Source organism: Streptomyces sp. NPDC058664 (assembly GCF_042716635.1).
GTDB lineage: Bacteria > Actinomycetota > Actinomycetes > Streptomycetales > Streptomycetaceae > Streptomyces.
This window is the reverse complement of sequence record NZ_JBHXRW010000021.1, coordinates 1-115,343: the sequence shown is the minus strand read 5'-3', so window position 1 is coordinate 115,343 and position 115,343 is coordinate 1. Positions and strand designations below refer to the sequence as shown.

Here is a 115,343-nt window from a genome sequence, read left to right as displayed (position 1 = left end):
GGTCAGGGTCTGTCCCGAGGGGCTGTAGGAGAAGGAACCGGTCGGGTTCTCCTCCTCGGTGAAGTTGCCCGCCCCGTCGTACGCGAACGTCGTCTCGCCGAACAGGGTCACCTGGCCCGCCGGGTTGAGCGTGAAGCGCACCTCGCCGAGGCGCACCAGATGGTGGGCGTCGTCGTACGCGTACTCCACGTCGCCCGCGCGCGCCAGCCGCCCCAGCTGGTCGTAGCCGTAACCGGTGAACTCGCCGTCGACCACGGTGTGCCGCAGGACGCCGGTGTCCGCCCCGCCGCCCGTGCAGTACCCGTACTCCACCGAGAGCAGCACCTCCCCGGCGGTGTCCCGCACCGTCAGCGAGGTCGGGCGGCCCGAGGCGTCGCGCCCGGTCTCCTGGACGGCCGGGCCGAAGTCCACCGCGACCGGCCGGCCCGCCGGGTCGTGCGTCAGCACGGCCGTGTCGCCCGCCGGGGTGGTCACGGAGGCCGGGCGGCCGGCGGCGTCGTACGCGTAGCGCGTCGTGCCGCCCGGGGTGGTCAGCGTGAGCGGCAGGCCCTCGGCGTCGTACCCGGCGCGGATCTCCTCGGTGCCGTCCGCGTCGGTCCTGACGGCATCGGTCAGCCGTGGGCCGGTCGCCGTGCGGGTCCAGCCGAAGGAGTACGACCAGCCGGGACCGGACTTGCGGACCGGCCGCCCCAGACCGTCGTGGCGCAGCGAGAGCAGCGTCTCGCCCGACTCCTCGTCCGTGACCTCGGCGGGCCGGCCCAGCGCGTCGTGATGGTGCCCGAGGGTGCGGCCGTCGCCCGAGGTCACGGCCGTGATCCGGGAGAGCGCGTCGCGGCGGAACACGGTGGGGCCGAGCGGCTCGGGCGGCACGACCCGGACGAGCCGGCCCGCTTCGTCGTAACGGAAGGCGGTGCGGGCCCCGTTGCCGTCGGTGAACTCCGTGATCCCGCCGTGTCCGGGGTCGTACGCCCGCGAGTCCAGCGGAGCCGTCCGGCCCGCGATCCTGGTACGCACCACCCGGCCCGCCGCGTCCCGTTCGAGCAGCAGCTCGTGCCCGGCCGGGCTGCGCAGCGAGCTGACGAGACCGGGGTGAGCGGGATCGCCGTACGCCGCCGAGAACTCCCCGGACGTCGGCAGCCGGAGCGCCACGGGCCTTCCCCGCTCGTCGTACCGGCGCAGCAGCGTCCCCCCGGCGGCGTCCGTCGAGGAGGTGGGCCGGCCGGCGGCGTCCCACCGCTGCCGCGCCGTACCGCCCAGCGGGTCGGTCACCGCGGTCGGCCGCCCGTCCGCGTCGAAGTCGTATGCGGTCCGCCGACCGGTCGGACCGGTCACGGTCGTACGGCCCTCCCCGTATCCGAAGCCGATGCGCACCGGCCCGTCCGGACCGGTCCAGCCCACCGAGGCGACCCTCCCGTCCCCGGTGTGCCCGAGCTCCACCGGACCGTCGTGCGGCGGCGTGACCCGGGTCAGCCGGCCGGCGTCGTCCCAGCCGTACTCGGTGACCGCGCCTGCGGCGTCCTCGTCCCGGACCAGCCGGCCCGTCGTGTCGTAGCCGAAAGCGGCGACCTGCGCGCCGGAAGGATCGAGCAGCTTGGTGAACCGGCCCTCGCCGTCCCGGTGCAGGGCGGTCACCCGGCCCTCGGAGTCGGTGACGCGCAGCGGATCGGCCCCGGCCTCGACGTCCGCCCCCTCGGCGGAGACGGACCAGCCAGGACCGAACCCCTCGTCGGCGGCGCGGCCCCCGTGGAACACGCGCGTCAGTCGAAGAGGGCGGCCGGCCCCCGCGATCACCAGGTCCAGCCGGCGCAGTACGACCTGCCCGGACGCCAGGTCGACGAGCAGCTCCGTCCGGTCCCCGATCGGCACACGGCGTACGGCACGGTCGGCGACGGTCTCCTCGGGCGGGGGCACGGGCGACTCCTCAGGCGATGTCCGGAGAGCCGGCACGGCAGGACACCGCCCGGCGGGAGTCCAGGCTCACGCCGGGCTCTAAAGCTCGCCTAAGGCCGGGGCGAGACAGCACCGACGGACACCATGAACCTTCTGTTACAGACGACTTGACCGAGGCGGCCGTCTCGTACGCTGTGCCCGGGTCGATTTCGATTCAGGCCATCGCTGGGAAGGAGACGCATCGCGTGACCACCACCATCGCAGCCGTCGGAAACCCCCCGCCCGTCACCGTCCGCACCGCCGAACTCGGCGGCCTGGAGCGGATCGTGGACGAGGCGCTGGACGGACGGTCCGCCGTGGCCGAGATCGCCGCGGACCCGGGCAGCGGAAAGTCCCGGCTGCTCACCGCCCTGGCCCGGCTCGCGGAGCGCAGGGGCCTGCGGGTGCTGCGCAGCCGCTGCGCCGAGGCGAGGACCGGGACCCCGGTCGCCCACGGCCCCGTCATCCAGGCCTTCTCCACCTGGCAGGACCAACAGGCTCCCGGCGCGACCGCGCCGCCCACGGCGGAACTCCTGAGCCTGCTCGCCCGGGGACCGGGCCGGGAGGAGCCCGGCGGCGCCGACAGCCGCCGCCCCTACTACGCCGACGTACGGCGGCTCATCGGCGCGTGCCTGGACGCCACTCCCGGCGGGCTGCTGCTCCTCCTCGACGACTACCACTGGGCGGACCCCGGCACCGCCGAACTCCTCAACACCCTGATCAACCGGCCGGTCCCCGGCGGGCTCGCCGTCGCCGTAGCCCACCGGCCGCGTCAGATCCCCGCCGCCGTCCGCGCGCCCCTGCACGAGGGCGTCGAGCAGGGCCGCGTCGACCTCGTGGAGCTGCCCGCCCTGGACCTCGCGCAGTGCGCGGCCGTCCTGCGCGTCGACCCCGCCGACCCTGCGCTGCCCCGGCTGCGGGAACGTGCCGAGGGCGTCCCGCTCTACCTGCTCGCCCTCGCCGAGGAGGAACGGCGGGCCGCCGGTACGGGAACGGTGCCCGCCCTGGACGGCTTCGCGGCACACCTGCACGCCGAGCTCGCGCCGCTCGACGAGGTGACGCTGACCGTCGTACGGGCGGCAGCCGTCCTCGGCGACTCCTTCACCGTCGACGCGGCGGCCGAGGTCGCCGCGGTGGGCCGCGACCGCGGCTGCGCGATCCTCGGCGAACTCCGCCACCGCGATCTCGTACGCCCCGCCGGCGAGCCGGGCAGGCTGACCTTCCGTCACCCGCTGCTCCGCAGACGCCTGTACGAGGCGATCGACTCCTGCTGGCGTTCGGGAGCCCATGGCCGGGCCCTGAGCTGCATGCGCGCGCTGGGCGTGCCCGCCACCGAACTGGCCCCGCACATCGAACGGGCCGGCCCCGGCGCGGGCGCCGCCGACCGGCGGGACCTCGGCACCGCCGCCCACGTCGCCCTCCGGCTGGGCCGGCCCGCCGCGGCGGCGCACTGGCTGACGGTGGCGATCCGGCTCGACCGCGCGGCGCTCGCCGCGGAGAGCACGGGCGGCGGCTCCGGGGAGAACCGCGCCGACCGGACCGGTGGAGGAGCCGGGGCCGTCGAACCCGTCACCGAGGAGCTGTGGCAGGCGGTCGTCCAGCACCTCGCCGCCGCCGGCGACGCCGACCGGGTCGTCCTGCTCGTACGCGAGGTCCTGGCCGGCCCCGCCGCCGGGACCGGGGACCACCGGGCCGACGTCGTCGCCCACCTGTCCGCCGTCCTCGCCGCCCTCGGCCGCGACGAGGAGGCCCAGGGCCTGATCGCCGCCGAACTCTCCGCCGAGCCGGGCCCCTCCCCGGCGGCCGCGGCCATGCTCCACGTGCGCCGACAGGTTTCCAAGGTGCTGGCCGGCCAGGTGCCCGCCCGCGCCGACGTCGAGCGTCTTGTCCGCGTCACGGCGGGAACTGGTCCGGTCACCGAGGCCGGCGCCCTCACGCTGCGCGGAATGTGCGCGGTCGTCGCCGGCGACACCTGCGCCGCCGAACGGTCGCTCCTTGCCGCCGCCCAGACGCTCGACGAACTCGACGACGACGGCCCGGCCGACGAACAGGAGAGCACCCTGCTGCTCCTGCTGGGCTGGGCCGAGGCCCTCATGGGCTGGTACGGCCCCGCGCACGGCCACGCCGAGCGCGCGCTGTCGGCCGTACGGGCCAGGGGGGACGCCCATCTCCTCGCCCCGCTCCTGGACACCCTCGGCTACGTCCACTACCAGTCGGGCCGTATGGCGGACGCGCTGGCGGCGGCCAGGGAGTGCCGGGACGTGGCCAAGGCGGCCGGCCGCAGCGACCACGTCGGCCTCTCCGACGCCATCACGGCGGCGGCCTGGGCGCAGCTGGGCCGCCAGAACCCCGCGGCGCGGCGCGTCCGCCCCGAGCCAGGGGACCCGCTCGAATCCCCCAGGACCCCGCTCAACGCCCTGCTCCAGGCCGAGGCCTACCTCGCGACGGGGGACGGCGAAGCCGCGTTCGCGCTCCTGCTGCCGCGCCGGGAGGCCTGGCGGGTCTCCGAGCCCGTCGCGGTGCTCGCCGCACGGGGCTACGAGCTGCTCGCGGCGGCCGCCGTCACGGCGGGACTCAGGGAGGTCGGTATGACGGCCGAGATCATCGACGAGTGGGCGGCCCACTCCTCGGACGCGGCCGCCGGCGTCGGGATCGCCGAGCAGCGTGGGCACGCGCTGATGGCCCGTGGCCACGCCCTGCTGAGCCGCCGACAGGCGGCCGGGGCGGCGCGCCTCTACGAGGAGGCGGTCGAGCTGCTCGGCACGGAGAGCCCGGCCGGCGCCCGGGCCCGGGAGCTGGTCCGCGAACTGGACCGGCCGGCCAGGACCACCGCCGGGCGGGACGCGGACGCCGGTCCTGAGGCGGCGCTCGCGGACCTCACGCTACGGGAGAAGGAGGTCGCGGCCCTCGCCGGCGAAGGCCGCAAGACCAAGGAGATCGCCCTGCGGCTGACCGTGAGCCCGCGCACCGTGGACGCCCATCTGACCCGTATCTACAGCAAGTTGGGGGTGAACTCGCGGGCCGAGCTGGCCCGGCTGATGGCGCTGGCGGGCTGAGGGAGCGCGATCGCGGTCGCGAGCAGGCCGCGCCGCGCCGCCCAGCGACCGTGGAACGCGCGCAGTTCCCGCCCGGCGAGGCGCGGGCCCGGCACCAGAAGGTCGGCCCGGAACGTGCCGCGCCAGGGATCGAACCGCACCTCGGCCTCCGGGAAGTCGAGGAAGCGCGCCGTCAGTGGGAACCAGGCCTTGTAGACGGCCTCCTTGGCGCTGAACAGGAGCCGGTCCCAGCACAGCCCCGGGCGTAGTCCGGCGAGTTCACGGAGACGGTCCCGCTCGCGTGGCAGTGCCACGGTCTCCAGCATGCCGCGCGGCAGCGGCTCGTCGGGCTCCGCGTCCACACCGAGGGCCGCGGCCTCGTCGGAGCGGGCCACCACGGCCGCCCGGTAGCCCCGGCAGTGCGTCATGCTGCCGACCACGCCCTCCGGCCAGCGCGGGGCCCCGCGCTCCCCCGGCAGCAACGGCCGGTACGCGAAGCCCAGTTCATCGAGGGCCCGGGCGGCGCAGAGGCGTACGGAGGCGAACTCGCGGCGGCGGGAGGGCACCGCGCGCGCGACCACGGCCTCCTCGGCGGGGAGCAGCCGGGCCTCGGGCGGATCGCCGTACACCTCGGCGGAGGCCGTCCAGGACGGCACCAGGTCGCCTATCACGCGGCGCCCCTCGGAAGGTCGGACGGCAGGCCGTGGGGGAGGCCGGACGGAAGACCGCGCGGCGGACGGTGGGGCGGGGAAGGCGCGGCCGGCCGGGGACCGGGCCGGCCGCCCAGGACCAGCCGGGGTCCGGGCGGCCGGGCGCCGCGACGGCGCCACTCGCGCGGGTAGCCCATCGACACCTCCTCGAACCGCACCCCGTCGTGCCAGGTCGTCCGCGGGATGTGCAGGTGGCCGTAGACCACCACCGCGGCGCGGAACCGCAGATGCCAGTCCGCCGTCGCCTCCGTCCCGCACCACAGCGCGAAGTCCTGGTGGCGCAGCACCCGCGTCGGTTCGCGGACCAGCGGGAAGTGGTTCACGAGCACGGTGCGGACGTCGGGCCCGAGCGCGGCCAACCGCCGCTCGGTCACCTCCAGCCGGGCCCGGCACCACGCGGCGGCGCCGTCGTAGGGCTCCGGGTGGATCAGGCTCTCGTCGGCGCACACCACGCCGTGCCCGGCGGCGATCTCCAGGGCCTCCCGCGCGGTCCGTACGCCGGGCTGCCGGAAGGAGTAGTCGTACAGCAGGAAGAGCGGGACCACGGTCACCGGCCCGCCGGGCCCCTGCCACACGGGGTACGGGTCCTCCGGCGTGACGACGCCGAGCGCGCGGCAGACGGCGACCAGGTGCTCGTAGCGAGCCACGCCCCGCAGGTCCGAGGGGTCGCGCGGATGCGTCCAGAGCTCATGGTTGCCCGGCGCCCAGACCACCTTCGCGAACCGCTCGCTCAGCAGCCGCAACGCCCCCTCGACCTCGGTCAGGATCTCGCCGACGTCCCCGGCCACCAGCAGCCAGTCGTCCTCGTGACGGGGTCGCAGGGCGTCGAGGGCCGCGCCGTTCTCCTCGTAGGCCACGTGCAGATCGCTGAGGGCCAGCAGGCTGCCGCTCATGCGCGCAGCGCCCGCGCTCGCGCGGCGCCCGGACCGGACTCCGGCCCGGACCCGGATCCGGGCTCCGGCGCGGAGGCCAGGCCCGTCACCAGGTCGGCGACGTCCGCCAGGTGGTCGGTGAGGAAGAAGTGACCACCCGGGAAGATCCGTAGCGCGAACGACCCGGTGGTGTGCGCCGCCCAGGCCGCCACCTCCTCCGGCGTCGCCTCGGTGTCGCGTTCCCCCGTGAGCCCGACCACCGGGCAGGACAGCGGGGAGACGGCCGTCGGGCGGTACGCGGCCAGCGCCCCGTGGTCGGCGCGCAGCACCGGCAGGACGAGCTCCCGCATCTCGGGATCGTCGAGCAGTCCGGCGTCGGTGCCGCCCAGCGCCCGCACCCTCGCCAGCAGGGCCCGGTCGTCGAGCGGCCGGTCGGCCCCGGTCCGGTGCCGCGAGGGCGCCGGACGACCCGAGACCAGCAAGGCGGCCGGCCCCCGGCCGGGGCGGCGCGCGAGGCGTACGGCCACCTCGTACGCGAGCGAGGCCCCCATGCTGTGGCCCAGGAACAGCCGCGGGCGGGCGCCCGGTGGGGGCAGCGCGTCGGCGATCCGGTCGGCCAGCACGTGGAGGTCGCCGACCGGCTCCTCGCGGTACCGGTCCTGGCGTCCCGGGTACTGCACGGCGGCCACCTCGACGCGCGGTGTCAGCAGCCGGGAGAGGCCGAACCAGTAGGCCGCCGAACCCCCCGCGTGCGGGAAGCAGACGAGTTCCGCCCCGGCGTCGCGGGACGGGTGGAACCGTCGCGACCAGACGCCCTCTTCCTCCCGGGCCACGTCAGCCCGCCATCGGAAGGTCGAGAAGCCGGTCGGAGGTCAGGATCGCCTGGTGCAGGCGGCGCAGCGACCGGCAGGGCTCCAGGCCCAGTTCGGACCGCAGGACCCGCTGGGCCGAGCGGTACACGCGCAGCGCCTCGGCCTGCCGGTCGGAGCGGTACAGCACGAGCATCAGCTGCCGGTAGAAGGACTCGCGCAGCGGGTACTGGGCGATCAGCCCGGTCAGCAGGCTGATCACCTCCCGGTGCCGGCCGAGCGCCGTGCGTGCCTCGACGGACAGCTCCAGGCAGTCGAGGCGCTCCTCCTCCACCCAGGTGGCGAAGGCCGAGAGCGCCGGTCCCTCGGCCGTCCCGTCGAGCACCGGGCCGCGGACGAGCAGCAGCGCGCCCTCGAAGGCCTCCAGAGCCTCCTCGTACCGGCCGGCGTGCTGCTGGGCGCGTCCGGCGCGCATCAGCTCCTGGAAGTCGTCGACGTCGAAGCCGGCGCCGTCCAGTCGCAGGACGTATCCGGAGGGCTTGGTGACGACGGCCCCGCCCTCGTGGTCCCCGGCGGCGGCGAGGAACTTGCGCAGCTGGGAGAGATAGACGTGGACGGCGGCCGAGGCCCGGCGGGGCGGCGCGGTGCTCCACAGCTCGGCGACGAGTTGCTCCTTGGTGGTGACGCGTCCGGCGGACAGGAGCAGTGTGGCCAGCGTCAACTCCATCTTGGGAGCGCTCAGCGTGTGGTGGGCGCCGGTGTCGTCCGAGACGAGGAGCGGACCCAGTAGTTCGTAGCGCATCGGTACCCCCGTGGCGTGGCGGAAACGTTGGGCGTGTGCCTGGGCTTCACTCTTCGTGGCCGAGAGGTGTCCACGCATCGGGGAAAGTACGTACGTAGGCCGAATGGCCGAAAACGGATGGCGCGTGTCGGTGATCGGCATGCCCGAGTCACCCGTTTCGTACCGCCTCCCGTATCGCCTCCCGTGCCGCCGCTTTGGAACGGCTTTGGCGGTCCGCCCCACCATCCGCGCATGCCGCCGTATGTGTCGCGCTGCCTGAAGGCGCTGGGTGACTGGCTGATCGCCGCCGGCCAGGTGTGGATCCCGCCCCCACCGCCCCCGCTGTCCGAGAAGCCGCCGCCGGGTCATCCCGAGCGGCTCGTCGAAGGGGTCGCCCTGACCGAAGTCGAACGACGGCTCCGTGACGAGTTGCCGGGCTGGCCGTGACGGTGGCCGGAAACGCCTGGACCGCGCGGGTCCCGGGCCGTACGGAACCGGGAAGGACCGCCCGGCGTCCCTCCCGAGATGAGCGAGAACCCGTCACGTCCCGGGGAGGACGGCGCCCGCGGCGACCGGACGGTGGACGCCGTCGGGCTCGGCCCCCAGGGACCGACCAGCGGGCCCGCCCGGGCGGACGAGATCATGCGCCGCTCCTCCCGACGGCCGGAAGCCGGACGGCACGGCACGGTGCCGGTGACCGAGATGCCGCGCTCGGCCTGGAAGATGCGCAGGACGTCCTCCGTCTCCGTGGTGAAGTGGCCTGTGACGGCGGTCGGACGACCCGCCCCGGTCAGGAGCGACTGGACGGCCGTCACGGCCGGGCCACGGTCCCCGCCGCCCACCGGGGCCACCAGCCGCGGCCACGTGTCGCGGCCGACCCGCCCGTCCTGGACCAGCCCCAGGGACGTCTGGAAGCGGATGACCTGCTCGACGGTCGGGCTGTCGACGGTTCCGGTGACCGTGACGGGATGGCCGCGGGCCTTGAGCAGGTACTGCACCGTACGGGCCTCCCACAGGACGTCACCCAGGCGCACGACGGGCCATTGGTCGGGGACCGCCGTCGCGTCGGTGACGGATGTGACGGACGTGTCGGCGGCGGCGGGGCTCACCGCCGGCGGGGCCAGGACCGGGGCCGGGGCGGGCAGGGCGCTCACGCGGGCGCGTGGCACCCGGCGTGCCTCCTGGGCGGGCCACGACAGCCGTAGCGCCTCCTCCAGCTCCCCGGCCGGGGCCGACGTCCGGTCGGGGCCCACCGGCGCGGGCGACCGCCGAAGCGTCACGTCGAGGGGGAGCCGTCGGGGCCGGCCGCGCGCGTCCTGGCCGCGGCTCCCGACCGGGGGACGCCGTCGACGGACACACAGATGCCGAAGACGCGGCCGTAGCCGGTCCAGCCGTTGACGCGGCCGCGGTTGTTGCTGATCTGCACCCGCTTCCTGGCGGGATCCACGGCCGACACCAGGTGCAGATGGACCGTCCCGGCGACACGGGCCAGGACGACGTCCCCGACCTCCACCTTCGACGGGTCGACGGGAACGACCACCACCTGCTGCCGGCTGCGTATCAGCGGGACCATCGAGGAGCCGCTGGGCCGGAACGTCACCGTGGCGCCACCGGCGACCCTGTCCGCCACCGCATCCCATGCACCCATCCGGGGAGCGTGGCAGATTCCCGCGCGTCAGCCCACCGAATTACCGGCCCACCAGGTGTCCACGACGCCTCGGACGATTCCGAGGTCGACGAGGTCCTGCGGGCGGAGGCGCAGGTGGTCGGCCGTCGCGGCGGCGTCCTCCGGCGGACGTTTGAGGATGGACGCGGCCGCCTCCGGGGCGATGACCGAGAAGTAGCTGTCGGGCGTCGCCCAGAGGTTGCCCGGGGCGGCGAGGGCGAGCGCGCCGCCCGAGCCGCCCTCACCGATGAGGAGGGACGTGAGGGGGACGCGTGCGGAGGCGACGGCGGCGAACAGGTCGGCGATCGCGGGGCCCGCGCCCGCGTGTTCCGCCGCGGGGTCGTTGGCCGCCCCCGGCGTGTCGATGAGGGTGAGGACCGGGATCCCCAGCCGTTCGGCGAGCCGTACCAGCCGGGCGGCCGTCCGGAAGCCGGCCGGGCGGGTCGCCGTACCGCACTGCGCGGCGTACGCGACGGTACGGCCGTCGGGAAGCCGGCCGAAGCCGCACCGCATCCCCGGGTCGACGCCTCCGCAGCGGTCGCCGGAGAGCTCCTCCCGTCCGGTGAGATGCGCGTCGAGGTACGCGGCGGCCCGGGGCCGCTCGGGGTGCCGGGCGCGTGCCACGGCCTCACGGCCGCTCGCGGCGGGCGGCCTGCCGGGGGTGCCGAGCGCCCGAGGCGGCGGGACCGGGCCGTCGGCGGGGCGGGTGAGCAGGGAGAGCCAGCGCCCCAGGGTGTCGCGCAGCTCGGCGGGAGGCACGATCCCGTCGACGTGGCCATGGGCGAGCTGCGTCTCGGCGGTGTACGCGAGGGGGTCGGCGTCCGGCGGACGGACGCGGGAGCCGGCGAAACCGACCTGTACGCCGGGCAGGGCCAGGACCACGTCGGATCCGGCGCCGAGCGTGGCCCAGCCGCCGCCCGTCGTCGGATCCCGCAGGACGGCGATCTGCGGCAGCCCGGCGGCCCGGGTCAGCTCCGACTCGCGCGCCAGGAACTGGAGTTGGAGCAGGGCCCGCATGCCCTCGTGCATCCGGCTGCCGCCGGTGGCCGGCAGGACGACCACGGGCAGCCGTCGTGCCCGGGCCAGTGCGTGGGCCGCGGCGGCACGCGCCCCCGTCCGCTCGCCGAGGGAACCGCCGAGGAATCCGAACTCGAACGAGATCAGCACCGCCCGCACCCCGCCGATCACGCCCGTACCGCAGACCACCGACTCGGTCTCCCCGGTACGGGCGGAGGCGCGCGCGTGCGCCGCCGAGTAGCCGGGCCAGCCGATCGGCCCGTCGTCCGCCAGGGGCCCCTCGTCGAAGGGGAGCTCGGTGAAGTCGTCGCCGGTGACGAGGGCGATCGCCTCGCGTGCCGTCGTCGGTTCGCTCATGGGTGGCCTCGCAGCTCGTCGCCGGAGCGTGGGGAGGGGCGGCCGGGGCAGGCGTGCCGCCCGGTGCGTACGCCCCTCCACCGTACCGCCCGGCCGTGCGCCACCACCGTCCGGCCGCTGCCCGCTGCCCGCTGCCCGCTGCCCGCTGCCGACCGTCGGCCCCCGCCACGGCGAGCGCTCTGTTCAGGGCGTGAACGCGGGACGGCGGCCGATCCGCTCCCGGTCGGCCTCCGTCCCGAAGCGCAGGTCGATCGCCCGCGTGGCCGCTGCCCACTCCCGCATCGTCCGCACCGGGGTCAGCGTCTCCACCACGAACGGGTCCGACCAGCGGGCGACGGCCCGCCGCCACAGCTCCGTGGGCGAGTCCGTCAGGACGTTGCCGACGGTTCCCTCGTACGCCGCCATCGCACGGACCGCGCCGTCCGGCTCGATCTGGAGCACCGGCAGGAAGACGCCCTCGCGGATCAGGTCGGGGCGCATCTGCAGAGCCAGATTGTCGGTCGTCGTGACGCGGACGCCCGGCGGGGCGAGTTCCTGGAGCCGTCGCGCGTACTCCGCGCCGCCAAGGAGCCGTACCTGCTCGTCCGAGAGCAGTTCGTGCTCCGCGAAACCCCGCCGGCTCGCGAGCCCCTCAGGGACGACGGCGCCGAACGACACCTGCGCGAGGCCGGGGAACCGGCCGGCGACGGCGGTCACGAACGCCTCGACCTGATGGGCGTTGCCGCGCATCACCACGTAGTCGACGCCGACGGCCGTCCCTTTCCCGCGCTGGGCGCCCCCCGCCTCGGTCAGGAGCTCCAGGGCGGTCACGGCCCGGTCGAAGGAGCCACGCCGTCCACGGATCCGGTCGTGGACCTCGGCGGTGGCCCCGTCGAGGCTGACGTTCACTCCGGAGAAGGCTTCCACGACGGCCCCGGCCGACGACCGGTCGAGCGTCCAGCCGCTGGTGAAGAGCGACACCGGCACCCCCGCCGCCGTGAACCGCTCCGCCACCGCGAAGAGTTCGGGGACGAGCAGCGGCTCGCCCCCGGCCAGGCACACGGCCTGCGTGCCGAGGTCCAGGATCGCGTCGGCGGCGCGCAGCATGTCGTCGGCGGAGAGGCGGCGCGCCGGGCGGCGGCCGGACTCGGAGTAACAGTGTGTGCACCGCAGCGGGCAGGCGTACGTGATGTCCCAGAGGACTTCCAGCGGGTGATCGGGGATCTCCACGGCAGCTCCTCAGCCCTGTACGGGTACGGGTGCGGGACCGGCCAGGGGCGCGGGCCCGCGTGCGGGCGCCTGCGCGCGGCCGTCCTCGTGACCTCGGCCGTGGTCCTGACTCCGGTGGTCGTCGGCGCGGGTCGGGGCGAGCACCACCCACAGGCGGCGGCGCTCCGGTTCCGTCCCGGGGCCGGCCGTGCCGAGCGTCATGCGCGGGAAGCGGGTGAGGAGGGTGTCGAAGGCGATGCGGATCTCCGCGCGGGCGAGTGCCGCGCCCAGACAGTGCTTGTGCCCGAGCCCGAACGAGAGGTGCGGGTACGGCGTCCGGTCGGGATCGAAGCGGTCCGGCTCCTCGAAGCGGGCGGGATCCCGGTTGACGGCCACCAGCGCGCAGTGCGCCCCGCTGCCCGCCGCCAGCGGGGCGCCGTCCACCTCGGTGGGGGCCGCGGCGTACCGGGAGGAGAGCGCCGTCGGGGTGACGTACCGCAGCAGCTCCTCGATCGTGGCGTCCAGCCGGCCGCGGTCGGACCTGAGCGCCTCCCAGTGCTCCCGCTGTTCGAGCAGGAGCTCAAGGCCGTCGTTGAGCAGCCGGGTGACCGGGCGGTGGCCGGCGACCAGCAGGAACCTGACGGCTGCCAGGGTGTCCTGCCGCAGCAGTTCCGCGTCCTCGCCGCCCTGCCGGAGCATCGCGCTGATCAGGTCGTCCCCGGGGGCGTCCGCCCGTTCCTCGATCAGCCCCCCGAGGTAGCGGGCGAGGGCATGGCCCGCGCTCTCCGTGACGGTGGTCGCCTCGCCGTACTCCGCGATCCAGCCGTACACGTAGTCCCGGACGTGGCGTCGCTCCGCTTCCGGGATGCCGAGGAGCTCGCAGAGCACGGCGACGGGGAAGGGGCGGGAGAAGGCCTCCACCAGGTCGACGGTCCCGCCCGCCGGCACGGCCGCGAGCAGCCGGTCGGCCTCCCGCTGGATGCGCGGGAGGAGCGCCGCCACCCGGCGGTGCGTCAGATGACGGGAGACGGTACGGCGCAGCCTCCGGTGCTCGTCGGCCGGCAGGAAGAACAACTGCTCCTCGTCGCAGGCCTCTTCGTCCGCCCCGCTCCGCATGGACACCGCGAGCGGATGGTCGCCGCGCAGCGCCGGTTCCACGAGCGCCGCGGCGGCGACCTCGTACCGGGTGATCATCCAGCCGGTCTCGCGACCGCCGAGGCTGACCTCCGGTGTGCCGGACTCGCGCAACCGGGTCAGGGCGGCGTGGTCCCTGAGCATGTCGGCGCCGATCACGGGCGGTTGACCGGATGCGCCGTACGGGCATTCCATCGGGCGGTCCTCCTTCAGACGGTGGGTTCGAGGAACTGGGTGGCGGCGAGCTCGGCGTAGAGCGGATCGGTGGTCAGCAGCTCGGTGTGGGTGCCCACGGCGCGTACGATCCCGCCGTCGAGGACGACGATCCGGTCGGCCATGGCCACCGTGGACAGCCGGTGCGCCACGATCAGGACCGTCGTCGTCCGGGCGGCGTCGGCCACCGTGTCCCGGAGCGCGGCCTCGTTCACGGCGTCCAGCTGGGACGTCGCCTCGTCCAGGAGGAGCAGCCGGGGGCGGCGGAGCAGCGCGCGGGCGATCGCCACCCGCTGGCGCTGGCCGCCGGAGAGCCGGGTGCCCCGGTGCCCCACCAGCGTGTCGAGGCCGTCCGGCAGCCGCTCCACGAGCGTGTCGAGGCGGGCCGTGCGCAGGACACCGGCCAGCTCGGTGCCGCTCGCGTCGGGCCGGCCGAGCAGCAGGTTGTCCCGGAGCGAGCCCGAGACGACGGGGGCGTCCTGCTCCACGTACCCGATGACGGAACGGAGTTCGCGCAGGTCCCAGGTGTCGAGGGGGCGCCCGTCGAGCAGGATGCCGCCGGACGTCGCCTCGTAGAAGCGCTCCAGGAGCGAGAAGAGCGTGGTCTTCCCCGCGCCGGACGGCCCGACGAACGCGGTCGTGCCCCGGGGCGGCACGGCGAAGCTCACCCCGCGGTGTACGGGCGGCAGTTCGGGCCCGTAACGGAAGTGCACGTCCCGGAACTCCAGCGCGGCGGGTGCGGGGACGGGTGCGGCTACGGGAGTGGGTGCGGCCACGGGAGCGGGTGCGGGGCCGTCCTGGCCGTCGGCGGGTCCGGGCGCGCCGGCCGCCGGTTCGGCGCGCAGCGCCTCCGTCTCCCTGATGCGCGTCACCGCGGCCGCCCCCAGGTGGTACTGGCTGACGCCGCCGACGACCTGCCGTACGGCGGGGACCAGATAGAACACGTACATCAGGAAGGCGATGAGCCGACCCACGTCAAGGGCTCCTGACGCGACCCGGCTGCCGCCGATCGCGAGGACGGTGAAGAAGGCGGTCTGCACGGCGAGTTCGGCGGTGTTGCCCGCGAGCGCGAGCCACTTCGCCGCGCGTACACCGGCCCGCCAGGAGCTTTCGGCCGCTTCGTGCACGGCGGCCTCGGCGCGGTCCTCGGAGCCGGACGCCTTGACGGTGCGCAGGGCGCCGAGGGCCCGTTCGAGGGCGGCGCCGACCTGGCCCACCGACTCCTGGGCGGCGGTGCCGGCCTCGGTGACCCGCGTCATCACCGAGCGGACCACCCAGCCGGCGAGGAGCAGGACCCCGACGGTCACCGCGGTCAGCACCGGGTCGAGCAGGCACATGAGCGTCGCCGTCACGACCAGCGTGAGGGCTCCGGTGGCGGTGCCGACGAGCGCGTCGGTGGTGGCCTGCCGCAGCAGCGCCGTGTCGGAGGTGACGCGCGCGATCAGGTCACCGGGCTCGGTCCGGTCGAACTCCGCGATCCGTAGGCGCAGGAGGTGGGAGGAGAGCCGGCGCCGCGCGGTCAGGACGACGGTCTCCGCCGCCCGGCCGAGGACGTACTGCGCGACCGGACCCGCGAGGGCGGTGACGGCGACGAGCAGCCCCATGGCGAGCAGGACCCCGTCGAGGGGCCGGTCGTGGCTGAGCGCGTCGATGAGCCGCTCGGCCACGAGCGGGATCGTCAGACCGGCCGCGGCGGTGACAAGGGTCAGGAAGCCGCCGAGGGCGAGTGCGGGCAGGCAGGGACGGATGTGCCCGAACAGGACGCGCCGGACGGACGGCGCCTCGCCGGCCGCGGGGCCGGTGCGGGGGTGCGCGGGAGGCGCGGAATCCTCGGGGGGAGCGGGGCGTACGGGGTGCGGTTCCACGGGGTTCCTCGAAGCGGGTCGGGAGGCCGGTGCCGGTGCCGGGGCGGGTGGTGCGGGGACGGGCGCGCCGGAGCGCCGGTGACGTGACGGATGCCGGGACGCCGGTGCGGCCTGGTGGCCGGTGCCGGGGCCGCCGTGAGGGGCGGCCCCGGCACCGGGACCGTCAGCAGGTTCCCTTGTACGAGGTCACGATGCTGTTGCACGGGTGCGCGGACTGGGTCTCACCGAGCGACTGGAGCTGAAGGACGCATGCCATCTCTCTCACCTCCTTCCGGGTTCCGGTACGGGCTCCCCGGCCGCGGGCGCCCGCAGGTCGAGGAAGGGGACGATCGACGCGTTCCGTTCGAACGCGACGCCGAGGGCAACGAGCACTCCCGCCGAACCGCTGTCCAGGTCCATGGACAGGCGCAGGAGCTGGTTGCCGGGGAAGGCCGGACGGCCTTCGTGGGAGACGGCGTGCCAGGACAGCCGGCGGACGTGCTCGCGCACGTGCGGCCGGTCCTCGGGCACGTCGAGAAGTCCGAGGGTGGTGATGAGGCCGGCGCGCCCCATGAACAGCGCGGGATGGCGGACGAAGACCGCGCGGCAGGCGTGCCGTACCCCGGCGATCACCCGCGCGAACTCGGCGGGGTCGGGATCGAGCGGGCCCCGAGGGGCGGAGCCGTCGCCCTCCGGGAGCAGGTCGAGGTACCGGGCGAGAACCAGCGCGAGGCCGCCGCTGCCCGGCCCGAGGTACACCAGGCGCCGGTTGCCGTACAGCATCTGGTAGCCGCCGTCCGGCAGGAACTGCCCCCGGTCGGTCTCGCGGCGCAGCGCCGTTCCGGCCGGCTCCAGGAAACGGGGGTCGCCGGTCACCTCGTACAAGCGCAGGAAGAAGTAGGCCACTCCGGTGAGCCCGTGTTCGAGCCCCACCCGTCCCCCCTGCGGGAACATCGGCGAGTCACCGCGTTCCAGCTGCGCCGCGAGCGACTCGCCGAGGGACAGCGCCTCGTCCCGCAGCTCCGTGTCCCCGGTGAGCGCGGCGAAGCCGAGCAGTCCCAGGCCCGCGCCCGCGAGACCGGAATGGATGCCCGGAGCCCGCAGGCCGGCGTGGAGCGCCCGGGCCCGGTCGAGCACCTCAAGGGCTTCGGCGCGCCGCCCCAGCGTCTCCAGGGCCGCCGCCACGCCGTGCAGGCCGTCCATCAGACCGGGACGCGGGTCCTCGGCGCGCCGCACGGCCGCCGTCAGCCAGTCCACGTACTCCTCCGGTACGGCGGCCCCGACCTGGCGCAGCGCCCAGAGCACCCCGGCGGCGCCGGAGGCGACCGTGAGGCCGCCCGTACCGAACTGCTGCGGGTCGCCGGGGAAGAGGCGGTCGGCGCGGCCGGGCGTGGCGCTCGTGTGGATGCCGGCGACGAGCGCGTCGCGGACGGCGGGCCAGGTCTCGGGCGCGCCGGCGAGCAGCCGGGCCGCCGTGTCCTCGCCGAAGGGCTCGCGGCCCGCCCCGAGCTTGCGGACCAGACGGGCCCCGAAGCCCTCGGGCACCGGGAAGTGCGCGGTGACGACATCGGTGAGCGTGGCGTACTTGACCGGGTCGCGCTCCTGGAGCGGACTGATCGGCAGGAACATCCACTGCCGCAGACAGTTCATCGCGTACTCGTCGGCCTCGCGGCCCGTCATGCCCTCCGGCGCGGTGAAGCCGGGCGCGCCGAGCGGGGGTGGCTTCGGGTCGTCGAGGTCGGTCGCGATCTCGAAGTCGATCAGGGCGACGCGTCCGTCGGGACGCACGATGATGTTCGCCGGGTGCAGGTCGGCGAAGCGGACGCCCCGGGCGTGGACGGCCATCAGGGCGCGGTCCACCTTGGCCAGGACGTCGGTCGCCCACCGGGTGTACTCGGCGAGCCACTCGTCCGACGGCTCGGGGCTGCCCAGCGGGTACCGGGCGAACACCTCCTCGAGGAGCGTCTCGCCCTCGATGTACTCCTCGACCAGGAAGTGGTGCTCCCAGACGACGAGATGGCCGAGGACCCGGGGCACGCAGTCGAGGCCGCTCAGCCGTTCCAGGGTCTTCCTCTCCCGCGTCAGCCGGGTCACCGCGTCGGAGCCGTCGTGGTCGAGCCCCGCGTGCGGCCGGGCCTCCACGAGCACGACGTAGCCCCCGGACTCCCGGGACCGGGCGAGGTACACGCCGCCGCCGTTGGAGAAGTGGAGCGCCTTCTCGATCAGGTACGGGAACTCCTCCCCGCCCGCCGTGCGCCGCTCGACCGACGCACGGAGCACCTCGGGGACCGTCACCCACTCGGGCACGGTGAACACGGGGTCGCGGCGGTCCGGCACCAGGGTGCCGTCCGGGGCCCGTACCGCGTAGACGAGCTCGCCGCCGGGCGCCGTGTACGTGAGCGGGACGAAGGCGCCGTACCGGACGTACACGGGGGAGTCCTCGTACCGGACGTCGCTGAGGACGTACGGCCCGGTGAAACCCTTCAGGAGGGCCGCGAGCTCCGGCAGGAGCCGGGCGAGGACCGACTCGTCCGCCGGGTAGAGGGTGAGGAGCTTGCCGCTGCCGCCCCGGTCGGCGTACTTGCTGTTGAGGAGGCGCAGCGCGGCCGTGCTGCGGAGGAACTTGAACGTCACGCCCCGGCCGAGACAGAACTCCGACACGAGGTCGCACACCGCGTCCGCGTCGGCGGCGGTGGCCGACACGTGGATCTTCCAGCCCTGCTCGGGCAGCCGTCCGCCCTCCGGCTCGACGACCACCCAGAGGCCGTTGGCGCGGCGGCGCCACCCGGGCGGGCAGGGCCGGCCGGCGGCGGCGAGACGGCTGTCCTCGTCCCGCATGTGCCAGGGCGGTTCGAAGAAGTCCGGATCGGCCTGACAGTAGGCCATCAGCTCCGGAATCGTGGTGGCTTCCATGCGTACGTCTCCCGTGCGAGAAGAAGGATGTGGGGCGCGCGGTGGCGGCGCGCTGTCGCGGCACAGCGGCGGGCGGCGCCGCGCGCGGTGACGAGCGGCGGTGCTACGGACCGTGTTCGGGTCCGAGGAGGACCGGGAGCGCGAGGAGGTAGCGCACGCGGTTCCGCCGGTAGTGCAGGTCCCGTACGCCGGGCGCGAGGCCGAGCCCGGGAAACCGGCGCGCCAGGGTCTCCATTGCCGTGCGGACCACCGCCCGTGCGAACTCCGCACCCAGGCAACGGTGATGACCGTGACCGAAGGACGCGTGCGGGTTCGGCGCGCGGCCGAGATCGAGCCCGCCGGCGCCGGAACAGGCCCCAGGGAACAGGGCGGGGTCGTGGTTGGCCGCCGTCAGGGAGGCCATGACACGGTGCCCCGCCGGAATCCGTACACCGGCCACCTCGACCGGCACGACGGCGCGCCGTGCGAACCCCACCGGATACGGGGTGACATGGCGCAGCAGCTCCTCCGTGGCCGGCCCGGCGACGGAGTCCGGCGCCCCGGTGAGCAGCCGCCAGTGGGCGCGGTCCGCGAGGAGCGCGGCGACACCGTTCCCGACGAGCGTCGTCGTCGGCCTGGCCCCCGACACCAGGAGCAGCCGCGCGGCGGCGATCAGCTCCTCGTCCCGTACGAGGTCACCCTCCGCGCCGCACACCCAGCCGAGGAAGTCGTCGGTGGGGCGCTTCCGTCGCTCCGCGACGAGACCGCCGAGGTACGCGTCCACGTCCTCGTGCGCGGCCGGCGGCGGTGTCGGCACCCGCCGGACCAGCCAGTCACGCAGGTACGGCCGGTCCGGCTCCGGTACGCCGAGGAGCTCGCAGAGCGCGTCCACGGGCAGCGGGAGCGCGAACGAGGCCACGAGATCGATCTCCCGGTCCCGGGGCAAGGCGTCCAGGAGCCCGTCGGCGAGCCGCCGCAGCCGGGGGAGGAGCGCGCCGACCCGCGCGGCGGTGAGATGCCGCCCGACGAGCGCACGCAGCCTGGCGTGCTCCCCGGCGTCGACGGTGACGGTGTCGGCCTCACCTTCGTGGACGGAGGCCAACTCCGCGGGCTGCGCCCGGTATCCGGCGGTCGACTCGGTGGGCGACCGCAGCCCGGGATCGGTCAGGACGGCCCGCGCGGCGGTGTGACCGGTCACCACCCACGTCGGTACGGAGCCGGGCACGGCGAGCCGGTGCACGGGCCCGGCCTCGGCGAACCGCCGCATGGCGGACGGGTCGTGCAGGAGGGACGGTGCGAGCGTTCGGTTCCGCACGGGGCAGGCGGCCGCGCCGGGTGCCGGGCCCGGGGATCCGCCCAGATTCGCCAGAAATCGGTCGACGGCTTCGGCTTCGGCTTCGGCCTCGGACTCGGCCTCGGACCTCGCTTCGACGGGTCCCGCTTCGACGGGTCCCGGGACCACCAGGACCGGGCACGACAGTTCGTACCGCGTGGCATCCGCGTCCGGCGGTTCCGGGGCGAGCGCCACCACGGCGGTCACCCGCTCCGGGTGCCGGTCCGCCAGCTCGAACGCCGCGCCGCAGGACCGTCCCGTCGCCACGAGGACCACGGTGTCCGGGCTGTCCGCCGCCCCCAGATACGCGGCGAGGACCGAGGTCCACACCCGCGCACCGGACCCGGCCGGCACGGAGAGCACCCGCGACCGCAGTCCGTGGGCCTCGGCCAGGGCCCGGATCCCTTTCGACGGGTCCCCGGTGCCGGCATCGGTATCGGAACCGCCGTCGGCACCAGAACTGGCATCGGCTCGATCCCCGACCCCGGCACCGGCGCAGGGACCGGAAACGGCACCCGATCCCCTGCCCCCGGCCGAACCCCCCGGCCGTTCCCCCGCGAGGAACACGAGCTCCCCGGATTCCCTCCACGCCGGCACGGCGCCCATGTCGTACTCCCCCCGAAGCACTCCGACGATCCGCGGACCTCGTTCGCGATGCCCGCCTGCCGCATAGCCTCCGTCGGCGTGGGGAACGGCGACAGAGTGGACACCTACTCAATCCCCGGCAGACACCTACTCAACGGACACGCGCGGCAGCCGCGTCGCGGACAGGCGTGGGCATGACCGCGGCCGGTGACGGCACCCCGCTGCCCTTCACCGGGCGCCACGCCGAACTGGAGCGCCTGCGCGGGGCGTTGCGCAGGCCCGGCTGCCGAGGCGTCGTCATCACGGGCGGCGGCGGCGTCGGAAGGAGCCGGCTCGCCACCGAGTTCGCCGACGAGGCGGAGGCGCACCACAGGACCGTCCGCCTCCCGGTGAACGAGGCGGCCTCCGGCGTCCCCTTCGCGGCCTTCGCCCCGTACCTCACCGGCCCCCTGCGGCCCGACGAACTCGGCTGTCACTTCAAGGAGTTGCGGGAGGACCTGAGTGCCCCGGAAGGCCGTCCCCGCACCCTCCTCCTGGTGGACGACGTCCACCACCTGGACCGTTCCTCCCTCACCCTGCTGTCCGCCCTGGCCACCGACGCCGCCACCGGTCCGGGACCTGGCCTCTTCCTCGCGGCGACCCTGCCGCAGGACGCCGAATGGCCCGAGGCCCTCCGTGCCCTCTGGCACCAGGACGCCCTGGAGCACCTGCGGATAGGCCCCTTCGACCGGGCCACCACCGCCCGGCTGCTCAGCGAGACGCTCGGAGCGCCCGTGGCGGCGCCCGCCGTCCGGGCGCTGTGGGAGGCCGGACGGGGCAACGCCCTGTGGACCAGGGAGATCCTGCGCGCCGCCGTACGGGAAGGGACCCTGCGGCCCGTGGACGACGTGTGGTGTCTCACCGGGCCGCTGGACGACACCGTGCTCGACGCCCCCGCCGAAGGACGCTTCCGCAGGCTTCCCGAGGACCGGCGCACCGTCCTGCGCCTGCTCGCCCTCTGCGGACCGGTCGGGCTCGCCGACGTCCTCAGCCAGGTGACAGCCGCGGCCCTCGCGGAGCTCGAGGAGGAGAACCTCGTCGCGGTCACCGAGGACGGGCGGCGCCGGCGGGTCCGTCTCGCCCACCCCTGGCACGCCCTGCTGCTGCGCCGCACCACGCCCCGCTTCCTCGCCCGTACCCTGCTGCTCGAACAGGCCGGCCGGGTGCGGGCGTACGGAGCGCGGCGGCGCCGCGACGCCCTCGCGCTCGCCCGGTGGGAGCTCGACGCGACCGGCACGGCCGACCCCGACCTGCTGGTCCGCGCGGCGGGGCACGCCCTGGACGAGGGGGACGTCGACACGATGTGCCGGCTCGCCCGCGCCGCACTCGCCCAGGGACCCCATGTGGTCGCGGGGCTGCTGCTCGGCGAAGGACTGGGCCAGCACGGCGAGTTCGCCGAGAGCGTTCCGGTCCTCGAGCGGGCCTTCGACGCGGCCCGGGCACCCGGCGAGGTCGAGTCCGCCGCCGCGGCGCTCGCCCAGCACCACCTGTACGGCAGGGGCGACGCGGAGGCCGCGTACGAGGCACTCGCCCGGGCGGTCGACCGGATCGGTCCCCGGCCCGCCCTCACGGCCTGCCGGGCCACGCTGCTCAGCGCCGTCGGCCGCAACGAGGAGGCGGCGGAAGCACTGCGCCCGGCTGCCGGGGCGGGTACGGCCGACGGCACGCGCGCCGCTCCCGAGGCCGACGCCACCCGCGCCGACAGCACCCGCGCCGCCCCCGACGTCGACGCCACCCTCGCTGACCCTGACCCTGACCCTGACCCTGACCCTGACCCTGACCCTGCCCCTGACCCTGCCCCTGACCCTGATCCTGGCCCCGACGGCGCTTCCCCCGTTCGTGGCACCGGGCCCGGCGGGGCATGGACGCAGGAGGACGTGCTGCTGTTGCAGGCCCACTTGCGCGTGCGGCTCTCCTCGGGGCGGGTCGACGACGCCGTACGGACCGGTCGGCACGCGTACGCGATCCAGTGCGGGCTCGCCGACCGGTGGACCGCCTACTACCCGGCCCGCAGCCTGTATCTGGTGGCGGCCGCCCTCCTGGAGTCGGGGCGCCTCGACGAGGCGGAGCGCACGGCGCTCGAAGGGCAGGAGGCGATGCGGGACGCGGTCCCGGCGCTCACCGTGTGGTTCGCCTGGGTCCGGGGCCGGATCGCCCTCGAACGCGGCCTGGTCACCGACGCGCTGGCCCACTTCAGGGAGGCCCGCGCGCTCGCGCGGCTCTGCGGGCAGGCCTTCGCCGAGCAGCGGGCGCTCGCGGGACTCGTTCTCGCCGCCGCCCAGACCGGGCACGTGGCACCGGAGGCGGAGGCCCTCGCGAACGCGGAGGGAGGGGCACCGCTCCTCCCGCCCGAGGCACCCCTCCTCCAGACCGACACACTCCGGGCGCGGGGGTGGGTGATGTTCCTGCGCGGTGCGGCGGGTCCCGCACGGCGCCTGATGCTGACCGCCGCCCGCGAGGCCCTCGCCCGGGGCGAGGCGACCGTCGCGACCGCCCTCCTCCACGACGTCCTGCGCTGGGGCCCGGACCACCGGCGGAGTTCCGGGCAGGCCGGGACCGCGCCGGACGCGCCGGACTCCGACCGTCAGGGCACGTCCGCCGTCGCGGCGGAGCTCACGGCCGCCGCCGCCCTCGTACAGGGTTCCCTCGCGGACGTACGGGCCGCGTACGCGGCGGCGGCGCGGGGGGAGCGGCCGGATCCGGCGGCCCTGGAGGAGGTCGCGGACCGGATGAGCGGGCTCGGCCTGCACCTGTACGCGGCGGAGGCGTTCGGGGAGGCCGCCACCGAGTGGCGCCGCCGCGACCGCGCCGCGAACGCCGCACGGGCCGCCGCCTACGCGCTCGCCCTGCGCGACAGGTGTCAGGAGGCGGCCACCCCGGCACTCGCCGGCGCGGCGGCGGCGGTTCCGCTCAGCGCCAGGGAGCGGGACATCGCGCTGATGGCCGCGCGCGGCCGTACGAGCCGGGAGATCGCCGAGACGTACGTGCTGTCGGTACGGACGGTGGAGAACCACCTCGGAAGGATCTACCGCAAGCTGGGCGTCTCCGGCCGCACGGACCTCGCGAGCGTCCTCCTCGCCTGATCGATCCGACCGAGCCCACCCCGCGCGCCCCGCCCGCCCCCCCTAAGAGGGCGCGGGGCGCGGCTCACGCCAGGATCCCGCTCCCGTGCGGCGCGTACAGGTCGAGGAGCCGGACCCGGGTCACATGGAGGCGGTGGGCCAGGATCGCACCCACCCAGAACATGACCGAGGAGCCGAACTCCGCGTCCGAGAGGCACATCGAGCGGACGGCCGGGGCGTCGAACTCGTACGCCCGTACCGGCGTCATCGCCTCGGCTCCCGACTGGCACAGATACGGCGGGAACAGCCACGACAGGCCCACCAGCTCGCCGTGGCGCAGGGTCTCGATCACGGGCGACCCGCGGCCCGGCACCTTCGCGTCGAGCGTCACCGCGCCCGTCTTCACGATCCAGAACCGGTCGGCGTGCTGCTGCTCCTCGAACAGCCGGTGACCGGGATCGAAGTGCACGTCCTCGGCGAAGGCCATCAGGCGTTCCCGGTGCTCCGACGGCAGCGTGCTGACCTTGGGTGCGGCTCTGCTCATGGCGGACCCTCCTCGCGCACTCGGCTCCCTCCCCAGTGTCCGTCAGGCCGTCCCCGCGCGCCCGCTCCAGGGGCGCACGCCCCCGACGTCCGCACCCGCGCGCCTCGCACGTCCTCGCCCACGTGCCGCGGTCACTTCCCGATACGGGCGCTCACCCTCCGCGCACCCCGCTCCGTCCGTGCCCCGCACCCCGCTCCATCCGTGCCGGGTACCCCGCTCCGGCGTGCGGGGCACGGACGGAGGGCGGAGCATGAACGTGAGAAGAGAGCGGCAAGCGGGGGCGTGAGCCAGGAGGGTGCCATGCCCGTCCCGGAAAGCGGCGACACGCTCGTCGTGCTGCGTGGCGTCGACAAGCACTTCGGCACCCTGCACGTCCTCCAGTCCATCGATCTGACGATCCACCGCGGCGAGGTCGTCGTCGTCATCGGGCCGTCCGGCGGTGGAAAATCGACACTCTGCCGCGCGATCAACCGCCTGGAGAGCATCGACAGCGGCGAGATCGTCGTCGACGGGCGCCCCCTGCCCGCCGAGGGTCGCCAACTCGCCGCGCTGCGGGCCGACGTCGGCATGGTCTTCCAGTCCTTCAACCTCTTCGCGCACAAGACGGTGCTCGACAACGTCACGCTGGGCCAGATCAAGGTCCGCAAGAAGGACCGGAAGGCGGCCGAGGAGCGTGCCCGCGCGCTCCTCGACCGGGTCGGTGTCGCCTCGCAGGCGGACAAGTACCCGGCGCAGCTCTCCGGCGGGCAGCAGCAGCGCGTGGCGATCGCCCGTGCCCTCGCCATGGATCCGAAGGTGATGCTCTTCGACGAACCGACGTCCGCGCTCGACCCCGAGATGATCAACGAGGTCCTGGAGGTCATGCAGCAGCTGGCCAGGGACGGCATGACCATGGTGGTCGTGACCCACGAGATGGGCTTCGCCCGTTCCGCCGCCAACCGGGTCGTCTTCATGGCCGACGGCAGGATCGTCGAGGAGACGACCCCGGACGAGTTCTTCAGCAACCCGCGCAGCGACCGTGCCAAGGACTTCCTGTCCAAGATCCTCCACCACTGAGCCGCGGCCGGCATAGTGCCGCGACCGTCGCCCGACCAGCAGCCCCCAGGGGTGATCCTCATGAACCCGATCAGGACCGGCAGGGCCGCCGTGGCCGTCGCCGCGGCCGTCGTCCTCTCCGTGACCTCCGCAGGATTCGCGAACGGAGCGGCCGGAACGGCCGGCGAGGTGCCACGCGACCACGGTGAGGACCAGATCACCGTCGGCATCAAGTTCGACCAGCCGGGCGTCGGTCTGAAGACCCCCGACGGCACCTACACCGGCTTCGACGTCGACGTGGCCACGTACGTCGCCAAGGAACTGGGCCACGACCCGTCCGACATCGTGTGGAAGGAGGCCAAGAGCGCGGACCGGGAGACGATGCTCCAGCGCGGTGACGTCGACTTCATCGCGGCCTCGTACTCGATCAACGACGAACGGGCCGAGAAGGTCGACTTCGCCGGCCCCTACCTCCTCGCCCACCAGGACGTGCTGATCCGCGCCGACGACGACTCCATCAAGAAGCCGTCCGACCTGAACAACAAGAAGCTCTGCTCGGTCACCGGCTCGACCTCCGCGCAGAACGTCAAGGACGAGATCGCCCCCGACGCCCAACTCCAGGAGTACGGCGGTTACTCCGAGTGCCTGACCGGACTCGAGAACGGTGTCATCGACGCCGTCACCACCGACGACTCGATCCTCGCGGGATACGCCTCGCAGAGCCAGTTCAAGGACAAGTTCAAGCTCGGCGGCTTCAAGATGAGCAACGAGAACTACGGCATCGGCGTCCAGAAGGGCAGCGACCTCAAGGGCAAGATCAACACGGCCCTGGAGAAGATGGTCGACGACGGCTCCTGGGAGGCGGCGGTGAAGAAGAACTTCGGCCCCGCCGGCTACCAGAACGAACCCGCCCCGAAGATCGGCGTCGTCGTCGAGTGAGCGGGCCGTCGTGTTCGACTTCCTGCAGGGGTACGACCTGCTCGGAGCCTTCTGGGTGACGGTGCAGCTCACCGTCTACTCGGCGATCGGCTCCCTCGTCTGGGGGACGCTCCTTGCCGCCATGCGCGTCAGTCCCGTCCCCCTCATGCGGGGCTTCGGCACCGTCTACGTCAACGTCGTCCGCAACATCCCCCTCACCGTCATCATCGTCTTCACCTCCCTCGGCCTCTTCCAGACCCTCGGCGTCAGCATGGGCGCCGACCGCTTCACCACCATCAACTTCCGGCTCGCGGTCCTCGGCCTCACCGCGTACACCAGCGCTTTCGTCTGCGAGGCGATCCGCTCCGGCATCAACACCGTCCCCCTCGGCCAGGTCGAGGCCGCCCGCGCCATCGGGCTCGGCTTCCCCCAGATCCTGCGCCTGATCGTGCTCCCCCAGGCCTTCCGCTCCGTCGTGGGACCGCTGGCCAACGTCCTCATCGCCCTCACCAAGAACACCACGGTGGCCGCCGCCATCGGCGTCGCCGAAGCCGCCCTGCTCATGCGCGAGATGATCGAGAACGAAGCCCAGCTGATCCTGGTCTCCGCGATCTTCGCCGTCGGCTTCATCTGCCTCACCCTCCCCACCGGCCTCATCCTCGGCTGGGTGGCCAAGAAGGTGGCGGTGAAACGGTGAAGGACCGGCCCACCGTCCTCTACGACGTCCCCGGACCCCGGGCCCGGCGGCGCAACCTCCTGTGGACCCTCCTGTTCCTGATCACGCTCGCCGCCGTGGTCTGGTGGGTCGTGGTGAGCCTCGCCGACAAGAACCAGCTCGAATGGGCCAAGTGGGAGCCCTTCTTCACCGACACCCGCGTGTGGGAGACGTACATCCTGCCCGCCCTGAAGAACACCGTCGTCGCCGCCGCGCTCGCCATGGTGATCGCCCTCCCCCTCGGCGCCCTCCTCGGCGTCCTCCGCCTCTCCGACCACCGCGCCGTACGCGCCACGGCCGGCACCGTCGTCGAACTCTTCCGGGCCATCCCCGTCCTGATCCTGATGCTCTTCGCCAACGCCGCCTACTCCGAGTTCACCGACATCAGCCCGGACACCCGCCCCCTGTACGCCGTCGTCACCGGACTCGTGCTCTACAACGCCTCCGTCCTCGCCGAGGTCGTCCGCGCCGGCATCCTCGCCCTCCCCGCCGGCCAGACCGACGCGGCGAAGGCCATCGGCATGCGCAAGGGCCAGACCATGGCGTACGTGCTCCTCCCGCAGTCGGTCACCGCCATGCTGCCCGCGCTCGTCAGCCAGCTCGTCGTCATCGTCAAGGACACCGCGCTCGGCGGCGCCATGCTCGGCTTCTCCGAACTCCTCGCCTCGGCCCGCCCGCTCAGCGCCAACTACGGGGCCAACACCATCGCCTGCTTCACCGTCGTCGCCGTGATCTTCGTCGTCCTCAACTTCGCCCTCACCACCTTCGCCTCCTGGCTCGAACGACGGCTGCGGCGCGGCAAGAGGTCCACGGGCGCGGTGGTCGGAGCCGGGGCGGTCGAGGAACTCGCGACCCCGGGCGAACACCTGGACGGCCACGGCACACCCCCCGGCCCCCGCTGAGCCCGCGCCGCCCGCCCGGCCCCCACCGAGGCCACGGCACACCGCCCGACACCCGCCGAGGCTGCGCCGCCCGGGTGAAGACACCCATCCGGACGCCGGTGCGCGCCGAAGTACCCGTCATGGAAGCCACAAGCACCGCACGGGACGCGGAGCACGAGCCCACCCGTACCGACCGTCTCCTCGCCGCGCTCGGCGGCCTCGTCGCCGCGTACGTGTCACTCGCCGTCGCTGAGCTCGTCGCCTCCCGCGTACGACCCGAGGCCGGGCCCGTCCTCGCCATCGGCGACGCCGTCGTCGACCGGACCCCGGCGGCCCTCAAGGACTGGGCGATCCGCACCTTCGGCGAGAGCGACAAGGCCGTCCTCCTGCTCGGCATCCTGGTCGTCCTGGCCTTCCTCGCCCTCGGGATCGGGCTGCTCGCGCTCCGCCACCGGCTGCTCGGCGCCGCGGCCGTCGCCGTCTTCGGCGTCATCGGCGCCCTCGGAGCGGTCACCCGCCCCGACTCGGACTCCGCCCTCGACGCCGTCCCGTCCCTCGTCGGGGCCGCCGCCGGAGCGGTCCTGCTGTACCTCCTGACCGGCCTCCTCCGCACCCCGAGGGCCGGAGCCGCCCGCACGGACCGGCGGCGCTTCCTGATCGCCGCCGCCTCCACCGGACTCGCCGCGACCGGCGCCGCCGCCCTCGGCAGGACGGTCGCCTCACCCGCGGAGGAGGACGCCGTCGCCTCCCGCGCGGCCGTACGCCTGCCCCGCCCGGCCTCCCCGGCACCGCCCGTCCCCGCCGGAGCGCAGCTCCGGATCCCCGGCATCAGCCCCTTCGTCACCCCCAACCGCGACTTCTACCGCGTCGACACCGCGCTCGTCGTCCCCAAGGTCGACGCCGGCCGCTGGCGGCTGCGCCTCCACGGCAGCGGCGTGCGCGAGGAGCTCACCCTCACCCTGAAGGACCTCATGGCCCGCAGGACCGTGGAGCGCGACATCACCCTCGCCTGCGTCTCCAACGAGGTCGGCGGCCCCTACGTCGGCAACGCCCGCTGGCTCGGTGTGTCCCTCGCCGACCTCCTCCGCGAGGCCGGTGTCCGCCCGCCGTCCGAGGGCGGGCCCGCCGACCAGCTCGTCGCCCGCTCCGTCGACGGCATGACGATCGGCACACCCGTCGAGGAGATCATGGACGGACGTGACGCCCTCCTCGCCTTCGGGATGAACGGCGAACCCCTGCCCTTCACCCACGGCTTCCCCGTCCGCATGCTCGTCCCCGGCCTCTACGGGTACGTCTCCGCCTGCAAGTGGATCGAGTCGATCGAGCTCACCACCTTCGACGCCTACGACGCCTACTGGGTCCCGCGCGGCTGGGCCGCCCGGGCCCCCGTGAAGACCCAGTCCCGCATCGACACCCCCCGCCCCTTCGGCCGCCCCGCCGCCGGCACCGTCATGGTCGCCGGGGTCGCCTGGGCGCAGCACCGGGGCGTCCGGCGCGTCGAGGTACGGATCGACGAAGGACCCTGGCAGGACACCCGGCTCGCCGCCGAGGACAGCCGCGACACCTGGCGCCAGTGGACGTACCCCTGGACCGGCACCCCCGGCCGGCACACCCTCACCGTCCGCGCCACCGACGGCACCGGCGCCACCCAGCCCGAACGGCGCACCGGCACGATGCCCGACGGGGCGCAGGGATGGCACTCGGTGCTCGTCACGGTCGAGGGTGCGTAACGAACCGGTCCCGTACGCCCGTTCGCGTTCCCTCATGAGGGAGACTGCTCCCGTGCGTGGACATCTGCCGGACGAGAACCCCGGTTTCGTGGGACGCCGCACGGAACTGGAGCGCGTGTCCGCCGCCCTGGCGGAGCACCGCCTCGTCACCGTGACCGGCGTCGGGGGAGTCGGGAAGACCCGGCTCGCGCTGCGCGCCGCGCACCGCGCCGCCGACCGGTACCCGGACGGTGCCTGGTGGACCGACCTCACCCCGCTCGACGGCGACCGGCTCCTCGTCGCCCTCGTCGCCGACTCCGTCGACCTCTCCGACCACACCCCCGGCATGGCGACCACCGGCCTCTGCCGCCGGCTCGCCGACGACCGGCTGCTGCTCGTCCTCGACTCCTGCGAGCACCTGGCCGAACCCTGCGCCCGCCTGGTCACCGAGCTCCTCGCCGCCGCCCCGGGGCTCACCGTCCTCGCCACGAGCCGGTCCCCCCTCGGTGTCGAAGGGGAGCGGGTCGTCGCCCTCGACCCGCTGCCGCCCACCGGACGCGACGCCCTCGAACTGCTCCGGCGGGCCGCCGGGGAGGAGTTCCCCGCCGCCGGTCCCGCCGGCGAGATCTGCGTACGCCTCGAAGGCATCCCGCTCGCCCTGGAACTGGCCGCCGCGCAGATCCGCCTCCAGGGAGCCGAGGCCGTCCGGGACCAGCTCGGCACCCGCTTCGACGCGCCGCCGGGAGCCCGCTTCGACCTGCTCGCCCACCCCGAACGCGTGTGGCCGAGCCGCCACCAGACCCTGCGCGCGGCCATCGGCTGGAGCCACGAGCTGAGCGCACCGCTCGAACGCCTCCTCTGGGCCCGTCTCTCCGTCTTCCGGGGCCCCTTCGACCTCGCGTCGGCGACCGCCGTCTGCGTCGGCGGCCCGCTGAGCCGGGAGACCCTGCCCGACGCGCTCGCCGGGCTCGTCCGCGCCTCCGTGGTCCGCCCGCGGGACGCCGGCGGACGACACCGGATGCTCGACACGATCCGCGCGTACGGGGCGACCTGGCTGGACCGGACCGGCGAGACCGGAACCGTCGCCGACCGGCACGCCGCCCACTTCCGGGGCCTGGCACGCCGGGCGGAGACCGAATGGCACGGCGCCCGCCAGTTGGGCTGGTACAGGGCGGTCGACACCCACCACACCGACCTGCGCACCGCCCTCGACCGACTCCTTCGCACCGACCCCGACGCCGCCCTCGACCTCGTCGGCTCGGTCGCCTTCGCCTGGTCCTGCCGGGGCCGCCTGCGCGAGGCCCGCGACGGCCTCGAACAGGCCCTGCTCCTCAGCGAGGCCCGCGGCCGCGTCAGGGCCCGCGCGCTGTGGGCGCTCGGCGTCACCCTCGTCCTCCAGGGCGAGTTCGGGCCCGCCCAGGAGGTCAGCGAGCGCTGCGCCCGCGAGGCCCGGTACGCGGAACACACCGAGGGCACGGAGCACGAGGCCCGGTACGCGGAACACGCGGGGCGCGAGGAGAGTGCTCCGCCCGGGAACGGCCGGGACCGCCGTCCCGGTGACCTGACCCTCGACGCCGCCGCCCTCGCCGGGCTCCTCGCCCTGACCACCGGCCGGCCGACGGCCGCGTACGTCGTCGTCGGCCACGTCCTCGACGCCGTCCGGGGCGGCCCCGCCGACTCCGCCGCCCGGCTCCGCTGCCACCTCGTCCGGGTCTTCGCCCTCACCGGCCTCGGGCGGCTCGCCGAGGCCCGCGAGCGGGCGCTCGCCCTGCGCACCCTGTGCGAGGAACTCGACGAGCACTGGACCCGGACCGCCCTGGAGTACCAGCTCGCCCTCACCGGCCTCCTGGAGGGAGACCCGGCCACCGCCGCGGGCCACGCCCGAGCCATGCTCGAAGGCACCCGCCGCCTCGGCGCGAGCCTCGGCGTGGCCCTCGGGCTCGACGTCCTCGCCACCGCCCTCGCGGCGGCCGGTGACGGCGAGCGCGCGGCCGACGTCTCCGGCACGGGCGAGGCCTACTGGCGCTCCACCGGCCAGCCCCGGCGCGGACTGCCGGGACTGCGGGCCCTGCGCGAGAAGTACACGGACACCGTCCGCGCGACGATCGGCGAACCGGCGTACGAGGAGATCTTCGTCCGTGCCCTCAGCGGCCTCCCTCAGGACGGTCTCGACCGGGCGCTGCGCGTACCCCGGCAGGCCTGAGCCAGGGACCGGGCGCCCCGAAGTGCCCGGCCCGGGGCACGGGCGCACCATGAGGGCATGGACGGTTCCCCGATCCCGCTGACCGCCGTCAGCGCACCAGGACGCGTGGCGGATCCGGACGAGGGCCTCACCGCGCAGGAGCTCGCCCTCGCCGCCCGCAACCACGGACTTCCCCTGGAGGCGCTGCGGTACGACGTCACCCCGCCCGGACTCCACTACGTCCTGGTGCACTACGACATCCCCGCGACGGACGCGGACGGCTGGCGACTCACCGTCGGCGGGCGGGTGCGCCGACCGCTGGACCTGGATCTGGACGCGCTCCGCGCCCGGCCCTCCGTGACCCACCGGGTCACCCTGGAGTGCGCGGGGAACGGCAGGGCCCGGCTCACGCCCCGTCCGGTCAGCCAGCCCTGGCTGGTCGAGGCCGTCGGCACCGCCGACTGGACCGGCGTCCCCCTCGCGGCGCTGCTCGCCGAGGCGGGGATCGCCGACGACGCCGTCGAGGCGGTGTTCACGGGCGCCGACCACGGGGTGGAGCGGGGCGTCGAACAGGACTACCGGCGGAGCCTTCCCCTGACGACGGCCGCCGACCCGGCCCGGGACGTCCTCGTCGCGTACGGGATGAACGGGGCGCCCCTGCCTCCGCAGCACGGCAGCCCGCTCCGGCTCGTCGTCCCCGGCTGGTACGGCATGGCCCAGGTGAAGTGGCTCCACGACATCACGCTGACCGCCGCCCCGTACACCGGCTTCCAGCAGAGCGTGGCCTACCGCGTCCGGCAGACGGCGGAGGAGCCGGGGGAGCCGGTCACCCTCATCGCGCCCCGGGCCCTGATGGTGCCGCCCGGCTTCCCCGACTTCATGTCCAGGACCCGGGTCGTCCGACCCGGGCCCGTCCCGCTCACCGGGCGCGCCTGGTCGGGCCACGGCCCGGTCGCCCGCGTGGAGGTCGGCGAGGCCGGCGGGGACGGCGGGGCGGTCTGGACCGAGGCCGAACTCGTCCGGGACCCCGCGCACCCCTGGGCCTGGACCGCCTGGCGCACCACCTGGACCGCGACGCCCGGCCTGCGGCGTCTGACCGTGCGGGCCACGGACGCGGCCGGCAACGTCCAGCCGACCGCCGCCCCGTGGAACCGCGGCGGCTTCGCCAACAACCTCGTCCAGCACGTCGAGGTCCTCTGCACCCCGGAGCCGCCGGAGACGCCCGAGCCGTAGGCGGGCCGGGCGGTCTCGGCCGGAGACCGGGGCAGGAGGCCAGGTCAGGTGGTACGGGGCAGGGCGACGGCGCGGCCCCCCGGTGCGTAGAGTCGACCCCGTAGCCCCTGCCGTCGTACGGCCCGGTACAGCGCCGGGCCACCGCCGGCCCCACACCGACGAGGAGACCTCCGTGACCGACCCGGCGTCCACCGCCCTCCAGCAGCAGATCGCCCGGGACCTCCAGGTCTCCGAGACCTTCGACCCGCGGGCCGAGATCGAGCGCCGGGTGGCCTTCCTCACCGAGCGGCTCACCTCCACCGGTCTGCGTTCCCTCGTGCTCGGCATCAGCGGCGGCGTCGACTCCACGACCGCCGGCCGGCTCTGCCAGCTCGCGGTGGAGCGGGCCCGTGCCGCCGGCCACGACGCCACCTTCTACGCGATGCGCCTGCCGTACGGCGTCCAGGCCGACGAGGGGGACGCGCAGACCGCCCTCGGCTTCATCCGCGCCGACCAGGTCCTCACCGTGGACGTCAAGGCGGCGAGCGACGCGGCCCTCGACGCCTGCCTCGCCGGCGGGGTGACCTTCCGCGACGCCCACCACCAGGACTTCGTGCAGGGCAACATCAAGGCGCGCCAGCGGATGATCGCCCAGTACGCGGTCGCCGGAGCGCACGACGGTCTCGTCGTCGGCACCGACCACGCCGCCGAGGCCGTCTCCGGCTTCTTCACCAAGTTCGGCGACGGCGCCGCCGACGTCGTCCCGCTCACCGGCCTCACCAAGCGGCGTGTCCGCGCGGTCGCCGCCGAGCTCGGCGCCCCGGGCGAGCTGGTGTGGAAGACCCCCACGGCCGACCTGGAGACCCTGGACCCGGGCAAGCCCGACGAGGACGCGCTCGGCGTCACGTACGACGACATCGACGACTTCCTGGAGGGGAAGCCGGTCGGCGAGGCAGCCTTCGCCTCGATCGTGCGCCGCTACGAGCTCACCGAGCACAAGCGACAGCTGCCGATCGCCCCCTGAGCGACCCGGGGAGGGAGAGCCGTCGGGCGGCGGGCTCCGGACGGTCGGCGGATCCTGGAAGGGGTGCCTCGGAACAGGCCCCCGGAAGGGAGCACGTCATGTTCGGCGAAACCTCGGCATTCAGCGGCTTCTCGGTCGACGACCTCGACGCCGCCCGGCGCTTCTACGGCGAGACCCTCGGCCTGAAGGCGGAGGAGGCGGGGGAGGGGGACATGCGGATGCTCTTCCTCACCCTGGCCGGCGGCGCCCGGGTCTTCGTCTACCCCAAGGAGGACCACACCCCCGCCACGTTCACGATCCTCAACTTCGAGGTCGACGACATCGACGGGGCCGTCGACGAGCTGACCGGGCGCGGAGTGACCATGGAGCGCTACCCCGACTTCGAGGCCGACGAGAAGGGCATCATGCGGGGCGGGGGCGGACCGGCGATCGCCTGGTTCACGGACCCGGCGGGCAACGTCCTGTCGGTACTCCAGACCGACGGCTGACCGACCCGAACGGACCGGTCCGGGTGCGCGGCAGCCGGCTGACCCTCGGCTCCGCCGGGTTCACCGAGAGTGACCTCCCGGCCCAGATGTACGCCCTGCTGCTCGAAGAGGCCGGACACCGTACGAAGATCCTCACCGTCACCAACCGCGAGCTGTACGAACCCGCCCTGGAGCGGGGCCGGATCGATGTCGTACCGGAGTACGCGGCGACCTTCGGCGACTGGCTGAACGCCAAGGTCAACGGGCCCGACGCGCCGACCGCCGGCTCGCCCGACCCGGTCGCGACCATGACCGCGCTCCGCGCGCTCGCGGGCCCGCGCGGGCTCACCGTCCTCGACGCCGGCCGGGCCGTCGACCAGAACGCCTTCGCCGTGACCGCGGCCTTCGCCGCCGAGCACCGGCTGAAGACCCTCGGCGACCTCGGCGCCACCGGTCTCCCCGTCCGGCTCGCGGCCGGCGACGAGTGCGTCCGGAGGCCGTACCGCGCCCCCGGCCCGAGGAAGGTCTACGGCATCGACGTGACGGCCGTCGACCCCAAGGGCGTCGGCACCACCCCGGCCGAACAGGCCGTCCGGAACGGCCAGGACCGGCTGGTGCTCACCACGACCACCGACGCCACGCTCGACGAGTTCGGCCTCGTCCTGCTCGCCGACGACCGGCGCCTGCAGAACGCCGACCACATCGTCCCCGTGGTGAACCGCGCCCGCGCCGGCGGCGAGTCCGTCACCCGTGCGCTCGCACGCCTCGACACCGCCCTGACGGCGGCCGATCCGACGCACCTCAACGAACAGGTGGACAGCCGGCGCCGGCTTCCGGAGGACGTGGCACGGAACCACCTCACGGACGGGGGACCCGTCAGGAAGTGACAGGGGCTCCGCCCGATCCGTACGGCGTCTCCGCCGTGTGATCCACTGTCCTCGCGGGGGCGTACCGAACAGGAGCAGGAACAGCGTGACCACCTACCGGCAGCCGGGACTCGTCCTCACCGACCACCGCTTCCCCGTCCCCCTCGACCACTCCCGCCCCGACGGCGAGCGGATCGAGGTCTTCGGCCGCGAGGTCGTCGCGAGCGACAGAGCCGGAGCGGACCGCGAGCGGCTCCCCTGGCTGGTCTACCTGGAGGGCGGGCCCGGCTTCGGCGCCCGTCGCTTCATCGGCCCGCAGGCCTGGCTCGGCCGGGCCGTCAAGGAGTTCCGGGTCCTCCTCCTCGACCAGCGCGGCACCGGCCGCTCCACCCCCGCCAACCGCCAGACGCTGCCGCTCCGCGGCACCCCGGCCGAGCAGGCCGGCTACCTCACCCACTTCCGCGCCGACTCCATCGTCAAGGACTGCGAGCTGATCAGACGCCGGCTCACCGGCGGTGCCCCCTGGACCGTCCTCGGCCAGAGCTTCGGCGGCTTCTGCGCCACCCACTACCTCTCCACCGCCCCCGAAGGCCTGGAGCGGGTCCTGATCACCGGCGGCCTGCCCTCCCTGTACGCCACCGCCGACGAGGTCTACCGCGCCGCCTACCCCCGTATCCGGCGCAAGAACGAGGCCCACTTCGCCCGCTACCCGCAGGACGCCGAACGGGCCCGCGCCATCGCCGCCCACCTCGTCGACCACGAGGTCACCCTCCCCGGCGGCGGCCTGCTCACCCCCGAGGCCTTCCAGTCCCTCGGCATCCTCCTCGGCTCCGGCGACGGCACCCATCAGCTCCACCACCTCCTGGAAGGCGCCTTCGTCCCCACCCCCGGCGGCCCCGCGCTCGCCGACGCCTTCCTCGAACAGGTCCAGGCCCAGCTGTCGTACGCCGGACACCCGCTGTACGCCGTGCTCCACGAGGCCATCTACGCCCAGGGGGAGGGGCCCACCGACTGGGCCGCCGAACGCGTCCGCGCCGAGTACCCCGAGTTCGACGCCCGCGCCGCGCTCGCCGACGGCCGTCCGTTCCTCTTCACCGGAGAGACCGTCCACCCCTGGCACTTCACCACCGACCCCGCCCTCCGCCCGCTCCGCGAGACCGCGGAACTGCTCGCCGCCCGCGCCGACTGGGCCCCGCTCTACGACCCCGAACGCCTTGCCGCCAACCGGGTCCCGGTCGCCGCCGCCGTCTACCACGACGACATGTACGTCGACACCGCCCACTCCCTCGACACCGCGCGTACCGTCCGCGGGCTGCGGACCTGGGTGACCGACGAGTTCGAGCACGACGGGGTACGGGCCGGCGGGCCGCGCGTCCTCGACCGGCTGCTGGCGCTCGCCCGGGACGAGATCTGATCACTTCCGCATAGGATGCGGCGCGCCACGGAGGAGCGGACGAGGGGGCCCGGATGACGGCACGCGAGACACCGGCGTCCGGCCGGGAGCTGAAGTTCCGGGCCCTCATGGCCGAGCTGCGGCGCGGCATCCTCGACGGCACCTGGCCGCCCGGCAGCAAACTCCCCACCGAACGCGCCCTCGCCACCGAGACGGGCCTGTCGGTGACCACCGTCCGCCGCGCCTACGAGGACCTCGTCGCCCTCGGCCTCGTCGAACGCCGGCAGGGCGTGGGAACCTTCGCCGCCCACCGCCCCGAACGGGACGCCACGAGCCGGAGGATCGTCGGCGTCCTCGTCCCCGACACCACGTTCTACTATCCGCGCGTCCTCCAGGGCATCGAGAAGGAACTCGCGTCGGCCGGCGCCCGGCTCGTCCTCGCCTGCTCCCACTACGACCCCGCCGAAGAGGACGCGGCCGTCGAACGCCTCCTCTCGGCGGGTGTCCACGGACTCCTCCTGGTCCCCAGCCTGCACACCGCCACCGACCCCGGACGGCGCGCCGAGGAACTCCTCGCCCTGCCCGTTCCCGCCGTCCTCGTCGAGCGCCGGCTCACCGCCCACGGCCCCGGCGACCCCACCGAGCACGTCTGCACCGACCACGAGGGCGGCGCCTACGACGCCGTACGCCATCTGCGCGCCCTCGGCCACGAACGCCTCGGACTCGTCGTCCGCACCGACGCGCCCACCACCGCGCCCATCGAGTCCGGCTTCGCCCGCGCCCTCACCGACCTCGGGCTGCCCGGCGCCCCGGCGTACCAACGGGACGTGATGGCCCGCTGGGGCCCCGCCCGCGCCGACCGGGCCCTCGGTGCGCTGCGGGACGCCGGAGTCACCGCCGCGCTCTGCTTCGGTGACCGGGAGGCCGCGCTGATGCTCGGAGCGGCCCGCCGCGCCGGACTCCGCGTCCCGGACGACCTCGCCCTGATCAGCTACGACAACGAGTTCGCCGACGTCGCCGAGACCCCGCTGACGGCCGTCTCGCCGCCCAAGTACCAGCTCGGCAGGCTCGCCGCGGAGATCCTGCTCCGGCGTCTCACCGAGGGCGAGGCCGCCCCGCTGCACCAGGTGCAGCTGCGCCCCCGGCTCGTCGTCCGGGCCTCCTGCGGCGGCGGAGGCGTCACCGGAGGCGCGCGAAAGCCCAGGGGATGAGCACCCGGGACGAAGTGGGGCCCACCGACGCCCTGTTCGCCACGCTTGCGCGTGCCCGGCGGCTCGCGGTCGCCCTCGCTCGCGGCCCGGCGCGGCCTCGACCCCGACCGGCCCGGAACGTCTCACGTTCGGTGATCCTTTCCGGAGCGTTTCGCCCGACGGCTCCGGAGGCGGCCCGTATCCTGCGATCATGACCGGAACCGATGCCACGAACCTCGCCGAGATGCCCGACGACTGGCAGCGCGCCCTCGCCGTCGTCGCCCACCCCGACGACCTGGAGTACGGCTGCGCGGCCGCCGTCGCCGCCTGGACGGACGCCGGAAAGGAGGTCGTCTACGTCCTCGCCACCCGGGGCGAGGCCGGTATCGACACCCTCGCCCCGGACGTCTGCGCCCCGCTGCGCGAGCGGGAACAGCGGGAGAGCGCCGCCGTCGTCGGCGTGGACACGGTCGAGTTCCTCGACCACCGGGACGGAGTGATCGAGTACGGGCTCGGGCTGCGGCGCGACATCGCCGCCGCGATCCGCCGCCACCGCCCGGAGCTCGTCGTCACCCTCAACCACCGCGACACCTGGGGCGCCGGCCCCGGCGCCCTCTGGAACACCCCCGACCACCTGGCCGTCGGCCGCGCCACCCTCGACGCGGCGGCCGACGCCGGGAACCGCTGGATCTTCCCCGAGCTCACCGACCAGGGCCTGGACCCCTGGACCGGCGTCCGCTGGGTGGCGGTCGCGGGCTCCAGCGCTCCCACCCACGCGGTCGACGCGACCCCGGGCCTGGACCGCGCGATCCGCTCGCTCCTCTGCCACCGCGCCTACATCGAGGCACTGACGGACGAGGACCCGGAGTCGTACGTCCGCGACTTCCTCACCATGACGACGAGCCAGGCGTCCGCCCGTTTCGGCGACCGCCCGGCGGTGACGTTCGAACTCTTCGGGCGCTGACGAGCAGGGCCCCGTCAGCCCATCGGCGCCGGCTTCAGTACCGCGAAGGTCGCACCGGAGGGGTCCGCGAGCCAGGCGATGCGGCCGACGTCCGGGACGTCGGCCGGGGGCATCAGGACCGAGCCGCCGTTGCCCCGGGTGGAGTCGGTGATCGCGTCGGCGTCCTCGACCGCGAAGTACGGGATCCAGCGCGGGGTCTCGCTCGCGTCCTGGAGTTCGGCGGCGCCGCCGAACGAGGCGTCCTCCTGGTCGCCCTCGGCGGTGGAGACGACCCGGTACGTCATGCCGGGGGCCTCCATCTCCGACCACCGCCAGTCGAACAGGGCCCGGTAGAAGTCGAGGACGGACCCCGGGTCGGCGACGTGCAGCTCCACCCAGACGAGGGTGTTGGCCGACGACGTCCGTTGCAGGCCCTGGACGCTGCCCGGCTGCCAGATCGCGAACTGGGCGCCGCCCGGGTCGGTGAGCGCGGCCATGCGGCCCGCGTCCATGACGTCGAAGGAGCCGAGGCGCACGGTCCCGCCCGCGGCCTCGGCGGCCTTCTGGGTGGCGTCCGCGTCCGGTGTCTGGAAGTACACGGTCCAGGCGCTGTGCGCGCCCTCCTCCGTGAGCGGGCCCAGCGCGGCGACCGTCCGGCCGTCCTGCTGGAAGAAGCCGTAGCCCCCGGCGTCGGGCCCCGCCGAACGGAACTCCCAGCCGAACACGGCGCCGTAGAACGCGGCCGCCGCCCCGGTGTCGGGGCTGCCGAGATCGAGCCAGTTGGGAGAACCCTTGGTGAACTGCGTACCGAGCATGGGAGGTGTCCCGTCCTTCCGTCGTCCGTGGAGGGGGCCGTCGGGCGGTTCCGCCGTCCGTGCCGTCGGTCTCCTGAGCCGCCGGTCCGCGCGGCTTCCGGTCACCGTGACCGATCCTCGCCCCTCGGTTCCCGCGGCGCAGCCCCAACCGCCCGGGTTCATCCGACCGGCCGACCGGCCGCCCTCGCCTCCAGATCGGCGAGGACCAGCTCGCCGTTGAGCGCGACACCGGCCCGGTAGCCCCGGCTCACCGCGTTGACCACCTGCTCCTGCGGCCCGGTCACGTTCCCGGCCGCCCACGCGCCGGGCACGCTCGTCCGGCCCGTCTCGTCCACCACCACGAACTCCCCGAACGGCGTGGCGCGCAGTTCCGCGCCCAGCTGCCGCAGCACCCCGTCGCGGGCCACCAGCCGCGAAGCCCCGGCGAAGACGATCGAGCGGTCCACGGTCCGGCCGTCGGCGAGCCGCACCCCGGTCAGTCGGTCGTCCTCCACCACGAGCCCCGCCACCTCGCCCCTCTCGACGCGGACGCCCGCCGCGTCGAGCAGGGCCGCGTCGTGCTCCGACAGCTCACCGGCGGTGTGGAGGAACAGGATCACGTCCTTGGACCAGTGCGCCACCATGAGCGCCTGGTGCGCGGGCATCGCCGGGTGGGCGATCACCCCGAAGGCCCGGTCGCGGACCTCCCAGCCGTGGCAGTACGGGCAGTGCAGCACGTCCCGCCCCCACCGCTCGGCGAGACCGTCGATCGCGGGGAGTTCGTCGACGAGCCCGGTGGCGACGACGAGCCGTCGCGCGCCGACCGTCTCCCCGTCCGCCAGGGTGAGGGCGAAGCCGCCCCGCCCGTCCGGCGTCGCACCCGTCACCTCGCCGGCCCGCCGGTCGACCCCGTACCCGGCGATCTCGGTCCGTCCGGCCGCCAGGTACTCCGCCGGGCTCATCCCGTCCCGGGACAGGACGCCGTGCATGTGCGCGGCGGGTGCGTTGCGCGGCTCGCCGGCGTCGACGACCAGGGTCCGGCGCAGTGACCGGCCCAGGACGAGGGCGGCGCTGAGTCCGGCCGCGCCCCCGCCGACCACCACCGCCTCGTACGCGTACGTCTCATCGGTATGTGTGTTCATGCGGCGAGCGTCACCCGGATCCTGGCGAAACGGCAAGCGGACTTGCTGTTTCTGCAACACTGGACGTATGACCGAAGACGACCGCATCGACGCCGTGCTCAACGAGGTCGGTCCCCGGCTCCGCCGGGTCCGCCGCGACCGCGGGGTGACCCTGGCCGAGCTCTCCGCCGCCACCGGAATCTCCGTGAGCACCCTCTCCCGCCTCGAGTCGGGGCAGCGCAAGCCCAGCCTCGAACTGCTCCTGCCGCTCGCCCGCGCCCATCAGGTCCCGCTCGACGAGCTGGTCGGCGCGCCGGCGACGGGCGACCCCCGGGTCCGGGCCAAGCCGATCGTGCGGCACGGCCGCACGATGTTCCCGCTGACCCGGCAGCCCGGCGGCCTCCAGGCGTACAAGGTGATCCAGGAGAGGACGACGGAGCCGCCGGAGCCGCGCGTCCACGAGGGCTACGAATGGCTGTACGTGCTCTCGGGAAGGCTCCGGCTCGTCCTCGGCGAGCACGACGTGGTCCTCACGGCCGGGGAGGCGGCCGAGTTCGACACCCGCGTCCCGCACTGGTTCGGGCCGATGGACGACGCGCCGGTGGAGTTCCTGAGCCTCTTCGGCCCGCAGGGGGAGCGGATGCACGTCCGGGCGCGCCCGAAGAAGTCCGGCTGACCCATTCCCCCGGCTACAAGCGACCGCTTAGTATGCAACCGACCGCTCGGTACGGAGGAGGCTTCCGGATGCAGGCATGGCGTGTGTACGAGAACGGGGAACCGGGCGCGGTGATGCGCCGCGAGGAGGTGACACCACCCACGCCCGGCGACGGCCAGGTCCTGCTGAAGGTCCGCGCCGCGAACGTCAACTTCCCCGACGCGCTGCTCTGCCGCGGCCACTACCAGGTGCGCCCCCCGCTGCCCTTCACCCCCGGCGTGGAGGTCTGCGCCGAGACCGAGGACGGCCGCAGGGTCATCACCACCGCGGCCCTCCCGCACGGCGGCTTCGCCGAGTACACCCTCGCCGACGCCGCCGGACTGCTCCCGGCCCCCGAGTCCCTCGACGACGCCGAGGCCGCCGCCCTGCACATCGGCTACCAGACCGGCTGGTTCGGCCTGCACCGTCGGGCCGCCCTCCAGGAGGGCGAGACCCTCCTCGTCCACGCGGCGGCCGGCGGCGTCGGCAGCGCGGCCGTCCAGCTCGGCAAGGCGGCCGGTGCCACCGTCATCGGGGTCGTCGGCGGACCGGAGAAGGCCGCCGTCGCCCGCGCGCTCGGCTGCGACGTGGTCGTCGACCGCCGTTCCGAGGACGTCGTCGCCGCCGTCAAGGCCGCGACCGGCGGCCGCGGCGCCGACGTGATCTACGACCCGGTGGGCGGCGAGGCCTACCAGCAGTCCGCGAAGTGCGTCGCCTTCGAGGGGCGGATCGTGATCGTCGGCTTCGCCAGCGGCAGCGTCCCCGCGCCCGCCCTCAACCACGCCCTGGTGAAGAACTACTCGGTCCTCGGCCTCCACTGGGGGCTGTACGCGGCGAAGGACCCGGCCTCGATCGGGCGCTGCCACGAGACCCTCACCGCCTACGCCGCCAAGGGCCTCATCAAGCCGCTCATCGGCGAACGCGTCCCCTTCGCCGGGGCCGCGGACGCCGTCCAGCGGGTCGCCGACGGCACCACCACCGGCCGCCTCGTCGTCCTCCCGGAAGGAGTCCGCGCATGACCGGTGCCGAGGAACTCCGCGCCCTCACCAGGAAGCTCCTGGACGAGTACCCGCCCGCCACCGCCGACCGCACCGAATTCCTGCGCGCCCGCTTCGACGCCGGACTCGCCTGGGTGCACTACCCGGCCGGCCTCGGCGGACTCGACGCCCCGCGGGCGCTCCAGGCCGTCGTCGACGCCGAACTCGCCGCCGCGGGCGCCCCCGACAACGACCCGCGCAAGATCGGCATCGGCCTCGGCATGGCGGCTCCCACCGTCCTCGCCCACGGCTCGGAGGAGGTCAGGCAGCGCTTCCTCCGGCCGCTCTGGGTGGGGGAAGAGGTGTGGTGCCAGCTCTTCAGCGAGCCCGGCGCCGGCTCCGACCTCGCCGCGCTCGCCACCCGGGCCGTCCGGGACGACGGCGGGGACTGGATCGTGGACGGGCAGAAGGTGTGGACGTCCAGCGCCCACACCGCCCGCTGGGGCATCCTCATCGCCCGTACCGACCCGGACGCCCCCAAGCACCGGGGCATCACCTACTTCGTCTGCGACATGACCGACCCCGGGGTGGAGGTCAGGCCGCTGCGCCAGATCACCGGCGAGGCCGAGTTCAACGAGGTCTTCCTCACCGGCGTGCGCATCCCCGACGCCCACCGCCTCGGCGAGGTCGGCGACGGCTGGCGGGTCGCGCAGACCACCCTCATGAACGAGCGGGTCTCCATCGGCGGATCCCGTATCCCCCGCGAGGGCGGCATGATCGGGAAGGCCGCCACGACCTGGCGCGAGCGGCCCGAGCTGCGCACCCACGACCTGCACCGGCGCCTCCTCGACCACTGGGTGGACGCCGAGGTGGCCAGGCTCGCCGGGGAACGGCTCCGGCAGCAGCTCGTCGCCGGCCGGCCGGGACCCGAGGGCAGCGCGATGAAGCTGGCCTTCGCCCGCCTCAACCAGGCCATCAGCGGCCTGGAGGTCGAACTCCTCGGCGACGAGGGCCTGCTGTACGGGGAGTGGGAGATGCGCCGCCCCGAACTCGTGGACTTCACCGGCCGGGACGCCGGCTACCGCTATCTGCGGTCCAAGGGCAACTCGATCGAGGGCGGCACCAGCGAGGTGCTGCTCAACATCGTCGCCGAGCGGGTCCTCGGCCTGCCGCCCGAGCCCCGCAACGACAAGGACGTCGCCTGGAAGGACCTGGCCCGATGACCGACGTGACGGAACCGACGGAGCAGCCGCTCGACCTCCTCTACTCCGAGACCGAGGACGACCTCCGGGCGGCCGTCCGCGCCCTGCTCGCCGACCGGGCCGACCACCAGACCCTCCTCGGCCGGATCGAGTCGGACAGCCCGTACGTCCCCGGCCTGTGGAAGTCCCTCGCGGCCGACATCGGCGCCGCCGGCCTGCTCGTCCCCGAGAAGCTCGGCGGCCAGGGCGCGAGCCACCGCGAGGCCGCCGTCGTCCTGGAGGAGCTCGGCCGCGCGGTGACCCCGCTGCCGTACCTCACCAGCGCCGTGGTGGCCACCGAGACGCTGCTCGCCCTGGTGGAGGAGGGCGAGGCGGCCGCCGGGCTGCTCGCGGACCTCGCGAGCGGCCGTACGGTCGCGGTCCTCGCCGTACCGCTGTCGACGGCACCCGGCACGGAGCCCCCGCTCGCCGAGGCGGTGGCCGGGGTCGCCGACGCGGCCGCCGCCGACGTGTTCCTCGTCCCGCGCGCCGACGGCCTGTACGCCGTACCGGCCGCGGCGGCGACGGTCGAGGTGCAGACCCCGCTCGACCTCACCCGCCCACTGGCCCGGGTCACCACCCCGGCCGGGAGCGGCACCCGGCTCGCGGGCCCGGAGGCGGCCGGCCCGGCGGTCCGGCGCGGCCTGCTCGCGGGGGCCGGACTCCTCGCCTCCGAGCAGCTCGGCCTCGCCGAGTGGTGCCTGGAGGAGACCGTCAGGCACACCCGTGAGCGCCATCAGTTCAACCGGCCGGTCGGCTCCTTCCAGGCGCTCAAGCACCGCATGGCCCAGCTGTGGCTGGACCTCGTCGGGGCCAGGGCGGCGGCCCGCGCCGCCGCCGACGCCCTGGCCACCGGCAGCGCGGACGCGCCGCTGATCGTGGCCGTCGCGCAGGCGTACTGCTCCAAGACGGCCGTCCGGGCCGCCGAGGAGTGCGTCCAGCTGCACGGCGGGATCGGGATGACCTGGGAGCACCCCGCGCACCTGGCGCTCAAGCGGGCCAAGTCCGACCAGATCGCCCTGGGCTCGGCGGGCCGGCACCAGGACGCGATCGCCGCGCTGGTCGGCCTGGAGCCGCCGCTGTAAGGGGCCCCTGTGTCCACACCCCTTTACATACTGTTTAATTGCAAGCTGTTCGCAATAACAGTTGATCTCCAAGAGGGGTGTGGACACGATGACCGCCCGATTCCTCCGCGGCACGGCCGCCGCGACGCTCGCGGGGGCCGTGGCCCTCACCGCGGCGGCCTGCACGAACCCCGGCTCCACCGCCGGGGGCTCCGGCGGACCCAAGGACTCCGCGGTCGTCGGCATCGCCTACGAGCCCGAGACCCTCAGCCCCCTCCTCGGCTACGGCAAGGACGGCAACTCCAAGATCTTCGACGGGCTCCTCGCCTTCGACGCCGACATGAAGCTCACGCCGGCGCTCGCCCGGGAACTGCCCCACATCAGCGACGGCGGCCTCACCTACACGTACAACCTCCGCGACGGCGTCACCTTCAGCGACGGCACCCCCTTCACCTCGAAGGACGTCGTCTTCACGTACCGGACGATCCTCGACCCGAAGACGAACAACGCCTCCCGCACCGAACTCGACGCCCTCAAGAGCGTCGAGGCGGTCGGCGACGACACCGTCGTCTTCCGGCTCAAGTACCCGTACGCCCCCTTCGCCGAGCGCACCGTCCAGGCCATCGCCCCGGAGCACGTCGCGGCGAAGCAGGACGTCAACACCGGCGCCTTCACCACCGGGCCGATAGGCACCGGCCCGTACGTCCTCACCGGCTGGTCCAAGGGCGAGAAGCTCAGCTTCAAGGCCAACCCGTCCTACTGGAACGGCGCGCCCGCGGTGAAGAAGTTCACCATGGCGATCATCAAGGACGACGACGTCCGCGCCACCCGGCTGCGCGCCGGGGACCTCGACGGCGCCGTCCTGCCGCCCAACCTCGCCGCCGGCTTCAAGACCGACAGGGCGAAGAAGACCTGGGCGGCCAAGAGCTACGACTACCGCACGGTCACCCTCCCCACCCACCACCGGGTGACCGGCGACACCGCCGTCCGCCGCGCCCTCGACATCGCCGTCGACCGCCGGGCCATGGTCGACAAGATCCTCGAAGGCGCCGGAAAGCCCGCCTACGGCCCCGTGCCCACCGACAGCCCCTGGTTCACCCAGGGCACCGAGCGCCGCCACGACCTCGCGGGCGCGAAGAAGATCCTCGACGAGGCCGGCTGGAAGCCAGGACCCGACGGCATCCGCGTCAGGAACGGCGTCCGCGCCGCCTTCCCGCTCTGGTACCTCTCCGGCGACAAACTCCGCCAGGACCACGCCCTCGCCTACGTCTCCGACGCCAAGAAGGCCGGCATCGACATCACCGCCCAGGCCGGCACCTGGGAGGTCATCGAGCCCCGCATGAAGACCGACGCCGTCCTCGCCGGCGGCGGCTCGCCCGGCGACCCCGACTTCGACCAGTACCTGCTCCTGAAGTCCGGCCTCGCCGGCGACGGCTTCAACAACATGGCCTGGTACGACAACAAGACCGTCGACCGCGCCCTGGACGACGGCCGCCGGACGAACGACCCCGCCGGGCGCCGCGCCGCGTACGACACCGTCCAGCGCGAACTGGTGAAGAACCCCGGCTACACCTTCCTCACCCACATCGACCACCTGTACGTCGTCGCCGACGCCTGGGACGGGATGAGCACCCAGGTCGAGCCGCACGACCACGGCCTCGCCTCCGGCCCCTGGTGGAACGTCCAGGACTGGAAGCCGAAGAGCACCGGAGCGACGAAGAAGTGAAGCGCCGCCTCCCCTGGGGGCCCATGGCGCGGATGACGGGACGGCGCGCCCTGGCCGCCGTCCCCGTCCTCCTCGCGGTCACCCTCGCGGTGTTCGCCGTCGCCGAAGCCTCCCCCTTCGACCCCGTCAAGGCCTACGCGGGCACCGCAGGACTCACCGCCTCGCAGGAGAACCTCGACCAGCTCCGCGCCAACCTCGGTGTCGACCGGCCCCTCCTGACCCGCTGGTGGGAGTGGCTCACCTCCGCCGTCACCGGCGACCTCGGCGACTCCTCCGTGATGCGCCGCCCCGTCGCCGACGTCATCGGCGAACGCCTCGGCTGGTCCGTGCTCCTCGCCGTCACCGCCTTCCTCGTCGCCATCGCCCTCGGCACCCTCCTCGGCGTCCTCGCCGGACGCCGCCGCGGCGGCCTCCTCGACCGGTCCGTCAGCTCGATCGCGTACACCCTGGAAGCCGCCCCCGCCTTCTGGCTCGGCCTCCTCGCCATCTGGTTCTTCGCCCTGAAGCTGGGCGTCCTGCCGGCCGGCGGACTCACCGACACCGCGAGCGACACCGTCACCCCCGACCAGGTCGCCCGCCACCTCGTGCTGCCCGCCCTCGTCCTCGGCGTCTCCCAGCTGCCCTGGTTCTTCCTGTACGTCCGCCAGGGCGTCGGCGACGCCCTCGACGAGGACCCGGTACGCGGCGCCCGCGCCCGCGGCCTGCGGGAACGCACCGTCCTCACCGGCCACGCCCTCCGCTCCGGAATGCTGCCCATGCTCACCCTCATCGGCTCCCGCGTCCCCGAACTCATCACCGGCGCGCTGCTCGTGGAGACCGTCTTCAGCTGGCCCGGCATCGCCGCCGCCACCGTCCAGGCCGCCACCTCCGTCGACTTCCCGCTGCTCGCCGCGCTCACCGTCCTCGCCACCGCCGCCGTCCTCCTCGGCAACCTCCTCTCGGACCTGCTGTACGGACTCGCCGACCCGAGGGTGGGCTTCGATGGCTGACCCGCGCACCCACCGCCTGCGGCTCTGGATCTCCGCCCTGGTCGTCGGCGCCGTCCTGCTCGCCGTCCTGCTCGTGCCCCCGCTCGTCCAGCTCGACGAACAGGCCGTCGACCTCTCCCGAAAGCTCCTCCCGCCGTCCTGGGAGCATCCCTTCGGCACCGACGACCTCGGCCGCGACCTCCTCCTGCGCTGCGTCTACGGCCTGCGGATCTCGCTCCTCGTCGGGCTCGTCGCCGCCCTCGTCGCCACCGTCGTCGGCACCGCCGTCGGAGCCGCCGCCGGAGCGCTCGGCGGCTGGACCGACCGCACCCTCATGCGGTTCGTCGACGCCTTCTCCTCCGTACCGCACCTGCTGCTCGGCATCTTCGTCGTCGCCCTCTTCCGGCCCGGCGTCTGGCCCGTGATCGTCTCCGTCGCCGTCACCCACTGGCTCTCCACCGCCCGGATCGTGCGCTCCGAGGTCCTCTCCCTGCGCACCCGGCCCTTCGTCGACGCCGCCGTCTCCGGAGGCGCCTCGCGGTGGCGGGTCGCCGTCCGCCACCTGCTGCCCGCCGTCCTGCCGCAGGCCGGACTCGCGGCCGTCCTGATGGTCCCGCACGCCATGTGGCACGAGTCCGCGCTGTCCTTCCTCGGTCTCGGCCTCCCCAGCCACCAGGCCAGCCTCGGCAACCTCGTACAGAACGCGCGCTCCTCGCTGCTCGCGGGGTACTGGTGGCCCACCCTCTTCCCCGGCCTCCTCCTCATCGTCCCGACCCTCGCCATCGCGGGCCTCGCGGGCGTGTGGCGGGACCGGCTCAACCCGCGTCGCCGATCGGAGCTGATGCTGTGAACGCCCCGAACGCCTCAGGACACCGCGTGCTGCGTGCACTCGACGCCGTCGCCGCCGAGCGGGCCGAGGACGCCGTCCTCAGCGTCCGCGACCTCACCGTCCGCTTCCGGCTGCGCGGCGGCCGGACCGTCGCCGCCGTCACCGGCGCCGACTTCGACCTCGCGGCGGGGGAGTGCCTCGCCCTCGTCGGCGAGAGCGGCTGCGGCAAGTCCGTCCTCGCCTCCGCCCTCCTGGGGCTCCTCCCCGGCAACGCCGAGACCTCCGGTACCGCGCTGATCGACGGCATCGACCTGCTCGCCGCCGACGAGAAGACCCTCGCCCGCACCGTACGGGGCCGCCGCGTCGGCCTCGTACCGCAGAGCCCCGCCGCCCACCTCACCCCCGTCCGCACCGTACGGTCCCAGCTCGAGGAGACCGTCCGCGCCCTCACCGGCACCCCGCGCCGCGAGCGGCGGAAGGCCGCCGAGGACGCCGCCGAACGGGCCGCCTTCCCCGCGGGACACCTCGACCGTCACCCGCACGAGCTCTCCGGCGGCCTCGCCCAGCGCGCCGCCACCGCCCTCGCCCTCATCGGCGACGCCCGGCTGCTGCTCGCCGACGAACCCACCACCGGCCTCGACCGCGACCTCGTCGACCGCACCGCCGACGAACTGCGCCGCCACGCCGACGACGGTCGCGCCCTGCTCCTCATCACCCACGACCTGGCCGCCGCCGAACGCGTCGCCGACCGCGTCGCCGTCATGTACGCGGGCCGCATCGTCGAGATCGCCCCCGCCCACCGCTTCTTCGGACCCACCGGCCCCCGCCACCCCTACGCCCGCGGACTCCTCGACGCCCTTCCCGAGCGGGTGTTCACCCCGATCCCCGGCATGCCGCCGGAACTCTCCGCGCTGCCCGAGGGCTGCGCCTTCGCCCCGCGCTGCCCCCGAGCCACCGAACTCTGCGCCACCCGCCCCGCGTTCACCGCCGGCCTGGCCTGCCACCACCCGGAGCACCCCCGTGCTTGAACTCGACACCGTCACCGCCGGATACGACCGCCGCGCCCCCGTCTTCCGGGGCGCCTCGCTCACCGTCGCCCCCGGCGAGTCCGTCGGACTCCTCGGCCCCAGCGGCTGCGGCAAGTCCACCCTCGCCCGGGTCGCCGCCCTCCTCCACCGTCCCGACGCGGGCCGTCTCGTCCTCGACGGCACCGAGGTCAGGGCCTGGCGCCACCGGGCCCCGCGCGCCCTGCGCACCGCCGTCGGCGTCGTCTTCCAGCAGCCCCGCACCGCCGCCGACCCCCGGCTCACCCTCACCGACCTGATCGCCGAACCCCTGCGCGCCACCGGCCGCCGGGGCGAGGCCGCAGACCGGGTCGCCGAACTCGCCCCGGCCGTCGGACTCACCCCCGACCTGCTCGGCCGCCGCCCCCACGAGGTCAGCGACGGCCAGCTCCAACGCGCCTGCCTCGCCCGCGCCTTGACCCTCCGGCCGCGCTGGCTGATCTGCGACGAGATGACCGCGATGCTCGACGCCTCCACCACGGCCGCCCTGGTCGCCGCCGTCGAGGGCTACCGGGCCGAGACCGGCGCCGGCCTCCTCGCCGTCGGCCACGACCGCGTCCTCCTGAACCGCTGGTGCGACCGTACGGTGGAGTGGAAGGACTGCCTGCCGGGAACCGACGGCGACTGAACCGGCGGAATCTCACCCGTATGGCCGCCCCGCCATACGCCCGGACGGACCGCGCGTTCCGCCACACTGTCCGCCGAACGCCGCAATTCCGGTGCGGCGCAAGGAGGACGTGAGAGCGATGGCCGTTTCCATTTCTGTCGTGGTGCTGCTGCTGATCCTGGCCGTGATCTTCCTGCGGACCGGCGGGCTCAAGGTCACCCACGCGCTCGTCTGCGCCCTGCTCGGCTTCTTCCTCGCCGGCACCAGCATGGCCCCCACCATCCACGACGGCGTCGCCGCCACCGCCGACGTGGTCTCCAGCCTCAGACCGTGATCGTTGCACCGCCGTGAACTGCCCATGAAACCAGGGGCGGTTCCATGTACATCTCACGCACTCGGGCCTAGCGTCGGCCGCCGGCGCGACCGACGTCCGGACCCGAGGAGCCCCCCTTGACCACCCATCCGCCCAGAAGACGAGCCCGCGCGCTCACGCTGATCGCGCTCGCCGCCACCTTCCTGGCCGGCGCCGCACCCGTCGCCCAGGCCGAGGAGATCCCCCTCGCCCCCGGCCACCGCTTCGTGGAGCACTACCAGGGCGCCCCCGCCACCGCCCGTCCCGTCCCCGGCGAGGGCCCCGCCCAGCACCCGTACCTCGCCCCCAACGGACGCAGCGGCATGCACGCCGACGGCGCGGGCAGCGGCACCCACCCGTACCCGGGCCCCCTCGGCCGCTCCCCGGAGGTCGACAGCGAGAAGATCGCCCCCGTCGGCGGCGAGTGCGCCACCGTCACCTTCGACTCCGGCGGCCGGCTCCTCACCGTGTGCGGCACCTTCAGCGGCTTCCTGCTGAAGCTGCTCGACCCGCGCACCCTGGACACCCTCGCCGAGTACAAGCTGCCGCAGCGCTCCTCCACCGTCGAGGCCGTCACCCGCCTCGACTTCGAGAGGATCTTCAAGGACACCTCCGGAGGTGCCTACTTCTACCTCGACCACCGGGACCGGGTCGTCCTCGCCGACTCCCGGCAGCACATCCAGCGCATCGCACACCGTCAGAAGAGCGACGGAACATGGGAGTTCGTCGTCGAGGACGACTGGGACCTCACCTCCCTCGTCCCGCACGACTGCGTCACCTGGACCAACCTCTTCCCCAGCGGCGTCTGCGACCCCGTCACCTCCGTCATGCCCGACTGGGACGGCCGCGTCTGGTGGGTGACCCGCCTCGGCCGCGTCGGCACCGTGGACCCCGCGACGGGCGCCCTGCGCGCGATCCACCTCGAAGGCGAGGAGATCCAGAACTCCTTCTCCGTCGCCGAGGACGGCGTCTCCCTCGTCACCGACCACGCCCTGTACGGCCTCGAGGCCGATGCCGACGGCGTCCCGCGCGTGCGGTGGCGCGAGACGTACGACCGGGGGACCGGCACCAAACCCGGCTCGGTGAACCAGGGTTCGGGCACCACCCCCGACCTCTTCGGCCGCCACGACGAGTACGTCGCCATCACCGACAACGCCGACGACCGCATGAACGTCCTCGTCTACCGCAGGGGCGCCGACGTGCCCGCCGCCGAGCGGCTCGTCTGCAAGGTGCCCGTCTTCGGTCCGGGCGCCTCCACCACCGACAACTCACTGATCAGCTGGGGCGACAGCCTCGTCGTCGAGAACAACTACGGATACGAGAACCCGAGTTCACTCACCTTCGGCCGCAGTGTCGTCGGCGGCGCCACCCGGATCGACGTCCGCGCCGACGGCAGCGGCTGCGACACCGTCTGGGAGAGCGACGTCCGCTCGCCCTCCACCGTGCCGAAGCTCTCCACCGCCAACGGACTGCTCTACTTCTACGAGAAGCGCCCCCACGCCTGGGGCGTCGACGCCTGGTACCTCACGGCCGTCGACTTCCGCACCGGCGCACGGGTCTTCAGCCGCTTCACCGGCACCGGACTCTCCTACGACAACAACTGGGCCCCGATCACCCTCGGACCCGACGGCACCGCGTACGTGGGCGTCTTCAACGGCATCGTCGCCGTCCGCGACAGCGCCTGAGTCGCGCGCGACCGCCCCGGGACCGGATCCCGGGGCGGTCTTCCGTACCGGTCAGACCATCTCGGGCACCTCGCCGACGGTGGTCCTGACGTCGATCACGGCGAAAGCGGCACCCTGCGGGTCCATGATCGACGCGAAACGGCCGAAGGGACTGTCCATCGGACCGAAAATCTTCCGCCCCTTGAGACGTTCGGCCGCCTCGACCGCCTTGTCGCAGTTGTCCACGGCGAAGTAGACCTGGATGTACGGGGGGACCTCCGGCGAGAAGTCCGCCGTCATCACCATCCGGCCGAGCACCGGACCGGCACCGAGGTCGAAGACCCGGTAGTCCATCTCGCCGTCCGGCATCGTCTTGGAGCGGTAGCCGAAGACGGCGGTGAAGAAGTCGTCGGCCTTCGCCGGCTCCCGGGTGAAGACCTCGGCCCAGACGTACGAGCCGCTCTCGCCCTCCAGCTCGAAGCCCTCGTGCGTACCGCCCTGCCAGACACCGAAGACGGCGCCCGACGGCTCCCGCGCGATGCACATCGAACCGAAGTCACCGACCTGCATCGGCTCCATCAGGACGGTGCCGCCCGCGCTCCGGATCTTCTCCGCCGTCGCCGTGACGTCCGGCGAGGAGAAGTACAGACACCAGGCCGACTGCGGCTCCCCGTCCTGTCCCGGCATCGGCGGGACCACGGCCGCGACCGCCTTGCCGTTCTTGTACGCCTGGGTGTAGTTGCCGAATTCCGAGGAGGACTCGCCGAAGGTCCAGCCGAGCACGTCGCCGTAGAACGTCTTGGCGCCCTCGACGTCGGTGAACATCGCGTCGGTCCAGACCGGCGTGCCTTCAGGTCGTGCGGCCATGACGGTGACTCCCACTTCCGAATCGATGACGTGTTCCTGTGGGCCACGCTAGTCACGCTCGTCCCACCCCGCTCGGTGACACGAGGTGACCGGACAGGCGTGTCGTGAACACCGGGACCCGAGGACACGGATCAGGCCGGCAGCCGGCGGCCCACCGGGTAGCGGTGGAACGGGCCGCCGGGCAGCGGCAGCTCGGGCCGCCACATCCGGAGCACCTGCGCGGACGGCACGAACAGCGCCTCCGGCAGGCGGTCCGGGTCCGTCCACTCCCAGCGCTCGATCTTGTCCGGCTCGGCCACGGCGGGCACCCCGCGGAACACCCGCAGCACCGTGGCCGCGGTCATCCGGGTCAGCAGCGAGGAGGTGACCGAGTCCAGGATCAGCCCGATGACCTCCACGTCGGCGGCGTCCGCGACGAGCGCCGTCTCCTCGGCCAGCTCGCGGACCGCCGCGTCCTCGACGGACTCACCGGGTTCGACCATGCCGCCCGGCAGCTCCCACACCCCGGAGCGGTGCAGCCCGAGGAGCACCCGGCCGGCCTCGTCGGTCACCACCACCCCCGCGCCGAGAGAGGCCTGGGGGACCGGTGGCCGGACATTGCGGTGGGCGGCGGCGGCCCGCTCGGGGGTGTTCATGATCCCCTTCTACCAGCAGCGCTCACCGCGCCGCCAGGGAACTACCCGGCCGAGGGGGGAACCACGGCGACCGGGCAGTGCGCGTGGTGCAGCACCGCGTGCGCGACCGAGCCGACGAGCAGCGAGCCGAAGCGATGCCGGTGGTGCCGGCCCACCACCAGCAGACCGGCGTCCCGCGAACCCTCCACGAGCAGCCCCGCCGCGTCCCCCGGCACCACCACCGGAACGACGTCGACCTCCGGCCGGCGGGCGGCGAAGGGCCGCAGCCGCTCCTCCTGCTCCCGCCGCCCCTGCCGTACGAGCTGCTGCTCCATGTCGTCCGCGAGGGGCAGCGGCGGAGGCACCTGGAGCGCCGGGGACGGCGCGACGACCAGCGCGCCCGGCTGCGGGGGCAGCCGGAACGCCGTCACGACCTCCAGCGGTACGACCCGGTGGTACGCCGCCTCGAAGGCGAAGGCCACCACCTCGTCCGGGGTCTCCTCCGTGTGCAGGCCGAGCAGGACCCGGCCCGCCTCCGCACCGCCCTCCAGGGCGGCCGCGCGTGCCTCGTGCGGGACGACGACGAGCGGGCAGGGAGCCGTCGCGGCGAGCGTCCGGCTGGTCGAACCGAGCAGCAGGCTCGCGAAGCCGCCGTGCCCGCGGGAACCGGTCACCAGGAGCCGCGCGCCCCGCGCGGCCGCGGGCAGGGCGTCGGTCACGGCCCCGTCGAGGGACTCGTACCGCACGGGAAGGGTGTGCCCGCGCTCCTCGACCGTCTTCCGTACGGCCGTCACCACCGTGTCGGGAAGCTCCGGAGACGGTCCGAGGGAGGCGATGCGGGCGGCGCCGAGCTGGAGGGCGTCGGACCGCACATGGGCCACGACCAGCGGTGACTCCAGGTGCTCGGCGGCGCTCAGCGCCCACTCGAGGGCCCGGAGACTGTGCTCCGATCCGTCCACGCCGACGACGACCGGAGGCTCGGACGCGGTGCTCAGGTCGCTCAGGGGGAAAGCACTCATGGGGGAATGACTCCCGCGCACGGCGCCGCGCCACACCCCTCGGGGTGCGGCGCGGTGTGGAGGGACGATCAGGCGTTCTGGTCGCGGCGCGCCCGCTCCGCGTCGCGCTCCTTGATGCGGACGGTCTCCTTGCGGACCTCCGCCTGGGTGGCCCGCTCCTTCTGGAGCCACTCGGGGAGCTCCTGCCTGAGCGCGTCGATCTGCTCGGTGGTGAGCGGCTCGGTGATGCCGCCGCGCGCGAGACCGGCGATGGAGACGCCGAGCCGCTGCGCGACCACCGGGCGGGGGTGCGGGCCGTTCTTCCTGAGTTCCTGGAGCCAGGCGGGCGGGTTCGCCTGGAGCTCGTTCAGCTCGGAGCGCGAGACGACACCCTCCTGGAACTCTGCGGGGGTGGCCTCGAGGTACACACCCAGCTTCTTCGCCGCGGTGGCGGGCTTCATCGTCTGGGTGTTCTGGTGCGACGTCATGGTGTCAAGGGTATCGAGCGTGCGGGCGAGTTCCGACCACGGCAGCTACCGGTAACCTGGCGGAGTGACAGGCTCGGACGCTTCCCCCTCGGACACCCCGGCGGATTCCCCCGCGGTCTCCCCCTCTGACCTCCCTTCCGGCACCCCTGCCTTCCGGCTGGCGTACGTGCCCGGAGTGACACCGTCGAAGTGGGTCGGGGTCTGGAAGGAGCGCCTGCCCGACGTGCCCCTGACCCTCCTCGCCGTGACGCCCGCCGAGGCCTTCGGCGCGCTCCGGGAGGGCGTGGCCGACGCCGGCCTGGTCCGGCTGCCCGTCGACCGGGACGACCTCAGCGCGATTCCGCTCTACACGGAGACGACGGTCGTCGTCGTCCCCAAGGACCACCTGTTCGCGGCGGCCGAGGAGGTGTCGGCCGACGACCTCGCCGAGGAGCTCGTCCTCCACCCCCTCGACGACACCCTCGGCTGGGAGCGGCCGCCGGGCCGCGCGGCGAACGAGCGCCCGGAGACGACCGCCGACGCGGTCGAGCTGGTCGCGGCGGGCGTCGGCGTGCTCGCCGTGCCGCAGTCCCTCGCCCGGCTGCACCACCGCAAGGACCTCACCTACCGGACCCTGACCGGCGTCCCGCAGTCGCGGGTGGCCCTGTCCTGGCCGGCGGCCGACGAGGCCCCCGACCTGGTGGAGGAGTTCATCGGCATCGTGCGCGGCCGCACGGTGAACAGCACCCGGGGCCGCCGCGCGGAGGAGCGGAAGGGCCAGAAGCAGCCGAAGAAGGAGCAGAAGCCCGCCAGGTCCGGGAAGCCGGGCGGCGGGTCCCGTACGACGGGGAAGCCGGCGGCCCGCAAGGCCGGCGGCGGAGGTTCCGGCCGGGGCCGTACCGGCGGGAAGCCCCGCAAGAGGTCCTGACCGGCTCCCGTCCGTACGGCGGACTCGCCCACGGTGCCGGGCGGACGCTCGACATACTGACCCCTCCTGATCATCGAGATCACACAGGAGGAGCTTTGGCCGCCAGTTTCAGGACCGTCGTCGAGGTGGGACCGGACCATCTCGAACGGGCCCGGTCCATCGACCGGGTGTTCCAGCAGGCGATCGCGCCCGCGACCGTCAACTTCGACTTCGAGGCGATACGGGCGGCCGCCGCGGCCGTCCCCGACACCACCGTCGTGAGGATGGTCCGGGGCTGGGGCCTCCAGGAGTACGCCCCCGTCCTGGTCATGGTGCTCTCGCTGAAGGAGGCCGTCCGGCAGGCCCTGCCTCCGGAGTACGCGGAAGCGGGGTTCTGGGGGACCGTCGAGCGGGAGCTCGTCGAGGCCTTCACCGGCCTCGCCGGGCAGGAGGGGCAGCCCGGGCTCTCCTTCTACGAGGAGTCCGAGCACCGCACCCGCTTCTACCGGGACCTCTTCTTCGCCCTCCAGGACGAGAAGACCGGACAGGACATCTACGCCCTCGCCTTCTGCGTCGACGTGACCGTCGAGCTGCCGAAGGCGAGGGCCACCACCCTGGAACTGACGGACGTCGTCCCCTTCGCCGTCCGGCTCAACGCGATCGTGGTCCGCCAGGCGGCGTCCGTGGACGCCGCTGTCTGAACCGTGACCGCCTGAGCCGTACCGGCCCGCCGTCCCGGGCCGGACACCCCCCGGCGGTCAACCCCGCCGGCGCCACCGTCCGCCCCGCGCCGCCGCGACGAGCTCCGGCACCGTGGCGAGCTTGACCCGGGGACGCCCCGCGTCCTGGCCCCTGGCCCGCTCCGTACGGTCGATGGCCGCGAGACCGCGCGCGTCGACGAGGTGCCGGCTGCGGCTCCGGGCCAGCCTGCGGAAGTCCTGGGCCGTGCCCGTCGGAGCGGGCAGCGCCCCGGCGACCGCGTCCGCGAGCAGGGTCCCGACCGTCTCCTCGGCGCAGGCCCGGTTGGCGCCGATGCCCCCGGAGGGCCCGCGCTTGATCCAGCCGACGACGTACCCGCCGGGCAGTCCCTTCACCCGCCCGGCCTCGTGCGGCACCGTGCCGGTCGCCTCGTCGAAGGGCAGCCCCGGCAGCGGCACACCGCGGTAGCCGATGGCCCGGACGAGGAGCCCCGTGCCGATCTCCGTACCCGAGGGGGATCCCTCCTCCGTCACCCGGACCGCCCGTACGCCGTCGGTGCCGAGCGCCTCGACCGGGGCGGAGTGGAAGCGGAGCACGATCCGGCGCCGGTCTCGCGCGGGGGCCCGGGTCCAGTCCACCGTCTCGCGGGCCACGTCCCGCAGCAGCGCCGCCTTCTCCCCGGCCGCCGCCGCGTCGACGGCCGCGCCGGTGCGCGGGTCCCGGTCGTCGACGACCAGGTCCACCCCCGGCAGGTGCTTGAGGGCGAGCAGTTCGGACGCGGTGTACGACGCGTGCTCGGGGCCCCTGCGGCCGAGCAGCACCACCTCGCGGACCCGGGCGCCCCGCAGGGCCGCGAGGGCGTGGTCCGCGATGTCCGTACCGGCGAGGTCGGCCGGGTCCATGACGAGGACGCGGGCGACGTCGAGGGCGACGTTGCCGTTGCCGACGACGACGACCCGCTCGGCGGAGAGCCGGACGGCGTCCGCGCCGGTCTCGGGGTGCGCGTTGTACCAGGAGACGACGGAGGTCGCCGAGACGCTGCCGGGCAGCTCCTCGCCGGGGATGCCGAGGCGCCGGTCGGAGGGCGCGCCCACCGCGTAGACCACCGCGTCGTGGTGTGCGGCGACCTCCTCGACGGTGACGTCCTCGCCGATCTCCACGCCGAGCCGCATCCGGACCCGGGGGTGGGAGTGGAAGCGGGCGAAGGTCTCGCCCGCGCCCTTGGTGGCCGGGTGGTCGGGCGCCACTCCGTACCGGAGGAGGCCGCCCGCCACCGGCAGCCGGTCGATCAGCGTCACCTCGGCGTTGGTGTGCAGGAGGAGGTCCTCCGCGGCGTACATGCCGGCGGGTCCGGTGCCGACGACCGCGATCCGCAGCGGCGCGAAGTCGGCGGGCAGCGAGCGGGGGAACGAGGGCTCGCCCCAGGTGTGGAAGTTGGGCGAGGCCAGGGCCGGTTCCGGGGTGCGGTCGGCGTAGTACCGCGCGTTGATCGCCTCGTACTCCCGCAGTCGTCCGGTGAGACGGTCCGCCGGGAAGATCGCGTCGACGGGGCAGGCGTCGGCGCAGGCGCCGCAGTCGATGCAGGTCTTGGGGTCGATGTACAGCATCTCCGTGGTCCCGAAGTCGGCTTCCCCGGGCGCCGGGTGGATGCAGTTGACCGGGCAGACGGCGACGCAGGTGGCGTCGTTGCAGCAGGTCTGGGTGATCGCGTAGGTCATGTCGGCGGCTCTGCTCTGCTCTTCTCGGAGGGGCTCGGCTCGGAGGGGTCAGACGAGGTGGGCGCGCTGGTAGAAGAAGAGCGCGGGCCGGGTCAGCATCCCGACGTCGGCCAGGAACTCCATGAGGCCGGAGCAACTGGCGCGCAGCTGCGCCTTGTAGTGCTCGTTGGCGGCCGCCTCGCGGCGGGCCCGCTCGGGGTCGAGACCGGCCCTGACGTACACCTCCGGGTTCACCAGGCTGGTGATGATGTAGTACGCGGCGATGGCGACCACGAGGGCCTGGAAGTGACGGCGCGGCCGGCTCGCGCGCGCGAGGTGGCGGCGCGTCTCGTCCCGGGCGAACTTCATGTGCCGGGATTCCTCGACGACGTGGATGTTGCTGATGGTGCGGACGAAGGGGACGACCCGCTCGTCGCGCATCCAGTCGCGCTGCATGACGTCGAGGACCTCCTCGGCGACGAGGATGCCCGCGTACGCGGCCTCGCCGAAGCCGACGGTCTTCATGAAGCGCCCGAGTTCGAGCACGGCCCGCTTGGGCCGGTAGGCGGGGGCGCCGAGCTTCTGGGAGCCCCGGGCGAACATGATCGAGTGCCGGCACTCGTCGGCGATCTCGGTGAGGGCCCACTGGAACCGGGGATCGGTGTGGTCCATGCGGTAGATGTCGCGGAGCACCATCTGCTGGAGGATCATCTCGAACCAGATGCCGGTGCTGGCGACCGAGGCGGTCTCCTGCCGGGTCAGCTCCTTGCGCTGCTCCTCGGTCATCTCGTTCCAGTACGCGGTGCCGTAGAGGGAGTTCCACTCGGGGCTCTGCCCGTGGAAGCTCTTGTCGAGGGGGGCGTCCCAGTCGACCTCGACGGCGGGGTCGTACGACAGCTTCGCGGCCGATCGGAGCAGCCGCTCAGCGACGTCGGGGTCTTCGTTGTCCGGGCGAACGGTACTGCTTGCCATGGTGCGGCTCCTTGGGTCGCGATCGGCTCGGTGGAGCTTGTTAGACGCAGTGTCTAGCAAGCTTGTTAGACGGAACGTATAGCAAGAGGGCCGGGCGGGCTACCCCCGGTAAGTACTTTCTTTCCCCACGTACTTGCCCAGGCACGCGAACGGGGCCGGAGCCATGGCGGCTCCGGCCCCGTCAGGGGGTCGCGCTGTGTCAGAAGGTCAGGTTCCAGGCGGCGATCGTGCCCGTGTCCTGGCTCGCGTTGTCGTTCACGCGAAGCTTCCAGACGCCGTTCGCGACCTCCGCCGAGGCGTTGACCGTGAACGTCTGCACGATGTTGTCCGTACCGCTGCCGGTCCGGTTGTGCACCGTGTACACGGTGCCGTCCGGGGCCACCAGGTCGACCTTCAGGTCACCGATGTAGGTGTGCCGGATGTCCACGCCCACCTTGAGCGTGGCCGGCGCGTTGCCCGTCACGCCGCTGACCGTGATGGGGCTCTCGACCGTGGCGTTGTCGGCGATCGCGACGTCGGTCAGGTTCTCGAAGTACGCGCCGGGCGGCGGGGTGGTGCCCCCGACGGCCTTCAGGGCGTCGACCGCGCCCTCACCGAAGAAGCCGTTCTTCGTCGAGGTGCCCGTGCAGCGGGTGTCCGAGGGGCACGCCCTGTCGGTGGCCTGGACACCGAGCTGGTCGCGGATCTGCGCCGGGGTGAACGTCGGGTTCACGCTCGCGATCAGCGCCGCGACGCCCGCCACGTGCGGGGAGGCCATCGACGTGCCGTTCATGTTGCCGTACTTGCCGCCCGGGAGCGTCGAGTAGACACCGGAGGCGCCGTCGCCGCCGGGGGCCGCGATGTCGATGACGCCGTTGCCGAAGTTCGAGTACGAGGCCTTGGCGCCGCCGTTGCCCTGCGCGGCGACCGTCACGACGCCCGGAAGCTCCGTCGGGATGTCGACGCAGGCGTTGGTGATCGTACGGGTGACCGGGGTCGAGTCGTTGGGGCTCTCGGAGTCGGTCGTCTTGTTCGCCAGGTCGTAGTTGGAGTTGCCGGCCGCGGCCACCTGGAGCGAACCCTTGCCCTCGGCGTACGCCTGGGCGCGGCGGACGCCCTCGATGATGGCGGCCTGGTCCACGTTGTCCGGGCAGTTGAACGCCCACGGGTCCGTGTAGTAGCTGTTGTTGGTGACCTTGAAGCCGTGGTCGCCGGCCCACATGAAGCCGCAGATCGTGTTCTCCGCGAAGAACAGGCTGCTGGTCGGCTCCGCGATGCGGACGGAGGATATCTTCACGCCCGGCGCGACGCCGATGACGCCCTTGCCGTTCTTGGCGGCCGCGATCGTGCCCGCGACGTGCGTGCCGTGGGTGCCGACGTCACGCCAGGCACCCGCGCGCGTGTCCGCCTTGCCGTAGGCGCAGGAGGCCGAGTCGGCGGCGTTGAAGTTGGGCGCGATGTCCTGGTGCCGGTCGTCCACGCCGGTGTCGAGGACGCCGACCTTCACCGTCGCCGAACCGGTGGTGACCGCCCAGGCCTGGTCGGCCTTGATCTGCGTCATGTCCCAGCGGTTCGACTCGGTGAGGGTCGTCGTCGACTGTGCCGGGTTCGCCGGGAGCGCCGGGTTGTAGGCGTCGGCGGGGACGTCGGAGGTACGGGTCGCCCCGACCTGCTGGACGCCGCCGACCGCGCGCATCGCCGAGGCGAACGACGCGGACGTCGAGTGCGCCACGATCACGCCGATGGCGTCGTAGGTCGCGAAGACCGAACCGCCGTTGCTCGCCACGGCGCCGCTCACGGCCGAGGTGCCGCCGGGGGCCGTGATCACCAGGTACGCGCGGGTGCCGGCGGCCCAGGCCGCCGACGTCGCCGTGGTCGTGGTGGCCGTCGTCGCCCCCGCCGAACGGGCCGCGACGGGCGCGGTGTCCGACGGTGCTGCCTGGGCGAATCCGGCGGGAGCGGCGAGTGCCACGGTGGTACCGAGGGCGGCGACGGCGATGGCCGACGTTCTCAACCGGCTGGATATGAGGGAAAACAATGCGTCCTCCGATAACCCGGTGGCGCGGGTGGCGCCTGCCGGGCTTTGTGATGTGTGGGGTGGACGCAAGATCCCAGACTCGTGCCCCGGAGGGAAGAGTTCTGTCCGAGAAGCCCGTTCGCGTTACGCACTGTTGACCGAACAGTGCCGGAAGGGGCAGGGTTTCGGGCACCCCGCCCCTTTTGTCACCTCTGCTTCAGGTACGGACCTGCGTCTACTTCAGGTACGGACCTGCGGCGCCGATCTTGCCCGGGCCGTTCAGGACGTACACCCGCAGGTTGCCCTTGCCGGGTGCGGTGACCGCGAGGGTGCCGTTGGTGACGGTCCGGACGTCGCCGGTGACGGCGTCGGTGTACGTGCCGTTCGGGACGCCCGAGTAGGTCGCCCCGCCCGAGACCGTGACCAGCGCGAAGCTGTCCGTACCGCCGCTGGTGTAGCGGCGCTTGAACGCCATGCCGCCCGAGACGCCCTCGGTGGAGTACTGGCCCGTCTGCAGCGCGGGGATCGCGCGGCGGATCTGGTTGAGCCGCTGCACGTGCCGCACCAGGGGCTGCTGAAGCGTGGTGGCGACCGCTCCGGAGGCCGCGGAGACCTGGGAGAAGTCGGAGGCCGTGACCGAGCCGGCGACGTGCTCGCCGAAGTAGGCGCGGCCGGTCGTGGCGAGCGGACAGGTCGGCCCGCAGTCGATCTTCTTCCCCTTCTGGAACTCGATCTCGGAGCCGTAGTAGAGCGTCGGGATGCCGCGGAACGTCCACATCAGGGACATGTTCTCGGCCCAGGCGTCGGTGCCGCCCGTGTACCGCTCGCTCGACTTGTTGGGACCGTAGTCGTGGCTGTCGACGTAGACGACGTTGTACGTGGCGTCGTTGTAACTGTCGTCCGAGTCCTTGCCGTTGGAGAAGGCGTTGTACGCGTCACCGAAGTTCATGTGCATGCGCATGTCGATGACGTTCATGCCGGAGAAGCGGCTGTGGTCGGGCGTGTGGTAGCTGTTCCCGTCCAGGAAGGCGTTGGTGGAGGTGGGCTGGCTTCCCGTGCCCTGCTGCTGCTCGTAGTCGTACATCTCCAGGGCGGCCTTGCCGTCGTCGGCGTCGTACTCCTTGCGTTCCTTCCAGGTGAAGAACTGCGCGGAGTGGTTCACCGAACCGCGGTTCCACTTGTCGTTGACGAAGGCGGCGACCTCGCCGAAGACGAAGAAGTTCTTCGCGGCCTCGGCCCCGTGGCGCTGCGTCACCCGTTCCTGGAGGGCGGGCAGGAAGCGGCGGTTCCAGGTGGTGCGGGGGATGTGCACGGCCGTGTCGACGCGGAAGCCGTCGACGCCCATGTCGATGTACTTGTTGTAGGCGCCGATCAGGTAGTTCTGCACGGTCGGGTTCTCGGTGTTGAGGTCCGCCAGGTCCTCGTGCAGCCAGCAGGAACGTGAGTCCTCACCCTCCCAGTTGCCGATCCAGCACTGGTGGAAGAGGGCCTTCGGGAACATGCCTGACGTGGGGCTCGGCCACTGGCAGTTGTAGACGGTGTGGCCCTCGGCGCTCTTGCCGCCCGTCGGCTTCCCCCAGTCGAGACAGGTGTTGCCGGTCGGCTCCGCCGTCGACCACAGGTCGCCGTTGTAGTACGACTTCCCGGTCTTCGGGTCGATCGTCAGGCCGTCGTACTCGAAGCCGGGCTGCTTCTCGTCGTAGTACCAGCTCCACTGGCTGTCCCGCACGCCGTACACGGTGGGCGTGAACAGGCCCTTGGCGCCCCAGCGGGAGGAGTGGTTGTAGACGACGTCCTGGTAGATCTTCATGCCCTTGGCGTGGGCCGCGTCGATCAGGTCCTGGTAGGAGGCGCCCGCCGACTCCAGGCGCGGGTCGACCTTGTAGAAGTCCCAGCCGTGGTAGCCGTGGTGGTCGTAGTCGGACCGGTTGAGGACCACCGGCGTGACCCATATCGCCGAGAAGCCGAGGCCCTTGACGTAGTCCAGCTTCTGGATGAGGCCCTTGAAGTCGCCCCGGAACATGGGGTCGTCGTTGGCCGCGTTGCCCGACTTGACGTGCTGGCTTCCGCCGCGGTTGTTCGACGGGTCGCCGTCGTTGAACCGGGCGGTGAGGACGAAGTAGATCGGGTCCTTGCGCGGATCGGTGCCGAGCGGCTTCCCGGTGCCGGGGTTCGCCGGCCTGTCGCCGGTGGTGGCGGTCGCGGGAGTCGAGGCGGCGGAGACGTTCCCGGCCGCGTCCACGGCCCTCACCGTGTACGTGTAGGCGGTCCGTTCGGCCAGGCCCGTGTCGGAGAACACGGTGGACCCGACGTCGGTGACGACCGTGCCGCCGCTGCCGCCGGTACGGGTGACCTGGTACTTCGTCACGCCCCTGTCGTCGGTGGCGGGGTCCCAGCCGAGCAGCACCGAGACGCCGTCGGCGGCGGCGGTGAGCCGGCCGGGGGCGGTCGGCGCCTGGGTGTCGGGGGTCGCGGCGGCGCACGGATCGGTCGCGTTCGCCTTCACCACGTTGTTCCGTACGGTGCTGACGCCGGTTCCGAGGGCGTAGTCCGAGCCTCCGTTGTTGTCCCACGTGCCGTTGCCGTTGTTGAACGCGGCCTTGAAGGAGGCGGCCGTCCCGAGGTCGATCTCCCGCTTCCACCAGCCGGCACAGGCGGCCTGCGTACCGACGCCGGGGACGGCCGTCCAGGCGCCGCCGGCCGGCTGGTAGTGAACGTTGACGGTGGACCAGCCGAGCGTCTCGGTGGAGTAGTAGACGGTGGCCTTGGCACCCGGGGTGGGCGTGGCGCCCGAGCACGGGTCGGAGTGGGCGACGACCCCGTCCTTGACGGTGAGGGCGCCGGTGCCCAGGGCGTAGTTCTTGCCGCCGTTGTTGTCCCAGGTGCCGGTGCCGTTGTTGAAGGTGGCCCGGAGCCCGGTGGCCGTGCCGAGGGTGACGGTCCTCTTCACCCAGTCCGTGCAGGCGGGCTCCATGTCGACACCGGGGACCGCGGTCCAGGCGCCGCCGTCGGGGGCGTAATGCAGCTTGTACGCGGCCCAGTTCTTCGTCTTGGTCCAGTAGAAGACCGTCGCCGTGTTCTCCGTGGCGGCCGCCACCGGGGCGGTCCGGGGCGAGGGGGCGTCGGGCGGTGCGGCGAACAGGCCGAGCAGGCCGGCGGCCACGACCAGGACGGCCACCGGGCGCCCTGGTGGCCGTGTGGGGGTGTGGGTCATCTCGTCTCCAGGCGGGGCGCGTTCCGTACGGGCCGGCGGGAGAAGGGGATCGGCACCGCTGGAAACGCTGTCGGAAAGTTTCTGAAACATCTTGCGTCGGCGGGAAGTTACCGCCGACGGCGCCTGGAGGTAAAGACTTCTGTCCGAAGTGGTGTCCGCGTTCGGGGAGTTCGGCCGGTCGCGGTGAAGGGGAGGGTGTGCGGGCGGGCCTCAGGGGCGCGGCCAGGGGCGCCCCTCCAAGCGCTCGATGTCCCGGTTGAAGCGTTCGAGGAAGGCGGCGAAGCGGGCCACGTCCTCGGGCGACCAGTGCTCCATGACCCGCTCCAGGCCCTCGATGTTCGAGGTCCGGTCCGCCTCCAGGCGGCGCTCGCCCTCCTCGGTGATGCGGAACTTGCGGGCGATGCCGCCCTCGGGGTCCGGAATGCGTTCCACGACCCCGGCGCGCAGCATGGCCGCCGTCTGGCGGTTCAGGGTGGAGGCGTCGAGGCCGAAGGCCTCGCTGAGCTGCCCGATGGACATCGGCCCGTGCATCCTGATGCGGCTCAGCAGGACGTACGCGCTGCGGTCGAGGTGGCCGCCGGAGGCGCGGGAGCGAGGTGCGTACAGAAGGGCGTGCCGGCCGAGCAGCATGGTCTCGAACTCGACCAGATGGGTGGGCTTGTCCACGGGCTTGTCCATGGCTCCATTCTCCCTCGCGGTGATCCATTGTGCAGCATGCATATGTTGTGCATTCCGCAATAGATGTGCATGATGCACAAGACTGCGCACGGCGAACCGTGCCGCACCCCGCACCATCCGCAGGACCGAGGGAGAACTCGTGGACGGCTCCAAGCCCGACGCCCGGCCCGGAGGCGTCGTCGGCGTCCTCGCACTCGCCGGCATCGTGGCCGCACTCATGCAGACCCTGGTGGTGCCGCTCATCGGCGACCTCCCCAGGCTGCTCGACACCACCGCGTCCAACGCCTCCTGGGTGATCACCGCCACCCTGCTCGCCGGCGCCGTCGCCACCCCCGTGGCCGGCCGGCTCGGCGACACCCTCGGCAAGCGGCGGGTGCTGTTGGTCTCCGTGATCCCGCTGATCGCCGGCTCGGTGGTCTGCGCGCTCGCCTCCTCCGTCGTCCCGATGATCGTCGGACGCGGCCTCCAGGGCCTCGGCATGGGCGTCGTACCGCTCGGCATCAGCCTGCTCCGCGACATCCTCCCGCCCGAGAAGCTCGGCGGATCCATCGCCCTGATGAGCGCCTCCATGGGCGTCGGCGGCGCCCTCGGCCTGCCGTTCTCCGCCGCCGTCGCCGAGAACGCCAGCTGGCGCGTGCTCTTCTGGGTCGCCGCCGGAATGAGCGTCCTGGTGGGCGTCCTGATCTGGCGCGTCGCCCCGGCCGGTCGCCGCGCCCCCGCCGCCGGCCGCTTCGACGTCCCCGGCGCCCTCGGCCTCGGCATCGGGCTCGTCGCGCTGCTGCTCGCCGTCTCCAAGGGCGCGACCTGGGGCTGGGGCAGTGGCACCACCCTCGGCCTCTTCGCCCTCGCGGCCGTCGTCCTGCTCGGCTGGGGCGCCTGGGAACTGCGTGTACCCGAGCCCCTCGTCGATCTGCGGGTCACCGCCCGCCCGGTCGTCCTGCTCACCAACACGGCGTCGATCCTGGTCGGATTCGCCATGTACGCGCAGTCCCTGGTCGTGCCCCAGCTGTTCCAGCTGCCCGAGGCCACCGGCTACGGCCTCGGCCAGTCGATGATGGCCATGGGTCTGTGGATGGCCCCCGCGGGCCTGATGATGATGGTCCTGGCGCCGCTCGGCGCCAAGCTCTCGGCCGCCCGCGGCCCCAAGGTCACGCTCTCCGTCGGCGCCCTCGTCATCGCCGCCGGCTACGGCTCCTCGCTCGCCCTGATGGGTTCCACCGGCGGCCTGCTCGTCGTCACGCTCATCTGCAACACCGGCGTCGGACTCGCCTACGGCGCCATGCCGGCGCTCATCATGGGCGCGGTCCCGCAGGAGGAGACCGCGTCGGCCAACAGCTTCAACACCCTGATGCGCTCCATCGGCACCTCCGTGTCGGCCGCCGTCATCGGCGTCGTCCTCGCCCAGATGACCACGACCCTGGGCGGCCACGCACTGCCGTCCGAGGACGGCTTCCGCGTCGCCATGCTCATCGGCTGCGGGGTCGGCCTGGTGGCCGCGGTCGTCGCCGCCCTCATCCCCGCCAAGGCCGCGGCGACGCCCGCGGCCGACCCGAAGGACACGGAACCGGACACCGCCCCGCGCACCCCCTCCGGGGCCGCCGCCTGACCGGACGCCGGATCACGGCGCGGCCACGGGCCGGTGCGGTCAGGGATCGGTGCGGGCACGGGGAGCACACCCCGGCCCGCACCGGCCGACGCTCAGGGCTTGCCGTCCTCGGCCGCCTCCAGCGCGAAGAGCGCCCCGTCCGGATCACGCACCACCACCGCCCTGCGCCCCTCCTCCTCCGCACCGCGCACCCCGCCCCAGTCGTCGCCCGGCACCACCGACCCGCCGTGCGCCAGGACCTCGGCCTTCGCCGCCTCCGGATCGGGCACCCGGAACCGCACCAGCCAGCGCGGACGCAGCTGGGGCCGGGGCGAGCCGGACTCGACCGGCCCGCTGTTCAGCCGGGCGACGGCCTCGCCGTCACGCCGCAGCACCACCTTGTCCTGCTCGTACGACACCTCGAAGCGGTCCGGTGCCTCGTCCGCCCAGCGGAGCACCCCGCCGTAGAACACGGCGGCCTCGAACGCGTCCCGCGTGTGCAGTTCGAGCCAGGCGGGCGCCGAGTGCTCCCCGATGTGCCAGTGGGTCTCCGTCCGTCCCTGCCACACGCCGAAGGCCGCGCCCTCCAGGTCGGTGGCGAGCGCCGCACGTCCCCGGGGCGGATAGGCGACCGGCCCCACGCCGACGGTGCCGCCGCGCTCCCTGATCCGCGCCACGGCCGCGTCGGCGTCGTCCACGGCGAAGAACGCCGTCCAGGACACCGGTACGGAGAGCTCGGCCGCGACGGCCGCGATCCCGGCGACGGGCACCCCGTCCAGCTCACCGACCGCGTACTCCCGCTCCTCGCCGCCCCGCCGGAACGTCCAGCCCAGCACGGCCCCGTAGAAGCGCTCCGCCGCGTCCAGATCGTGCGCGTTCAGACTCAGCCAGCACGGTGCGCCCACCTCCTCTCCGGTCGTCGGCCCCGACACCGGCACCACCTCCTCGTCGTCCTGTCTCGCTGCGTGCGTCGTGCGCCCCTTCCCCGCTCCGGCGCCGCCCATGCGCGCGCTCACCCACGTGCCGCCGATCACCACCCGCCCGGGTGCGCCGACCGTACGGCCGGTGGATATCGTCCGATCATGAACGGCCCGCAGCTCCTCCTCGAAGAGGACCCCGCCACCTGCCCGACCCACTCCGGCCCGCCCCTGCTGCTGCGGCCCTGGACGCACGAGGACGCCCGGCCGCTCGTACGCCACCACCAGGACCCGCAGCTGCGGACATGGCTCGCCACCCACCTGGACACCGAACGGGAGGCACGCGCGTGGGTGGACGCCCAGAACGAGGGCTGGGCGGCCGGGACCCGAGCGGCGTTCGCCGTCGTCGAGTCCACCTCCGCCGGTTCCGCTCCGGCACTCGGCCACATCGCCGTCACGGCGACGGACGCCGCCGACGGAACGGCGCCCGTACGCCTCGGCTACTGGACCGCGGCCGAGGCACGCGGCCGCCGTGTCGCCTCCCGGGCCCTCCTCCTCGTCACCGCGTGGGCGGCGGACGGTGAAAGCCCCTTCGCCGGGCGCGCCCTGGAACTCGTGCACGCCGTCGGCAACGAGGGATCGTGCCGCACCGCCCTCGCCTGCGGCTTCCCCCTCACCCGGACCCTCCCCGCCGCCCCGCCCGGCCGGCCCCGCGCCCAGCACCTCCACACGGCTTCGGACCCGGGGGCCCCGCGCCGGGCTCAGCGCGCCGCGCGGGCGGCGTAGGCGCGCACGTCGGCGTCGGAGTCACCGGCCGCCCCCGCGAGCGCCGTACGGGCCGCGGGGTCGGCGCGGTGGACGAGGAGCGACAGCACGGCGGCCTTGCGGACGTCCGGGTTCACATCGGCGAGAGCCCCGGCCAGAGCGGGGACCGCGAGGGCGGCCGGGGCGGCCCGGAGCGCGGTCGCGGCGCCCGACCTGACCTGCCAGGCGGGATCACCGAGCGCCGCCCCGGCCGTCGCCGCGTACCCGGGCGGGCAGCCGGTGCCGGCCAGGGCGCCCAGGGCCGCGCCCCGCACCAGCGGATCCGGATCGTCGAGCAGCGGGCCGAGCGGGTCCGGCGCCGGGTCCCGTACGGCGGCGAGACCACGGGCCACCGCGACCCGCACCTCGCGGGCCGGATCGGCGGCCGCCACCGCCAGCTCCGCGACCCCGTCCACCGAGACCAGGGCCCGGACGGCCCGCACGCGCACGTCCACGGCGGCGTCGGCGAGCGCTCCCGCGTACAGCGGGGCGTCCCCGAGCCGCAGCGCCCGCAGGACGTCGAGCGCGGCGGCCCGCACCGCCGCGTCGGGCACGGCGAGGGCCTCCCGCAGGCCGTTCCCGAGCTCCGGCTCGGCGGGCAGCACCTCCACCAGTTCGCGCAGGGCGGCCGAGGCGGCGGCCCGGACCGCGGGCGCGTCGTCCCGCAGCCGCGCGGCGAGCGCGGGTCCCGCGCCGGCGGGCGCGGTCTCCCCGACGGCGGTGACGGCGGCGGCCCGCACCGCGGGATCGGCGTCGTCCAGATAGGGCGCGAGCGCGTCGAGCTCGGGGGAGTCCTCGACGAGGGAGAGCAGCCGCAGCAGCCGCGGGTGAGGGGCCGCGACCGCCGGGGACCCGACCGGAGCGGCCTGCCCGGTGTCCGGCCGCGCCGCCGGAGCCGAGTCCCGCGGACCGGCCGTGGCGACCGGCACCAGAGCCACCTCGCCCAGGTACCGCTCCGGACCACCCGGCGGCGCGAACTCCGGCACCGGCACCACGTACGGCTCGACCGGCCGTGCCGTGAACTCCATCGCCCCGGAAGGTGACTTGCGCAGATCGAGGTGGTGCAGCCAGCCCTCGTCGTCCCGCTCCGGATGGTCGAGCCGCTCGTGGTAGAGCCCCCAGCGCGACTCCGTCCGGGCGAGCGAGGCCCGCGCCGCCATCTCGGCGCAGTCCCGGATGAACGACACCTCCGCGCACCGCATCAGCTCGTGCGCCGTACGCGCCCCCATCCCGGCGATCTCCTCCGACATCCGGGTGAACGCCTCGACGGCCAGGGAGAGTTTCGCGCCCGTCTTCGGCGGGGCCACGTAGTCGTTGACGAACCGCCGCAGCTTGTACTCGACCTGCGGCTGCGGCGGGCCCTCCGGGTGGCGGAGCGGCCGGTAGACCAGCTCATGGGCCGCCGCGACCTGCTCCCCGTCCAGCTCCCCTTCGTAGGCCCGGTACCGCGACGCGTCCTCGCCCGCCAGGTCTCCGAAGACGAACGCCCCGATCATGTAGTTGTGCGGTACGGAGGCCAGGTCGCCGGCCGCGTACAGCCGGGGCACGGTGGTCCGGGCGTGGGAGTCCACCCGTACCCCCGACGCCGAATGCCCGCCGCACAGACCGATCTCGGAGATGTGCATCTCGATGTCGTGCGTCCGGTAGTCGTGCCCGCGCCCCTCGTGGAAGGTGCCCCGGGTGGGCCGCTCCGTGGTGTGCAGGATCGACTCGACCGCGCCGATGGTCTCCTCGGGGAGATGACTCAGCTTGAGGTAGACCGGGGCCCGGTCCGAGGCGAGTTCGGCCGCGAACTCGGCCATCATCTGCCCCGACCAGTAGTCCGACTCCACGAACCGCTCGCCGTGCCGGTTCACCTGGTAGCCGCCGAACGGATTCGCGACGTAGGCGCAGGCCGGGCCGTTGTAGTCCTTGATCAGGGGGTTGATCTGGAAGCACTCGATGCCGGTGAGCGCCGCCCCCGCGTGGTACGCCATGGCGTAGCCGTCGCCCGCGTTCGTGGGGTTCTCGTACGTCCCGTACAGATAGCCGGACGCGGGCAGGCCGAGGCGCCCGCAGGGGCCGGTGGCCAGGATCACGGCGCCCGCCCTGACGACGACGAACGCGCCGGTACGGGTGTGGAAGCCGGCCGCGCCGACCGCCCGCCCGTCGTCCGGGTGGGTGAGGATCCGGACGGGCATGACCCGGTTCTCGATCCGGATCCGCTCCCGCATCTCGCGCCGCCGCAACTGCCGGTACAGGACCTTCTTCACGTCCTTGCCCTCGGGCATGGGCAGCACGTACGAGCCGGACCGGTGCACCTGGCGCACCGCGTACTCCCCGTGCTCGTCCTTCTCGAACTTCACCCCGTACGACTCCAGGCGCCGGACCATGCCGAAGCCGCGGGTGGCCGTCTGCCGGACCGTCGACTGGTCGACGAGGCCGTCGTTGGCCCGGGTGATCTCGGCGACGTAGTCGTCGGGCTCGGCACGGCCCGGCACCACCGCGTTGTTCACGCCGTCCATGCCCATGGCGAGCGCGCCGGAGTGCCTGACGTGCGCCTTCTCCAGGAGCAGGACGCTCGCCCCGCGCTCGGCGGCGGTCAGCGCGGCCATGGTGCCGGCGGTACCGCCGCCGATGACGAGCACGTCGCAGGAGAGCTCGGTCGCGTCGGCGATGTCGGGCACGGTCAGGGGGGTGTCCACGGGGAGCCTTTCGCAAGTGATTCGGGTGCCGGGGTGTCCGGCGGAGCCTCAGAGGGAGTCGAGGACGCGGCGGCGCAGCGCGGCCGTGGCCGGTGCGTCCCCGGCCTCGCGCGAGCGCGGGTGCGGCACGTCCAGGACCTCCCCGGACGCGAACAGGACGATCCGGTCGCCGAGATGGAGCGCCTCGTCCACGTCATGGGTGACGAAGACGACGGTCGCGCCCGTGCCGCGCAGGATCTCCACGAGGAGGTCCTGCATCCCGGCGCGGGTGTGGGCGTCGAGCGCGCCGAACGGCTCGTCCATCAGGACCGCGCGCGGCCGTCCGGCGAGGGCGCGGGCCAGCTGCACGCGCTGCCGCTGGCCGCCGGACAACCGGTGCGGCAGCTTGTCGGCGTGCCCGCCGAGCCCGACCCGCTCCAGCCATTCCCGGGCGGCGCGGCGCCGGGCCGCCCGGGGTACCCGGCGGATCGCCAGCGGCAGTTCCACGTTGGCACGGACCGAACGCCAGGGGAGCAGGGCGTCGTGCTGGAAGACCACGGCCCGGTCGGCGCCCGGCCGGCGGATCGGTTCCCCGTCCTGGGTGACCCGTCCCTCCAGCGGGGGCAGCAGCCCGGCGAGGGTGCGCAGCAGGGTGGTCTTGCCGCAGCCGGAGGGGCCGACGACGGTCAGCAGCTCGCCGGGCGCGATCCGCAGCCCGGCGGGGCCGGGCACGGCGACCCCGCCGGGGTGACCCAACCGGACGTCATGAAGGGCGAGTTCCGCACCGGCGGGGACGGCGAAGGACGGATCCCCGGAGACGGCGGACGGGCCCGAGGGCGGGGCGGACGGGTCCGAGGGCGGGGCGGACGGGTCCGAGGGCGGGGCGGACGGGTCCCCCGGGACGGCGGATCGGTTCACGGTCCTCATGGCACCGGCTCCTTCTCGGGCAGGGATACGGGAACGGGGGCGGGGGAGCGGTCCGGCGGGGGAGCCGTGGGGCGGCCCGTCGGGCGCGCGGGGCCGGGCGTCCCCCGGCCGGCCGGACTCGGCAGCCACGCCGTGACCCGGCGGCCGAGCGACTCGACCGCGGTGGAGGTGAGCCGGCCCAGGACGCCGATGGTGACCATGCCGACGAAGACCCCCGGGTAGTCGACGACCGTGTAGTCCTGCCAGGTGCGGTACCCCACCCCGTACTCGCCGGAGATCATCTCGGCCGAGATCACACAGATCCACGCGACGCCGATCCCCACCGAAAGCCCCCCGAAGATCCCCGGCAGGGCGCCCGGCAGCACCACCGAGAACAGCACCCGGGCCCGGCCCCCGCCCAGGGTGAGGACGGCCTCCTCCCACACCGGGTCCAGGGCCCGCACGGCGTGCCGGGTCGACACGAGCACGGGGAAGAGGGCCGCGGCGCAGGTGATGAAGACGATGCCCTGTTCGTTGGTGGGCAGCAGCAGGATCGCGACCGGCACCAGGGCGATGGCGGGGATCGGGCGCACCACCTCCACCAGAGGGTCGAGGAGGTCGGAGGCCCAGCGGGACCGGGCGACGGCCGTTCCGGCCGCCACCCCGAGGACGGCGGCGAGGAGGAAGCCGACCGCGATCCGCCGCAGACTGTGGCCGAGGTCCTGCCGGTACGCCTCGGTGCCGATCCGGTCGGCGAGGGCGGAGGCGACCTCCACGACCGTGGGGAACTGCTCGAACCGCAGCCACAGGTTCACGTCGAACGAGGTCAGCAGCTGCCAGAGGCCGAGGGCCGCCAGCGGGGAGGCCACCCGGACCAGGCGGCGTACGGCGCTCACGGAGCGAGCCTCAGGGCGTCCGCGTACGGGACGATCCGGGAGCCGGCGTGACCGGAGACGTACCGCTCGGCCCCCGCCCGGGTCATGAAGGTGAGCCACTCGGCGCCGTCCGCGACCCACACGGACCGGTCCGCGAACCACTGCGTCCCGGTCACCGCGTCCGGCACGTAGGCGGCCCGGACCGAACCGACCCCGACCGCCTTGACGGCCTCGAGGAGCTGCGCGGGAGTGCCGAAGGTCCGGGTCGAGGCCTGCCCCTTCAGCCACAGCTCGGGCCTGGGGGCGGTCGCCTTCGGGTACGCGAGGTCCGGCACCGCCCGGCGCAGCGGCGCCGTGTCGACGAAGGCGTCCACGTCGACGTCCTTCACCAGACCGGCCTCCTTCAGGACCGGCACGTCCTCCTTGAGCGCGGCGACCAGTTCCGGGCGGATCGCCGGGTCGAAGGTGGCGATGCCCTGGGCCCCGTTGTAGAGGTGGACCACCTCGGCGGGCAGCCCGGTCTCCTTCGCCACCGACTCGGCGGCGGCGACCGGCCGGGTCCGCAGGTGGTCCGTGGCCCGGCGCTGCGCGCGCAGGAAGGCGTCGAGGACGGCGGGCCGCCGCTCGGCGAACCTTTCGCGCACGGTGACCCCGTGGAAGGTCGGCAGGTTCAGCTCGGCCCCGTCGTACAGGGCGGTCGCCCGGCCTTGGAAGGCGAGGAGCCCGGGCCAGGCGACGAACTGCGACAGCGCGTCGACGCTGCCCGCCGACAGGGCCGAAGCCCCGACGCTCGGCTGCTGGTTGAGCGCGCGGATGTCCTTCCGAGGGTCGATCCCGGCACGCCGGAGGGCCCGTACGAGTGTCCCGTCGGAGGCCGAACCGACGCTGGTGGACACCTTGCGGCCCTTGAGGTCCGCGAGCGAACGCAGCGGCGAACCGGGCGCGGTCACCACGGTGTTGAGGCCGCCGCGCAGGTTGTACCCGGTGACCGCGACGAGCCGCGTGGGCTCCCCCAGCTGCTTGCCGCGCGCCGCGTTGATCAGCAGCGGGAAGTCGCCCATCGAACCGATGTCGATCTTCCCCGCCGTCATCTGCGCGGTGATCGGCGCCCCGGTCGCGTAGTCCTGCCAGGCGACGCGGTACGTCACGCCGTCCTTCCGGCCCCGGGCCGCGAGCTCCTCCTCGAAGTAGCCGAGGGAGCGCAGCAGGGTGCCGGCGGTGACGGTGTTGATGGTCTTCGACTGGTAGCCGACGGTCACCGTGACCGTCTTGCCGTCGGACGTGCCCCCGGCGTCAGAACCGCCGCAGGCGGTGGCGAGCGGCAGCAGCAGGGCGAGCGGGAGGAGCAGCGGAAGTCTTCTTCGATTCACGGGAGTTCGGCCTTTCACCGGAGCAGGTAGGGCATGTTGACGGTGACCGCGCCGGTGGGGCAGCGGGCGGCGCACGGGCCGCAGTACCAGCACTCGTCCACGTGCATGTACGCCTTGCCGTCGTCCTCGCGGATCGCGAGCGAGTCCAGCGGACACATGTCGACGCAGAGGGTGCAGCCGGTGATGCACTTCGACTCGTCGATGGTCACGGGCACGTCGGCGCGCTGGGGGACCAGAGGCATGGCTGTCTCCAGGAAGGGGTGGAAGAGGGGATCGGGGCTTCGGACCGGGGCTTCAGAGGGAGCGGCGCAGGACGCCGCTCATGGTGATGCGGTCGCCGCGGAACCGGATGAACTCCAGGTCCACCGGGCGCCCGTCGGGCAGACGGGTCAACCGCTCCAGCATCAGGACGGCGGCTCCGCGCGGGGCCTGGAGCACGGCGGCGGAGTGCGCGTCGGCGTTGACGGCCTCCAGGGTGATCTCGGCGTGCCCGAGCGGGCCGCCCGTGAGCTGCTCCAGGAGCCGGAACACATCGGTGTTCTCCAGGTCGCAGCCGAGGAGTTCACTCCCGATGTCCATGGGGAGGTACGACAGGTCGAGGGAGAGCGGCAGCCCGTCGAGCCGCCGCAGCCGCTCGACGCACAGCACGTCGGAGTGGTCCGGCAGCCCGAGCCGGTGGGCCACGGGGCCGGGGGCGGACACCGGGCCGACCGTCCGGACCTCGTTGGTGACCCGCCCGTGCTCGCGCAGGGTCTCGGCGAGCCCCTGGAGCCGGTCCAGGCCGTGCGGATACTTCTCGCACACCACCACCGTGCCGACCCCCGGCCGCCGCTCGACGAGCCGCTCGCCGCGCAGCAGGTCCAGGGCCTGCCGGACGGTGTTCCGGCCGGCCCGGTAGTCGGCCGCGATCACGTCCTCGAGGGGAAGGACGCCGCCGGGGAAGCCACCCGCCAGGATCTGGTGGCGCAGCAGGTCGGCGAGCTGCCGCGCCCGGTCCGCGCGCAGCCGGCGACGGCGGGCGGCGGCGACGGGACGGGCGGCGGGAGCGGGTTCGGCGGGCATGGCAAGGAACGTAACCGTGGGACGGCCCCGATGGTGTTGCGGCAGTATTGCGCCACCTGACACCCCGTACGCACCGCTCTGACCTGCGAAGACTTCAGGTGGATACGGAGATCCGCCACCTCGTCGCCCACCAGGTGGACCACCGGCCGCCCACCATGCGGAAGCGTCAGTCGGCCTGCCCCCCGACCTGGTCCCGGAGGGCCGTGGTGAGGTGGTGGTGCAGGACGCCGAGGACCGGCTCACCGGGACCGAACAGGCCGCCGGCGAGCTTCCAGTAACGGCGGATCAGCGGCCCCTCGCCCCGGGCGAGCAGCGGGACGAGCCCCCGCCGGAAGTCCGGGGAGTCCGACGTCCCGAGCGCCCGGGCGTAGGACGCCACGAAACAGTCCAGGGCCCCGCCGCCCGGAAGGGCGTGCCCGGCCCGCTCCTCCGCCGACGCCAGCGCGTACGCCTCCGCCAGGCCCTCGTACAGCACCGCGGGACGGTACTCCCCGTCCGGGAGCGGCGGCGCCGGCCGCGACTCCGGACGGTCGAGGCCCGGATCGGACACCAGCGCGTGCAGCCTCGCGAAGTCCAGCACCTGCCCGGGACCCGGCTCCGCCGGAACCCCCGGCACCACCGACTCGAGGACCAGGGACACCACCCGTCGCGGCAGCCGGACCGGCAGGATCCGGCGCCAGAACCGCGCGATCGCCGCCGTGTCGGGCGGCACGGACACCGCACCGATCAGCCGCAGCCGGTCGGCACGCTCCCCGGCCGGGCAGTCCCGGATCAGCCGCAGCGAGGCCTCGCGCCAGCGGAGCGCGGCCAGTTCGGAACCCAGCTCCCTCAACTGCCCCGAGACGACCTCCTCCAGGGCCTCGTCCCGTTCGAGGACCCGCTCCACCCGGGGGACGGGCAGGCCGAGGGCGCGCAGGGAGCGGATCAGCCGGAGCCGGTCCAGGGCCTCAGGACCGTACCGGCGGTGTCCTCCGGAACTGCGCCCCGCCTCGAGCAGCAGCCCTCGGTCGGAGTAGTAGCGCACCGTCTTCACGGTGACCCCCGCCCGCTCGGCGAGCCTTCCTATGGTCCACAGCCCGTCGGACGGCATGACGTGACCCTTCCCCGGGGGCCGGACCCCCGCGTACGACCCGGTGGCGGGCTCCAGTCTGCGGTACGGCTCCGGATCCTTGCATCTCCCGCAGGGGGAGTTCCTAGCGTGACGGCGAGGCGATGGACAGGAACGGCGAGGAGACGGACATGACGGCGTACGTACTGGTGCCGGGCGCGTTCACCGGCGGCTGGGTGTGGGATCGGGTGGCCGCCCGGCTGCGGGAGACGGGAGCGGAGGCGTACCCCGTGACCCTGACGGGGATGGGGGAGCGACGGGACGGACCCACGGGCGCGGCCGACGGGGCCGGGCCGGGCACCGGTCTTGAGACCCATGTCGAGGACCTGCTGCGCCTGATCGACGGCATCGCGGCGCGCCGGGTGGTCCTCGTCGGGCACGGGTACGGGCTCCACCCCGTCCTCGGCGCCGCCGACCGGCGTCCCGGGCGCGTCGCCCGGATCGTCTCCGTGGACACGGGCCTGCCGGGGGACGGCGAGGCCGCCGCACGCTCCGTACCCGACCCCGAGGTGCGGGCGCGGCTGGCGGACGGAGCCGGCGACGGGGGCTGGATCTCGCCGCCGCGGCCGGGCACCTGGTCCCGCTGGGGCAGCACCGAGGACGTGCCCGCCGGGGCGCTCGAACGACTGGAGCGCCTCGCCGCGCCCCAGCCCGCGGGCACCCTCACCCAGCCGCTCCGGCTGGCAGGACCGGCCGCCCGGCTGCCCGTCACCGGCGTCCTGTGCGCCGGCAACGGATCCGGCATCGACCTGGTGGAGATGCTGGTGGAATCGGGGCCACCGCAGTTCCGGGCGCTCGCCGACGACCGGATGCGTTTCTTCGAACTCGGCACCGGGCACTGGCCGATGCTGTCCGCGCCCGACGAGCTGGCCGAGGTGCTGCGCGCGGCGACGGCGGGGGAGGGACACCGGGTGACCCCGCCCGAGGACGCCCCGGGACACGAACGGCCGACCCACCTCCTGCCCTTCCTCCTCGACGTGCCCGAGGTGCCGCGCGAGCGGCACGGACGGGTCGACCTCCATCTGCCGGACGCCGACCGGCCCCGGCCGGCCGTCGTGTTCGTCCACGGCGGGCCCGTCGCCCCCGACCAGCGGCCCACCCCGCGGGACACGCCGTTCCTCCTCGGACACGGCCGCCACGCGGCGGGCCTCGGCGTGGTCGGCGTGACCCTGGACCACCGGCTGCACGGCCTCGCCGACCACGCCCGGGCCGCCGAGGACCTCGCCGAGGCCGTCGCGCTCGTCCGCGCCCACCCCCGCGTCGACGGGGAGCGGATCGCGCTCTGGTTCTTCTCCACCGGCGGACTGCTCATGGCGGACTGGCTCGCGGCGCCCCCGCCGTGGCTGCGGTGCCTGGCCGCGAGCTACCCCGCCCTGGCGCCGCTGCCCGGCTGGGCGGGGGTGGAGCCCCGCTTCCGGCCCGTCGACGCCGTCGGTACGGCGGACGGGCCGCCGGTCGTGCTGACCCGGGCGGGCCGTGAGCACCCCGCCTTCGCGGCGACGGTCGAGGAGTTCCTGACCGCCGCCGGGGAGAAGGGCGCCGCCGTCGAGATCGTCGACGTCCCGCACGGCCGCCACGGCTTCGAACTGGTCGACCCGACCGACGAGTCCCGCGCCGCCGTGGAACGGGCGATGCGTTCCGTCCTCGCGCACCTGCGGGGCACATGACCGGTCCCGGCCGCCTCGTGACCCCGGAGGATCCGGGAACCGCACCCCGGTCCGGGCAGCGCGGGGCGGGTCGAGCACCGCCGGGGTCGTGGCACCGCCGCGTTAGCGGAACGTCAGTGAGACGTGAGTGACGCAAGGGAGAGTGGTGTCCGTCCGCAGGTCGGGGGAGACGGCTGGTAACCGCCGCAGTGTACGGACGACCAGCCGACACCGGTCCGCACGGACCGGACCCGGGGCGGGCCGTGGGGGCCCGCCCCGGGCCCACCTCCGCCCGGACACGGGTCACACGGGGCCGCCCGCGGGCCGCCGTCCGCGTGACGCGACCCGCGACCTCATCCCCTGTCTTCCGGAGGCATCATGCAGCGACGGACGTTCCTCAAGACCACCCTGCTCGGCGCGGCGGTCACCGCCGTACCGCTCGAAACGCTCCTCGCCACAGGCGCGTCGGCCGCCGTACCGCAGGATCCGGTCACCTCCCTGAGCGCGCTCCAGAGCGCGATCGACCAGGCGGTCGCCGGTGACCGGATCGTCGTGGCCGACGGCACGTACACCGTCCCCCCGGGTGGTGGCATCGACCTCTCCGGCCGGAACGGCACCGCCGGCGCGCCGATCACCATCGTCGCGCAGAGCCGCGGCGGCGTCGTGCTGCGCGGCGAGCGCAGCTTCCTCCTCGACGACTGCAGCAACATCGTCATCAGCGGTTTCGCCCTCCGGCAGAGCGGCACCCTGACCGTCCCGGTGACCAGCACCGGCATCCGGCTGACCCGCAACGACTTCCAGTTCGCCGAGGTGACCCCGGTCGACTGGCTCCTCGTCGAGGGCGACGACGTCAAGATCGACCGGAACCGCTTCCACGACAAGACCACCGAAGGCATCTACGTCGTCGTCGACGGCCCCGGCGAGAAGGCCGTGGCCCAGCGCACCACCATCTTCAGGAACCACTTCTCCGACCACAGCTACGCCGGTGCCAACGGCGGTGAGTCGATCCGCCTCGGCGTCAGCAGCCGCGCGCTGTCCGTCGCCGACGCCACGGTGGAGTACAACCTGTTCGAGCGGTGCGACGGGGACCCCGAGGCGATCTCCGTGAAGTCCTCCGGCAACACCATCCGGTACAACACGATCCGCGCCAGCCGCGGCGGCATCGTGCTCCGCCACGGCAACGGGTCCACGGTGGAGGGCAACTACCTGCTCGGCGGCGCGGAGGGCATCCGCGTCTACGGCAACGACCACCTCATCGTCAACAACCACCTCGCGGCGCTGACGGGCCGGGCCCTGGTCATCGGCAGCGGCAGCACCCGCGACCACCACGACGGGGAGACCACCGAGCAGCGGCGCGGCAACGACGCCTGCGACCGCGCGGTGATCGCGCACAACACCCTGCGCGGCAACAAGAGCGCGCTCTCCGGCGAGACCCGGACCTACGAGCCCCGGGACGTGGTCGTCGCCGACAACATCCTGGTCGGGGAGAGCGGAAGCCTCGTCGCCATGGGGGCCACCAGCGGCTTCACCTGGCGGAGCAACATCCTGTGGGGCGCGGCGGCCAACGGCACGATCCCCGCCGGCGGCTTCACCCGGGTCGACCCCCGGCTCCAGCAGGGCTCCGACGGCGTGTTCCGCCTCGCGGCGGGCAGCCCCGCGATCGGCGCGGCGACCCTGACCGGCACCCCCGTCCCCGAGGACATCGACGGCCACGCCCGGGGCACGGCCCGCGACATCGGCGCGGACGAGTACTCGACGCTGGCCCCGACCCGCCGCCCCCTCACGGCCACGGACGTGGGCCCCCACGCCGCCTGACACCGGAGCCCCGCCCCGCCGGCACCCGAGTTCCCGTGCCCGGCGGGGCGCCGGTGTTCAGCTGGTGACCGTCATCACCGTCGCGGCCGTCACCGCGACCATCGCGGCCTGCATGTCGCGGATCGCCCGCCGCACGCCCTCCGCGGCCCACTCGCCCGCCGTGAGTTCCTCCAGGCGCGGCGCGATCTCCTTGCGCGGTACGTCGGGGAAGGCCAGGCGGTACAGCTTGGCCCCGTGGATCAGGGCGAGGAGACCCGTGGTGCGGGCGTGATGGGTGGGGCCGTCGAGGACCACCGCGCCCAGCCTGGCCCTCAGGTCGCGTTCCACCGAGCCGTCCGCCTCCGGGTAGCGGGTGACGGGGAAGAGACCCAGCACCCTGTGCTGCTCCTCGCGCACCAGACCCCGCTCGCACAGGCTCTCGATCGTGGCCTTGACGGCCTTGCTCTGGTCCTTCGTCAGCCACTCGGTGACCTTCGGAGCCCGGCTCTTCTTCCCGCACCAGGTGGTGAGCTGCCGCAGCCGTCCGTCGAGCAGGGGGACCTCGGTGGGCGTCGGGTCCGTCACCCGCAGCCGCCCGTCGTCGACCGACACGCGCCCGGCCAGCACCAGGTCGAGCAGGATGCCGCCCGCGACGGCCCACGCGGCGGACTGCCGTTCCTTCGCCGCGCCGGACTCGTCGTCCAGCGACAGCAGCATGATCTCCTCCGCGAGCGTGACCGCCACCCGATATCCCTTGCCTTCCGTACGTGCTCGTCCTCGGCGCCCCGACAACCTCCGGCACCCTTCGCCCCGGAGGACGGTCGGCGCGGGCCGGTGGTTCCCGGACCGGACCGCCGCTCTTCGGGACCCGGGAGGTCGCCCCGGCCGGGGGCCGGTTCCCGAGGCATCGCGGCTTTGGTCTGGACCGCTGGGGGCGGGGCCGTCAAGCTCTCCCCATGGACTTGGAGTTGAGGCACCTCAAGACGATCCGGGCGATCGCGGACGCGGGGAGCCTCACGCGTGCCGCGACCGCGCTCGGGCTCGCCCAGCCCGCGCTCAGTGCCCAGCTCAAGCGGATCGAACGGGCCCTGGGCGGCCTGCTGTTCGAGCGGGGACGGGAGGGGGTGCGGGCCACGGCGCTCGGGGACCTGGTCCTCGAACGGGCCCGCGTGGTACTTCCCGCCGTCTGCGAGCTGCAGGAGGAGGCGGTGCGCTTCGCGCGCGACGGCGCGGCGGGCTACCGGCTCGGCGGCACCCACGGGCCGCTGCTCGGCGGCCTCGTCGACCGGATCGCGCGCACCGACCCCGGGGCGCCGGTCACCACGTACACCTCCTGGTCGGAGCGCGAGATCGCCGGCGGGGTCGCCGACGGACGGCTCGACTTCGCCCTCGTCGGGGTCTGCGGGGAGAGCGGCCCGCCCGAGGCGGGACGCCTCGCGTGGACGGAGGTCGCCCGCGACCCGGTGTACGTGATGCTGGCCGCCGACCATCCGCTGGCGCCCCGCACCGAGATCGACCTGGCCGAACTCGCGGCGGAGGCCTGGACCGACGTACCCGGGGACGGTTGCTTCGGCGACTGCTTCGCGGCCGCCTGCGTCCGGGCGGGGTTCACCCCGGCCTGTGTGTACGAGACGGACACCGCCTCCTGTGTGCACCTGGTGCGGGTCGGCCGGGCCGTCGGCCTCTGCCGGGCCACCTTCCCCGTCACGCCGGGCCTCGTCACCCGGCCCCTCGCCGGTACCCCGCTGGTGTGGCGGCACCTGCTGGGCTGGCATCCCGAGGGGCGTGCGGCCGGACGGGCCGCCGCGGTGCTCGGCCACACCCGGGCCGCGCACGCCGAGGCGCTGGCCACCAGCGCCGGCCGGACGCCCGCACCGGCACCCCGGGAGGGAAGCCCGCGCTGACGGCCGACCACCGACCACCGACCCCTGACCGTTTCCGGCCGGGCCGACTCGCTTCCTGCTCCTGGCCGCGCCGACTCGCTTCCCGCTCCCGCCGACCCGTCCCCGCTCCCGCCCGTCGTGCTTCGCTCCCGCCCACCGGGGGCACCCCCGGCATAACGCGATGGCAGGGGCCGACCGGCAGCTGCCGGGCGCTCCTCGGTCTCCCTACGGTTCCAGCAGACCCCCACCGAGAACCGAGTACCGAGGAGACACCCCATGCTCCGACGACACGCCCGCACGGCGTGTACCGTCCTGGCCGCCGCCGGAATGGCGCTGGCCGGGCTCCAGGCGGGCTCCGCCGCCGCGGCCCCGCACGACGACCGGGACCGGCACCCCACCGCGTCCGTCAGGACCGCGGCCCAGGCCCTCGGCGCCGATGCCGCCCGGCCCGAGCTGCTCGACGCGATGCGGCGCGACCTGGGACTCACCCACTCCCAGGCCCTGACCCGCCTCGCCAACGAGGCCGAGGCCGGTGCCACCGCCGCCCGGCTCCGCCAGGACCTGGGCCGTGCCTTCGCCGGCGCCTGGGTCGACGGCGCCGAGGCCGGCACCCTGACCGTGGCCACCACCCGGGCCTCCGACGCGGCCGCGATACGGGCCTCGGGCGCCCGGGCCCGGATCGTGACGCGTGAACTGACCGCCCTGGACCGGGCCAGGGAGACCCTGGACCGGTCCGCCGGCACCGACGTGCCCGTCCGCTACGTCGACGTGCGCGCCAACGTCCTGGTCGTCGAGGAGACCAGGGCGGGAGCCGGCGAGCGGCTCGTCGAGGCCGCCGGGGTCCCGCGCGACCTCGTCCGTGTCGTCCGTACCGGAGAGGCCCCCCGCCCGCTGTACGACATCCGGGGCGGCGACGCGTACTACATGGGCGGCGGCGGCCGCTGCTCGGTCGGCTTCGCGGTCACGCGGGGCACCACCCAGGGCTTCGCCACCGCGGGCCACTGCGGCCGCGCGGGCACCGCCACCAGCGGGTTCAACCAGGTGGCCCAGGGCAGCTTCCAGGGCTCGGTCTTCCCCGGCAAGGACATGGCCTGGGTCGCGGCCAACACCAGCTGGACCTCCACCCCGTACGTCAAGGGCGCCGGCGGCGCGAACGTCCAGGTGACCGGCTCCGTCCTGCAGCCCGTCGGTTCCTCCGTCTGCCGCTCCGGCTCGACCACCGGCTGGCACTGCGGCACCGTGCAGCAGCACAACACGAGCGTCACCTACCCCGAGGGCACCATCTCCGGGGTGACCCGTACGACGGTCTGCGCCGAGCCCGGCGACTCCGGCGGCTCGTACATCTCCGGCAGCCAGGCGCAGGGCGTCACCTCCGGCGGCTCCGGCAACTGCGCCGGCGGCGGCACGACCTTCTTCCAGCCGCTGAACCCGCTGCTGCAGAACTACGGCCTGACGCTGCGGACCACCGGCGTCGACCCGGGCCCCGGCCCCGGCGAACCGGAGCCGGGCGGCACCTGGGCGGCCGGCAAGGTCTACGCGGCCGGCGACGTGGTCACGTACGGCGGCGCGAGCTACCGCTGCCTCCAGGGCCACCAGGCCCAGACCGGCTGGGAGCCGTCGAACGTCCCGGCGCTCTGGCAGCGTCTGTGAGCAGGGCCGGTCGGTGACCGGGGGCGCCGTGAACCCGTGGGGGGTGTCGCGGCGCCCCCTCCGGGTTTCCGTACGACCCGTACGGCCGGCGCGCCCGTCAGGCGTCCGCGAGGCCTCCCCGCGCGATGACCTCCGCGTACCAGCGGGCGCTGTCCTTGAGCGTCCTGCGCTGCGTCGCGAAGTCCACGTGGACGATGCCGAACCGCTTGCTGTAGCCGTACGCCCACTCGAAGTTGTCCAGGAGCGACCAGAGGAAGTACCCCCGCACGTCCGCGCCGTCCGCGAGGGCGCGGTGCACCGCCGCCAGATGCGCGTGGAGGTACGCCACCCGCTCCGGGTCCTTCACCTGGCCCGAGGGGTCGGCGTAGTCGTCGTACGCCGCGCCGTTCTCGGTGATCACCAGCGGTACGCCCGGCAGCTCGTCCCGCAGCCGGATCAGCAGCTCGTGCAGTCCGGTGGCGTCCACCGGCCAGTCCATCGCGGTGCGCGGACCCGGCGCCGGCTCGAACCGGACGTGCCGTTCCGCGCCGCCCCACGGCGACGGCGACTCGGAGGTGCCCGCCGCGACGACGGACGGCGAGTAGTAGTTGATGCCGAGGGAGTCGAGCGGCGCCGCCGCCGTCGCCAGGTCGCCGTCCCGGACGAAGGACCAGTCCGTGACCGGGGCCGTGTCGCGGACCAGGTCCTCGGGGAGCCGGCCGTGGAAGACGGGGTCGAGGAAGATCCGGTTGCCGACCGCGTCGACGCGGCGGGCCGCGTCCACGTCCTCGGGGGCCTCCGAGAGGGCCCGTACGGCATGGAGGTTGAGGGTCAGGGACACCTCCGCCGAGCCCGGCAGCGCGCCGCGCAGCGCACGGGCCCCGAGCCCGTGCGCCAGGTTGAGGTGGTGGGCGGCGCGCAGCGCGGCGAGGTCGCTGGTGCGGCCCGGGGCGTGCACGCCGTTGCCGTAGCCGAGGAAGGCCGCGCACCAGGGCTCGTTGAGCGTGGTCCAGGTCGCCACCCGGTCGCCGAGGGCGTCCGCCATGATGCCCGCGTACTCGGCGAACCGGTACGCCGTCTCCCGGTGCGGCCAGCCGCCCGCGTCCTCGAGCTCCTGCGGCAGGTCCCAGTGGTAGAGCGTCGCCACGGGCCGGATGCCGGCGTCGAGGAGCCGGTCGACGAGACGCCCGTAGAAGTCCAGGCCCTTGCGCACGGCGGGGCCGCGCCCGGTGGGCTGGACCCGGGGCCAGGCGACCGAGAAGCGGTAGTCGGTGACGCCGAGCCGCTTCATCAGCGCCACGTCCTCGTCGACCCGGTGGTAGTGGTCGGCCGCGATGTCACCGGTGTCGCCGTTGCGCACCTTGCCGGGCGTACGGCTGAAGGTGTCCCAGATGGAGGGGGTGCGGCCGTCCTCGGCCGCCGCCCCCTCGATCTGGTAGGCGGCCGTGGCGGTGCCCCAGCGGAAGCCCTCGGGGAAGCGGAAGGCGGTCGTCGTGTCGGTGCGGGCGTCGAGCGCGGTCATGGGGTGGGATCTCCCTGGAGTGAGACGTACGGGGGGATACGGGGGCGGTGCGCCGGTCAGCCCTTCACCGCGCCCTGCATGATTCCGCCGACGATCTGCCGGCCGAGGAGGCCGAAGACCAGCAGCACCGGCAGGGTGCCGAGCAGCGTGCCCGCCATGATCACGGACTGGTCGTGGACGTAGCCGCCGCCGAGCTGGCGCAGGGCGACCTGGACGGTGGGCTCGGACGAGGTGAGGGCGACGACCGGCCAGAAGAAGTCGTTCCACGCTGCCATGAAGGTCAGCAGACCGAGCACCGCCATGCCGGGCCGCGCGATCGGCACCACGATCGACCAGAAGATCCGGGCGGTGGAGGCGCCGTCGACCCGGGCGGCCTCGATCAGCTCGTCCGGCAGCGCCTGCACCAGGTACTGGCGCATGAAGAACACCCCGAAGGCGGACACCAGACCGGGCAGGATCACCGCCTGGAGCTGGTTCACCCAGCCGAGCTCGGCGATCAGCATGAACAGCGGGATCACCCCCAGCTGCGGCGGGATCATCATGGTGCCGACGGTGATCGCGAGCAGCGCGCCCCGGCCCCGGAACCGGAGCTTGGCGAAGGCGAACCCGGCGAGCGTGCAGCACAGCACGGTGCCGAGGGTGATGGAGCCGGAGACGATCAGCGAGTTGAGCAGTGCCTTGCCGATGTCCGCCTCTTCGAGGACCGCCTCGAAGTTCTTGATCAGGTTCGGTCCGGGCAGCAGGGTCGGCGGGACCTTCGCCAGATCGGCGTTGGAGCGGCTCGCGGCGACGATCGTCCAGTAGAAGGGGAAGGCGGAGAAGAGCACGGCGACGATCAGGATCGCGTAGGCGAGCGGACCCGCGTGCAGGGTGCGGCCCGCCCGGGAGGCCCCGCGCCGGGGCACGCGCGCGCGTACGGGGGCCGGGGGAGCGGCCGGCGGATCGGCGGGCCCGTTCGGCGCCGGGACCGGGGCCGGGGCGATCGGCGCGGTCATCGGCCGGCCTCCTTGCGGGAACGGCGGCGCGCGACCAGGGCGTTGACCCCGACGAGCACCACGATGAGCAGGAACATCACCCAGGCGATGGCGGCGGCCCGGCCCAGGTGGAAGAAGCCCCAGCCCTGCTCGTACATGTACAGGCCGAGCGTCTGGTACTGGTGCGAGATGCCGCCCGATATGGACCCTTCGAGCAGCAGCGGCTCACCGAACAGCTGGGTCGCGCCGATCGTCGAGACGATGACGGTGAACAGGATCGTGGGCCGCAGGCCCGGCAGCGTGACGTGGAAGAACTGGCGCCACCGCGAGGCCCCGTCCATCGCGGCCGCCTCGTACAGCTCGTTCGGGATGGACTGCATGCCGGCCAGGTAGATCAGCGCGTTGTATCCGGTCCAGCGCCAGACGACGACCGTGGAGACGGCGATCTGCGAGGCGACCGTGCCGTTCTGCCAGTCGACGGGGTCGATGCCGACCAGGCCGAGCGCGTAGTTGATCAGACCGAAGTCGCGGCCGAAGAGCTGGGCGAAGACGAGGGTGGCGGCGGCCACCGAGGTCGCGTACGGCAGGAGGACGGCGGTCCGCAGGAAGGTGCGGCCGCGCATCCGGTAGTTCAGGAGGTGCGCGAGCCCGAGCGCCATGACCAGCTGCGGCACGGTGGAGAGCACACCGATGGTGAAGGTGTTGCGCAGCGAGATCCAGAAGTACTCGTCGCCGAAGAGCGCGGTGTAGTTGCCGAGGCCGCGCCACTCCATCGTGCCGGGCGTCTGGAGCTCCACCCGGTAGAGCGAGACGAAGGCCGTGTAGATCAGCGGGAAGAGGCCGAAGGCGGCGAACAGGGTGAAGAACGGGGCGAGGTAGGCGTACGGCGAGAACGTCTGCCAGGCCCGCCGGACGGACCCCCGCCGCGCGGGCGGCGGGACCGGCCTCGGCGGCGCCGGGGTCTCGGATGCGGTGAGGGTCACGGTGCGGCCCTTCGGAGGGGAACGGGGGAGGAGGGGCGTGGAGGGACGCCCTCGGCGGTGTGTGGGGTACGGGGAAGGCGCGTGCCGGGCGGGCGTGCCTTCCGGGCGGGCGGCTCCGTCCGGGCGGGCGTGCCGGCGGGGCGGGCGTGCCGGCGGGGAGGGCGCGTGTCGGGCGTGGGTCTTCGGGCGGGGCCCGCCCGGAGGGCGGTCCGGCGGCGCCGGTCGGCCGGCCCGGACGGACGCGGCCGACCCGGACGGACGCCCGCCGAAGGGCGGTGGTCCGCCGGAGGGCGGCCCGGCGGCGCGGGTCAGCCGATCGTGTTCTCGACGCCCTTCTTGGCGTTCGACCAGGCCTTCTCGGGCGAGGTCCCCTTCCGCTCGACCTCGCTCAGCGCGTTCGTGATCTGCTGTGCGATGTTCTGGTCGTGCACGCCGAGCACCTGGACCGGGGCCGCCTTCGCCGCCTCGCCGAAGATCTGCCCGATCGGGGCGTTCGAGAAGAACGGGTCCTTCGCGTCGGCGACCTTCGCGATCGCGCCGGTGGCGGAGGGGAAGTTGCCCTGCTTCTGGAAGAGCTTGGTCTGCTGCTCGGGGGCGGTGAGCCACTTGATCAGCTCGTACGCCTCCTTCTTGTGCTTCGCGGCCTTCGGCACCGCCAGGTAGGAACCGCCCCAGTTGCCGGCACCGCCGGGCAGCTTGGCGACGTCCCACTTGCCCTTGCCGGCCTCACCGGTCTGGCCCTTGATGTAGCCGAGCATCCAGGCGGGGCACGGCATGGTGGCGAACGATCCGGCGGAGAAGGCCTGGTTCCACTGCGGGGACCACTGGTCGAGCTTGGCGCTCAGGCCGTCGTTCGCGGCCTGGACGGCATGGTCCCAGGCGGTGCGCAGGGCGGGGTTGTCCTCCCAGATCAGCTTGCCGGAGGCGTCGTAGTACCGCTCCTTCTCCTGCCCGATCATGATCGAGTAGAGGCTGCCGACGCTGTCGAGCCAGGCGCTCTTTCCGGGGGCCTTCGCCTTGTACTGCTTCCCGAGTGCCAGGTAGCCGTCCCAGGTCGCCCACTTCCCGGCGAGCTCCTCGCGGTCGGTCGGCAGCCCGGCCTGCTTGAACAGATCGGTGCGGTAGCACATCGCCTCCGGACCGACGTCCGTGCCGAGCCCGAGGACCTCGCCGCCCTTGCCGGTGGCGGCGGCCCACTTGGCGGGGGCGAACTGGTCCTTGAGCGCGTCCGCCCCGTACTTCCGCAGGTCCTCGAACCGCTCGGTCTGCTGCTGGGTGACGGAGGCGATCCGGCCGACCTCGATGCCCTGCACGTCGGCGAGGCCGGCGCCACCGGCCAGCCGGGTCTGGAGGGACTTCCAGTAGTCGGCCTCGTCCTCCGTGTCCGTCTGCTTGATGGTGACGCCGGGGTGGAGCTTCTCGTACTCGGCGTACAGCCCGGCCTCCTTGTACCCGAAGGAGCCGAACAGGTCGACGGTGAGGGTGACCTCGCCTCCCGCGCCGTCGGCGGACGTGTCGTCCGGCGTGCCTCCGCATGCGGCGAGCAGGGCCCCGGTGAGCGCGAGCGCCCCCAGTCGTACGACGGCTCTCCTCGTGGTCCTTGCGGCTCGGGCGATGGGCATGGGAAGCCTCCCTTGGCTCCGGAACGAGCGAGAGCGGCTGAGAGCGCTCTCAAGCGTGCGGGGGGAGCGTGCCTGTGGAGGAGGTCATCCGTCAAGGCTCGAAGGCGTAACGGACGAGAAGGGGCAGCAACTCCCGTCTGTGTTCAACCTCTTGACACACGTGTTTCGGCGGTTTTACGTTTCCGGCGATCTGAGAGCGCTCTCTGAGGTATCTCCGAACTCTCTCCGATGCTCGTCGTCCCTCCCCGCACGTTCCTTCGTGCCCCCACTCGTCGCGACGACATGAGGTGCCGTTCATGCCAGCCCCCCGCACAAGGCCGGCCGCCGCGCTGGTCCTGGTCTCCGCCCTCGCCGCCCTGGGACTCGGCCCCGCCGCCGCCCCCGCGGCCGCGGCCCCCGTCCCCACGGGCGCCGGAAGCTACTCCGACACCCGCCCCGCCGGAACCTCCGGCCCCACCACCAACACCGGCGCACCGGTCACCCCCAAGGTCACCCCCGCCGCCCAGGGCAAGCCGGTCCCCACCAACGACTGGTGGTCCTCCCTCGCCTACCAGCGCTACGGGGACAACCCCTACTCCACCCCCATGTACGGACATCCGCTCACCTACCAGGCCGTCGCCGGCGGCCTGGAGATCGGCTACCCGACCACACCCGCCGTCGTCGGCGACGGCCGCCAGTACGAGTTCGCCCACAAACGGGACCTCACCCTCGGCCTCACCGGCCTCAACTCGCCCGACACCAAGGCCGACGCCTGGTCCGACTGGACCGTCACCCCCTACTGGTCCGACGGCGCCCGCACCCTGCGGACCACCATCGGCCACGGCATGCCCTACGTGTACGCCAAGGGAACCGGCGGCGACGCCCGGATCACCACCGCCACCGCACCCGCCGTCTTCGCCGACCAGGGCAACGTCCTCGGCATCACCGTCGCCGGACACCACTACGCCCTCTTCGCGCCCGGCGGCACCGACTGGAACGTCTCCGGCTCCACCATCACCGCGGGCCTCGGCGGCAAGGACTACTTCTCCGTCGCCGTCCTGCCCTCCACCGACGCGCTCGCGACCTACCGGAAGTACGCCTACAGCTTCGTCACCGGATCCACCGTGAACTGGAGCTACGACGCCGGCACCGTCCGCGCCGCCTACACCCTGACCACCGAGGCGAAGGAGGGCACCGAGCGCGGCACCCTCCAGGCGCTCTACCGGCACCAGTGGCTGCACACCACCGACCCGCTCACCCCGTACACGTACGTCTCGCCCCGCGGCACCATGAAGGTCCGCGAGGCGGCCGGCTTCACCACCACCCAGAAGGCCGCCGCCACCCTGCCCGCCCTGCCGGGCGGCACCGGCGCCGACACGGCCCGGCTGCGCGGCTACCTGAACGAGGTCGCCAACTCCGCCGACCCCTTCTCCGGCGCCGTCGACACCTACTGGACCGGCAAGGCGCTCGGCAAGCTCGCCCAGCTGGTGCCGCTCGCCGACCAGATCGGCGAGACCGCGCTCCGCGACAAGCTCCTCGGCCAGATCAAGGGCCGCCTCCAGGACTGGTTCACGGCCGGAGGGGCGAGCGAGTTCTCGTACGACGGGGCCTGGAAGACCCTCACCGGCTACCCGGCCTCCTACGGCAGCGACACCGAACTCAACGACCACCACTTCCACTACGGCTACTACGTGTACGCCGCCGCGATCGTCGCCCAGTACGACGCGGGCTGGGCCGCCGACTCCGCCTGGGGCGCCATGGTCAAGACCCTGGTCCGCGACACCGCCAACCCCAGCCGCACCGACGCCGCCTTCCCCTTCCTCCGCGGCTTCGACGTCTACGCCGGACACAGCTGGGCCAGCGGCCACCAGGGCTTCGCCGCCGGCAACAACCAGGAGTCGTCGTCCGAGTCGACCAACCTCAGCGCCGCCCTCGTGCTCTGGGGATCGGCCACCGGCAACACCCAGCTCCGTGACCTGGGGACGTACCTGCTGACCACCGAGGGCGAGGCCATCGCCCAGTACTGGTTCGACGCCGACCAGCAGGTCTTCCCCGGCTCCTTCCAGCACGACACCGCCGGCATGGTGTGGGGCAGCGGCGCCGCCTACTCCACCTGGTGGACCGCCAACCCCGAGGAGATCCATGGCATCAACGTCCTGCCGGTGACCGGCGGTTCGCTCCACCTCGGCGGCCACAAGGACGCCGTCCGGCGCAACATCGCCGAGATGGAGCGCGAGAACGGCGGACCCGCCGTCGAATGGCGCGACATCCTCTGGGAGTTCCAGTCCCTCGCCGACCCCGGCGCCGCCAAGGCCAAGTGGGACGCCGGACACGCCGGATACACCCCCGAGGCGGGCGAGTCCAAGGCCCACACCTACCACTGGCTCACCGCGCTCGACACCCTCGGCGCCCCCGACGCGACGGTCACGGGATCGATCCCCACCTCCGCCGTCTTCGCCAAGGGAACCGCCCGGACGTACGTGGCCCACAACCACGGGGCCACCGCCCGTACCGTCACCTTCTCCGACGGCAAGTCCCTCTCTGTACCGGCGCGTTCCACCGCGACCGGTACCGGCACGGGCGGCCCGGGGCCCGACCCCGAGCCGTCCACCGGCAACACCTTCCAGCTCCGCACCGGTGGGGCGCTCACCACGGCCACCGGTGCCACGGCCGGCAGCGACACCATCGCCTCCGCGCAGGGCGGCAACCACGACGGGACGCCGAACCGGCCGCTCGTCTACGTGGCCAAGGGCGTCAACGGCACGCTGAAGGCGGGCGGCTCCACCGCCTTCCGGCTCCAGGTCGACGCCGGGACGGCCGTCGGGCTGGGCCAGCAGGCCCGGATCAGCTACGACCTCACCGGTGACGGCACCTTCGAACGGACGGAGACGTACCACTACTTCGCGACCGATCCGGTGACCGGCTGGGAGGAGTACGCCCAGTCCCGCGGCCTGAGGTCCGCCACCGGCACCCTCGGCAACCTGAGCGGCGGAACGGTGCGCCTCGAGGTCTGGAGCGCCATCGGGAACGGTGACGCGCGGCTCCAGACGGGCACGGACCGGTCGGTGGTGGTCATCCCTTACGACTGACCCGCCCGGACGGATCAGCGGAATCGGGGGGGGGGGGCGCCGGGGAACACCCGGGCGCCCCCCCCCCCCCCCCCCCCCCCCCCCCCCCCCCCCCCCCCCCCGGCGGGCGGGGGGGGCCGGGTCTCCTCCCGGCGGCCGGGGGGGGGGTGGTTCACCCCTACCCCCCCCCCCCCCGGCCGGAACCCGCGTACGGGGGGGGGCCCCCGGTTACCCCCGGGGCCCCCGCCGCCCACGCGCTCCCGGCCCGGAACGGGCCGCCCGGGACGGCGTCAGGCCGAGTCGCGGCGGACCAGCGAGGTCGGGGTGATCACGGAGGCAGGGATCCCGGGCCCGGTCCCGTCGAGCCGCCGCATGAGCAGCTTCACCATGAGCCGGCCCATCCCCTCGATGTCCTGGTGCACGGTGGTCAGGGCGGGGGAGGTCCTGCCGACCACCGATGCCATGTCGTCGAAGCCGACGACCGCCACGTCCTCCGGCACCCGTAGGCCACGCTCCCGCAGGGTCAGCAGCGCACCCGACGCCATCAGGTCGTTGGCGACGAACACCCCGTCGACGTCCGGCCTCCGATCGAGGAGCTCGGCCATGGCGCGGGCGCCGCTCTCCTCGGTGAAGTCGCCCGTGCGCAGCAGCGCGGGATCGGCGTCGATGAGGACGTCCCGGTAGCCGTGCAGCCGGTCGATCGCCGAGGTCTGGTCGGCGGGTCCCGAGATGTGGGCGATGCTCCGGCACCCGCGGTCCACCAGGTGCCGCACCGCCTCGCGGGCGCCCCCGCGGTTGTCGCAGTCGACGAAGGGCACGGCCGGATCGATGCCGGGGGCGGGCCGCCCGCCGAGCACCACCGGGATCCGCGCGCCCTCGATCACGGCCGGCAGCGCGTCGTCGCTGTGCAGGGAGAACGCGAGCGCGCCGTCGACGTGGCCCCCGCCGAGATAGCGGGCGATCCGCTCGTGGTCCCCCGGCCCCTCCACCCACAGCAGCACCAGCTGGGCGTCGTGCGCCGTCAGCTCCCGGCTGATGCCGCGTACCTGCTGCTCGAAGAAGGGGTCGGAGAAGATCCGGAACTCGGGCTCCGCGATGATCACGGCCACCGCGCCGTTGCGCCGGGTGACCAGGGTGCGGGCGGCGTGGTTGGGCACGTACCCGAGCTCGTCGACGGCCCTGCGCACCTTCTCGACCAGCGGAGGGCGCACGCCCGCGCCCCCGTTGACGACCCGGGAGGCCGTGGCGCGGGACACGCCGGCGCGAGCGGCGACGGCTTCCAGCGTGGGGCGGGGCCCCGTGGTCTGCTCGGGCAAGGCGGGCGCTCCTCGGCTGCGTGGGACGGGCCGCGGCCTGTCGGGTCTTGTCGGTTCCGTGGGATCTGCGTGGATCAGGATATCCGCAGCCACCGACATTCTGAGAGCGCTCCCAAAGCTCGGGGAGGAGGTCCTCGCCACCCTTCTCCCGCGCGACGGGCCTCCACCTCCACCGCCTCGCCCGGCCTCGCGGACGGCGGTGTCGGTGGGGCGTGCGACGATCCGGAGCATGATCGCCTCGCTCGAAGCCCTGTTGCCCGCCCACGGCGGTACGCACACCTCGACCACGTACGCCGACTGGGTGGCCGCCCACGACCCCGGCGCGGCCGACACGGCGCGCGACCTGGTCGAGGACATGCGTGCCGAACTCGGCCGGACCTGGACCAAGCCCGGCGCGTTCGTCGACGCGATGGCGTGGCGGGCGCGGCAGCTCCCGCCGGCCCACCTGCCGTGGTTCTGGGACACCGTGGGCCATCGGCTGATCGGTTACGGGAGCCGGCCGGGCGGTCGGGCGTACGTGGCGGCGCGGACGGCCGAGGCCGAGCACGGGCTGCCGGTGGACCCCGCCTACCGCCGGGCCAACGGGCTGCTGTTCGCCAGGGGCGGGGCCATGCCGGCCAAGGAGTTCGGGGCTCACCAGAAGTTCCTCGCCGGGACCCTGGAGCCCGCCGAGGCGCACACGGCCCTGGGCGCGTTCCTGACCGCGTGGTCGGGTTCGAAGGCGGACCTGCCGGCGGATCTCGTGCGCAGGGTGAGGGCCTCCGCCAAGGCCGCGGGGCACGGGGAGGACGAGGTCGCCCGGGTCGTCGGCGCCATCGTGTCGGTGGCCCGGAAGAAGTCCGTGCCGGACGCGCTCCTGACCGCCGCCGAGCCGCTCCTGACGGCACATCCGCCGACGGACGAGGTCGCGGCCGGGCTCGTCGAGGTCTTCCCCGAGGGCGTCACCGACGGCGGGGCGTGGCTGCGGACGCTGATCGGCTGCGGTGCGACGGAGGCGATGGAAGCCGGACGGGTGGTACCGGAGGGCGGACTGCACCACTGGGTCGGGCACTTCGTCCACATGTACCAGTACGCGCGGCAGCCCCGCGGCGGTGTCGGACGGCAGCCGCTGCCGCCGGAGTTCCTCGACCTCGTGGGCCGGCTGGGGCCGCGCCTGCGGGCGGCCGGTCACGCCGTGACCGTGCACACCACCCGGCACCACTACAAGGGCTTCGACGCGGACGTCCTCGACGCCTGCCTGGCGGCCGGGGTCACGGTCGTCGACCCGGGCCCGGAGACCCGGATGCGCTTCTGGGGCGAGCGGTCCCGGCGGGACCTCACCGCGCTCGCCGCCGACCCGGTGTTCGGCCCCCGCCTCGAAGGAACCGTGCACGCCGGTCTCATGCCCGACGGGTACAGGGTCCCCGGGCGCAAGCCCGGCAGCGCGGTGACCCTGCTCCCGGGGAACGAGGGCATCGCCCACGAGGTGGCCGCGCGGGTCGGCAGACTCGTCGAAACCGTCGGGGGCGGCGGCATGGCCGGGGCCGAGGAGGCCGTCGCCGAACTGGAGACGCTGCTCGACCGGCCGACGGTGACGGCGCTCGGGGGAGTCGCCGACGCCCTCGCGGACGCCTCCGCCGGAGGCGCGCTGCGGCGCTCGCTGGCGGCCGGGCTGCCGGAGGAACTCGCCTGGCCGGCCCTGGAGTCGGTGTACGCGGAGTTCGCGGAGGACGCGGCAGGGAAGGCGGCGGCCGACGGGGTGGCCGACGGTCCGACGGCCGGGGCGGCGCTCCCCGGCGCGACAGGGGCGCCGGAAGGGGGCGCCGTCGCCGGGCTGCCCGGCGCCGCCGTACTGCCCGGTGTGGAGGGTGTGACCTGCACCTGGCCGGTGCTCACGGTGTTCGGGAAGGACCGGGCCGTCGCCGTCGACCCCGACGGGGTGCGCGGCTCCTGCCGGTTCACCGTGCCCGAGGACGCGACCATGTTCGCCGTCCATTACGTCGGCGGATCCTTCCTGGTGAGCTGGAGCCTCAAGCAGAACCCGTACTACTGCGACGTCGCCGCCTGGGCCGACCGCCCCGAGGAGCCGTTCACCCCGACCGAGCCGGGCGGCCTCGTGCCCTTCGGCGGCAGCCTGGACGGGGCCTACGGCTTCCAGTTCGAGACCGCCGACGGAGGCGGCCGGCACGGAGGCTTCCGCGTGACCCGCCCCGGCGACACGGAGGGGATCGACCGGGACGAGCTGCAACTCTCCGACGGCTCCCGCGTCTGGACCAACGCCGTCTACGGCCGCAAGCCGTGGGAGGTCGTGGACCCGGTCACCGGTGAGCGGCAGGGAGCGACGCCGCTGCCGGACTTCCCCGGCCGCGCCCCGAGCCCCGATCCGGCCGCGGAACCGTCCGAGACCGGCATGTCCCTCGCCCGCGAGGCCCTGCAGCTCGCGCCGCTGCCCGGGGGCCTGGCCGACTCCCCCCTGGGCAGCCGGGACGGGCTCGTCGGCACCCGGATCCTCTACCGCACCCGGTACCGCGACAACGCGCCCGACCACTTCCTCCTGGAGAGCATCGACGGGCGCACGGCACGCTTCGACATCGACCGGCCCGGCCAGGAGCCCTGGGGACTGTGGGCGCCGCCCGAGGGCGCCGTCGAGGACGTGGTCCTCGCCGAGGCGGAGACCCGCACGGGCGTCCGCGCGTACGCCGCCGACGGGACCCTGCTGTGGGAGCTGGCCGGCCACCAGTCGCCCCGGCACCACCGGGCGAGGCCGAACCGGCGGGCCACCGTGTCCCACGGGGTGGCCCTGCCCCCGGCGTTCTGGTACCTGCTGCGGACCCGGGACACGGCCGGCTCCCGGACGCTGCGGACGGTGGGACGCCCGACGGCCGACACGCTCCTGGCCGCCGCCCTCGACGGCGACCTGGAGGCCCTGCGCGCCGCCGTCGCGCGGGAGCTGCCGGAGATCACCGACCCGGTGCTCCGCGAGGCCGTCGTCGCGGTGGCCGGGCGCGCCGCCCGGGTGGAGGAGCGGCGGCGCGCCCTGCACCGGCGGGTCACCCTGCTGGCCGAGGCCCCGGCCGCCCCACCGCGCCGGACCGCACCGGACACCGAGCTGATGCCCGCCCTGTTCGGTCTCGTCGCCGAGGGCGGGCGCGACACCTGGCGCCGGACCCGTGACGTGGCCCTGCCGGCGACGCTGAGCGCCCTTGCCGCCGACGGCGCCTGCCTCACCGGGACGATCGTGGAGGAGGTGCGGCGGCTCGCGCCGCCCGCGCCGCCGCACGACTGGTCCCAGCTGCTCGGCGCGATCGACGCCGTGGCCTGGCGGGCCGCGGTGGAACCGACCCCGGACGCGGACAGGGCCGCGCTGCTCGCGCTCCTGGACACCTGGGCCGACCAGCCGTTCGCCCGCCGGGGCAGCCGCTGGTGGGTGGGCCGTACCACCGACACCGCGACCCTGGACGGGCTGCGGGAGGGCGGGACGGCCGTGGTCTCCGCCGCCGTGTGGGACGGCGGGGCGACGTGCTGGTTCGTCGCGCCCGCCGCCCGGGAACGGGGCGCCGACCCCGTCCCGGCGGCCGTCCCGGAGGCCCGGCTCGTACGCGTGGAGCGGGACGACGCCACCCGCCTGCGGGCCCTGCTCGCGGCGGTCGACACCCACGGGCCCCTGTCCGTACCGGAGACGGCGGCCGCGCGCTTCGCCGAACTGACGGGCGTACGACGAGCGGTGGCCAGGCTCGTCGTCGCCGGTCTCGTCGGCCGGTCCGGCCGGGACGAGGACCGGGCCCTCGCCCGCAAGGCTCCGTACAGGGCGACCCCGACGACGGTCGAGTTCTACGAGGAGGTGCGCGGGCGCCTCGGCGCCGCCGGGCGCAGGGCCGTCCTGGCCGGGGCCGTGCCCGACGACCCGGCCGAGCTGTGGCGGCCCGGCGGACTGGAGGCGGCCGTCGAGCGGATGGCCGCCGTGTGGCGGGAGCTGGTCGGCGTGCTGCCGGCCGTGCACGACGAGGCGGCCGACGCCCTGGAGGCCGATCTGGGCCTCTCCGAGGTGTGGGCGCGCCGCCTCGCGGGCGGCTACGAGGCGGCCGCGGACGCGACGGTGCCGGCGGCCGGCTGGGTCCTCGCGGCACGCACGTACGGTTCGGCGGTGGATGTGAAGGCCCTGCCCCCGGCGGGGACCGACGTGCGGTACGGCACCCCCGTGGGCCTCCCGCTCGAGCGGATCGCGAGCGCACTGGTGTGGGCGTGGACCGACCGGCCCGTCGGCGATCCCGCGATGGCCGGGGCGAACGCCCTGTACGAGCGGCTGCGAGCCGAACTGGCCCGTCCCGAACTGCTCGTGGAGCTGTTCGACGGGCGGATCCGGGACAGCTCGGTACCGATCGCCGAGCGGTTCGGTCCCGCGCGGATCCCCGTCTCGATGGAGCGCCGGAAGGAGGAGGACGAGCAGCCGCCGGTCATCGCGTACGACTCCGGCCCCCTGGTGGTGTGCGACCCCGGCGGCGCCGCCTTCCTGCGGCCCGCTCCGGTCGCCGACCCCGAGGTGTGGCAGCGGGTACGCGAGAACACCGACCTCATCGAGCAGCTCGACAGGTTCGCGCCGCTCCTCCCCGGAGGCGGCCTCGACCGTATGATGCGCCGGGCCGGGTCGGGAGCGGTACCGGACGGCGCGTACGAGGCGGATCCGCGCCGGTCCTGCCCGGAACTGGTCACGCGCGCCGCGGAGGAGCTGGGCGTGGGCCCGGACGCGGCCGCGCTGTACCTCCAGCTGGCGACCCTCGCCGCGCCCACCGACCGGAACGTGCGCCGCTGGAACGGCTGGACGACCAAGCGCCACGCGGAGGTCCGGGCGGAACTCCTCACCACCGGCGCGGTGAGCGAGGCCAAGCGGGCGCGGGCAGGCCGGACCCTGTTCCTGCCCGGCGAGTGGACCGAGCTGAAGGCACCGCACCTGCCCCTGGAGACCGTGAAGCTGGCGAGCCACCTGGTGCGCCCGCTGTGGCGCGGCCAGATCGGGGGACCGTTCGTCCGGGTGCTGCCGACGGCGCCGCTCCACGAGATGTTCGCCGAGGCGTGGGAGCGCGGCCGGTGACACCGGGTCCGAGGGGGCGGGGGCTCGGTGGCCCCCGCCCCTACCTCCGGGTCGGTGCCCGGAGCGCCGTGCGGGCCGCCTGGTACGCCACGGCGGGGTCGGGGTCCGGCTCGGCGGCCGGCTGCCAGATGCCGTAGCGCTCGACGTACGGATGCCAGCGGAGGTCGGGGCCGTAGCGCAGCTGGACGCGGGCGGGCGGGTCGGTGAGACGGTTGTGGTGGCGCTCCACCGGGGCGGTGGGGGAAGGGCGCAGCGGCTGGACGGCGTGCTCGGCGGCGGCCAGGACATCGGGGTCGGCCGGCTGCGGCGCGAGACAGGTGGCGACGGCCGGCCGGCCGCCGAACCGGTGCGCCGTGGCGAGCAGCCTCAGCTGCCCCGTCGGCATGCCGAGCCGCGCGGCGGCGGGCTCCAGATGGGCGTCCCCGCTCCGCGCGACGAAGCGGACGATGTCGGCGGTGACGTCGTCGACGTCCACGGCGTCCGCGGGGAGGGCGCCGGTGCCGTCGGAGCCGTCGAGGAGGGCGGCCGCGCGGTGAGCGGCGTCGGCGACGAGCGCGCGCAGCGTGTCGAGCGCGGGAAGCGGTGGGGGCGGATCGGCGAGGCCGTCCAGTACGGGGCCGAGGCCGGGGGTGTCGCCCTCGGGGAGCGGCCCGGCCGCCGACGGGGTCACTCCGGGCCTCCCAGAGCGACGAGGTCGGCGAGCTCACGGTCGCTCAGCCGGGCGAGCCCGGTCTCCCCGGCGCCGAGGACGGTGTCCTGCAAGGCCCGCTTGTGCGTGAGGAGTTGGTCGATCCGGTCCTCGATCGTGCCGCGGGTGACGAGGCGGTGGACGGTGACGGTCCGCCGCTGCCCGATCCGGTGCGCACGGTCGGAGGCCTGGTCCTCGACCGCCGCGTTCCAGCTGCGGTCGAAGTGGACGACATGACTGGCGCTGGTCAGGGTGAGGCCGGTGCCGCCCGCTCTGACGGAGAGCACGAACAGCGGGGAGAGGCCCGCCTGGAAGGCGTCGACGAGTTCCTGCCGCTGCCGGGCGTCCAGACCGCCGTGGAGGAACAGCGGACGGTGACCGAGGTGCGTGAGGTGCTCGGTGAGCAGCCGGCCCATGGCGACGTAGCTGGTGAAGACGAGCGCCGCCTCGCCGCGCCCGGTGATCGTCCCGACGAGTTCGGAGAGGGCCTCCAGCTTGGCCGAGCGGGCGGTGAACTCCGCCGTACGGGAGGGGCCGGGGTGGTCCTCGCCCCAGTAGTGGGCGGGGTGGTTGGTGATCTGCTTCAACGCGGTGATCAGCTTGAACACCAGCCCTGACCGGGCGAGCGCGGGGGAGTCCGCGAGCTGCTCCATCGTCTCGCGGACGACGGCCTCGTAGAGGGCGACCTGTTCGGCGGTGAGCTCGACGATCCGCCGGGTCTCGACCTTCGCGGGCAGTTCGGGGGCGACCTGGGGATCGGTCTTCCGGCGGCGCAGCAGGAACGGCGCGATCAGCCGGGCGAGGGCGCGCGCGGCGGGACCGTCCGGGTCGCGTTCGGCGGCGGCCGCGTACCGGGACCGGAAGGCCTTCAGGGGCCCGAAGAGGCCCGGGTTGACCCAGTCGAGCAGGGTCCACAGCTCGGACAGGTTGTTCTCCACCGGGGTCCCGCTCAGGGCGAGACGCGTGGTCGACGTGAGCGCGTGCAGACGGCGGGCGGTGGAGGAGGCGTGGTTCTTGGCGTGCTGCGCCTCGTCCGCGATCACCAGGTCCCAGCCGCGGGAGGCGAGTCCGGTGTCGCGGCGCAGCACGCCGTACGTGGTGAGGACGACGGTCCGGTCCCCGGCGGCGTCGAGGCTCCGCCCGGTGCCGTGGTAGACGGTCACGTCGAGGTCCGGGGCGAACCGGCGGTACTCCCGCTCCCAGTTGGTCACGAGCGACGACGGGCACACCACGAGGACCGGGCCGCGGTGCCCGTTCTCGTACCGGTGCAGGGTGTACGCGATCGCGGTCAGGGTCTTGCCGAGCCCCATGTCGTCGGCGAGGACCGCGCCGAACCCGGTGCCGCCGGTGTGCGAGAGCCAGGCCAGCGCCCGTTCCTGGTAGGCGCGCAGTACGGCGCGGAGCCCGGCGGGCGCGGGCACGGGGGCCGCGTGCTCCCCCCGGCGCAGGACGTCGACGACGCCGGCGAGGTCCCCGCCCGCCCGGCACGGCACCGCGCGTCCTTCGACGTCCACGGTGCCGGTGAGGGCGGCGGTGAGCGCGTCGATGCCGGTGAGCCGGCCGAGCTCCCGGCGGCGCACGCGCGCGACCGTGAGGGGATCGAGCAGCACCCACCGGCCCCGCACCCGGACGAGGGGGCGGGCCGCCTCGGCGAGCTCGTCCATCTCGGCTTCGCTCAGTACGTCCCCGCCGAGCGCGAGTTGCCAGCGGAAGTCGAGCAGCGCTTGGAGGCTGAACCGGGGCGCGCCCCCGGCGGCGCGGGCGCCGGGCGTGCCGTCGGCCCGGACGGCGCCGTCCGGGCCGGCGCCGTCCGTCCCGGCGCCGGTCTCCGCACCGACGACGGTGTGGGCGGAAAGCCGGTCGCGCAGTCCGGGTGGCCAGCGGAGCAGCAGACCCTCGGCGGCCAGATCGGCCTCGGCCGCCAGGAGCCGGGCGATCCCTTCCGCGTCCGCGACCAGCGGTCCGGGGGAGGCGAGCAGCCCGGCCAGGACCGCGCAGTGGCGGACCGAGCGCTCGAGCCGTCGCCGCACCCGCTCCCGCAGGCGGTACGGCTCGGTGTCCCCCGGAACCTCCTGGACCGTCCCGACGAGGGACGCGGCGACCTCGTGGTCCGGCCGGACGGGGTCGACGGCCACGAGGAGACGGCCGGTCAGCCGCCCCGCGACGGCCTCCTCCTCGGACGGTTCGGCGAACTCGACGACGAGTCCGGGCCGCGGGCCGGTGTCGAGCCGGTCCTCGACCGTGTCCAGCCACGGCCGGACCCGTTCGGCCTCCTCCGGGACGAGCGGACCACCGGCCGGAGCGAGGAACGGGCCCGTGCCGAAGAGGGCCGCGGCCGGGGGGCGGAGCATCGTGTCCACCAGGGAGTCGAGGAACGCCGGAACGGTGTCCCACGCGGTCGGCGACGTCCCCGCGGGCCCGGCCACGACGTGGACGTCCGGGGCCGTACGGAGGACCAGTTCCGCCACGGCCCGTGCGGTGGCGGCGGGCAGCGGTCCCATCCGCCACCGGTCCGTCCCGTCCACGGAGAGCGCCGGACGGACGAACCCCGCGGCGACGGCCCCGAGCCCGAGCCGGGCCGCCTCCTCCCACGCCGACGCCGTCGGATGCCACCCGGCGTCCCGGTCCCGTCGCAGCAGCACGGGGAGGGCGTCGGCCGGCGGGACCCGCCACCCCGTCACCGGCACGGGCGCGGACGCCCGGGGCGCGTACAGCGACCGGCGCACGACCGACAGCGGCGCCGGCAGCGCGGCGTCCGGCATCGGGGCCCCGTCGGCCCGATGGAGCAGCAGCCCGGCCGGCTCCCCGTCGCCCGCGTCCGGGAGGAAGGCGACGGCGCAGCCGGCCGCGAGGGCCTCCCGTACGACGTCGGCGACCGGCACGCGTGCCACGGGGACAGGGGCCGTCGGGGCGGCGGGAGGAGACGGGACGGCGGGAGCGGGGCCCCCCGGGGCGGCGGGAGGAGGCGGTACGGCGGGCGCGGGCCGGGGGCGGGGCACGGCGACGGTCCGCGACGGGGACACGGCGGTGGGGCCGTCGGACGGGTCCGCCGCCTTCGCCGGGGGAGTGCGCTCGGCGTCCGCGGCGACCAGTTCCTCCATGAGCGCCGACGCGGCGGCGCTCCGGGCGTCCCCCCTCGTCTTCGCCCGGCGGCTGACCCGCACCTCCGCCCCCGTCCGCACGAGCGTGCACGCGTAGGTGCAGACGACGCTCCTGGGGGCGGTCGTGAACGTCGACTCCGGCCTGGAGATGATCTCCAACTGGGTGTACTTGTTCAGGTACTTCACCGGATCCTGACCCGCCGGCACCGGTTGGATCCGGGCCGCGGGACGTGACCCGCCGTCGTCCGGGGCCCGTTCCTCCTCGGGTACGGGCAGTCCCGTGAGGTGGGCCAGGAGGGCGACCGCGCCGAGGTGCACGGCCTGTCGGCGGTCGCGGGCGGTGCGCTCGGCGCCGTCGACCGCCGGACCGTCCGGGCCCGCCCAGCTCCAGCGGCAGGAGAAGCCTCCGTCGGACGGGACGACCACGTGCCGGAGTTCCGCCCCCCGCGCGTCCGCGTGCCAGCGCAACAGGGTGGCGGCGGAGGCCTGCATCCGCGCGGTGAGCCGCAGCGCGCGGAGGCGCGGCTCCCGCCACCCCGGTCCTCGCGCGCCGAACAGCAGGACCTGGAGGTCCCGGTGCCGCAGCCGGGCCGATCCCGCCCTGCGGACGACCTCGGCCGCGAGGTCCTCGCCGGGTTCCCCTGCCAGGACCCGGGCGTGCAGCAGCGACTCGAAGGCCTCCGTGCCCATGCCCGGCACGGCGAGCCGTCCGCTCCCGGCCTCCCCCTCCGGCCCCTCGACGCCGGCGAGCCGGCGCAGCATCGCGCGGGCGGCGGCCCCGCGGGCCGGCGACGCCGTCGGGGCGCTCCGCGCCGGGCCTGTCACCTGGGCGTCGGCCGGACCGATCCGTACCGCCGCCGTGTGCAGCACGTGCCCGTCCGCCAGGTGCTCCGTCGACTCCTCGTACGCCAACGGCGGCCAGAACTCGATCTGCGCGTGCGCCGTGAGCACCTGCTGCGCGACCTCCGGCACGTCCTCGAGCGCCTCGACCGCCAGACGGCGGGCGGTCAGCCACCCCGGATGGTCGTCCGTCACCAGGAGCAGCATCCGCAGATCCGGGCGGGTCAGCCGTCCCGCCCGCGCCAGGCCCTCGGCCTCGGACGCGAGGGCGGCGTCGAACCGGCCCGCCACGACGGCCTTCTTGGCCCGCTCGTGCCACGGGGGCCGCACAGCGGTTCCCAGGGAGCCGCCGGACCGCGAGGCACCGTCGGCCGGTTGGGGACGACCACCCAAGAGGAGAACCTCCGTACGCGGAACGTGAGGGAGCGTGTGCGCTCAGTATACGGAGCCGGGTGGTCCTTGATCCGCCGACGGACGCCGCACGGGCCCCGGTTGCCCGGCGGGTGGACGGCGTCCGCACCGCCCGGAACGGCGGACTCGGCCGCCCGGAACGACGAACCGCCCCGCACGCCGGAGGGCGTACGGGGCGGTCGCGTCGGGAACCTGCCCGGGGTGTCAGGCGGGGCGCCGCCACTCGCGGAGCAGCAGATATCCCAGGTACGCGCCTCCGACGGCCATCGTGTACAGGCCGACCGGCAGGTCGTCGAAGAGCGGCGACTGCTGCGCGGTGAGGTCGGCCAGGACCAGGAGCAGTGCCCCGAGCAGAGTGGACATGACCAGGTGCGGCCCGCCGCTGCGGGTGACGCGCTTGGCGATCTGCGGCGCCGTCAGGGAGACGAACGCGATCGGCCCGGCCACGCTGACCGCGCCCGCCGAGAGGGCGATCGACAGCACGACCGCGAGGGTCGCGGTCCGGCCGGGGCGGGCGCCCAGGCCGGTGGAGAGGTCGTCCCCCATCTCGCTGACGCTCAGAGGCCGCGCCAGGAGGGCCGCGAACGGCAGGGAGACGAGCAGCACCGTCCAGATGGTCGACGCGTCGTCCCAGGAACGGGCGCTCAGGCTGCCGTTGACGTACGCGGTGAGGGCGCTGGCCTTGTCGCGCTCGACGGCGTAGACGACGTACTGGGTCAGCGCCGTCGCCATGGCGGCCACGCCGATGCCGGCCACCACGAGCCGTCCCGGGCTGCGGAATCCGGTGCCGGTGGCGAAGAACACGACCGCCATCGCGACGACCGCGCCGAGCAGGGCCCCGACGGCCACGGGCAGCACGTCGGGCAGGAAGAGGGCCGCGGCGGCGGCTCCCGCCCCGGCACCGGCGCCGAGCCCGATCACGTCGGGGCTGCCCAGCGGATTGCGCGTGACGGACTGGAACAGCGCTCCGGACAGGCCGAAGGCCGCGCCGGTGCCGATGGCCACCACGAGCCTCGGGCCGCGCAGCCTGTTGAGGACGAAGGCGTTCTTGCCGGTGGCGTCACCGGCGAGGGCCGACGGCAGGTCGGGCAGGCCGATGCCGAGCCTGCCCATCGACAGGGTGGCCACGACCGCCCCGCAGAGCAGCAGCAGCGTCACCACCGCGGCGATCACGGTGGCGCGGCGCACGGGGACGGCGACCCAGGGGCCGATCCGCAGCACTCCGCGGCCTGCGGGCCGTACCCGTCTCGCCGTCACGGTGCTGTCCGTCATGGTGTCGCCTGTCATGGTGTTGCCCGTCACGGTGCTGTCCGGGGTTGCGGTCAGGTCGGCGGTCTTCATGCCGCTCCCCTCATACGGCGAACGGCGAAGAGCAGGGCGGGGGCGCCGACGAAGGCGGTGACCACGCCGACCATGAGCTCCTGCGGGCGCAGCAGGATCCGGCCGATGACGTCGGCGAAGAGCAGCAGCGTGGGCCCCGCGAGGCAGGTGAACAGGATCTGGGCCCGGAAGTCGGCGCCCACGAGGACCCGCACCACGTGCGGGACGGCGAGGCCGACGAAGGCGATGGGCCCGACGGCCGCCGTCGCGGCGGCGGCGAGGAGGGTCGCGGCGAGGAGCCCCGCCCCCTTGATCCGGGTCGGACTGATGCCGAGGGAGGCCGCCTTGTCGTCGCCCATCGCCATGGCGTTGAGCCCCGGCGCGAGCAGCAGGGCGAGGAGCAGGCCGGCCGCGGCGAACGGCAGGACCGCCCAGAAGGCGTCGAAGCCGCGCCCGCCGAGCGCGCCCACCACCCAGTAGCGGTAGGTGTCGAAGACCCGCGGGTCGGACAGCGCGACCGCCTGGATGAACGCGGCGAGGACGGCGGAGAGCACCGCGCCCGCGAGGACCAGGCGCACCGGTCCGCCACCGCCGCCGGCGGTGCCGACGACATGGACGACGACACCGGTCGCGAGGGCGCCGGCGAGGGCCCACCAGATGGTCTCCCGCTGTCCCGCGGCGCCCAGGAACGCGGTGGCGGCGACGATGCTCGCGGACGCGCCCGCGTTGATGCCGAGAAGTCCGGGCTCGGCGAGCGGATTGCGCGTGATGCCCTGCATCAGGGTGCCGGCGACACCGAGGCAGAGACCCGCGAGCACGCCGAGGGCGGTACGCGGGTAGCGGCTCTCGACGACGGTCCGGGTGTAGCCGTCGCCGTCACCGGTGATCACCCGCAGGACGTCGCCGGCGGACGTCGGCCTGCTGCCGAACATCACGCTGGCGAGGAGCGCCAGGGCGAGCAGGACCAGACACAGGACGGCGGCCATGACATGCCGGGCAGGGCCCCGCCGTACGACGGCGGGGCCCTGGCCGATCCGGGAGAGAGTGGTCACGCTGGATCCGCTGTTACTTCCCGGCCTTGGCGACGGCCTTGTCGATCATCGGGAGGTAGCGCTCGATGCTGTACGGCACCGTCAGCGGGTTGATCATCGACGAGGCGGTGACGAACGGCTGGTCGTGGCTGTAGACGAGCGCGTTCTTCTTCACGGCCGGGATCGCCGCGTACAGGGGCTGCGCCTCGATCTCCTTGCGGGACTTGTCGTCCATGTAGAAGGTGAAGGCGATGTCACTCTTGGACAGCTTGTTGGCGTTCTCCAGGCCGATGAGGGCGGAGTCGGTGCCGTCGGTCTCCTTGAAGGTGTTCACGACCGGGTCGACCTTGAGACCCAGCTTGGAGACCATCGCGACGCGCTGCTCCTCGGGCTTGAAGACGCCGAGGGTGCCGGGGCCGGTGTTGTAGATGTACGAGAACGTGACGTTCTTGTAGTTCGGGCGGGTCGCGGCGGCGTCGGCGAGCTGCTTGTCGATCTTCGCCGTGAGCTCCTTGGCCTTCTCCGGCTGACCGAGCGCCTTGGAGACGATCTCGATCTGCTGGTCCCAGTCGGTGCTCCACGCCTTGTCGGGGTAGGCGACGGTCGGCGCGATGTCCTTGAGGATGTCGTACTGCTTCTGCGTGATGCCGGACCACGGGGCGAGGATGACGTCGGGCTCGAGCTCGGTGATGGCCTCGATGTCGAGCTCCTCGCCACCGTTGAACTGCTTCGGCAGCGTGGCGCCGGACTTCTTCACCGCTTCGTGGATCCAGGGCAGGTAGCCGGTCTTGTCGCTGCCCCAGGGGTAGCTCTCGATGCCGACCGGGACGTTGCCGAGGGCTATGGCGGTCTCGGCGGAGCCCTGACCGAGGGTCACCACGCGCTTCGGCTTGTCCTTGATGACGGCCTCGCCGAGGGCGCTCTTGATGGTGACGGGGAAGGCGCCCGCCGGGGCCTCGCTCGCCGACCCTGCCGCGTCGTCTTTCTTCTCGTCCGAGCCGCACCCGGTCACCATCAGGCCGAGCGAGACCGCGGCGGCGCCCGCCGCGAGGACGCGACGGTGCAGGGGGGTGAACACAGAAGGCATGGTGGATCCTTGTCTCCGGGCAGGGGTGTACGGAGCCTCCGGCGGACCTCCCCCTGGTGGGGGCAGCAGCCGTCGCGGCTCTTGTTAGGTGAGCCTAACCTATTCCTGTCCGGGGGTGAGCGCCAGGGGGGTCCGGTGTGACCGGAGGGGCGGGCGGCCGGAGCCGCCCGCCCAGGTCAGGACGGCGGTCCGGTCCCTGGCCGGCAGGTCCACGGGGGTCACGGCGCTCACGGCGTGCGCGCCCCGCACGGCGGCCGGGCCGTCCAGGACCGTCACGCCGTCCGTGCTCCGCGCACTCTCCACGGCGGGCCGCCCCCGAGCGTCCCCATCCCCGCTCCTCCTCCCCCTCCTCCGCTCATGAGCCGCAGGCGCTGTTCTCGTGCGCGTACGCGGCCGTCGTCCGCGCGTCGTCGGCTCCGGCCGGCCCCGTGCACGCCTTGGCGCCGCCGGAGTTCAGGAAGACCGCGCAGACCCCGCCCCGCGCGAGGGCCCGCCGCGACCGGTGGACCGGCGCGGCCTGGACGCGGTCGGAGGCGAGGGCGAGGTCGGGATCGCCGGACGTCCTGATGCCGGCGGTCACCCCGCCGGCAAGGAATCCCCGGGCGGCGGTCACGGTCACGGAGCCACTCCATTCATGGGCGGGCCGAGTCCTTCGGGTGGGCCGAGGGCGATGTCCATGCTCTGCACCGCGCCACCGGCGGTGCCCTTCGTCAGGTCGTCGTCGCGCTCACGCGGATGAGGCGGCGGGCGGCCGGATCGAGGGTCACCCGCACGTGCACCGTGCGGGATCCGGGCACCGAGGCGGTGGACGGCCACTGACCTCGGGGTGGCAGCCGGACGAACGGTTCGTCCGCGCAGGCGGGCGGAGTGCGCGGGCCGGAGGGCCGGGGTGACGGCGGTCGGGCAGCACCCCGGCACGGCGATCCGGGTGGTTCCCCCGGGGCGGAACCACCGCACAGTCGCGCGCCCTGGAGACGGGCTGACGCAACTGCTCGTCAGAAGCGGCGAGTTGTGGTCCAGGGCTCAGGCGGGTGAGCCCCAGGCCGCCGTCAGACCGTCGAGCCACGCGGGCGGCAGCTCGGAGGCGTCCCACTCCTCGTGCAGCGCCGACGGCGTCGCGGCGAGTCGCTCCAGTACGGCGACGCTGGTGGGGGAGTGGACGAGGGAGTAACGGCCGTGGATCGCGATCGGGCTGCCCGGCCCGTACTCCGCGTACAACCGCTCCAGGTGGGCGCGGTGGGCCGAGGCGAACTCCGCCAGCCGCCCCGGGTACCCGGCCCGCTGCCGGGGGCTCATCGTGCGCAGGACGGCGCCGAGCACCTGCTCGGTCACCTCCGGATCGAGGTCCGAGACGTCGGCGAACGACAGGTAGAGCGGCGTGACCGCCACCTTGGCCCGCTCCATCTCCGCCCGCCCGACGGGGGAACGCTCGTCGGGCGAGGAGGCCGACGGGCCGGCGGTGACGGCACGGACCAGGGCCCGCTCGGCGAGCGCCCCGAGACCGTCGATGACGGCCCGGGCGCCGTCGGACCAGCCGGACGCGTAGAGCGCCCCCTTCTCCTCCGGGCCACTCCGCGCGGTGTCGGCGAGCTCCGTGTGCGCGAGGGCGAGGGCACCGGCCTCCACGAGCCCGATCAGCTCCTCGGCGTCACCGGTGTAGACCCCCGCGCGGGCGAGAAGCTGGAGGAGCGTGCTCTTGGCGTTGAGCACACTGGCCGCGTCGAGCTGCTGCCGTCCCTCGTCGGCGGTGTTCATGGGGAGTCCTCCTCGTCGTACGGACACACGGTGCGGACGCGCGGTGCGGGCGCGGAACGCTCCCCTCGGAGCCTACGCAACGCCCGTTCCCCGAGGGCCCGCCTCCCCCCTCGTGTTCCCGAACGAGGACGGGCGCCGCCCGTACGAGCCGCCGGACACGCCCTGGTGACAGCCGCAGCCGTTCCTGCCGGTCGGTAACGGGCGTTGTGGCCGGCGACGGGACCGCCGGCACGTGATCGACGGGATCCCGCATCGGACGCGGACCGGTGTTCAGGGGTGTGACCCACCCGAGCGGTGCGGTCCCTGGAAGACCGTTCATGAACGCCACCACGCGGCATTCAGCACGCACCACCAACACCGGGGGCCACACGGGCCCCTTCCTCCCGTTCATCCCCCTCGGGGATACTCCCACCATGCCTGCCGCACTCCGCCACCCCGCGGCCACCCTGGTCTGCGTGGCCGTCACTCTCTCCGCCACCGCCTGTGGTCCGTTCCTGGGCGACCTGACCAGGCCTGAGATTCTCGGCAGGGCGATCGAGGCGACGGAGTCGGCGAAGTCCGTGACCATTCACACCGACATGCTCTCCATGGCGGTGCCGATCAAGAGCCACGTCTCCTTCGACGGCCGGGGGGACTGTACCGCCACGATGTCCTACGGCTCGGAGGGCGTGGCCGAACTGGTCAAGATCGCCGGCAAGGACGTGTACCTGCGCCGCGACGAGTCGCTCCTGCGCACGCAGGAGCGGCACCGGAGCCCGCAGGACCTGGAGGCCCTGGTCGACAAGCTCAGGGGCCGCTGGACGAAGCCGCCCGTCGACGGCCCCGACGCCCCGGACGAACTGGGGATCTGCAGGGGGAAAAGAGATTTCACCGAACTGGAGAAAGGATGGGACGACGACTCCGCGAAGGGCGCCCCGACCACCGTCGACGGGCGGAAGGCGCTGAAGCTGGTGAGGCCGGGCACCGAAAGCGAGACGACGGTCTACATCGCCGCGGAGGGCCCCCCGTACATCCTGAAGATCGTCACGAAGGGCGGCGAGGTGTCGGGGACGACCACCTACTCGCACTACGGCAGGCCGGTCGAGGCGAAGGCCCCGCCGGCCGAGGACGTCGTCGTCACCGACTGACCATCAGAGGGTGTGCCGGACCCGCACATCGGGCTCGACGCAGACCGCGTGGCCGCGCGAGGTCGCGAGGGACGCCGTCCGGCGTGGCCGGGGCACGCCGGCACCGCTCGCAGCCCGGACAGCCCCGCTGCGGACAAGCCCTACGGCAACGGCCCCGTCCGTGACCACCTGCGGCGCCGCGGCATCCGGCACACGATCCCGGACAAGTCCCAGGTCGTGTCCCATGGGTCGTATGACGCTCCCGCCGGGAACTCGTTCCGTGGGACATGGGGCGGGGAGATCTTGCGGATGAAGAGTGGGCTCGGCTGGGCCGCACTTGCCACCGAATCGCGGGCGAGGTGGACGCCGGCAACGCCACCGTCGTGTGATCAACGGGATTCTGTTCCGGCAGCGGACCGGCCTCCCCTGGCGGGACCTTCCTCCTGCTTCGGTAGCTGGAAGACGGTTCACGACCGTCATCGAAGGTGGTCGGCGGACGGCACGTGGGAGAGAATGCCGCAACCGGCGTCACCTGCGCAGACGCCAGATCAAGCACACGATCCCCGAGCCGAGAGACCAGCGGGTTAACCGCCGGCGCCACGTCAGGTCCAGGCCGAAGCTGCCGAGGCGGACCAGCAGCTCAGCCAGGGTCACGTAGTGCTTTCCGTGCCAGGCAGGAAACGTGATTCCCTTCATCCCCGCCTCTGCTTCGGCTGTGTCGCGTGACAGGCGCCCCCCTTCGTGCAGCGAAACAGTAGGCCACGGCCCTGATCGGCTCACACGACCCATCGGACAGGCCCTAGAGGGGCGGTGACGGCGGAGGGCTGCCCGGAAGGGCCGGATTCTCCGGGTAACGTACGTCGCCGCTGCCGAGGAGGACGCGGGCCCGGACTTGCATCGGCTCGTCGCCGCGCCGGGAGAGCAGGACCAGCGCGTCGACCCGGGCTGTCATGGGGCCGAGGAGAGCCTCCGCCTTGCGGGCGAGGGGGTGCGGGTCCGGGGCACGACCGAGGGACAGGTGCGGGGTGAAGCCGTGCGAGTGCGATCCGCAGAGCGGGAAGCGGAGCTCCAGGGACTCCCGCAGCCGCGCCCAGGGCTCGTGGTCGGCGGCGGCCGGGTCGAGCCAGACGGTGGCGTCCTCGCGGTGCCCGAACCAATGGACGCCCGCCAGGCTGGCGGTGAACCGCGGCGTCTCGGCGAGCGCCGCGGCGACCAGCGGCAGGGCCCGGGCGAACTCGGCCTCGGGGACGAAACCGAAGAGCACGTTGACGTGTGGCGGCCAGCGGCGGATCTGCCGGTCGTGTTCGCGGCGAATGTGTTGGATCGGCGGCCACAACTTCGCCGGCGGCAGCCAGGCGACGGCGGTGCGGTTCGTCGACGGGACGGCGAGGACGTCGCCGGGTACCGGGGCCGGCACGGGACCGACCTGCCCGACGAGGGTCTCGTCGAGCCGGTCGATGCCGGAGGCGCGGTCCCAGACGACCTGGCCGTCCGCCTCGAAGAACACCACCCGGTGCCAGGGGATCTCCCCGCCCGGTACGAAGTCGCCGAGCAGGATCCGCTTCGGCGGGGCCCCGCGCTCGGCGATTCCCATCACGAACCGCTCGGGGTCGAAGCGCGGGTCCCAGAGCACCCGGTGGTAGATCTCGTCGCTGGTGTGCACGTCAGTACCTGCCCTCGTCTATCAGGGTGACGCGTGCCCGGTCGGCTCTGCAATTCAGAGCCCGGCCCGCCCAGCTGGCTGCGGTTACGGCAGGAGAGCGAAAGACAGTGGCGGTTCGCCCCGGCCTCCCCCTCGAACCCCGGGAGACGAGTAACCCGCGAGTAGGACTGTCGGTGCCCGTCGTTTGCCGACGTGATTCCCGACACGGGTTGCCGACACCGCCCCGAACTGCGGAAACTCTCTGGCCGGTGGGCGAGGAAAACGCGGGCGCGCTCGTCAAGTTCGGCGGCGCACCGCACGCCGCGGGGCCGGGAGGGGCGCAGGCCGGAACGCAGCGAGCGGACGGCCTTGAGAGTACGGACAGTACAGACGGACTTCCCCCCGGTCACGGTGCAGATCGCCTGGCCCCGGTCCCCCCGCTTACTGGATGCTGTCCTCCTTGGCCTGCTGCTCGGCCTGCGCGACCAGGCCGAGGGCGATGATCCGCGCGTACGTCGCCCCCGGCCGGCTGACGCTGGTGGCGTACTGAAGGGCAGCGTTGCGGCGGTCGCCGAGGGTCTCGAAGACCTTCGCGGCCCGGGAGTGGACGCCAGAGGCCGGCGGACCCCACACCAGGGCCCAGAACGGCACGTCGGTCCCAGCCCCCGCCCCAGCGGCGAGCGCGGCGTTGGCTCGGTCGACGTCGGCGCGGGTCGGTTTCGGCCGGGGCCCTCTACAACCCGCGCCTGCGCCATCCGATCTCGACGACACCCCGCAACTGCTTCCTCCTCGGGTGTGCCCGCCGCCGAGAGCGAACACGACGTGTGAGGTTCCCCCGGGCCGAGCGGGCGCCGTGTCGGTACGGGGCCGCCACCGCACAACCCGATGTGCGACAACCCGATGCGCGCGGGTGCTCGGGATCGTTGTCCATCTGCCGGGAACACCGGCGCGTCGGTGTCTTCCGCAGGGAAGACGGGCCGCGCGCCGTCCACTTCGTGTTCCCTGTCCCTCGCCCGTCGAGCGGGCCCTTATGGAAGGCGGAGAATGACCACACGCAGAAGCTTCCTCGGCCGTACCACCGCGGCCGGCGTCATGGCGGGCCTCGCGGCCTCACCTGCGGCAGCCGAGGACGGAAGCGGGGCACCCGCCGGCGACCCGGCCGTTCGGCGCGGTCGGGCCCGTGACGCGATCGTGGCGGTCAACAGCGGTATGCGGTCGCACTACGCCGCGCTCAAGTCGGATCTGATTGCGCAGCTCAGCCCCGTCCTCGTGGTCCAGAACGACGCCAGGGGCGGACGGTTCACCCTCGTCCACGACGGCACGCAGGAGTCGCTGCATCCCGTCGGGGAGGTGTTCGAGCTGGCGAAGTCCGTCAGCCATGTGCCGCTCGGCGTCTTCTCGATCATCGCGCCCCACCTGAGCCACAGGGTTCCGAACATCCCCGGCGCGGACCGCATCGATCCGCACGACCTCGCGATGATCGCGTTCAAGGACACCGCGACCACCGACTGGATCACACCGCTCCGGCAGTACGCCGACACGCTGGCCGCCGCCCGGCAGCAGCTCGACCAGGCCGGCATCCCACCGGAGGTGGTGGTCTCGTGCGCGCGGGTGCTCGACGGCGCACTCTCGTTCATCGAGGTCTCCACCGCGGCCCGATCCTTCGACATCAGGTCGTTCCAGGGCTTCTCCTCCAGCGTGTACGCGGACATCCGCACCAACATGAGGTACGCGGCCGAGGCCCAGATCACGGGTGTGCAGGGCGTCCTGCGAAAGTGGCGGGCCCGGATCGGTGAGGAGGCGTGGCAGGACCTGTACACGGTCGTGCTGTCCCAGTGGGCCACGTCCGAACTGAACCAGAACTCCATCATCATCCGGCCATGCATGAACCCGGCGAAGGTGGCCACCCATCTGATCGACCTGCCGGCCGCCGAGCCGCTCTCGGACCCGGTTCTCGTGGCCCTGGACAACCTCGCCCGGATCGTGCAGGACAACATCGCGGCCGAGCTGGTCTTTCCTTCGGACCAGGAGGCCGCCGATGCGCTCAAGGGCCCGCAGGATCTGCTCGCCGACGAGATCCTGGACCAACTCGGTGCGGCGACGCCGGGCGCGGCGTACTCCGCGCCCGGCGGGGCCAAGAGGGGCGCCTGCCCCGTCGTCACCCGAAGGGGCTCGGCTTCTCAGCAGGGCGGTACGACGCACGACCTCTGAGGCCGGCTACGCTCCCGGGGCCGCCCCGCCGACCGCAGCGCGCGGGTCAGCCGGTCGAGGACGCTCGTACTCGACGACGCCATCCCCGTAGGGTGCCGACGAGCACGAGCACGAGCACGAGCACGGTCGTCGTACCGATCCGGGGGTCCTCCCGCTCGTCCCCCGGTGACCTTTCCGATCACCGCGTCACGTACCGGCGGTGAGATCTCGGAGCCCCCGAAGAGGTCTGGGAACGACAACACCATCATGCACACGCCCACGCTGGCGGAGAGGAATGACCTGATGGCCGGTGGGGGAGTGTCCGTGGAGATGGGTTCTCTGGCTGTCAGCGGTGTAGCCCCAACGACCTGGTAGTTCACACTGACCGGCCGTGACGCACTGGCGCTGACACGAGTGACGAATAGCCAAGTCATCCTCACGCCGACCATCAGCGGCACCACGCCTTACCCCCGCCCACTCCGGCAGCCGCGTCGGCGGCGTCGGCGGCACAACCCCGCCATGGATCTGGGCGTCGGCCTGGGTGGCGTCGGCGGCCTTGTGCAGGTCGGCCGAGTCCCGGCCACAGCTCTCGACGTCCTCGGCGATCAGGTGCAGGGACGCGTCGACGGCCTCGCTCCAACGCGTGTGCCCGGGGCCGGTGACCGGACCGAACCATGGCCCGGCGACCGCGTGCACGGCCGCCGCGATCTTGGAGGTGAGGAACTGCTGGGAAGAGGGCTGCTGACTCAGCCTCTGCGGGGCCGGCCGTTGCGTTCCAAGATGGCTTACCGCCAGAAGTCCGCCCCGTCACGACCACTCGGATCCATCGTCAGCAGGTCCTCGTGAAGGCCCGAGAGGCGGCGGCCGGTGAGGGACCCATCCTCGCCGGACTCCACGACCACCCAGCCGGCGTCGACGCCGGACACGTTCACATCGGCACCGCGATCAAGCTCGTCGACCGTGGCGAAGACCGCTTCGTAGGCAACTACCCGAGCCAGGAGTGCGAGGTCATCCCTGTCCGCACCCGCATCCAGCAAGCGCCGGGCAGCTGGTACTTGTTCCAAGACTCCCGGGCCTGCCCATCCGTCGATCGCACCACGCCAGAGGGAGCGGAGCAGCACGAAGCGAGCCAATTGCGGCTGGTTCTCATCGATCTCCGACCTCACCCAATCCGGCGCATCAGTCGCGCCGAGAGCCTCGAACTGCGTTCGGAGCGACTCCGCCGTGGCCCGCTTCGACGGAGCGAGCCCGGACAACCACGACTGCCACTTCGCCTCAGCATCATCCATCGCACCAGGATGCCCACCATCCGTACAACACGATCGAGATCAACAGCTCTTAGAGGGCATCCGATCTGGGTAGTTGATGTTTTGGGATGTTCTTGTGACTGCACGGCTCGTTGGTCGTTGGTCGTTGGCCGGAGTATGAGTGCCCGGCGTGCGTATCGCAGTGACGTCTCCGATGCCCGCTGGGCATTGATCGAGCCGGTGTTCGTCGCCTGGCGGGCCGCCCGGTCAGGACCCGGGGCGGCGGCGCGGGTGCATGATCTGAGAGAGATCGTGAACGCGATCCTCTACGTCAACCGCACCGGGATCCCGTGGGAGTACCTGCCGCACGACTTCCCGCCGTTCAAGACCGTCTACGACTACTACGCCAAGTGGGAGGCGGACGGAACCACCGAGCAGGCCCATGATCTGCTGCGGGACAGGACCCGCCGGGCGAACGCCCGAACGGTGGAGCCGTCCGCGGCCGTGGTGGACGCGCAGAGCGTGAAGACCTCGGGAAACGCCGCCGAAGCCAGTCAGGGCATCGACGCCGGCAAGAAGATCAAAGGACGCAAGCGCCACCTGATCACCGACACCCTCGGTCTCGTCCTGGCCGTCCTGGTCACCGCCGCCTCCGTCCACGACTCCGCCGGAGGCAAGCAGGCCTTGACCGAGCCTGCGGCGGCCCGTCCGAGCGTGACCAAGGTCTGGGCCGACGGTGGCTACCAGACCGGCGTCATCCAGCACGGCGCCCACCTTGGCCTCGATGTGGAGGTGGTGCAGCGACCGAAAGAGAAGGGCTTCCGGCCGTTGCCCAAGCGGTGGGTGATCGAGCGGACCTTCGGCCGGCTGATGCAGCACCGCCGTCTCGCGCGTGACTACGAAGCCCTGCCGCAGAGGTCTCGAACGATGATCCACTGGGCAATGGCCGACAGAATGAGCCGCGAACTCACCGGAGAATCAGCACCAACCTGGCGAATCGAAACAGACATGCCACCCACACCGGCATGAACGTTGATCAGATGCCCTCTTAGTGGGCGTTTACGTAGCACTTTTCTCGTATGCGAGGTTTGTTCATGCCCCAGTTTGATCGCCTCTGCCCGATAGGAGGTGTGTATCCCCACCCGGATCACGAACCCGCCTGCCCGTCTCGTTCGCTTCCGTGTCTCGAAGTCCGTCTGGTTTGAAGACGCCCCAGAATCGCCGGACAGTCAGCGGAACTACACCCTTCGAACGCGGTCATGTACACGCTGTGCCGTGAGCGAGCGCAAGCCCTACCCCAGCGACCTGTCCGACGCCCGATGGGCCCTGATCGAGCCGACGCTGACGGCCTGGCGAAATGCCCGGCTCGAACGCCGGCCCACAGGACAACCAGCCA

Annotated in this window: 92 protein-coding genes and 2 pseudogenes (1 of these 94 running past the window's edge); 43 read left to right on the top strand and 51 right to left on the bottom strand. The window is 73.8% G+C overall.

What is annotated here, in order from left to right:
• Positions 1 to 1,911 carry the 5' portion of a DUF6531 domain-containing protein gene (locus tag ACFWUY_RS19045; RefSeq protein ID WP_384109135.1) on the bottom strand. Its footprint begins 699 nt before the window's first position, so the window shows 1,911 of its 2,610 coding nt (coding positions 1-1,911); its start codon is at positions 1,909 to 1,911; the stop codon falls past the left edge of the window.
• Between the two features lie 224 nt (positions 1,912 to 2,135).
• On the opposite strand from ACFWUY_RS19045, the gene ACFWUY_RS19040 reads away from it, so the two are divergent.
• The gene (locus ACFWUY_RS19040) at positions 2,136 to 4,985 is read left to right on the top strand and encodes an AAA family ATPase (protein ID WP_384109132.1); all 2,850 of its coding nucleotides are present in this window, start codon (positions 2,136 to 2,138) and stop codon (positions 4,983 to 4,985) included.
• Here ACFWUY_RS19040 and ACFWUY_RS19035 read toward each other — a convergent pair.
• From ACFWUY_RS19035 to ACFWUY_RS19020, 4 genes are read right to left on the bottom strand one after another with little or no spacing between them, the layout of a single operon-like run.
• The gene (locus tag ACFWUY_RS19035; RefSeq protein WP_384109129.1) at positions 4,922 to 5,635 is read right to left on the bottom strand and encodes a 4'-phosphopantetheinyl transferase; all 714 of its coding nucleotides are present in this window, start codon (positions 5,633 to 5,635) and stop codon (positions 4,922 to 4,924) included. The genes ACFWUY_RS19040 and ACFWUY_RS19035 overlap by 64 nt on opposite strands.
• The gene (locus ACFWUY_RS19030) at positions 5,632 to 6,567 is read right to left on the bottom strand and encodes a metallophosphoesterase (RefSeq protein WP_384109126.1); all 936 of its coding nucleotides are present in this window, start codon (positions 6,565 to 6,567) and stop codon (positions 5,632 to 5,634) included. Before ACFWUY_RS19030 ends, ACFWUY_RS19035 begins: the two co-directional genes overlap by 4 nt.
• Positions 6,564 to 7,379: a thioesterase II family protein gene (locus tag ACFWUY_RS19025; RefSeq protein WP_384109123.1), complete on the bottom strand. Its 816-nt coding sequence runs from the start codon at positions 7,377 to 7,379 to the stop codon at positions 6,564 to 6,566. The genes ACFWUY_RS19030 and ACFWUY_RS19025 overlap by 4 nt, the downstream gene beginning before the upstream one ends.
• Before the next feature lies 1 nt (position 7,380).
• The gene (locus tag ACFWUY_RS19020; protein WP_384109120.1) at positions 7,381 to 8,157 is read right to left on the bottom strand and encodes a BTAD domain-containing putative transcriptional regulator; all 777 of its coding nucleotides are present in this window, start codon (positions 8,155 to 8,157) and stop codon (positions 7,381 to 7,383) included.
• A 117-nt stretch (positions 8,158 to 8,274) separates the two neighbouring features.
• Here ACFWUY_RS19020 and ACFWUY_RS19015 point away from each other — a divergent pair, with 117 nt between their 5' ends.
• Entirely contained in the window at positions 8,275 to 8,583 is a 309-nt protein-coding gene (locus ACFWUY_RS19015; RefSeq protein ID WP_384109232.1) for a DUF6059 family protein, read from the top strand.
• Here ACFWUY_RS19015 and ACFWUY_RS19010 read toward each other — a convergent pair.
• The 8 genes from ACFWUY_RS19010 to ACFWUY_RS18975 form a co-directional block, all read right to left on the bottom strand.
• Complete coding sequence (locus ACFWUY_RS19010; RefSeq protein WP_384109117.1) at positions 8,502 to 9,305, bottom strand: peptidoglycan-binding protein; 804 nt, start codon at positions 9,303 to 9,305, stop codon at positions 8,502 to 8,504. The two genes, ACFWUY_RS19015 and ACFWUY_RS19010, sit on opposite strands and share 82 nt — an antisense overlap.
• 107 nt (positions 9,306 to 9,412) lie before the next feature.
• Positions 9,413 to 9,784: a S26 family signal peptidase gene (locus ACFWUY_RS19005; RefSeq protein WP_384109114.1), complete on the bottom strand. Its 372-nt coding sequence runs from the start codon at positions 9,782 to 9,784 to the stop codon at positions 9,413 to 9,415.
• 27 nt (positions 9,785 to 9,811) lie between these two features.
• Positions 9,812 to 11,176 carry a carboxyl transferase domain-containing protein gene (locus tag ACFWUY_RS19000; protein WP_384109111.1) on the bottom strand — a complete coding sequence of 455 codons (1,365 nt, stop codon included), beginning with the start codon at positions 11,174 to 11,176 and terminating at the stop codon, positions 9,812 to 9,814.
• A gap of 183 nt (positions 11,177 to 11,359) precedes the next feature.
• Positions 11,360 to 12,385: a radical SAM protein gene (locus ACFWUY_RS18995; protein WP_384109108.1), complete on the bottom strand. Its 1,026-nt coding sequence runs from the start codon at positions 12,383 to 12,385 to the stop codon at positions 11,360 to 11,362.
• A 9-nt stretch (positions 12,386 to 12,394) separates the two neighbouring features.
• A complete protein-coding gene (locus ACFWUY_RS18990; protein ID WP_384109105.1) occupies positions 12,395 to 13,693 on the bottom strand; it encodes a cytochrome P450 in 1,299 nt (432 codons plus the stop codon).
• 14 nt (positions 13,694 to 13,707) lie between these two features.
• Positions 13,708 to 15,471, bottom strand: coding sequence for an ABC transporter ATP-binding protein (locus tag ACFWUY_RS18985; protein WP_384109229.1), 1,764 nt, complete (start codon positions 15,469 to 15,471; stop codon positions 13,708 to 13,710).
• A 366-nt stretch (positions 15,472 to 15,837) separates the two neighbouring features.
• Positions 15,838 to 18,468, bottom strand: a complete 2,631-nt coding sequence (gene lanKC / locus ACFWUY_RS18980; protein WP_384109102.1) for a class III lanthionine synthetase LanKC — start codon at positions 18,466 to 18,468, stop codon at positions 15,838 to 15,840.
• 103 nt (positions 18,469 to 18,571) lie between these two features.
• Positions 18,572 to 20,134 (bottom strand): cytochrome P450, encoded by a 1,563-nt coding sequence (locus ACFWUY_RS18975; RefSeq protein WP_384109099.1) that lies wholly within the window; start codon positions 20,132 to 20,134, stop codon positions 18,572 to 18,574.
• A gap of 425 nt (positions 20,135 to 20,559) precedes the next feature.
• On the opposite strand from ACFWUY_RS18975, the gene ACFWUY_RS18970 reads away from it, so the two are divergent.
• A complete protein-coding gene (locus tag ACFWUY_RS18970; protein WP_384109096.1) occupies positions 20,560 to 23,487 on the top strand; it encodes a LuxR C-terminal-related transcriptional regulator in 2,928 nt (975 codons plus the stop codon).
• 64 nt (positions 23,488 to 23,551) lie between these two features.
• Here ACFWUY_RS18970 and ACFWUY_RS18965 read toward each other — a convergent pair whose 3' ends face one another.
• The gene (locus ACFWUY_RS18965) at positions 23,552 to 24,010 is read right to left on the bottom strand and encodes a Crp/Fnr family transcriptional regulator (protein WP_384109094.1); all 459 of its coding nucleotides are present in this window, start codon (positions 24,008 to 24,010) and stop codon (positions 23,552 to 23,554) included.
• Between the two features lie 300 nt (positions 24,011 to 24,310).
• Between ACFWUY_RS18965 and ACFWUY_RS18960 the strand changes: the two genes are divergently transcribed.
• The 13 genes from ACFWUY_RS18960 to ACFWUY_RS18900 all read left to right on the top strand — a co-directional run bounded on the left by ACFWUY_RS18960 (position 24,311) and on the right by ACFWUY_RS18900 (position 38,566).
• Positions 24,311 to 25,066: an amino acid ABC transporter ATP-binding protein gene (locus ACFWUY_RS18960; RefSeq protein WP_384109091.1), complete on the top strand. Its 756-nt coding sequence runs from the start codon at positions 24,311 to 24,313 to the stop codon at positions 25,064 to 25,066.
• A 60-nt stretch (positions 25,067 to 25,126) separates the two neighbouring features.
• The gene (locus ACFWUY_RS18955) at positions 25,127 to 25,984 is read left to right on the top strand and encodes a glutamate ABC transporter substrate-binding protein (protein WP_384109088.1); all 858 of its coding nucleotides are present in this window, start codon (positions 25,127 to 25,129) and stop codon (positions 25,982 to 25,984) included.
• 10 nt (positions 25,985 to 25,994) lie between these two features.
• Positions 25,995 to 26,660 (top strand): amino acid ABC transporter permease, encoded by a 666-nt coding sequence (locus ACFWUY_RS18950; RefSeq protein ID WP_384109085.1) that lies wholly within the window; start codon positions 25,995 to 25,997, stop codon positions 26,658 to 26,660.
• The gene (locus ACFWUY_RS18945; protein ID WP_384109082.1) at positions 26,657 to 27,580 is read left to right on the top strand and encodes an amino acid ABC transporter permease; all 924 of its coding nucleotides are present in this window, start codon (positions 26,657 to 26,659) and stop codon (positions 27,578 to 27,580) included. The genes ACFWUY_RS18950 and ACFWUY_RS18945 overlap by 4 nt, the downstream gene beginning before the upstream one ends.
• Before the next feature lie 119 nt (positions 27,581 to 27,699).
• Positions 27,700 to 29,289, top strand: coding sequence for a molybdopterin-dependent oxidoreductase (locus ACFWUY_RS18940; protein ID WP_384109079.1), 1,590 nt, complete (start codon positions 27,700 to 27,702; stop codon positions 29,287 to 29,289).
• Between the two features lie 34 nt (positions 29,290 to 29,323).
• On the top strand, positions 29,324 to 31,471 hold the full coding sequence (locus ACFWUY_RS18935; RefSeq protein WP_384109077.1) for an ATP-binding protein: 2,148 nt from the start codon (positions 29,324 to 29,326) through the stop codon (positions 31,469 to 31,471).
• A 57-nt stretch (positions 31,472 to 31,528) separates the two neighbouring features.
• Positions 31,529 to 32,683, top strand: a complete 1,155-nt coding sequence (locus tag ACFWUY_RS18930) for a sulfite oxidase (protein ID WP_384109074.1) — start codon at positions 31,529 to 31,531, stop codon at positions 32,681 to 32,683.
• 172 nt (positions 32,684 to 32,855) lie between these two features.
• Positions 32,856 to 33,686: an ammonia-dependent NAD(+) synthetase gene (gene nadE / locus ACFWUY_RS18925; RefSeq protein WP_384109071.1), complete on the top strand. Its 831-nt coding sequence runs from the start codon at positions 32,856 to 32,858 to the stop codon at positions 33,684 to 33,686.
• A gap of 98 nt (positions 33,687 to 33,784) precedes the next feature.
• Complete coding sequence (locus tag ACFWUY_RS18920; protein WP_384109069.1) at positions 33,785 to 34,174, top strand: VOC family protein; 390 nt, start codon at positions 33,785 to 33,787, stop codon at positions 34,172 to 34,174.
• Complete coding sequence (locus tag ACFWUY_RS18915) at positions 34,120 to 35,040, top strand: glycine betaine ABC transporter substrate-binding protein (protein WP_384109226.1); 921 nt, start codon at positions 34,120 to 34,122, stop codon at positions 35,038 to 35,040. The genes ACFWUY_RS18920 and ACFWUY_RS18915 overlap by 55 nt, the downstream gene beginning before the upstream one ends.
• A gap of 85 nt (positions 35,041 to 35,125) precedes the next feature.
• On the top strand, positions 35,126 to 36,433 hold the full coding sequence (locus tag ACFWUY_RS18910; protein ID WP_384109066.1) for an alpha/beta fold hydrolase: 1,308 nt from the start codon (positions 35,126 to 35,128) through the stop codon (positions 36,431 to 36,433).
• 53 nt (positions 36,434 to 36,486) lie between these two features.
• Positions 36,487 to 37,623, top strand: a complete 1,137-nt coding sequence (locus tag ACFWUY_RS18905; RefSeq protein WP_384109063.1) for a GntR family transcriptional regulator — start codon at positions 36,487 to 36,489, stop codon at positions 37,621 to 37,623.
• Positions 37,624 to 37,813: 190 nt separating this feature from the next.
• On the top strand, positions 37,814 to 38,566 hold the full coding sequence (locus ACFWUY_RS18900) for a PIG-L deacetylase family protein (protein WP_384109059.1): 753 nt from the start codon (positions 37,814 to 37,816) through the stop codon (positions 38,564 to 38,566).
• 14 nt (positions 38,567 to 38,580) lie between these two features.
• Here the strand turns inward: ACFWUY_RS18900 and ACFWUY_RS18895 are convergent, their stop codons facing one another.
• Complete coding sequence (locus ACFWUY_RS18895; RefSeq protein WP_384109056.1) at positions 38,581 to 39,360, bottom strand: VOC family protein; 780 nt, start codon at positions 39,358 to 39,360, stop codon at positions 38,581 to 38,583.
• 158 nt (positions 39,361 to 39,518) lie between these two features.
• The gene (locus tag ACFWUY_RS18890) at positions 39,519 to 40,481 is read right to left on the bottom strand and encodes an NAD(P)/FAD-dependent oxidoreductase (protein WP_384109053.1); all 963 of its coding nucleotides are present in this window, start codon (positions 40,479 to 40,481) and stop codon (positions 39,519 to 39,521) included.
• Positions 40,482 to 40,548: 67 nt separating this feature from the next.
• On the opposite strand from ACFWUY_RS18890, the gene ACFWUY_RS18885 reads away from it, so the two are divergent.
• The 11 genes from ACFWUY_RS18885 (at position 40,549) to ACFWUY_RS18835 (ending at position 51,667) form a co-directional block, all read left to right on the top strand.
• On the top strand, positions 40,549 to 41,136 hold the full coding sequence (locus ACFWUY_RS18885) for a helix-turn-helix domain-containing protein (protein ID WP_384109050.1): 588 nt from the start codon (positions 40,549 to 40,551) through the stop codon (positions 41,134 to 41,136).
• Between the two features lie 68 nt (positions 41,137 to 41,204).
• Entirely contained in the window at positions 41,205 to 42,173 is a 969-nt protein-coding gene (locus ACFWUY_RS18880; RefSeq protein ID WP_384109047.1) for an NADPH:quinone oxidoreductase family protein, read from the top strand.
• On the top strand, positions 42,170 to 43,354 hold the full coding sequence (locus ACFWUY_RS18875; protein ID WP_384109044.1) for an acyl-CoA dehydrogenase family protein: 1,185 nt from the start codon (positions 42,170 to 42,172) through the stop codon (positions 43,352 to 43,354). The genes ACFWUY_RS18880 and ACFWUY_RS18875 overlap by 4 nt, the downstream gene beginning before the upstream one ends.
• Complete coding sequence (locus ACFWUY_RS18870; RefSeq protein WP_384109041.1) at positions 43,351 to 44,457, top strand: acyl-CoA dehydrogenase family protein; 1,107 nt, start codon at positions 43,351 to 43,353, stop codon at positions 44,455 to 44,457. Before ACFWUY_RS18875 ends, ACFWUY_RS18870 begins: the two co-directional genes overlap by 4 nt.
• Before the next feature lie 88 nt (positions 44,458 to 44,545).
• Complete coding sequence (locus ACFWUY_RS18865) at positions 44,546 to 46,162, top strand: ABC transporter substrate-binding protein (RefSeq protein WP_384109038.1); 1,617 nt, start codon at positions 44,546 to 44,548, stop codon at positions 46,160 to 46,162.
• Positions 46,159 to 47,151 carry an ABC transporter permease gene (locus tag ACFWUY_RS18860; RefSeq protein ID WP_384109036.1) on the top strand — a complete coding sequence of 331 codons (993 nt, stop codon included), beginning with the start codon at positions 46,159 to 46,161 and terminating at the stop codon, positions 47,149 to 47,151. Before ACFWUY_RS18865 ends, ACFWUY_RS18860 begins: the two co-directional genes overlap by 4 nt.
• On the top strand, positions 47,144 to 47,980 hold the full coding sequence (locus ACFWUY_RS18855; RefSeq protein ID WP_384109033.1) for an ABC transporter permease: 837 nt from the start codon (positions 47,144 to 47,146) through the stop codon (positions 47,978 to 47,980). The genes ACFWUY_RS18860 and ACFWUY_RS18855 overlap by 8 nt, the downstream gene beginning before the upstream one ends.
• A 26-nt stretch (positions 47,981 to 48,006) precedes the next feature.
• Positions 48,007 to 48,987: an ABC transporter ATP-binding protein gene (locus tag ACFWUY_RS18850; protein ID WP_384109030.1), complete on the top strand. Its 981-nt coding sequence runs from the start codon at positions 48,007 to 48,009 to the stop codon at positions 48,985 to 48,987.
• Positions 48,980 to 49,651 carry an ABC transporter ATP-binding protein gene (locus ACFWUY_RS18845; RefSeq protein WP_384109027.1) on the top strand — a complete coding sequence of 224 codons (672 nt, stop codon included), beginning with the start codon at positions 48,980 to 48,982 and terminating at the stop codon, positions 49,649 to 49,651. The genes ACFWUY_RS18850 and ACFWUY_RS18845 overlap by 8 nt, the downstream gene beginning before the upstream one ends.
• A 118-nt stretch (positions 49,652 to 49,769) precedes the next feature.
• A complete protein-coding gene (locus ACFWUY_RS18840) occupies positions 49,770 to 49,964 on the top strand; it encodes a hypothetical protein (protein WP_384109024.1) in 195 nt (64 codons plus the stop codon).
• Positions 49,965 to 50,080: 116 nt separating this feature from the next.
• Positions 50,081 to 51,667: a hypothetical protein gene (locus ACFWUY_RS18835; RefSeq protein ID WP_384109021.1), complete on the top strand. Its 1,587-nt coding sequence runs from the start codon at positions 50,081 to 50,083 to the stop codon at positions 51,665 to 51,667.
• A 51-nt stretch (positions 51,668 to 51,718) separates the two neighbouring features.
• Here ACFWUY_RS18835 and ACFWUY_RS18830 read toward each other — a convergent pair whose 3' ends face one another.
• The 4 genes from ACFWUY_RS18830 to ACFWUY_RS18815 all read right to left on the bottom strand — a co-directional run bounded on the left by ACFWUY_RS18830 (position 51,719) and on the right by ACFWUY_RS18815 (position 54,613).
• Entirely contained in the window at positions 51,719 to 52,513 is a 795-nt protein-coding gene (locus ACFWUY_RS18830; protein WP_384109018.1) for a VOC family protein, read from the bottom strand.
• Positions 52,514 to 52,644: 131 nt separating this feature from the next.
• Positions 52,645 to 53,148: an NUDIX hydrolase gene (locus ACFWUY_RS18825; RefSeq protein ID WP_384109015.1), complete on the bottom strand. Its 504-nt coding sequence runs from the start codon at positions 53,146 to 53,148 to the stop codon at positions 52,645 to 52,647.
• Positions 53,149 to 53,189: 41 nt separating this feature from the next.
• The gene (locus ACFWUY_RS18820; RefSeq protein ID WP_384109012.1) at positions 53,190 to 54,146 is read right to left on the bottom strand and encodes a universal stress protein; all 957 of its coding nucleotides are present in this window, start codon (positions 54,144 to 54,146) and stop codon (positions 53,190 to 53,192) included.
• 68 nt (positions 54,147 to 54,214) lie between these two features.
• On the bottom strand, positions 54,215 to 54,613 hold the full coding sequence (locus ACFWUY_RS18815; protein WP_384109009.1) for a DUF5997 family protein: 399 nt from the start codon (positions 54,611 to 54,613) through the stop codon (positions 54,215 to 54,217).
• 64 nt (positions 54,614 to 54,677) lie between these two features.
• On the opposite strand from ACFWUY_RS18815, the gene ACFWUY_RS18810 reads away from it, so the two are divergent.
• Complete coding sequence (locus ACFWUY_RS18810; protein WP_384109006.1) at positions 54,678 to 55,520, top strand: LysR family substrate-binding domain-containing protein; 843 nt, start codon at positions 54,678 to 54,680, stop codon at positions 55,518 to 55,520.
• A gap of 95 nt (positions 55,521 to 55,615) precedes the next feature.
• The gene (locus ACFWUY_RS18805) at positions 55,616 to 56,200 is read left to right on the top strand and encodes a Type-2Aa cytolytic delta-endotoxin (RefSeq protein ID WP_384109003.1); all 585 of its coding nucleotides are present in this window, start codon (positions 55,616 to 55,618) and stop codon (positions 56,198 to 56,200) included.
• Between the two features lie 57 nt (positions 56,201 to 56,257).
• Here the strand turns inward: ACFWUY_RS18805 and ACFWUY_RS18800 are convergent, their stop codons facing one another.
• The 5 genes from ACFWUY_RS18800 to ACFWUY_RS18780 form a co-directional block, all read right to left on the bottom strand.
• Positions 56,258 to 57,916: an FAD-dependent oxidoreductase gene (locus ACFWUY_RS18800; RefSeq protein WP_384109000.1), complete on the bottom strand. Its 1,659-nt coding sequence runs from the start codon at positions 57,914 to 57,916 to the stop codon at positions 56,258 to 56,260.
• Positions 57,917 to 57,964: 48 nt separating this feature from the next.
• On the bottom strand, positions 57,965 to 58,867 hold the full coding sequence (locus tag ACFWUY_RS18795; protein ID WP_384108997.1) for a diiron oxygenase: 903 nt from the start codon (positions 58,865 to 58,867) through the stop codon (positions 57,965 to 57,967).
• Positions 58,868 to 59,066: 199 nt separating this feature from the next.
• Positions 59,067 to 60,845 (bottom strand): S8 family serine peptidase, encoded by a 1,779-nt coding sequence (locus ACFWUY_RS18790; protein ID WP_384109223.1) that lies wholly within the window; start codon positions 60,843 to 60,845, stop codon positions 59,067 to 59,069.
• 253 nt (positions 60,846 to 61,098) lie between these two features.
• Positions 61,099 to 64,077 (bottom strand): carbohydrate binding domain-containing protein, encoded by a 2,979-nt coding sequence (locus ACFWUY_RS18785; protein WP_384108994.1) that lies wholly within the window; start codon positions 64,075 to 64,077, stop codon positions 61,099 to 61,101.
• Positions 64,078 to 64,287: 210 nt separating this feature from the next.
• On the bottom strand, positions 64,288 to 64,755 hold the full coding sequence (locus ACFWUY_RS18780; protein WP_384108991.1) for a MarR family winged helix-turn-helix transcriptional regulator: 468 nt from the start codon (positions 64,753 to 64,755) through the stop codon (positions 64,288 to 64,290).
• A 139-nt stretch (positions 64,756 to 64,894) separates the two neighbouring features.
• Here ACFWUY_RS18780 and ACFWUY_RS18775 point away from each other — a divergent pair, with 139 nt between their 5' ends.
• Positions 64,895 to 66,361, top strand: a complete 1,467-nt coding sequence (locus tag ACFWUY_RS18775; protein WP_384108988.1) for an MFS transporter — start codon at positions 64,895 to 64,897, stop codon at positions 66,359 to 66,361.
• A gap of 92 nt (positions 66,362 to 66,453) precedes the next feature.
• On the opposite strand, the gene ACFWUY_RS18770 is transcribed toward ACFWUY_RS18775, so the two are convergent.
• Positions 66,454 to 67,281 (bottom strand): VOC family protein, encoded by an 828-nt coding sequence (locus ACFWUY_RS18770; protein WP_384109220.1) that lies wholly within the window; start codon positions 67,279 to 67,281, stop codon positions 66,454 to 66,456.
• A gap of 141 nt (positions 67,282 to 67,422) precedes the next feature.
• Here ACFWUY_RS18770 and ACFWUY_RS18765 point away from each other — a divergent pair, with 141 nt between their 5' ends.
• Positions 67,423 to 68,043: a GNAT family N-acetyltransferase gene (locus ACFWUY_RS18765; protein WP_384108985.1), complete on the top strand. Its 621-nt coding sequence runs from the start codon at positions 67,423 to 67,425 to the stop codon at positions 68,041 to 68,043.
• Here ACFWUY_RS18765 and ACFWUY_RS18760 read toward each other — a convergent pair.
• The 7 genes from ACFWUY_RS18760 to ACFWUY_RS18730 all read right to left on the bottom strand — a co-directional run bounded on the left by ACFWUY_RS18760 (position 68,019) and on the right by ACFWUY_RS18730 (position 76,027).
• Positions 68,019 to 70,745, bottom strand: a complete 2,727-nt coding sequence (locus ACFWUY_RS18760) for a fumarate reductase/succinate dehydrogenase flavoprotein subunit (protein WP_384108982.1) — start codon at positions 70,743 to 70,745, stop codon at positions 68,019 to 68,021. The two genes, ACFWUY_RS18765 and ACFWUY_RS18760, sit on opposite strands and share 25 nt — an antisense overlap.
• A 48-nt stretch (positions 70,746 to 70,793) precedes the next feature.
• On the bottom strand, positions 70,794 to 71,651 hold the full coding sequence (locus tag ACFWUY_RS18755) for an ABC transporter ATP-binding protein (RefSeq protein WP_384108979.1): 858 nt from the start codon (positions 71,649 to 71,651) through the stop codon (positions 70,794 to 70,796).
• Positions 71,648 to 72,526, bottom strand: a complete 879-nt coding sequence (locus ACFWUY_RS18750; RefSeq protein WP_384108976.1) for an ABC transporter permease — start codon at positions 72,524 to 72,526, stop codon at positions 71,648 to 71,650. Before ACFWUY_RS18750 ends, ACFWUY_RS18755 begins: the two co-directional genes overlap by 4 nt.
• Entirely contained in the window at positions 72,523 to 73,875 is a 1,353-nt protein-coding gene (locus ACFWUY_RS18745; protein ID WP_384108973.1) for an ABC transporter substrate-binding protein, read from the bottom strand. The genes ACFWUY_RS18750 and ACFWUY_RS18745 overlap by 4 nt, the downstream gene beginning before the upstream one ends.
• Positions 73,876 to 73,889: 14 nt before the next feature.
• Entirely contained in the window at positions 73,890 to 74,117 is a 228-nt protein-coding gene (locus ACFWUY_RS18740) for a ferredoxin family protein (RefSeq protein WP_384108970.1), read from the bottom strand.
• 52 nt (positions 74,118 to 74,169) lie between these two features.
• Positions 74,170 to 74,937 carry a GntR family transcriptional regulator gene (locus ACFWUY_RS18735; RefSeq protein WP_384108967.1) on the bottom strand — a complete coding sequence of 256 codons (768 nt, stop codon included), beginning with the start codon at positions 74,935 to 74,937 and terminating at the stop codon, positions 74,170 to 74,172.
• A gap of 166 nt (positions 74,938 to 75,103) precedes the next feature.
• A complete protein-coding gene (locus ACFWUY_RS18730) occupies positions 75,104 to 76,027 on the bottom strand; it encodes a MerR family transcriptional regulator (RefSeq protein ID WP_384108964.1) in 924 nt (307 codons plus the stop codon).
• A 149-nt stretch (positions 76,028 to 76,176) separates the two neighbouring features.
• Here ACFWUY_RS18730 and ACFWUY_RS18725 point away from each other — a divergent pair, with 149 nt between their 5' ends.
• Both ACFWUY_RS18725 and ACFWUY_RS18720 read left to right on the top strand, forming a co-directional pair.
• Complete coding sequence (locus tag ACFWUY_RS18725) at positions 76,177 to 77,712, top strand: alpha/beta fold hydrolase (protein ID WP_384108962.1); 1,536 nt, start codon at positions 76,177 to 76,179, stop codon at positions 77,710 to 77,712.
• A 357-nt stretch (positions 77,713 to 78,069) separates the two neighbouring features.
• Positions 78,070 to 79,506 (top strand): chondroitinase-B domain-containing protein, encoded by a 1,437-nt coding sequence (locus ACFWUY_RS18720; protein ID WP_384108959.1) that lies wholly within the window; start codon positions 78,070 to 78,072, stop codon positions 79,504 to 79,506.
• Between the two features lie 57 nt (positions 79,507 to 79,563).
• Here ACFWUY_RS18720 and ACFWUY_RS18715 read toward each other — a convergent pair whose 3' ends face one another.
• On the bottom strand, positions 79,564 to 80,229 hold the full coding sequence (locus tag ACFWUY_RS18715; protein ID WP_384108956.1) for a GPP34 family phosphoprotein: 666 nt from the start codon (positions 80,227 to 80,229) through the stop codon (positions 79,564 to 79,566).
• 212 nt (positions 80,230 to 80,441) lie between these two features.
• On the opposite strand from ACFWUY_RS18715, the gene ACFWUY_RS18710 reads away from it, so the two are divergent.
• Complete coding sequence (locus ACFWUY_RS18710; RefSeq protein ID WP_384108953.1) at positions 80,442 to 81,389, top strand: LysR family transcriptional regulator; 948 nt, start codon at positions 80,442 to 80,444, stop codon at positions 81,387 to 81,389.
• A 255-nt stretch (positions 81,390 to 81,644) separates the two neighbouring features.
• Positions 81,645 to 83,018, top strand: a complete 1,374-nt coding sequence (locus ACFWUY_RS18705) for a carbohydrate-binding protein (protein ID WP_384108950.1) — start codon at positions 81,645 to 81,647, stop codon at positions 83,016 to 83,018.
• Positions 83,019 to 83,115: 97 nt separating this feature from the next.
• Here the strand turns inward: ACFWUY_RS18705 and ACFWUY_RS18700 are convergent, their stop codons facing one another.
• The 4 genes from ACFWUY_RS18700 to ACFWUY_RS18685 form a co-directional block, all read right to left on the bottom strand.
• Positions 83,116 to 84,519, bottom strand: a complete 1,404-nt coding sequence (locus ACFWUY_RS18700) for a GH1 family beta-glucosidase (protein WP_384108948.1) — start codon at positions 84,517 to 84,519, stop codon at positions 83,116 to 83,118.
• A 56-nt stretch (positions 84,520 to 84,575) separates the two neighbouring features.
• Complete coding sequence (locus tag ACFWUY_RS18695; RefSeq protein ID WP_384108945.1) at positions 84,576 to 85,514, bottom strand: carbohydrate ABC transporter permease; 939 nt, start codon at positions 85,512 to 85,514, stop codon at positions 84,576 to 84,578.
• Positions 85,511 to 86,476 (bottom strand): carbohydrate ABC transporter permease, encoded by a 966-nt coding sequence (locus ACFWUY_RS18690; RefSeq protein ID WP_384108942.1) that lies wholly within the window; start codon positions 86,474 to 86,476, stop codon positions 85,511 to 85,513. The genes ACFWUY_RS18695 and ACFWUY_RS18690 overlap by 4 nt, the downstream gene beginning before the upstream one ends.
• Positions 86,477 to 86,784: 308 nt before the next feature.
• Entirely contained in the window at positions 86,785 to 88,098 is a 1,314-nt protein-coding gene (locus ACFWUY_RS18685; RefSeq protein WP_384108933.1) for an ABC transporter substrate-binding protein, read from the bottom strand.
• 296 nt (positions 88,099 to 88,394) lie between these two features.
• Here ACFWUY_RS18685 and ACFWUY_RS18680 point away from each other — a divergent pair, with 296 nt between their 5' ends.
• On the top strand, positions 88,395 to 91,166 hold the full coding sequence (locus tag ACFWUY_RS18680; RefSeq protein ID WP_384108930.1) for a glycosyl hydrolase: 2,772 nt from the start codon (positions 88,395 to 88,397) through the stop codon (positions 91,164 to 91,166).
• 269 nt (positions 91,167 to 91,435) lie between these two features.
• Here the strand turns inward: ACFWUY_RS18680 and ACFWUY_RS18675 are convergent, their stop codons facing one another.
• On the bottom strand, positions 91,436 to 92,461 hold the full coding sequence (locus tag ACFWUY_RS18675; protein WP_384108927.1) for a LacI family DNA-binding transcriptional regulator: 1,026 nt from the start codon (positions 92,459 to 92,461) through the stop codon (positions 91,436 to 91,438).
• Positions 92,462 to 92,690: 229 nt separating this feature from the next.
• Between ACFWUY_RS18675 and ACFWUY_RS18670 the strand changes: the two genes are divergently transcribed.
• Positions 92,691 to 97,529, top strand: a complete 4,839-nt coding sequence (locus ACFWUY_RS18670) for a hypothetical protein (protein ID WP_384108924.1) — start codon at positions 92,691 to 92,693, stop codon at positions 97,527 to 97,529.
• Between the two features lie 40 nt (positions 97,530 to 97,569).
• Here ACFWUY_RS18670 and ACFWUY_RS18665 read toward each other — a convergent pair whose 3' ends face one another.
• From ACFWUY_RS18665 to ACFWUY_RS18625, 9 genes and pseudogenes are all read right to left on the bottom strand, one after another.
• Complete coding sequence (locus tag ACFWUY_RS18665; RefSeq protein ID WP_384108921.1) at positions 97,570 to 98,199, bottom strand: hypothetical protein; 630 nt, start codon at positions 98,197 to 98,199, stop codon at positions 97,570 to 97,572.
• The gene (locus ACFWUY_RS18660; protein ID WP_384108917.1) at positions 98,196 to 102,488 is read right to left on the bottom strand and encodes an SNF2-related protein; all 4,293 of its coding nucleotides are present in this window, start codon (positions 102,486 to 102,488) and stop codon (positions 98,196 to 98,198) included. Before ACFWUY_RS18660 ends, ACFWUY_RS18665 begins: the two co-directional genes overlap by 4 nt.
• Before the next feature lie 285 nt (positions 102,489 to 102,773).
• The gene (locus tag ACFWUY_RS18655) at positions 102,774 to 103,841 is read right to left on the bottom strand and encodes a FecCD family ABC transporter permease (RefSeq protein WP_384109217.1); all 1,068 of its coding nucleotides are present in this window, start codon (positions 103,839 to 103,841) and stop codon (positions 102,774 to 102,776) included.
• A gap of 65 nt (positions 103,842 to 103,906) precedes the next feature.
• Positions 103,907 to 104,941, bottom strand: a complete 1,035-nt coding sequence (locus ACFWUY_RS18650; RefSeq protein ID WP_384108914.1) for a FecCD family ABC transporter permease — start codon at positions 104,939 to 104,941, stop codon at positions 103,907 to 103,909.
• 13 nt (positions 104,942 to 104,954) lie between these two features.
• Positions 104,955 to 106,007, bottom strand: a complete 1,053-nt coding sequence (locus ACFWUY_RS18645; protein WP_384108911.1) for an iron-siderophore ABC transporter substrate-binding protein — start codon at positions 106,005 to 106,007, stop codon at positions 104,955 to 104,957.
• Positions 106,008 to 106,106: 99 nt separating this feature from the next.
• On the bottom strand, positions 106,107 to 106,283 hold the full coding sequence (locus ACFWUY_RS18640) for a hypothetical protein (protein WP_384108908.1): 177 nt from the start codon (positions 106,281 to 106,283) through the stop codon (positions 106,107 to 106,109).
• A gap of 79 nt (positions 106,284 to 106,362) precedes the next feature.
• Entirely contained in the window at positions 106,363 to 106,626 is a 264-nt protein-coding gene (locus tag ACFWUY_RS18635; protein ID WP_384108905.1) for a bifunctional ornithine acetyltransferase/N-acetylglutamate synthase, read from the bottom strand.
• A pseudogene (locus ACFWUY_RS18630) lies at positions 106,623 to 106,867 on the bottom strand (N-acetyl-gamma-glutamyl-phosphate reductase); the annotation flags it as partial. The pseudogene ACFWUY_RS18630 and the gene ACFWUY_RS18635, both read right to left, overlap by 4 nt.
• A 163-nt stretch (positions 106,868 to 107,030) precedes the next feature.
• Positions 107,031 to 107,762: a hypothetical protein gene (locus tag ACFWUY_RS18625; RefSeq protein WP_384108902.1), complete on the bottom strand. Its 732-nt coding sequence runs from the start codon at positions 107,760 to 107,762 to the stop codon at positions 107,031 to 107,033.
• Positions 107,763 to 107,946: 184 nt separating this feature from the next.
• On the opposite strand from ACFWUY_RS18625, the gene ACFWUY_RS18620 reads away from it, so the two are divergent.
• The 3 genes and pseudogenes from ACFWUY_RS18620 to ACFWUY_RS18610 form a co-directional block, all read left to right on the top strand.
• A complete protein-coding gene (locus ACFWUY_RS18620; protein ID WP_384109214.1) occupies positions 107,947 to 108,279 on the top strand; it encodes a hypothetical protein in 333 nt (110 codons plus the stop codon).
• A complete protein-coding gene (locus ACFWUY_RS18615) occupies positions 108,176 to 108,889 on the top strand; it encodes a hypothetical protein (RefSeq protein WP_384108897.1) in 714 nt (237 codons plus the stop codon). The genes ACFWUY_RS18620 and ACFWUY_RS18615 overlap by 104 nt, the downstream gene beginning before the upstream one ends.
• 266 nt (positions 108,890 to 109,155) lie before the next feature.
• A pseudogene (locus tag ACFWUY_RS18610) lies at positions 109,156 to 109,384 on the top strand (transposase); the annotation flags it as partial.
• 283 nt (positions 109,385 to 109,667) lie between these two features.
• Here ACFWUY_RS18610 and ACFWUY_RS18605 read toward each other — a convergent pair.
• Together ACFWUY_RS18605 and ACFWUY_RS18600 are read right to left on the bottom strand one after the other, a co-directional pair.
• The gene (locus ACFWUY_RS18605) at positions 109,668 to 110,531 is read right to left on the bottom strand and encodes an RNA repair domain-containing protein (protein ID WP_384108894.1); all 864 of its coding nucleotides are present in this window, start codon (positions 110,529 to 110,531) and stop codon (positions 109,668 to 109,670) included.
• Between the two features lie 420 nt (positions 110,532 to 110,951).
• The gene (locus ACFWUY_RS18600; protein WP_384108891.1) at positions 110,952 to 111,161 is read right to left on the bottom strand and encodes a hypothetical protein; all 210 of its coding nucleotides are present in this window, start codon (positions 111,159 to 111,161) and stop codon (positions 110,952 to 110,954) included.
• Positions 111,162 to 111,554: 393 nt separating this feature from the next.
• On the opposite strand from ACFWUY_RS18600, the gene ACFWUY_RS18595 reads away from it, so the two are divergent.
• Complete coding sequence (locus tag ACFWUY_RS18595; protein WP_384108887.1) at positions 111,555 to 112,721, top strand: twin-arginine translocation signal domain-containing protein; 1,167 nt, start codon at positions 111,555 to 111,557, stop codon at positions 112,719 to 112,721.
• Between the two features lie 764 nt (positions 112,722 to 113,485).
• Here the strand turns inward: ACFWUY_RS18595 and ACFWUY_RS18590 are convergent.
• Complete coding sequence (locus ACFWUY_RS18590) at positions 113,486 to 113,989, bottom strand: hypothetical protein (RefSeq protein WP_384108884.1); 504 nt, start codon at positions 113,987 to 113,989, stop codon at positions 113,486 to 113,488.
• 135 nt (positions 113,990 to 114,124) lie between these two features.
• On the opposite strand from ACFWUY_RS18590, the gene ACFWUY_RS18585 reads away from it, so the two are divergent.
• Entirely contained in the window at positions 114,125 to 114,976 is an 852-nt protein-coding gene (locus tag ACFWUY_RS18585; RefSeq protein WP_384109209.1) for an IS5 family transposase, read from the top strand.
• 246 nt (positions 114,977 to 115,222) lie between these two features.
• On the top strand, positions 115,223 to 115,343 hold a 121-nt coding region (locus ACFWUY_RS18580), incomplete at its 3' end, for a transposase (protein WP_384109205.1).

Excerpts from the sequence above, each read along its gene's own strand:
- ACFWUY_RS19015 (WP_384109232.1), top strand. The coding sequence starts at position 8,275 with ATGGCGCGTGTCGGTGATCGGCATGCCCGAGTCACCCGTTTCGTACCG.
- ACFWUY_RS18765 (WP_384108985.1), top strand. The coding sequence starts at position 67,423 with ATGAACGGCCCGCAGCTCCTCCTCGAAGAGGACCCCGCCACCTGCCCG.
- ACFWUY_RS18685 (WP_384108933.1), bottom strand. The coding sequence starts at position 88,098 with ATGCCCATCGCCCGAGCCGCAAGGACCACGAGGAGAGCCGTCGTACGA.
- ACFWUY_RS18740 (WP_384108970.1), bottom strand. The coding sequence starts at position 74,117 with ATGCCTCTGGTCCCCCAGCGCGCCGACGTGCCCGTGACCATCGACGAG.
- ACFWUY_RS18940 (WP_384109079.1), top strand. The coding sequence starts at position 27,700 with ATGGAAGCCACAAGCACCGCACGGGACGCGGAGCACGAGCCCACCCGT.
- ACFWUY_RS18865 (WP_384109038.1), top strand. The coding sequence starts at position 44,546 with ATGACCGCCCGATTCCTCCGCGGCACGGCCGCCGCGACGCTCGCGGGG.
- ACFWUY_RS18585 (WP_384109209.1), top strand. The coding sequence starts at position 114,125 with ATGAGTGCCCGGCGTGCGTATCGCAGTGACGTCTCCGATGCCCGCTGG.
- ACFWUY_RS18900 (WP_384109059.1), top strand. The coding sequence starts at position 37,814 with ATGACCGGAACCGATGCCACGAACCTCGCCGAGATGCCCGACGACTGG.
- ACFWUY_RS18730 (WP_384108964.1), bottom strand. The coding sequence starts at position 76,027 with ATGCCGTCCGACGGGCTGTGGACCATAGGAAGGCTCGCCGAGCGGGCG.
- ACFWUY_RS18825 (WP_384109015.1), bottom strand. The coding sequence starts at position 53,148 with ATGAACACCCCCGAGCGGGCCGCCGCCGCCCACCGCAATGTCCGGCCA.
- ACFWUY_RS18725 (WP_384108962.1), top strand. The coding sequence starts at position 76,177 with ATGACGGCGTACGTACTGGTGCCGGGCGCGTTCACCGGCGGCTGGGTG.
- ACFWUY_RS18595 (WP_384108887.1), top strand. The coding sequence starts at position 111,555 with ATGACCACACGCAGAAGCTTCCTCGGCCGTACCACCGCGGCCGGCGTC.
- ACFWUY_RS18905 (WP_384109063.1), top strand. The coding sequence starts at position 36,487 with ATGACGGCACGCGAGACACCGGCGTCCGGCCGGGAGCTGAAGTTCCGG.
- ACFWUY_RS18695 (WP_384108945.1), bottom strand. The coding sequence starts at position 85,514 with ATGACCGCGCCGATCGCCCCGGCCCCGGTCCCGGCGCCGAACGGGCCC.
- ACFWUY_RS18880 (WP_384109047.1), top strand. The coding sequence starts at position 41,205 with ATGCAGGCATGGCGTGTGTACGAGAACGGGGAACCGGGCGCGGTGATG.
- ACFWUY_RS18700 (WP_384108948.1), bottom strand. The coding sequence starts at position 84,519 with ATGACCGCGCTCGACGCCCGCACCGACACGACGACCGCCTTCCGCTTC.
- ACFWUY_RS19005 (WP_384109114.1), bottom strand. The coding sequence starts at position 9,784 with ATGGGTGCATGGGATGCGGTGGCGGACAGGGTCGCCGGTGGCGCCACG.
- ACFWUY_RS18720 (WP_384108959.1), top strand. The coding sequence starts at position 78,070 with ATGCAGCGACGGACGTTCCTCAAGACCACCCTGCTCGGCGCGGCGGTC.
- ACFWUY_RS19000 (WP_384109111.1), bottom strand. The coding sequence starts at position 11,176 with ATGAGCGAACCGACGACGGCACGCGAGGCGATCGCCCTCGTCACCGGC.
- ACFWUY_RS18800 (WP_384109000.1), bottom strand. The coding sequence starts at position 57,916 with ATGACCTACGCGATCACCCAGACCTGCTGCAACGACGCCACCTGCGTC.
- ACFWUY_RS18780 (WP_384108991.1), bottom strand. The coding sequence starts at position 64,755 with ATGGACAAGCCCGTGGACAAGCCCACCCATCTGGTCGAGTTCGAGACC.
- ACFWUY_RS18615 (WP_384108897.1), top strand. The coding sequence starts at position 108,176 with ATGCCTGCCGCACTCCGCCACCCCGCGGCCACCCTGGTCTGCGTGGCC.
- ACFWUY_RS18645 (WP_384108911.1), bottom strand. The coding sequence starts at position 106,007 with ATGCCTTCTGTGTTCACCCCCCTGCACCGTCGCGTCCTCGCGGCGGGC.
- ACFWUY_RS18875 (WP_384109044.1), top strand. The coding sequence starts at position 42,170 with ATGACCGGTGCCGAGGAACTCCGCGCCCTCACCAGGAAGCTCCTGGAC.
- ACFWUY_RS18990 (WP_384109105.1), bottom strand. The coding sequence starts at position 13,693 with ATGGAATGCCCGTACGGCGCATCCGGTCAACCGCCCGTGATCGGCGCC.
- ACFWUY_RS18855 (WP_384109033.1), top strand. The coding sequence starts at position 47,144 with ATGGCTGACCCGCGCACCCACCGCCTGCGGCTCTGGATCTCCGCCCTG.
- ACFWUY_RS18785 (WP_384108994.1), bottom strand. The coding sequence starts at position 64,077 with ATGACCCACACCCCCACACGGCCACCAGGGCGCCCGGTGGCCGTCCTG.
- ACFWUY_RS18710 (WP_384108953.1), top strand. The coding sequence starts at position 80,442 with ATGGACTTGGAGTTGAGGCACCTCAAGACGATCCGGGCGATCGCGGAC.
- ACFWUY_RS19020 (WP_384109120.1), bottom strand. The coding sequence starts at position 8,157 with ATGCGCTACGAACTACTGGGTCCGCTCCTCGTCTCGGACGACACCGGC.
- ACFWUY_RS18795 (WP_384108997.1), bottom strand. The coding sequence starts at position 58,867 with ATGGCAAGCAGTACCGTTCGCCCGGACAACGAAGACCCCGACGTCGCT.
- ACFWUY_RS18960 (WP_384109091.1), top strand. The coding sequence starts at position 24,311 with ATGCCCGTCCCGGAAAGCGGCGACACGCTCGTCGTGCTGCGTGGCGTC.
- lanKC (WP_384109102.1), bottom strand. The coding sequence starts at position 18,468 with ATGGAAGCCACCACGATTCCGGAGCTGATGGCCTACTGTCAGGCCGAT.
- ACFWUY_RS18680 (WP_384108930.1), top strand. The coding sequence starts at position 88,395 with ATGCCAGCCCCCCGCACAAGGCCGGCCGCCGCGCTGGTCCTGGTCTCC.
- ACFWUY_RS18840 (WP_384109024.1), top strand. The coding sequence starts at position 49,770 with ATGGCCGTTTCCATTTCTGTCGTGGTGCTGCTGCTGATCCTGGCCGTG.
- ACFWUY_RS18625 (WP_384108902.1), bottom strand. The coding sequence starts at position 107,762 with ATGAACACCGCCGACGAGGGACGGCAGCAGCTCGACGCGGCCAGTGTG.
- ACFWUY_RS18955 (WP_384109088.1), top strand. The coding sequence starts at position 25,127 with ATGAACCCGATCAGGACCGGCAGGGCCGCCGTGGCCGTCGCCGCGGCC.
- ACFWUY_RS18655 (WP_384109217.1), bottom strand. The coding sequence starts at position 103,841 with ATGACGGACAGCACCGTGACGGCGAGACGGGTACGGCCCGCAGGCCGC.
- ACFWUY_RS18890 (WP_384109053.1), bottom strand. The coding sequence starts at position 40,481 with ATGAACACACATACCGATGAGACGTACGCGTACGAGGCGGTGGTGGTC.
- ACFWUY_RS18920 (WP_384109069.1), top strand. The coding sequence starts at position 33,785 with ATGTTCGGCGAAACCTCGGCATTCAGCGGCTTCTCGGTCGACGACCTC.
- ACFWUY_RS18935 (WP_384109077.1), top strand. The coding sequence starts at position 29,324 with ATGAGGGAGACTGCTCCCGTGCGTGGACATCTGCCGGACGAGAACCCC.
- ACFWUY_RS18670 (WP_384108924.1), top strand. The coding sequence starts at position 92,691 with ATGATCGCCTCGCTCGAAGCCCTGTTGCCCGCCCACGGCGGTACGCAC.
- ACFWUY_RS18970 (WP_384109096.1), top strand. The coding sequence starts at position 20,560 with ATGACCGCGGCCGGTGACGGCACCCCGCTGCCCTTCACCGGGCGCCAC.
- ACFWUY_RS18705 (WP_384108950.1), top strand. The coding sequence starts at position 81,645 with ATGCTCCGACGACACGCCCGCACGGCGTGTACCGTCCTGGCCGCCGCC.
- ACFWUY_RS18735 (WP_384108967.1), bottom strand. The coding sequence starts at position 74,937 with ATGCCCGCCGAACCCGCTCCCGCCGCCCGTCCCGTCGCCGCCGCCCGC.
- ACFWUY_RS18755 (WP_384108979.1), bottom strand. The coding sequence starts at position 71,651 with ATGAGGACCGTGAACCGATCCGCCGTCCCGGGGGACCCGTCCGCCCCG.
- ACFWUY_RS19030 (WP_384109126.1), bottom strand. The coding sequence starts at position 6,567 with ATGAGCGGCAGCCTGCTGGCCCTCAGCGATCTGCACGTGGCCTACGAG.
- ACFWUY_RS18870 (WP_384109041.1), top strand. The coding sequence starts at position 43,351 with ATGACCGACGTGACGGAACCGACGGAGCAGCCGCTCGACCTCCTCTAC.
- ACFWUY_RS18815 (WP_384109009.1), bottom strand. The coding sequence starts at position 54,613 with ATGACGTCGCACCAGAACACCCAGACGATGAAGCCCGCCACCGCGGCG.
- ACFWUY_RS18895 (WP_384109056.1), bottom strand. The coding sequence starts at position 39,360 with ATGCTCGGTACGCAGTTCACCAAGGGTTCTCCCAACTGGCTCGATCTC.
- ACFWUY_RS18930 (WP_384109074.1), top strand. The coding sequence starts at position 31,529 with ATGGACGGTTCCCCGATCCCGCTGACCGCCGTCAGCGCACCAGGACGC.
- ACFWUY_RS18820 (WP_384109012.1), bottom strand. The coding sequence starts at position 54,146 with ATGAGTGCTTTCCCCCTGAGCGACCTGAGCACCGCGTCCGAGCCTCCG.
- ACFWUY_RS18965 (WP_384109094.1), bottom strand. The coding sequence starts at position 24,010 with ATGAGCAGAGCCGCACCCAAGGTCAGCACGCTGCCGTCGGAGCACCGG.
- ACFWUY_RS18885 (WP_384109050.1), top strand. The coding sequence starts at position 40,549 with ATGACCGAAGACGACCGCATCGACGCCGTGCTCAACGAGGTCGGTCCC.
- ACFWUY_RS18830 (WP_384109018.1), bottom strand. The coding sequence starts at position 52,513 with ATGGCCGCACGACCTGAAGGCACGCCGGTCTGGACCGACGCGATGTTC.
- ACFWUY_RS18590 (WP_384108884.1), bottom strand. The coding sequence starts at position 113,989 with ATGGATGATGCTGAGGCGAAGTGGCAGTCGTGGTTGTCCGGGCTCGCT.